Source organism: Klebsiella sp. CN_Kp113 (genome assembly GCF_040064585.1).
Classification (GTDB): Bacteria; Pseudomonadota; Gammaproteobacteria; order Enterobacterales; family Enterobacteriaceae; genus Klebsiella; species Klebsiella michiganensis.
Genome location: NZ_JBEAID010000012.1, coordinates 55,071 through 151,819, shown reverse-complemented (window position 1 = coordinate 151,819; position 96,749 = coordinate 55,071). Strand labels below are relative to the sequence as shown.

Genomic DNA, 96,749 nt, shown 5'->3' with positions numbered 1-96,749 from the left:
AGACCGCACGAATTGTAGCCCGGCTAAGCGCAGCGCGAGCCGGGGAGTTTATTGCGGCTTTTTGGGCCGATACTTTTCCGGTAACTCCGGCACCGGGCGTTTGTCATCGATCAGGTGGCGAATCGTCAGGATCGGGTGCCGCCAGAGCATCCGCGGCCCCGCCCAGCGCATAATCTGCTTCATCTCTTCGCGTTTCGCGGGCTGATAGCAGTGCACCGGGCACTGCTTGCAGGCGGGCTTTTCTTCGCCAAATACGCACTTATCCAGCCGCTTGTCGGCATAGCCGTTGAGCGCCTGATAGTGTTCAGCGTCGTCGCGGGCATCCGGGCAGCGGCGCTGGTAGAGCGCAATCATGCTGCTAATGGTCTTTTTTTCCCGCGCAATACGTTTGCCCGCCATCGCCTGTTCCCCCCGATAAAGATGCATTCATAATACACATTCAGAGAGGGCGATGCAGCCCCATACTCCCTGAGGATTATGCCGGTTTATCCACGTGCCCCAGCGGTTTTTCCGGGAAGCACACATCGCGCACCCGGCGCTTGAGCTCCGCCGCGTCGGGAAAACCGCCATCCTGCTTGCGCTCCCAGATTTGTACATCATCAACGGCCACCACGAAGATCCCGCCGGTTCCCGGAACCAGCGTGACCGAAGCGATATCGGTGCTAAAGCTGTGCAGCAGTTCCTGTGCCATCCAGCTGGCGCGCAGCATCCAGTTGCACTGCGAACAGTAGGTGATGGTAATCGCGGCTTTATGGCTCATCGGCTTCTCGCTGTCGGTAAAAGGGCAAATTGTAAACAACTTGCAGATTAATTGAAGATAACATGATTATTTTGTTGCAAACGATAATACCTATCATTACCATTCGCAATCAATAAGCATGGAGAAAAAACGTCCAGTAACGGAATAACCGGACACACCTGCACTCTGGAAGTAACGCGTGAGCCAATACTAATAATGATTAAGGCGTGGCTACTATGTATAACTCCACTCAATCAACAGCATGGTTCAAGAAAAGCCTGCTGGTGACTTCTTTGCTTACAGCAATTTATCAGACTTCCGCCGGGGCGGCTGATACCACCGCGAAAACCACCAGCAGCGCATCGACTGATGACAGCTCGGAACGGATGACCGTTACCGCGCCGGCGCCGTTGCTGAAAGCGGGCAGCGAACATTCGATCGGCGCTCAGGAGCTGCAGGATAAAGGGGCCAACGACTTTGGCTCGATCATGCGCTACGAGCCGCTCATTAGCGCCACCGGCGCCAGCGGCGGTTCCGGCAACGGCAAAAGCGGCTTCGACCGCGGCGGCTATACCGGCTACAATATCCGCGGCATGGAGAGCAACCGCGTCGGGATCGACGTCGACGGCATCGCCCAGCCGAACGCCACCGGACGCAGCTACGCCAGCCGCGCGGGCCTCAATACCTTCGGTATGGGCCGCGACTATATTGACCCCTATATGTACGGCAGCATCGATATTCAGTCCGGGGCGACATCAACGGAAACCGCCAACAGCGCCATCGGCGGCAACGTCTCTTTCCGCCCGAAATCCGCGGATGACTATCTGCATCCGGGCAAAACCAGCGCCTTCGGCTACCGCAGCGGCTACGACTCGTCCGATCGCAGCTGGCACAACGGCGTCACGGTCGCCGGCGGCGACGAGACCCTGCGCGGGATCTTCGTCTACAGCCGTCGCGACGGTCAGGAGACGGAAAATAACAGCGGGACCGTTGATTCCTATCCGGCAAACTGGCACTCGGACGCCTTTATGGCCTCCGGGATCTGGCAGCCGAATGACGAACATAAGTTCACCAGCACCTTCGATTATTACCATAAAACGAACCACACGCATTACGACGCCTGGGACTCCAGCGGCAACAGCGTTATCGGTACGTCAAAGCAGACCAGCCAGACCCGCCGCTGGGGCCTGAGCCTGAAAGACGACTGGACGCCGATGAACGACTATATCGACAGCGTATCGACCAAAGTCTACTACCAGCATACCGAGGCCCATGACTGGACATATATGCCGGACAGCGTCACCCGCGCGATGCAAACGGTGAGCTCCGACTACGATACCGACACCTGGGGGATTCAGAGCGCGCTGGCGAAATCGATAGGCCGTCACGATCTGAGCGCCGGTTTTAACGCCAGCACGACGAAAACCCAGCGGCCGTTAACCCAGTCGCCAACCCCGAGCGCCTATAGCCAGATTATGCAGCCGGACGCCGACAGCCGCGGCTATATCGTCGCCGGCTTCCTGCAGGACAAAATTAACTTCGACCTCGACGGCCATAACTTTGCGGTTATCCCGGGCATTCGCGTGATGCATCAGTCGACCAAACCGGAAAACGTCTCCGATTTGGCCAACAACAGCAGCGTGCTGACCGGTTCCGACGTGTCAAATCTGTACGGTAAGAACGCTGATACCCAGGCGCTGCCGTCGCTGGTGTTGCAGTACGATATCACCCCGCGCCTGATGACTTATCTGCAGTATCAGCGCGGCGCGCAGTTCCCGAACGCCAGCCAGCTATACGGTTCGTGGAACCTCGGCTCCAGCTACGCCGGACGCGCCCAGTATGCGCTGATCGGCAACACCGATCTGAAAACCGAAACCAGCGATAACGTTGAGTGGGGGATGAAGGGCGAAGTGGCGGAAGGCATCACCATGCGTACCGCGCTGTTCTACAACACCTATAAGAACTTTATCGCCTATATCCGCTACACCCGCGCCAATAATCCGACGCAGTTCACTAACGTACCGTCGAACATCTACACCATTTACCAGGCGGAAAACCGCGATAAAGCGTACATCTACGGCGGCGAAATCAGCGCTAAATTCAACTTTGGCACCTGGTTTGAAGAGGTTAACGGCCTGAGCGCCACCCTCGCTTACGGCTATAGTGAAGGGCAATCGAAATCCAGCTACAGCGGCGATAAGTACGTCGACCTCGATAGCGTCGCGCCAATGAAGGCCATCGTCGGCGTGGCGTGGGACGATCCGGCAAAAGTGTACGGCACCGCGCTGACCGCCACCTTTGTTAAGGGCAAGCGCGCCACCGCCACCAACCGCGAAAGCTATACCAACTCCGGCTCCGCGATTACCGATTCGACCAGCGAGTATATGCGCGTTCCGGGCTACGGCATGCTGGACTGGACCGCGTACTGGCAGGTCGCGAAGAACGTGCGCGTCAACGGCGGCGTGTACAACATTACCGATCGTAAATACTGGGATTATCTGAGCAGCCGCAATATCGAAACGGCGACGAACCAGGACGCCAACGACAGAGCGCTGGCGGTGATGCCTGGCCGCACCTGGCAGCTGGGCGTGAACGTCGATTTCTGACCGGCCAATAATAAGAAACCTGCTCCCCGGCCGCGCGCCGGGGAAACTCATCGTAGAGAAGGATGTGAATTATGCAAAACACCCAACCGCAACATACCCCGCTGTGGCAGCGCTATCTGTCAACGAAAGCGCAATCTTCCGCGAAATACGCCCGCGATATCGCCGCCGAAATGGGGATTAGCGAAGCCGAGCTGACCGAAGCCCGCCTGGGCTACGATGCCGTACGTCTGCAGGACGACGCCCGCGCCATTCTGACGGCGCTGGAAACCGTGGGGGAAACCAAATGCATCTGCCGCAACGAATACGCGGTGCATGAGCAGGTCGGCGAATTTACCCATCAGCATCTGAGCGGCCACGCCGGGCTGGTGCTCAATCCGCGCGCCCTCGATCTGCGCCTGTTTCTCAGCCAGTGGGCCAGCGCTTTTCGCCTGAACGACAACGGCCGCCAGAGCATCCAGTTCTTCGATCCGCACGGCGACGCGCTGCTCAAGGTTTACACCACCGGCAATACCGACATGGCGGCCTGGGATGCGCTGATTGCCGGGCATACGCAGCAATCGCCTGCCCCGCTGGCGATTCGCCCGGCCGAACCGCTGAAATATGCCGACTCCGCCGACGCGGCGGCGCTGGAAAATGAATGGCGGGCCATGACCGACGTTCACCAGTTCTTCGGCCTGCTGAGAAAATATAGCCTGTCGCGCCAGCAGGCTTTCCGCCTGGTCAGCGACGACCTCGCCTGCCGCATTGACACCCAGACGCTGCCGGGCCTGCTGGAAACCATCCGCCAGGATGGCAACGAGATCATGATTTTTGTCGGCAACCGCGGCTGCGTGCAAATCTTCACCGGCGCGCTGGAAAAGGTCGCCCCGATGCGCGGCTGGCTGAATATCTTCAACCCCGCGTTTACCCTGCATCTGCGCGAGGAGAGCGTGGATGAGATCTGGGTGACCCGCAAACCGACCTCTGACGGCCACGTCACCAGCGTCGAGCTGTTCGCCAAAGATGGCACGCAGATCGCACAGCTGTTCGGTCAACGCAGCGAAGGCCACCCGGAGCAGGCGCAGTGGCGTGCGCAGGTCGATCGTTTGACCACCGAAGGGCTACTCGCATGAAGCGCTGGCTGATATTACTTGCGGCGTTTCCGCTGTTGGCCAGCGCCGCCGCCGTGCGTTTTGGGGCGCGGGGCGGCGACGTCACGGAGGTGGTTTACGCCCTCGACGCCCAGCGGCAGCTGGTGGCAAAAGACAGCACCAGCACCTGGCCTGCCGCCGCGCAGAGCCTGCCGGATGTGGGCTATATCCGCCAGCTGAACGCCGAGGGGATCCTCTCCCTGCGGCCGACGCTGGTGCTGGCCAGCGCCCAGGCGCAGCCCTCGCTGGTGCTGAAAAAGGTTGAAGAGAATAAGGTTAAGGTGATCAACGTCCCGGGCGGCTACGACCTGCCGGCAATCGAGGCAAAAATTGGCGTGATTGCCGACGCCCTTGGTAAGCAGAGCGAAGGTAACGCCCTGCGCCAGAAGGTTCATCAGCAGATCGCGCAAATTCCGTCGCAGCCCGTGAACAAGCGGGTGCTGTTTATTCTCAGCCACGGCGGCATGAATACCATGGTGGCCGGGAAACAAACCGCGGCGGATGGCGCAATCAGGGCGGCCGGGCTGCAAAATGCCATGCAGAGCTTCGACCATTATCGCAGCATGTCGCAGGAGGGCGTTATCGCCAGTACGCCGGACCTGGTGGTGATCTCCGCCGATGGGCTGAAAGGCATGGGCGGCGAAGCCGGGCTCTGGAAGCTGCCGGGGCTGGCGCAGACGCCTGCGGGACGCCATAAACAGGTACTGGTGATAGATGATATGGCCCTGCTCGGCTTTGGTCCGCGCACCCCGCAGGCGGTGCTCACGCTGCGGCAAAAAGCGGAGCAGCTGCCCTGATGCGCTCCCACCCTGCCCGTCATCTGTGGTTAATGACGCTGCTGCTGATTGTCCTGACGCTGTTAGCCACCACCCTGGGCGCCATGCGTCTGCCGTTGGCCAGCCTGCTGCCCTCCGGCGATGAGATCCTGAGAAACATCTGGCTGACCATTCGTTTGCCGCGAGTGCTGCTGGCGCTGCTGGTCGGCGCCGCGCTGGCGCTCTCCGGCTGCGTGATGCAGGGGCTGTTTCGCAACCCCCTCGCCGATCCGGGGCTGTTAGGGATCAGCGGCGGCGCGGCGCTGGCGGTCGCCTGCTGGCTGGTGCTGCCTCTGTCGGTGCCGCTGCTCGTGGCGCTGTACGCCCCGATGCTGGCGGCGTTTATCGGCAGCATGGCGGTGATGGTGGTGATTTTTATCCTCAGCCGGGCGGGAGACGCCTCGCTTTCGCGCCTGCTGCTGGTCGGCATCGCCATTAACGCCCTGTGCGGCGCGCTGGTCGGGGTACTGGCGTGGATCAGCAACGATACCCAGCTGCGCCAGCTTTCGCTTTGGGGGATGGGCAGCCTCGGGCAGGCAGAATGGTCGACGCTGCTGGTGGCGGCCACGCTGATGATCCCGGCTTCCCTCGTGGTGTGGGCGATGGCTTCACGGCTTAACCTGCTGCAGCTGGGCGATGAAGAAGCGCACTACCTCGGCGTCAACGTTCGCGCCCTGCAGCGGCTACTGCTGCTGTGCAGCGCATTGCTGGTGGCGTCGGCGGTGGCTATCAGCGGCATTATCGGCTTTATCGGTCTGGTCGTGCCGCATTTGATGCGGATGTGGCTGGGGCCGGACCATCGCGGCCTGGTCCCCGGTTCGCTGCTGTGCGGCGCGATGTTACTGCTGCTGGCCGACACGCTGGCGCGTACCGTTGCCGCCCCCGCCGAGATGCCGGTCGGGCTGTTGACCAGCGTACTCGGCGCGCCGTGGTTTCTGTGGCTGATTTTTCGTCGGGAGAAAGGGACCCATGGATAACCGCTATAGCGCGCGTTCGCTGTCGCTGCGTCTGGGTAACCGGCAGATTATTCATGATGTTTCGCTCCAGCTCTGCGGCGGTGGAATGACGGCATTGATTGGCCCCAACGGCGCCGGTAAATCAACCCTGCTGCGCCTGTTGACCGGTTATTTAACGCCCGACGCCGGCGAACGGGTGGTGGAGGGCCGTCCGTTGGAGAGCTGGTCGGCAGAAACGCTTTCCCGCCGCCGGGCGGTGATGCTGCAGCGTACCCAGCTTCACGCCGACTGGCCGGTTGAGACGGTTATCGCCATGGGCCGTTCGCCGTGGGGCGGCGTAGCAAATGCGGAGATCATCCGCCGGGTGATGGAAGAGACCGGCTGCGATCATCTGGCCGGGAGACGCTACCCTTCCCTCTCCGGCGGCGAACAGCAGCGGGTGCAGCTGGCCCGCTGTCTGGCACAGCTGTGGCGCGATGGCGCCCCCGAGGGCTGGCTGTTTCTTGATGAGCCCACTTCGGCGCTGGATCTCTATTACCAGCAGCACCTGCTGCGCCTGCTCAAACGCCTGACCCGCAGCAGCCGGCTGCACGTCTGCATAGTGCTGCACGACCTGAACCTCGCGGCGCTGTGGGCCGACCGGATTCTGCTGCTGTATCAGGGGAAGCTGGTAGCCGAGGGCACGCCGCAGGAGGTGATCCAGCAGGCGATTATCAGCCGCTGGTACGGCGCGGAGGTCAGCATGGGGGAACATCCCGATGCGGCCGTTCCGCAGGTCTATCTGGCGCCGTGAACTGATGAAATGATTATGCCGGGCGGCGGCTAACGCCCCGCCCTGTGAAAACGTTCCTTTCTGAACAGCGAAGCCGGTATGTCTACCGGCTTCGCTGCGATTGCCAAATTAGAAGATCTGCCGATACAGCGCTTTAATCTCTTCCAGACTGGTGTCACGCGGGTTGCCGCCGGTGCACACGTCCGCCAGAGCCGCCGCCGCAAGGGCATCAATATCCTCTTCTTTCATACCGACATCGCGCAGGCGCGCCGGGATATTGACGTCGCGATTCAGCTGCGCCACCGCCTCAATGGCTGCCTGACGCGCTTCGGCAATCGGCAGGGTTGACGCCTGCTTGTTGCCGAGGGCCACCGCGATGTCGCGATATTTTTCGCCAGTATATTCGGCGTTGTAGGCCATGATATGCGGCAGCAGCACCGCGTTAGCCACGCCGTGCGGCGTACCGTAGAACGCGCCCAGCGGGTGGGCCATACCGTGGACCAGCCCCAGACCAACGTTTGAGAAGCCCATTCCGGCAATATACTGCCCCAGCGCCATCCCTTCCGCGCCCTGCGCCTCGCCCTGAACGGAAGCACGCAGCGAGCGGCCAATCACCTCGATAGCCTTCAGATGCAGCATGTCGGTGAGTTCCCATGCGCCTTTAGTGATGTAGCCTTCAATCGCATGGGTTAGCGCGTCGACGCCGGTCGCCGCCTTCAGGCTGGCCGGCATGCTGCTCATCATCTCGGCATCGATGATCGCCACTACCGGGATATCGTGCGGGTCGTAACAAACAAATTTGCGCCGATTCTGTACGTCGGTAATCACGTAGTTGATGGTGACTTCGGCTGCCGTACCGGCGGTGGTTGGGATCGCAATCATCGGCACGGCGGCGTTTTTCGTCTCCGCCCCGCCTTCGAGACTGCGGACGTCGGCGAACTCCGGGTTATTAATGATGATGCCTATCGCCTTACAGGTATCCTGCGGTGAGCCGCCGCCGATAGCGATCAGGTAGTCGGCGCCCGACTGTTTAAACGTCTCTACGCCCTGCTGCACAACCTCAATCGTGGGATTCGGGACCACCTCATCAAAAATGCTGTAAGGCAGCCCGGCTTCATCGAGAATAGCAAAAACTTTTGTTGCGACGTTAAAACGAATCAGATCCTTATCCGTGACCACCAGCGCTTTTTTGAACCCGCGTTTTTTAACTTCATCAACGATACAGCGAATCGAACCTGGGCCAAAATAAGAGGTTTCGTTTAAAATCATTCTGTAAGCCATTTGTGCTCCCTCAATTCGAGTGTTTGATAACCATAATATTTAGCCCTACAGTAACGTGACTGGCGCAGCCATTTTATTAATTCATATCAAATAACACCCTAATTGCCCGGCACGCTGTTGCAGTTAATTAACCTATCGCACATTAGTCATGAGATCTGTCCAGCATACTGGACATCAGCGAGCATCAACTTTAATGATGCCAGGGACACCAACAGTAATATATACCCGTCATACTTCAAGTTGCTTATGTGTTGGCTACGCTCATTCCCCCCAGTCACATAGTTATCTATGCTCCTGGGGGACTCACTCCCTTGCCGCCTTTAAGCAACTCGAATTATTTAGGGTATAGACCTGAGAAAGATATTATCTCATGATGGATATTATTGAACTGGATCACATTATTTTATCTTTTACTGCCGATACGCATTCGTATAGCCAAAAAGATATCTCTGCAGAAGCACAACAGAAACAGGAGGGACTCATGGCGCTTAAGCCGGCGTGCGTTAAAAACTGCCTTCGATTATTCTCTATATCTCTTTCTTATCCATCTCCTTATCTCACCGCCCGCCAACATCGAGTACATCAGATGGTCATATCGTCAACTTAACACTTTAGAAACAAAAGCATCATTTCCTCAACAAAGCGGCCATCCCAGGCCGTTGGCTATCGATTAAACATCTATAATAAGAATTATCTGTCATTATTCATAATTGCTTATCAGCCTGTCGATAGCAAAACATCTTTTTCATAAGAGTCGCGAGTTCTCATTATTAAGAATATTCTCTATCATTTGCGAGATATTATTTGTTAATAATCTAAAAACATAAAAAAAACAGTCAAGATCTCTATCTTTATTGCAAACAACATTACCTCTTGTTAATATAGCCCTTGACATATATTATTTATTATAAAAATACCATTTATGATGCTTATTAACTTTTATTCTAATCACCTGACCATACTTCTCCAACGGCAGTAGTAAATGTCTGACTTTATAAATTGACATTTCGCACCTGTCCGCTAATTCACGAGTAAGTAACCCTTCAGGTTCATGTTCTTTCAATACATAAAGAATATACTCCTGCTCTGGTACAATTACCCCGGAGAATTTATTGATGCCCATTGAACTCATCAATACTCGTAAACTTTCAACTGCAGCCACAGAATTTTGATGTGAATGCGGGGTACAGGGTGAAAATGAAATCTTCATGAGTCAGCTCCTTCTGTCATTAAGTACACGGCAGTATGGATTGCCCCTACGAAAACGGCAACATTAGCTTTAAATTTCAACTTAAACAGTACATTTATCTGAAATTCACTTTTTTTTATGATAAAAACCCTGATATAAAGAGTGAATTTTTAATTCCGTGCGGAGATAAAAATGCGGTTCGATATAGAGGGATTTATTACATTTGATACTGAGGAAGCATCGCTGGTCAATCTTTTGACCGGTGATTGTATTGAACTCTCTGCTACTTCCACTCGCCTCCTGACCAATCTGTTACAATACCGTGGGGATATTATTTCTCGCGTTGACATTTTTCAGTCGGTGTTTGAAAAATATGGCGCCAGACCTTCTAATAGCAACCTGAATCAATACATCTCAACGCTGCGTCGCAGCCTTGCGGATCTGGGCGTTGAGAAAAATGTGATTATTACGGTACCGCGAATTGGCTTTAAAATTTCTGAGGAAGTCATTATCACCAGCGACAATGATTACTCCTCCTCTTTCACTCTCCCGACGCTGGCCCCTGAACCTCCCAGGCGTAGTTTGCTGTGGCAACACCGCAAAGTCGCCATTTTATTTATCCCGATGGTGATAGCTTTGATGCTACTTTTACAGTTTTTTACCCATCAAAAACAGTCCCCTACAGCGATTTTTACTCAGGATAAATGTATTTTTTATGGCGCAGGAGCGCTACGCGTGGGGGAAATACTCAGAAATAAAAAGCTGTTCCCCTCGGGGCTCGATTGTTCTACACCCAAGAAAATTTATCTTTTCAACCGACAATTAAATCAGGAACAGGACTTAGGTATTTATATGGATATATTCATACTCAAATGCGATATAAAGTACCAGCAGTGCCACAGTTACTACTATAAGGAAATAAAAAATGCGTAAATACGCTTTTATCGCGCTGGCCTGTACGCTAACGCTGGCATTAGCTTCCATCCTGTACATTTGTTTCAACAGCCATGACGCTTTCTCCTGTAAATCACAATACGATCTTACAGAGGAAATAAATGAGAATGTTCTCCGCTCCCAGGGCTTGCTGTCCGCTGAGTTTTCCAACCATCGTCTTATAATCAACCTTGAGGGATTGCTCACCAGCGAGGGAGATAAATACATTGTCTCGCGCACCCTCTCCATCACCTTAAAAAAAAGCACCGCTGCGGGTCATCTTTTTTATATTTCTGATTCGCAAACCACTCGCCACAACGGTGATAATACGCCTGATAACATCGCGCAAAAAATCCTCTTTGGCAACCAAACTAATGATAGAATCATCTATATCAATCGCGTTAATGATGATACTATTTTATTCGGTAACCAAACGTTCCCACAATATGGTTGCCAGCGTCAAAAAACAATCATTGATTGAGATTTATCTCATTAATTTTAATTATAAAGATATCATGACGATACATTTACTACCGACGTTAGCCAGCATCGCTAATATCATTGATATGATTAACCCACGGCTAAATCTGCACCATGTCAGAACGGCGTTTATCGCATCGCATCTGGCAAATTTAGTCAATTTTTCTGCGGCCCAGCGGCGTAAAACCATTCTCGCCGCGCTTATTCATGATGTCGGCGGATTAAATGAAAAGTCGCGCCTTGAGCCGCTCAACTACATCGATAATGAACATAATAATCACGCGCTAATCGGCAGCGAGTTGCTTAACCGAATTCCGCTGTTTCGCCCGCTCAACAGAATCGTTCGCTATCATCACACCCGCTGGCGCAACGGTCTGGGGCATTATATTGAAGGTGAGCGGGTGCCCGAAGAGAGCCATTTGCTCTTCTTCGCTGACCGGCTGGATGTACTTTATTGCGAGCACCGTACCGACCATAGCGCCTTTTTAAGCAACAAGCTGGTCGACATCGTTGCTGCCGGAGCTAATATTCTTTATAAACAGGAGTATATTCAGGCCTTCAGAACGCTCTCCGCCGATGGTCATTTCTGGTCCGTCATGGCGTCCACCGATTATCGCGATTACATTAACGCGATCTCCGGCGTCCATAACGACACCCTCTCTTTACACAACCTCCGCGATATTGCCGAGCTGGTCTCTTTTATTATCGATCAATTCAGTCAGCAGACGCCCTGGCACTCCGCCGCCGTCGGGCACATTGCCGGTTATCTGGCGACAAAAATAGAAATGAGCGCGACGCAAGCGCTGAAAGTAGAAATTGGCGGGTTACTGCATAATATTTCCTGTCTGGATCATAGCCCGCCGTCAAAACGCGTTGGTGCGTCAGACAACGCCCGGCACACGCTTTATCCTATTGAAGGTATTGATGATATTTCTGAGTGGATGTCCATACAAAATGGCCCCGCGCCGCTTCAATTACACGAGGAAATCCTTAAGCCAGAAGCCGTGCTTATCGCGGTGAGCCGACGGGTGGTCCATGCGCTAAATGGACCGAAAGCGGAAGAGAAGTCGCTGGCGCAGTTAATAAAAAATAACCCGGGAGAGGAAATTCCCCCGTTTATGTTATCCCTGATTGCCCAATATTCCCCACAGATTATCCAGGTCTATCGTGCAACCGCTGGCGAAATACAGGCGTTAATGAATCGCATTGCGCAACTCACGCATTCCCTTTAGAAGCTAAGCCGGCCTAATCACAGACTCAGGCGCTCAATCCGCCGTCCAGAACCAGGGTTTGCCCGGTCATATACTGGCTCCCCTCACCGATTAAAAATGCCACCGCCTGCAGCACATCATCCGTTTCGCCCAATCGGCGTAGCGGGATCGACTGGCGCATCTCTTTCAATTTTTGCGCGGGTATCTCCTCCAGCATCTCCGTACGGATCAGGCCCGGCGCCAGGCAGTTGACCCGAATGCCGAAACGCCCGACCTCGAGCGCCAGCGAGCGCGCAATACCGCTCATCGCCGCTTTACTCGCGGCGTACGCCGTCTGCCCCACGTTGCCCTTTAACGCGCTGACCGACGACATCATCACGATAGAGCCCCGCCGCTGCGTGAGCATCGCCGGCAGCAGCACCCGGTTCCAGTTCATCATCGAGATCACATTGGTTTCCAACACCTCGCGCCAGAGCGCGGCGTCCTGATGAATATGCAGGCCATCGCGAGCTATCCCGGCATTGTGAATAATCGCTTCCGGTGCCCCCCGCTCGGCCAGTAGCGCCTGCGCAAGCTGTTCAACCCGCGACGCGTCGTTGCCGTCGCAGACGTATCCCTGCACCCGGTGGGCGGAGTTTTCGCTCGCCGCCTGGGTGGCGTTAATCGCAGCCTCATCGCGGCCGGTAAAGACCACGTTGCGGCTTTGCGCCAGGCCGGTGACCAGCGCCCGACCGATACCGCGGCTGCCGCCGGTCACCAATATCCATTGTTGCGCCATATCAGTTACCTGACTCTTTGCTGATGTGCTGACACAGTTCGCCCAGGGTGATCCCCGGATTGTGAATGAACCAGTCCGCCTCCAGGGTGATATTGAATTCACGTTTTGCCAGCACCATGAGCTCGACGTAGTCCAGGCTATCCAGTTTCAGTCGAACCAGCGGCGTATTCTCATCAATCTCATCCGGTTCCAGGTCTTTCGCATCGCAAATCATTTCACATACTTTTTGCAGAACTTCATCATAGGCAGTCATAAATTATCCTTAATTATCAATTATGCACAGGGCCAACTTTTAGCGTGACCACGTTCGTTATTATCAGGTCATCCAGCTGCGCCGCCGCGGCGATGCGCACCAGCGCCCCCTGTTCGACCTGGCCCACCACCAGCGAGGGCAGCAGCCAGAGCGACAGAGATTCGGGCCAAATCGGCGTCGCTTTGCCCGCGAGACGAGCATCAAACACCACCTCCTGGTGGGTTTGCAGCACCGGATAGCGGGTAAATATTTGCTGCAACGAGGTTTCCCCCGGCCCGAGCAGGGCCGCGATGTTCTCCTGGCGCAGCAGCGCGGGATCGCCAATCAGCTGGCGGAACAGCAAGGCATCAAGAAACTGCCACTGCGCCAGGTCGGGCCAGGCGGCGTTGAAGCAGGACTGCAGCTCGCGTAGCGTCTTTGGCGCAATCGTGCAGGGCTGTTTACCCACCAGCGATTCCGGCTCGGCCGCCGTGCTCATCTGGCAGGAGAGGCAGAGTTCACCATTCTGCGGATTGCTGACCGATGTGGCGGACAAAAGGCGATTTTTGGCTAGCCCGGGCGTTAACAGCCAGTCGGTATCGCACCATAGCGGCCTGCGCAGGCGAACCTGGCATTTTACGTAACGCTCAGGGCGGTACAGCCGGGAGTGGGCATCGCGCTTCACGTCGAGCAGCGCGCGCATTCCGTGGACGCTCAGCTGTCCCGCGCCCATCTGGCGCGCTGCCGCGAGGTCGAAGTGAATCGGGTTTTCGTCACCGGAAAACGCCGCCCACTGCTGCGCGTCGGCAAGGGTGTAGTGCAGCAGCGTCACGCGTGTTTCTCCAGCACCAGCGCGGCGTTCGCACCGCCGAAACCAAAGCTCAGATTCAGCGCCCGATGTATCTCCCCCTGACGGTGCCCTTCAGCGATATAGTCAAGATCGCACTGCGGGTCAGGCTGGGTTAAATGGGCCGTCGCAGGCAGGATCCCCGCCGCCATCGCCTGCAGGCAAACAATGGTCTCGAAGCTCCCTGCGGCGGCAATCAGATGCCCGGAGTAGGCTTTGGTGCTGGAAATCGGGATACGGTACGCCTCGTCGCCCAGCGCCTTTTTCAGCGACTGCGTTTCGTTGAGATCGTTGAGCGGCGTGGAGGTGCCGTGGGCGTTGATATAATCGAGGTCGGCAGGCTGGAGATCTGCGCCGCGCAGCGCCCAACGGATGGTCTGCTCGCGGGCTACGCAGTCCTCCGCCGGGGAGGTAAAATCCACCGCGTCGGAGAAATTAGCATAGCCGGTGACCTCCGCCAGGATCGTCGCCCCGCGCGCGAGGGCGCTCTCGCGCTCCTCAAGGCACAGCACCGCCCCGCCTTCCGAAAGCACGAACCCGCTGCGCTGCAGGCTGAACGGACAGCTGGCCCGCTCCGGCGACTCCGTTTCCCGGCTCAGCGCGCCGAGCACATCGATATTCCAGATCGCGCAAACGCTGTTTAGCGATTCCCCGGCGCCGGCGAGCAGCATGCTGGCACGGCCAAAGCGAATCGCATCATAGGCCTCGCCGACAGCGATAGTGCCGGTGGCGCAGGCCGCGACCGGGGTATTTTGATAGCCGCGCAAATTCCACAGCTGGCTACAGGCGGCGGTGCTCACGTTGGGCATGGAAAAAAAGCAGCTAAAGGGCGAGGAGACGCCGGTTTTCTCAAACTCGGGTACCGCCAGATAGCTTTCATCCAGCCCTGCCCAGCCGGAGCCGATGATGGCGCCGCACATTAGCGGGTCATAAAACGCCGTGGGAGCTTCGCCCGCAAAGGCCATCGCCACCGCTTCCCGCGCGGCGGCCAGCGCCAGGCGCGCGTGACGCGGCAGACGCCGACGAATCGCGGCGGGAACCCCCTTAAGACTGGGTTCATTCGCCACCTGACCGATAAAATGCGTGTGAATACCGTTCGCGGAGAGATCCACATAGCGGTAGCCGCGTCGATAATCCATGATGGCCTGCCAGCTTTCGGCGGCGCTATCGCCGAGGGGAGTCACCGCGCCATAGCCGGTTATCACCACGCGATAAGGGGAGTTACTGTGACTCATTCTGGGAAGTCCTCTGTTGCGGGTTAATGCCTCCCTGCGCCAGCCAAAGCTGCAAAGTGGCATAAAGATAGTCGTACTGGTTCTGCGCCAGGCTGTTCTGCACATCAAGCAGCGCGTCCTGGGCGTTCAGCAGAGTCTGATAATCCACCGCCCCTGAGCGATAGCGGCTCCCGGTGAGCGCCAGACGCTGCTCGCCCAGCTGCAGCGTTTGCAGCAGACGATCGCGCTGCTCGTCGGCGTTAAGCCGCTTCTCCATCGCGTTGTCCACCTCCGACAGCGCGGTATAGGCGGTGCGGCGAAAGTTCACCGCCTCCTGCTGTACCTTCACGCTGGCCTGCTCCACGGTGAGCTGTACTGTGTTCCACTGGATAAAGGGCGCGGAAACGCTGCTGCCCACGGTGCGCAGCGGGTCGTTAAACCACTGGTGAAAGAGCTGGCTTCCGGCGCTCAGCGTTCCCTGCAGCGAGAGCGTGGGATAGAAGCTCAGCCGCGCGGCGTCTGAGCCCGCCAGCGCCGCCCGCAGGCGGGATTCCGCCGCCTGCAGGTCCGGCCGGCTGGCGAGCGCGGCCAGCGGCGTGGCGTTGGCAATAGCGATATGCTGACGCACATCCAGCGCGGAGGACTCATCGGTATGCTGAGCCGGCGGTCTGTTGAGCAGCAGCGCCAGCGCGTTACGGGAAATTGCCCGCTGCTGCTTCAGGCTCAACAGCTGATTCTGCCGGCTGATGACCGTCTGCCGCGCCTGCAGCACATCGAGCAGGCCCACTTTCCCCGCTCGCTGCCAGGACTCAATCTGCGCCAGCGTCTGCCTGGCGATATTCAGACTCGCCGCCTGATACGTCATTTGCTGATTCAGCAGAGCGATGTTCCAGTACAGCTGCGCGGTGGTGTCAATCGTCGACAGGATCGTCGCCCGGTAGTCCTGCTCGCTGGCTATCGCCTCCCATTCGCTCTGCTCCCGGATCCGCGCCAGCTTGCCCCACAGATCCAGTTCATAGCTCAGGGACAGTGAGGCGCTGTAGCTCTCCTGTGAACCGCCGCTGTTGAGCGGCTTTGAGTTACTGCCGGAGCCGTTGAGGCTCGCGTCAGGGCTGATATTGGTTCGGGTGAGCCCAGCGGAAATACGCGCCTGCTTAAGGGTTAAGGCGGCAGCGGCGAGATCGTTATTGCTTTCCAGCACCTGCCCCACCACCCGCGACAGACGTTCGTCGCCGAAACGGTCCCACCAGCGCTGCGCTTTCTCCTGCGAGCGCGCGATGCTGTCTCCCTCCGTCCTCTGCCAGTTCTCCGGCACCGACAGCAGCGGGCGCTGATAATCGCTGCGGGTTAAATTCCCGCAGCCCGTCAGCAATACAATTAACGGTAATAAAGTCAGCGGTCTCATTCGCGGGCCAGCGCCTCCGTCGGGTTCAGTCGCGCCGCGCGGCGCGCTGGAAAATAGCCAAACGTCAGGCCAATCAGGGCGGAAAAACCGCAGGCCATCGCTACCGGCAGCCAGGTAAAGACCATGGAAAACTCCTGCGTCAGCAGGGCAAACAGGTTACCGGCGGCCCAGGAGCCCAATACCCCCGTCAGCCCGCCGAGCGCGCAGATCATCACCGCCTCAATTAAGAATTGATGCATGATGTCGCTGGGGCGAGCGCCGACCGAAAGCCGGATGCCAATCTCATGGGTGCGTTCGGTAACGGAAACCAGCATGATATTCATGACGCCAACGCCGCCAACCAGCAGCGAGATGGCGGCAATCGCGGTGATCAGCAGCGACATGGAGTCAGAGGTTTTTTGCAGCGCGTTGGCGAGCTGTTCGTCGGTCTGGACAAAGAAATCTTTTTTGCCGTGCTCGCGGATAAGATGCCTTTCCGCCCGCCGCGCCGCGTCCTGCGGCGACAGCGTTTCCTGAAAGCGCAGCGTGAGCGCCTCCAGCGGTTTGTCCCCGGAAATCCGCTGCAATAAAGAGGTATAGGGGATCCAGGCCGACATAAATCCGCTGACCACCTTCGGTCCCGGCTTGCTGGCGATGCCGATCACCCGCCACGGTGCGCCGGCGATTTGCACAATTTTACCCAGCGGATCTTCATTACCGGGAAACAGCGTCTCTTTGCTGGTTTCATCCAGCACCAGCACCGGTTCACGATCGTCGACATCGCGGTGGGTAAAACCGTTGCCGTGAAGGAAACGAATACCCTGCAGCGAGAAATAGTCGGCGGAAACCCCGGAAAGAATAATCGAGGAATCAAACCCCTGGCGCACCGCGGTCGTCATGCTGGAGACGATCGGCGACACCCCAAGCACCCACGACTGTTTGCCGAGGCTGGCGATATCATCCAGCGACAGCGCCCGCTCCATATCCGGACGCTTGCTGCCCCAGCCGGTGCCGGGGCGGATTTCGAGCGTGGTATTACCCAGCTTGCCAATCTCGTTCATGATGCTCTGCCGGGCGCCTTCTCCCACCGCCATGGAGGAAACCACGGACGAAATGCCGATGATAATCCCCAGCATCGACAAAAAGGCGCGCATACGATGCCCCAGCAGCGACCGCCATGCCATCCGTACCGACTCTCCGATACTGCGCGACAGCGAGGCCCGGCCGTTATCCTGTACCGCGGGCAGCCGCGGAATGCCGCGATGATCACGCGCGCCGTGGGTGCTGTCGGCGACCACCTGCCCATCGCTGATCTCGACGATCCTCTGGGCCTGCTGCGCTACCTCGCGATCGTGGGTCACGATAATCACCGTATGCCCGTCAGCGTTCAGCTGGTGCAAAACATCCATCAGCGCCCGGCCGCTGACGCTATCCAGCGCCCCAGTGGGTTCATCGGCGAGAATAATCTGCGCGCCGTTGATCAGCGCCCGACAGACGCTGACCCGCTGCTGCTGGCCGCCGGAAAGCTGCGCGGGTTTATGCGCCAGGCGCGCGTCAATGCCCAGCTTTTCCGCCAGCAGCGTAATGCGCGCCTGGCGCTCAGCGGCGGGCATCGCGGTATAGAGCGCAGGGATGGCAATATTCTCTTCCGCCGTCAAATAAGGCATCAGGTGATAGCGCTGAAAAATAAATCCCAGCCAGCGGCTGCGCAGCTCCGCCAGCGCCGCGCTGTCGGCCTGATGGGCGGCGATGCCGTTGATATATACTTCACCGCTGCTGGGTTTATCCAGACAACCGATAATATTCATCAGCGTCGATTTACCCGAGCCGGAAGCGCCCATAATCGCCACCATCTCGCCGGGCATAATGGTCAGAGAGATGGATTTCAGCACCGGAATCAGTTGCGTCCCGGCAACAAAATGACGCGTGACGTTGTTCAGCAAGATTAACGGCTCAGCCATCAGACGGACCCCGCATCCTGCGGGATCACCACCCGCTCGCCGGGCTGTAATCCTTCAAGAACCTGCGCATACTGGCGGTCGTTAATCCCGATGCGGATGGTGCGCTCCTCGCTGCCGTTCTCCTTTTGCACCACGACCAGGTAGCGCTCATCCCCGAGCGAACGCCCCAGCGCGGCAACCGGCACGCGCAGCGCATCTTTCACCTGCGCGATGCGGATAAACACCTGGGCGGTCATCGAGGTTTTCAGCAATCGCTGGCGATTATCCACCTCGAAGGTGCCGTTATAGTAAATGGCGCTGCTCTGCTGGTTACCGGCAGACGCGCCGGCGTTTTGTTCCTCCAGCGCCTCCTGCGGCGCGGGCTGGACATAGCCAAGCTCCCCTTCATAACGGCTTTGCGGGTCGGCAATGACGTAAAACCATAGCGGCTGTCCCGGATGGATTTTCTGGATATCGGCTTCGGAAATGCGGGTTTGGACCTGGACTTTATCGAGATCGGCGAGCACCAGAATCGTAGGCGCAATTTGCGAGGAGACGATGGTTCGCCCTTCACGGGTCACGATGCCCAGCACTTCGCCATCCATAGGCGCGAGAATGCGGGTATAGCCGAGGTTGGCGTTGGCGGTCTGCACGCTCATTTCCGCCTGCACAATCTGCGCCTCATTCACCGCTATCTGCTGAACCTGCGCGGCATACTGCGCCTGCGCCTGTTCGAGATCGCTGCTCACGCCGGAGCCGTCGCGGCTCATGGCCTGCTCGCGCGCCAGCGCTTTACGGTACTGCACCAGCGTGGCCTCAGAGGCCTGCTTTTGCGCTCTGGCGCTGGCCAGCTGCGCGGTAGCGTTGCGTAAGTCGGAAAGCTGCAGCGTCGGGTCGATTTCGGCTAACAGCTGCCCTTTGCGCACCCGCTCGCCCTGGCGCACGTACAGCTTACGCAGCTGGCCGCTGACCTGCGCGCCGACGCTCACCTGGACGGCAGGTTTGATAATCCCGCTCGCCAGCACGACCTTTTCGATATCCCCGCGATCGAGCGTAACGGTATCAATCGACTCGGCCTGTGCCGGAAATGAGCGCTGATAGTAGACGGCGGCAACAATGGCCAGCATAGCGACCAGCGCAAACAGCCACGTTTTACGGCGGCGTAAAAATGCTCTTCTCATTGGTCCACCTCTCCCTGTGTGATATCGCGCAGCTTGCCTTCCTTCAGGCGATAAACCCGCGTGAAGTGATGCAGGATCTGCTCGCTGTGGGTCACGACGATCAGCGTCTTGCCCTGTTCGCGGCAGTGCTGGCACAGCGCGAGGATCGCCGTTTCCGCGGTTTCATCATCAAGATTGGCGGTCGGTTCGTCGAACAGCAGTATGGGCCGGGTGCTGTAGAGCGCCCGCGCCAGCATCAGCCGCTGACGCTGGCCTAAAGAGAGCGCCGAGTGGCTCTCGCGGATCAGCGCCTCCATTCCTCCCGGCAGCGCCTGAACCACCGGCCCCAGCGCCATTTTTTCGACCAGCGCCTCCACTCGCCCACGGTCGCTGTCGCTGTACCACGGATCAAACAGGGTGATGTTTTGCAGCACCGAGGCGTTGAACAGGATGTCTTCCTGACTCTGTAGCCATACCTGCGACGCCAGCTGCTGCGCGCTCACCTCATCGTTGTTCAGCAAAATTCGCCCATGCTGCGCGGAAAAAAGCCCTGCCATCAGCCGCAGCAGGGTGCTTTTTCCGGCGCCGGAGTCGCCCACGATCGCCAGCCGATCGCCGGGCTCCAGGATGAGATCAACGGCATTGAGTACCGGACGCTGCGGGTTGTAATGAAAGCTCACCTGTTCGAACGTCAGCCGCGGAACCGCTTCACCGCTGAGCGGAGCAAACTGGGGCGCAACAGGCTCATGGCGGGTGAACAGGCCCTGCGCGCGGGTATCGATCACGTGCAGCTGTGATTTACGGATCACGGCATAAAATATCCGCGTGACGTAGGAGGTAAAAATCTGTCGTAAAAAGCTGTAGGCAAAAAAGTCGCCCAGCGAGATAAGCTTTGCGTGCACCAGCGGCAGCACCACCAGCATGAAAACCACCATCTCAAGGCTGCCGGTCAGCTGGTACAGTCCCTCTTTGACCTGCTGATAGACTTTCTGCCGCTGGAGGCAGGTGAAAAGGTCATGAGACAGACGGGCAAACTGCGCTTTACGCTGCGTTTCCAGCCCGGCGGTCTTGATGGTTAACACGCCCTGAAGCGTTTCCATAAAAAAGTCATTCAGCGTCGCGCTTTTCAGCTGCAGCTGCTGCGTATACCAGCGGTCGCGAAAAATGGCCCAGACGCTGATCAGCCCCATCGCCACAATACCCACGGCGGAAATCAGCGCCAGCACCGGGGAGATCCAGAACATAATGCCGATCGCGATAACGCAGATGATCCAGTCCGAGCGGAGCCCGTTATCCAGTTCGATTTTTTGCAGCATCCCGCCCTGCCAGGCGATAAAACGGCTGAAAACGTCCCCTGGCGCGCGTTTTTCAAAAAAACGCAGCGGATTATTCAGCAGGCGGGAAAAACCGATATCGCTCTTAAGCAGGACAAAGCGGCGAATAAATCGCTCGCTAATCACCCTGACGCCCAGCGCCAGCAGCGTGGATACAACAAAGGCGAGGATGAACCATAAATAAGGAAACTGCGTATTCTGAACGTCAGAGAAGGCCTGGTTGATCGCCCGGCTGACCATCGTCGGCATTAAAAACAGGGTGAGCGACACCAGGAAGGTTAAGAGCATCAGCTTATAAATGCCCGGTACCGCCGCGGTCTCCTTCAGGCTCATCGCCCGCGGCATCTCCTGCTGCGCGCCGGCAATAACCGGGTCCGGGCCGGCAATCGCGCCGGGCGACTCTTCAAGGATCAGCGCATAGCCGCTAATCTCTTTTTTTAATGCCGAGAAAGGCAGCCACTGCTGGCCAATCGCCGGATTCATGACGCAGACGTAATCCCCTTTTCGCCAGGCCAGCAGAACATAGTGGCTGGCGCCGTAGTGCAAAATGGACGGGAACGGCAGCGCATGAAGCTCAGCGTGATCGAACAATACCGGCGCGGTGGCAATGCCGATCTGCTGCAGGATAACGGATAAATCGCTCAACGATGTCCCATGATCGGATGCCGGGAAAATTTCCCGCAAAGCCGGCAGCGAGCACGGAATATTCTGGGTTTGCGCCAGCATCGCAATACAGGAGAGGCCGCATTCATTGGTCTCTTCCTGGAAAACCATATCAGGAATAATCTTTTTCATGATGATGCATCAGTGATTAATAAAATAGAGCGAATGGCTGTGCCACAAAAGCCAATCCTGCGGATAATCGCGCAGGGTGTTTTCAATCATCGTTGGTAGCTTTGCCGCGACCTCTTTTGGCGACAGCGGGGAATAGATCTTTATTTTTATCCCGTGCTGATAATAGAGGTGATAAAAAACCACCTTCGCCGATACGATGCGAGAAAACCGCTGTACTCCGCTATGTAATTTCGCCGGGCGGCCAAATAGCCGGCAGCTTATTTTCCCGGACTGCGCTTCCGGGGTCTGCACGGTGTAATCGGCTGGAATGTCGGGGAAAATAATCATATTTTCCCGCCCTGCCGATACATTGGTCATTAACGCCATAAGCTCGCTAGCCAGCGATGTATTATCCTGGTGGATTGAGCAATAAGAGAGCGCGACGCCGCCCATTTTACGGCTGGCGACGGTGTAGCTTTCCGCGCTGGAAGAGACCACTACGCTGGCTTTGCCCGGCGTCACGCCGGCCCCGACCATCGCCGCCAAGATATCGGAAACGCAGTGCAGCGGCGCAAGGACGACCGGCGTCTTTTGCGCCGCCAGGGGAGCGACAACGGCGTCAAGCTCTCGCGTGCATGCCTGCATCTGGGCCAGGGTGGCCGGGTGCTGTCCCCAGGTCGCCCCTATCTCCAGCAGCTGGCGGCGCATGGCTATCCATCCGGCATTGATTCGGCCCTCGACGCCCGTCAGGCAGCGGTAGTTTTGCGTCGCCACGGCGCTGCGGCCACGGTACTGTCTGCCCAGCAGCCGCAGCCGACACAGCGCGCGAACCGCCAGCAGCAGCAGCGGCATCGGGGTAAAACACATGACTCTACGCACCGCTTTTTGGCCGTAGCCGGTAAAAGGCCGGTAGCGCCAACTCAGCTGCGCGGACCATTTTCTTACGCTGAAGACGCTCCAGACGATGAGAAAGCGCGCCACGCTTACTCCTTATCCTGGGTTAACAGCTGGCGTAAATAGTCGGCAAATTCAGGAAACTGACGATCCTTCGCCACTACGTATTTCTTATTCACAATAAACAGCGGCGTCGCGTTAATGTCATAAAGCTCGGTGATTTTCGCCATATATTCCAGACGCTCGGCGACGGCCTGACTTTGGCGTAGCTGATGGTATTTATCGACATCAATACTATTCTTTTTCAGCCAGCCATTAAGCGTTTCCTCATCGGCTAAATTAATCCCGCGGGTCATTACCGCGTTAAATGCCTGGTCGCGCGTCTGGCGCTCAATACCCATGACTTCAAGGGTCGCAAAAACCGGCGCAAAGACCGCCAGGCCGTTATTCTCGCCAGTAATATGGATAACTTCAAAGGTGCTATCCGCGGGTAGCGTGGCGGCGAATTTTTCGATCTCTTCCTCGTTCGATGCGCAGTAGTGACAGCCATAGGACATCACTTCAATAATGCTTTTCTCATTTTTTATTGGGCTACTGGCAACGGTTGCGCTGTCAATTTCTCGCAGGGCGGAAGGCTGACTGCTATCCAGTGAAAATGTATTAAACACAAATATGTGATAGCACAGCACGGTAATTAGCGACGAAATTAACGCCACCAGAAACGTATAGCCAACGGCGGTAATAGGTTTTATCTTCATTTGATACCAGGCTCGCGAAAATAGCGGAGAAATACATGGAGGGTTCCCCCTCCATGTATCACATCAGTGATTAATAACGGGCGCTATTTGGCACGACGCACATGCTGTCCGGCGCATCTTTCATGCTAACGGTTGAACCGTGCTTATCCGTACAGGTGGTCACTTGTTTACAGGTAGAAACACCGCCAACGACCACTGTCTCGTAAGAGCTTGTGCAAGTTTCCTTGCAGCAGCCGCCAATAATAGTTGACGCTTCAATCATACTTAATTTTTGCATTTGTTAGATCCTTAACTATTTATATTGAAATGTATTTTTCTTACACTTACCTACTGGCTTAGCTATCTGCCAGTAATTCTGTCGATGTTAGACTTTGTACGCTGTTATACGCAGGGGGTGGCGACGATACATTTGAAAATATTAAACAGCTCTACGTTATTTTTAGCATTTAACTTTTTCATCAGGCCCCGTTTGCAGCGGCTCAGTCGACGAACATCAATTTTTTGCTCAGAGGAAATTTGCGACAATGACTTCCCTTTGAATATTTCTTCCATTAACCACCAGTCATCGCTGGAGATACTGTTATTAAAATCCCGGGCTAACCACTTCTGTCGGGTATAATTAATTAGCGAGCGGCTATAAAATATTTTCTTTGCCACCATCGAATCAGCGCCTTCAATGAATTTGAAAAAATTCTCCAGCGATTCATTTTTTAATAACCAGCTCGCCTCCGGGAGCAGCGAATGCAGCGCAAAAAACAGAGAAATATTATTTTCTCCTAATAAAATCACCAGCTGCTGATTTTCCCGGCAGTAGTACTCTTTAATGGTGTATAGCGCATTAAAGCGTTCGTCCGGCAAACTGTCGACATCGCAGAGCACCCAGCGCAGCTCCTCTTTCTGCTTCGGCAGACGCAGCGTATTAATCAGCTGAGAGAACTGATCGAGCCTTGAGAAAGCGCAGTCGCCGTCATGCGCGGCAAGATCGTCAACCAAAGAACGTACGCCTTCTGAGAAAAAGATATTTTTATCGTAGAGAAAGAAACGGCGGCTCATTTATCATCATCCTTGATCTATTCTACTGGTAATTAAGGGTGTAATACGCTGTTGCCTGGAAGGCACCGGTCTGCAAGGTTTTGTTACTCAAGGCGTCCGGTTCCCCTTCAACAAAAGCTTTAAAATTTAACTGCATGGTGGCATCGGAAATGGCGACCGCGGTTGTTGGCGTATTGAGTGAAATCGCCGTGCCGTTACTCTCTTCAAAACCAATGCCAATACCGCTGGCGGAATTTGGCGCTACCGGCGTAATCGCCAGACGGTCGCTCATATTGGCATTTTCCGTCCCGCTAAAGGTTACGGTAACGGAATTAAAAACATCGGTACTGCAATCCTTAAGCTCAATCACAAACGCTTTGGGCTGTGATTTGCTCTCCGCATAGAGCGTACGGGTTGAAATCTGGCCAAAATCCACGGCGATATTTTTGGATGAAGGAACGATACTGCAGCCATGGGCCGCGACGGTGCCTTTGAAGGTTAAGTCGCCGCCGATCAGTTCCCCGCTGGCGTACGCCGGCGTGGCCGCCGAAAGTAAGCCCAGAAGTACCATAGATGCGATAAATTGACGCATGCTGCCCCCTTACTGAAACTCAGCGACCACGGTGGCCGATGCCTGGAAATCCCCTTCGAGAACATTGGTCCCGGCATTGGCAATCGGCGCGGCGGTGAGATTCCAGGTTCCCTGATTATTATTAAAACCCGGCACGTCATAAAATCTATTCGCGGCCACTAAACTGCCGCCTGAATCTTTCAGAATAATGCCAAGATTGGATCGATCGACGGCGCCGGTGGTCCCTAAATAATCGCTATTAAAACTGGCGGTATTGGCCTGCTGAATGCCCAGGCGAATATTTAAATTACCGTTCGCGAAACTTCCCCCTTCGCATTTCACCTGAATCGGCACGGGCCGGCTGTAATTATTGCCATTTAGCAGCGAACCCGAACTGGGGATGGTATCAAAATCAACGACGATCGGTGTACCTGAGTTGACAATGCATTTATCCGGAACGGTAATGACCCCGGAATTAATCGAGACAATCGACATTGGAGTGCTGCCCATTCCTGAGCTGTAATTCCCCAGGCGGCCGTAAAGCTTGGCGATTTCTGTACCCAGCAGGTTAACGCCGTTGACAATAGGCTTAGTAATCATAAACGTTACCCGCCCCTTGGCGCCGGACTCAAAGTTATTAAATTGGGTGGTTGGCGGAACGCATTTATTCTGAAAAGCGTTATTCGATTCATTATAAAAAGGCACCGCAAAATAATCCATGCGCTGACCACGGATATAAATTTCAATTTTAACATCCATATAATCATTGAGCTTTAAATAGCCCGGCGCGCTTCCCTGCTGCATCAGCGAGGCGGTCGCAGAGTAATAAATCGCCTGATTTTCCATGGGAATGGTACAGCTGGCTATACCAGAATATTGCCCGCCCAATGAAAACTCATAAGGAATCGTTGCCCCTATGCTGTTATTGGTAATATCCTGATTGACCACGTCAATATTATACATTTTAGGTCCGCCGACCGGCGTAATTTCCCCTTCAATCGCCGCGCTGGCGTCAAGGGATAGTAAGCCGCCGCAGAGTAAAAGCGTGACGCAAGATTTTCGTCCGATAACCATCGTCGTCATCAGAGATACTCCATTTTTAAACGTAGCAGTCCGCTAAAGTTGCCCGCGGTCACGTTTCGTCCGGTTGACTCCAGCACGGCAATAAACGTCAGGCTGCTATCGCCGGTTTTCACAATAAACGGCGGCTGCGTTTGATTAATATCCAGCGCCCGTTCTTTAACATCCAGCAGGCGAATACCGGCTCCTGAGATGCTGCCGGTCAGGCGCAGCAGCTGGCGATTATGTTCATCCGATTCGCCGATAAAAGTGAGCTGAACCGCCTGCTCGCCGGTGGTGTAGAGATGCTTGCTGTTGCCCGTCGTCCGTGAGGCGATGCTGTCGCGCGCCTGCGAGGCGCCTTTCAGGCAATCTCTGAGTTCGACGCGAACCAGCACCGGCTGACTCCGGTCGCCGGCCTGATGAAAACGGCGGGCGCTGATTTCACCCATCTCGATAATCTGCAGGCGGCTCTGCGGCGCCAGCACGCAAGGCGAGGCATAAACGGAGCCATTGAATATCACGTTACCGCCATCTTCCCCCTGATGATCCCGGTTATAGTGCTGTGGCTGTAGCGGAATATCAGCGTCGGCCAGCGCTGGCATACTGATACCGAATACAAACAGTGCTAATAGCGATAGACGCGTTTTCATCATCAGGTTCCTCTTTAATTACCCTTGCTGCGATGGCGGCAGCGCTTTACAGGTATTTCCTTCGCAGCGATATTTCAGCTCCGGATGACCGCCATAATCATTCACATACATCATGGCGAAATCTCGCACGCTGCCGTCGGTTACGCTGAACTCCATGCTGGACTTCGGCGCAATCATAATCCCCGGAAACTTAGTGATTTTTTCACCCTTAACGCGGGACAAGCTAATAATGGTGATGTAATAGGGCGTCGGGTTTTGCGCGGTCATCTTATTGCCGCTCTTTTGAAAGACGACCTGGTCCTGCCAAATCTCGCTTTTGCTTTTGGGAATAATGGCCGTCGGGCGGTAAAATAATTTAATCCGCGACTGCATGGCTAACTGCAGGACATTCGCTTTATCCGGCTTGGGCGGGATTTCGCGCACGCTTAAATAAAACAGGCTTTCCCGATCCTGCGGCAGCTGGTTAATACCGTCAGTTTTGGTGACCCGCGCCACCCCTTTTTGCCCGCCGTTAATCCGCTGTAAAGGCGGCAGCACCACCAGCGGAGAGGTAATCTTGTTGCCCTTGCTGTCCTCAACCCACGATTGCGCGAGGAAAGGAATATCCGGGCTGGTGTTGGTTAAATTCGCGCTCGCCGAACTGTCTTTACCGGTGATGATCAGACGCGTGCGATCCAGCGAACCCCCTGCCTGAGCGGTACCGCCTACCGCCGCCAGCATCACAACGCCCATCCAGCAGAATTTGTTGCTTGTTATGCTCATTTTTGGCCTTTTATTACTGTCACTGTCATTTACACGGCAATAGCGCGGCTGTCGAACGACGCACGATGGTCGGCGGGATGGCAATCTGGCACTGCTTTTTCCCGCTCCACACTACGCTTAGCAGCTCCTGAGGATTAACCCCCGCCAGCCATCCCTGGCCACCTTCCATAATCATGGAGACGCTCACGCCATCGCCGTTGATAACCTCCGCGCCGAACGGTGGATAGGTACCGTCAGCCAGGCGAATAATCCCCATCATTTTTTCGCCCTTCGCCATGCCAAAGGTCTGATAGCCAATGGCGCCTTCGGTCAGCGTGGCAGTGCTGATGGCCTTTGCCGGTTCGATGGATTCCGACATCGCATCGACATCAACACGGGTATCAAAGCTGTTGTAGCTCACGATGTCCGGAATAACGGCAATACCGAAATTGTTGGTTCTTGATTTACCGTCATTGAGCGGAACGTCGCCGATACCGTTGGTATTCACCATCACGCGCGCCGTGTTGAGCGTCGCGCCGCTGTTGTGGATCGCCGCCCCGTGCCGGGTAGCGGTAAAGCCGCCGCGCAGGGTGCTGCTCAGGGAAACGTAGTGATCCTGCTGATAGCTGGCGTTGCTGTTGATTTCGGCATACTGCGAGCGGCGCTGATAGTAGCCGTCGACGTTGGCATAGCCGCTCTGGCTCGCCCCGGCACGCAGTCGCCACAGGTTGTTGTAGTCGCTGCTGTCGGTGTACGAGAGCATCGGGCTGGTTTTGCCGTTATTGGTCTGTACGTCGAGACCGCTCCATTTGCTATCGCCAACGGGAATGGAAAGCGAGAAAGCAATAGAGTCGTCTTTACGCCCTTCGTAATCGGAACGGTAGGCCGAAATATTGGTGGTGATCCCGCGAATATTACAGACGTTAAACGAGCGCCCTAACGAGATGCCGTAGCGATCCTGGCTGCTTCGATTCCAGTAATTCTGGTGGGTATAGGTCAGAAAGACGGTGGTCGCTTTGCCTGGCTCATCGGCCCAGAACGTTTTATTCCCGGTGATGGTATAGACTTCTTTTTCACGGCCAAGGCTGTCGTAACCCTCGTAACGCTCGTTGAGATATTGCGAGAAAGAGCGGAAATCTTCCTGAGAGAAGCGATAGCCGGCGAAGGTAATTGAACTGTTATATTCGTCGAACGTTTTCGCATAGCTCAGCTTAAACGAGGTGCCTTTAAGCCGCTTCTGGTTTGACTGCTGGCTGTAGGATTCGGTGGCGTCCAGCGAGAGCGCGCCCAGTACGCTGAGATCGCGGCCAATACCGGCGGAGACCGCGGTATATTCCGCCCCTGCGCTTTGTAAACCACCGTACAGCGACCAGGCGTTGGTTATCCCCCAGGAGAAATCACCGGAAGCGAAACCTGGCCCCTGAATTTTATGGTTATAGCGGGACGGCGCGCCGACAGCCACGTTGTAACGCACGTAGCCGGGACGCGTAAGGTAAGGAATGTTGGCGGTGTTAACCTGGAACGTCGAAATGGAACCGTCCTGCTCCTCCACCTGAACATCCAGCGTACCGCGCACCGAGCTGCGTAAATCCTGAATGTTAAACGGCCCGGCGGGAACCGTCGTTTCATAAATAATGCGCCCGCTCTGCTTCACCGTCACTTTGGCGTTGGTCTTGGCCAGGCCGCGAATTTCCGGCGCGTAGCCCTGCAGGTTTGGCGGCAGCTGACGCTCATCGCTGGCGAGATTAAGCCCGGTAAAGCGCACGGTGTCGAAGACCTGAGAATCAAGGTAGATCTCCCCTGCCGTCAGCTTTGCCGCCATCATCGGCAGCGGACGGTAGGCGTAGATCTGATTCATGTCGAAATCAAATTGATGCGTCGCGCTGTAATAGCTGGTCTGATATTCGCCGCGCAAACGCCAGCCGCCGAGGTTAAACCCTGTCTGGCCGTATCCGCTCAGGGTGGTGTAATCTTCATGCATATCAAGCTGGCGGGTATATTGCCCGGTCAGACTGTAGTCGAGCAAAAAACCACCGATGCCCTGGTCCCAGCGCTCCGGCGGCGTCCAGTTCGGATCGTTGTATTTCATCCACGCCTGCGGGACGGTGATGTCCAGCACCCCGGCGTAGTTGCTGAGCGTAGCGCCAGGAAGGCTCAGCAGGTCATAGCAATCGGCAAACGGCTGTGCGACCTTTTTCTGCGCTTCTTCTTTCAACGCCAATCTGGCAAGAATTTCGCCGTTAATGCAGGCCTGGGTATGCTTCTGGTCCTTAGAAGCCAGATAGCGAACCTTTTGCTGCCCCACCGCCTGGCCATTTATTTTAATATCTAATAAGTACTCGCCCGGCGGGACATAGTTGTCGGTGGCGAAACGGGTTAAATCGATATTGTCGCGATCGGCGGCATCCAGTACGTCGGTATTGAATTCCACGTCGGTTGAGGCACAAGCCATAGAAGCACAGCAGAAAAAAAGCATCTGAGAGAGGATTATTTTTATTTTTAGTTCTGCTGACATGACTATTCATCCCGAATCATTCAGTAAAATATCGTGCGCGGTAAACAAGCTACAACAGCAATAGCTGGCTTGCGTCTAGTTGTAATCCATATAAAAACGAGTGACGGCGTAAAAATCCCCAGCCTTAATATGTTGCTGAACAGGAACCAGCGAAGCGGTGAATTTCAGCGTATTATTCTCATCACTTAGCAGATATCCCGAGGAGGGTTCTCCAAAAGTTAAAACTTCCCCACGGCGATCGCGAATCTGTATACCAAACCCCTTTCCTTCCCCATCCGGAATTAATACGGTCGGGTCCTGCGATGACGCATTGCCGGTAAAAGTAATCGTGGCATAAGCACCGGGCGTTGATTGATTTTCGCTGCCGTAAGACGCGCAGCCCACTAAGCGCACCAGAAAAGGCCGGACGAGCTTACCTTCTTGATCCATATTAATATCGCGAGCGGATATGTTGCCGAAATCCACCCATAGCTCCCGCGAGCTGGGATCAATATCGCAGGCGGCAGCAACCAGCTCCCCCGAAAGCGCCAGCTGTCCGGGCGTAAAATTAGTACTCGAAGCATGTCCGGAAAAGAGTAATACCGATACGAATAGCGCCATCAGTCTCTTTTTCTCTGTATCCTTAACCATACTCAGAATTCCATATTATCGGGTACACCATCCAATATCGCGGGGAGGAACCTCCCCGCGAGCGATAACTCAAAATCGATTATTGATAATCGATAGTGAAATTGATCGTTGACTGGAATGCACCCGCGGTTACGGTAGGGGTAGAACCGCCCGATGCCGCTTCCGCTTTCAGGAAGGCCACGAAAGGAATGGTGTTAGTACCATCGACCAGGGTGACCGGCGTGGTCTGCGCGCCCCAGGTCACAGTCTGGCTAGCGCTATCTTTCAGGCCGATACCTGCACCAGATGCGGTACCAGAAGTAAAGGCAGCCAGAGTAGGATCGTTCGGGTTAACCGAAGTCGGGGTATAGGAAACAACGGCGCTGCTGGCGATGGTGGTATCGCAATACTGCAGCTCGATGTTTTTGGTTTCAGTTGCCTGACCCCCGCCTTGCAGCAGGGAAACTGGAACCTGACCAAAATCAACGGTTACCGGGCTGGACGACGGCGCTAAACCACACGCGGTATTCACCAGCTCACCCTGAAGCTCAATCTGACCATTAGTGGTATCAGCCAGTGCAGACATTGAGCCGAGAGCAGCAGTTAATGCCACAGCCATAGCAACTTTATTCAGTTTCATAGAAAATTCCTGCGTTATAAATTTTTATCCTAAAGAGTAAGGAGCTATAAAATTGCTGAGTTATACTCTCATAACAATTTGCAGCCCTCCGCATCACCGAAAAATCCGTTTCAATAATTAGACTATTAATTAATATTAATAATTTAATTAAAGCCAGATCCCCTGGTCGACAAAAATACTAACAAATCATTTTTTAGGTAAAAAGAGATACATTTACAAAGGAATTAAAAAAAGATTTAACCTCGCGAACAATGCTACCATAGGAAATTAACTCGCAGAATGCTGAGATATATCCTAAAAACAAATTACGACAGGTAATTAATAGAGGATAAACGAAAGATGTCGATGGTAAGAGAATTGTAACACAGATCACATTTCATTAACAAAAACCCTTTTCTGCTACACGCAACGGTGAAAAGTAGACGGAATAAAGGAAATAACGCGAGGCGTACGACGCCGGTGAAAACGGATGTCTCCCCGTCTACACCATCGACCTGCATTCGCCAGTATAGCCTTTTCCGCTGCGACCTCCCCCTGCGGCATACCGCCGCTGCTTCTTGTTTTCCTGACCTGAAGACTCCGTTATCATGCGGCTCATGAGTCAATAAACAGAAATGCACAGTTTCACGGGAACCGATGAGCGATAGCGCGACGTCATGAAAACAATAAACTCCGCTAACTCATTAAAACTGGATTTGACCCTATATATCTTGACGCCCCCCCTCCGATGATGCAGCAGTACCCTTTATCAAGGGTTAACCTGTTCAAATTGAGGAATAAAGTAATTGCTAAGTAAGTTCTGGCTTACTGATGGTATACATTTTTGGGAATATGAGTGCGGTTTGATAGAAGCAGGTAACTAACTCTTCAAAAGAGCAAAAAAACCACATATTGGTTATTTACTCACCTTCGTTCAATAGATACACTATTTATAGGGAGTTACAACGACATAAGGAAAAAGTACATGGCTATTCCGGGTAATATGTGGCTCTATGACGATGGTGGAGCACTAATCAAAGGCGGTTGTGATGTTGCAGACAGAGAATTCAGTATAGAGTTTAAAGGGTTTCACCATAATCTTTCTATTCCCACTGATAATGCTACTGGCAAACCTACCGGCACTCGTCAGCACTCACCAATGATCATCGTTAAAGAATTCGACTATTCCAGCCCATACCTCTACAAAGCAGTTGCTACTGGTCAGAACCTGAAATCTGCTGAAATCAAATGGTATAAAATCAGCGATGCTGGTCAGGAAGTGGAATACTTCAATATGCTACTTGAAGGAGTTCGAATCGTATCAATATCACCTACAATGGCTTCCCCAGAAGACAAGAACAACAACCATCTTGAATCCGTGGAGCTAAGGTATGAGAAAATCACCTGGAAACATTGTGATGGAAACATAATTTTCACCGATGCATGGAATGAACGGCAAACAGCCTAATAGGTGATTGAATGGATACGACAGAAGAACTAAACGGAACCTACTTCTACCACGGACAATCGAACCTGTCAGCAGGTGAACTATTTGATGTGATTTTCCTTGAGCATTTTTGTGATGAACTTGGAATTGGCATTGAGTCAGGTGCTGCTATCCTCGCCGGGCAACCGTGGTTAAAAACCAGAACGAAACCGGGAGAGGCAATAAAAGGGACAAGTGTTATTTCCAGGTATGGGAGAATGCTTTTACGAAATGCACGAACTCCTTTTGGTATTAGAGTTCCTACACCAGTTGGTGTAAGAATGCGAAAAACAAATAATCTTGCCGCAGTCATAGCACGATATGTTCCGTGGTTAGGCTGGATTGGTCTTGTCAATTCGATTTACCAAATATCAAGGAAAACTCAGGCAAAATACAACCTAATAGCACGCCCTAAAGATCGTATACAATGGACATCCTTTTGATGGATACAATTCAACAAGAGGTGTTAGCACTCTTCCGTGAAGAGATCCCCGGATATTTAGACAGCAATTGGAAAGAAATCCCTTTAGAACTTGATTCTGATTTATTTGAAGCTCCCGGTGATGACCTGCATGAAGCTTTGAATAAATTTGAAAAAAATTTTAATGTAGATTTATCAGAAGTTAAATGGTCGTATTATTTTCCTTGGGAGAATACTCCATTACTAACACGGTGGTTTAAATTAAAAAGGGAAGATGTAGAAAGGAGTCGTAAACCTTTAACTGTAAAAATGTTTGCCGAATCAGCAAAAGCAGGAAAATGGCTTTATGACTGAGTGGACGATGGTGTTATTTATTTTAAAAACAGGAAATATAGATGAAAACATTACACACTTAAAGAAGACAAAGATTCTGGAGATTTTTATCTTTTTGCAAGAGATATGCACCGAAAGGCGCAGAATATTAATGCACTCTGGTTTCAAAAAATACATGCAAAAAATGTATAAATCAGGCAATAAAGGGAACCGTTTCTCATGTGTCACTGAACAACAATTCAACTTACGATGAAAAATAATAAATTTCATCTATAATCATCAACCGACCATTGGCGAATATCACATCATGGATAAAAAAATTAAATTAGGTATGGAGATAGTGTTATTTGTAGCTGCTCTTGTAGGAATATGCGCCTACTTCTTTCCCAAAACTCCAGATGCGCACAAGAGTGATGACATCATTGGCATATGGACATCAGATTATTCATATGATAGTGCAGGAATTACAATTAGGGTAAATGGAGAGACATCATACTTTTCTAATGGAAAATACAATGTTAATGCTGATATGTCTTTTCAACCAGATAGCACAACTATCATAACCTTTGCTATTAATGGTGCTGGGGATTGGAATATTCATAATAAATAACTAATAACAACACTTAATACTTTGAAGTCTATTCCCGCAAAAATGGTTTATAAAGGGAAGGTGTTGGGATCTCAAGATTTTGATATGATGGAAAGAATTTCCAATCAAAAACTTAAGACCATAGAAGATTTCACAGCGCCTGGAGCAAGTCAGTCTTACATTATAAAAAATGATGACCATGACAAAAAGTTATTAGAAGCTATAAATCCCTTTGGCAAAAACTTCAACATAGAGATGTATAGAAAAAAGTAGGATCTTTCATGAGACTGTAATTTAAATTGTGTATCTGCCTGTTTTTGATATGTTCATCCCAACAATGGAGACAGGCAAATTATGGACGAAAACAAACTTAAGGCGCTGACTGCTGAACTGGCCAAAGGCCTCAAAACCAAAGCTGACTTAAACCAGTTTTCCCGTATGCTGACGGATTTAACCCTCGAAACAGCACCCAATGCTGAACCCTGGCATGAGAAAAACGCGCCCAAAAAAGGCTTTAATACACGCAATGGCTACTCGTCAAAAACCCTGCTTTGCGATAGTGAGCAAACACATCATTAATAATGAGTTATGAAGCCTCTGTTTCTCGCTTAACCCTATTGGGATTTCTTTTGGTAGCGATCATGGTCTGAACCAATACCCTGGCGGCTTCACGGGCTTGATCGAGCCTCGGATAACCAGAAACATTTCCTACTTTCACTTTTAGGACCGAACTCGGTTTCTTATCTTCTTTCACATCACGAGCATCGGAAGGCACTCTTCTCTGGATTACATATGTTTTTTTCGTCAAACTTACCTTCACCCCGAATCCCACAGGAGCGTCCCTGTGATCATCAAAGACTGTGTAAGGTTTTTGGTCAGGGTAACTTCGAAAACAATTTTTCCTGGATCACTAAGAGCAGGCTTCAAAATTATGATTAACTTATTGATAATAAAAGATTGATTCAGGGTTGTTCTCTAAGCACCACCATTTGTAGCTCAAGAATGATTAGAGGGTAACTTATCGCGTTCTGAGCTACAAGTGAGCTACAAATTTGTGGGTTCATGTGAGTTTAACAGGGGTTTAAATGTGCCACATGAGTACTCGAAAGAATTAAAAAATGAGTAAAATCAATATGAATGAAGAAATTGATAAGGACTTCTCTAGCCACACCCCGATGATGCAGCAGTATCTCAAGCTGAAAGCCCAGCACCCGGAGATTCTGCTGTTTTACCGGATGGGTGATTTTTACGAACTGTTCTATGACGATGCGAAACGCGCATCGCAGCTGCTGGATATCTCGCTGACGAAGCGCGGCGCTTCCGCGGGCGAACCGATTCCGATGGCCGGGATCCCCCATCACGCGGTTGAGAACTATCTGGCTAAGCTGGTTAATCAGGGCGAGTCGGTGGCCATTTGCGAACAGATTGGCGATCCGGCAACCACCAAAGGGCCGGTTGAACGCAAAGTCGTCCGCATTGTGACACCGGGTACCATCAGCGATGAAGCGCTGCTGCAGGAACGCCAGGACAATCTGCTGGCCGCCATCTGGCAGGACAGTAAAGGTTTTGGCTACGCCACCCTCGATATCAGCTCCGGACGTTTTCGCCTGAGCGAACCCGCTGACCGCGAAACGATGGCGGCGGAGCTCCAGCGCACCAACCCCGCCGAGCTGCTGTACGCGGAGGATTTTGCCGAGTCGTCGCTGATTGAGGGCCGCCGCGGCCTGCGCCGCCGTCCGCTGTGGGAATTTGAAATCGACACCGCGCGCCAGCAGCTCAATCTCCAGTTTGGCACGCGCGATCTGGTTGGTTTCGGCGTTGAAAACGCCCCGCGCGGCCTGTGCGCCGCCGGCTGCCTGCTGCAATACGTCAAAGACACCCAGCGCACGTCATTGCCGCATATCCGCTCCATCACGATGGAGCGCCAGCAGGACAGCATCATTATGGATGCGGCCACCCGCCGCAATCTGGAGATCACCCAGAACCTGGCCGGCGGCTTTGATAATACGCTGGCCTCGGTGCTCGACTGCACCGTGACCCCAATGGGCAGCCGTATGCTTAAGCGCTGGCTGCATATGCCGGCGCGCGACACCGCCGTGCTGGTAGAGCGCCAGCAGACCATCGGCGCGCTGCAGGAACATTACACCGAGCTGCAGCCGGTACTGCGCCAGGTCGGCGACCTCGAACGTATTCTGGCGCGCCTGGCGCTGCGCACCGCCCGCCCTCGCGATTTAGCGCGTATGCGTCACGCTTTCCAGCAGCTGCCGGCACTGCGCGCGATGCTGGGGGACGTCGACTGTGCGCCAGTACAGCGGCTCCGGGAAAAGATGGGGGAATTTAGCGAGCTGCGTGAACTGCTGGAACGGGCGATTATCGATGCGCCGCCGGTACTGGTTCGCGACGGCGGCGTTATCGCCCCCGGCTATAACGCGGAACTCGATGAGTGGCGCGGCCTGGCCGATGGCGCGACCGATTACCTCGACAGACTGGAAGTTCGCGAGCGCGAGCGTCTGGGGCTGGACACGCTGAAGGTAGGCTACAACGCCGTCCACGGCTACTACATCCAGATTAGCCGCGGTCAGAGCCAGCATGCGCCGATCCACTACGTCCGTCGCCAGACCCTCAAGAACGCCGAGCGCTATATTATTCCTGAGCTGAAGGAGTATGAAGACAAAGTGCTGACCTCCAAAGGGAAGGCGCTGGCGCTGGAAAAGCAGCTGTACGATGAACTTTTCGATATGCTGCTGCCGCATCTTGGCGACCTGCAGCAGAGCGCCAGCGCGCTGGCGGAGCTCGATGTGCTGGTGAACCTCGCCGAGCGCGCGGAAACCCTCAACTACTGCTGCCCGACTTTTAGCGATAAGCCGGGTATTCGTATCAGCGAAGGCCGCCATCCGGTGGTTGAGCAGGTTCTGAAAGAGCCGTTCATCGCTAACCCGCTGCACCTCGCCCCGCAGCGGAGAATGCTGATTATCACCGGCCCGAATATGGGCGGTAAAAGTACCTATATGCGTCAGACCGCGCTGATCGCCCTGCTGGCGTATATCGGCAGCTACGTTCCGGCGGAAAAAGTCGACATCGGCCCCATCGATCGTATTTTCACCCGCGTCGGCGCGGCGGATGACCTGGCCAGCGGCCGCTCAACCTTTATGGTAGAGATGACCGAAACCGCCAATATTCTGCATAACGCCACCGAGCATAGCCTTGTGCTGATGGATGAAATCGGTCGTGGCACCTCGACCTACGATGGCCTGTCGCTGGCGTGGGCCTGCGCGGAAAATCTGGCGAACAAGATTAAAGCCCTGACCCTGTTTGCCACCCACTACTTCGAGCTGACCCAGCTGCCGGAGAAAATGGAAGGCGTGGCCAACGTCCATCTTGATGCTCTGGAGCACGGCGACACCATCGCCTTCATGCACAGCGTGCAGGATGGCGCGGCCAGTAAGAGCTACGGTCTGGCGGTTGCCGCGCTGGCCGGTGTGCCGAAAGAGGTGATTAAACGCGCGCGGCAGAAGCTGCGCGAGCTGGAAAGCATTGCGCCGAGCGCTGCCGCCACGCAGGTGGACGGTACCCAGATGTCGCTGCTTTCCGCTCCGGAAGAGACCTCGCCCGCGGTTGAAGCGCTGGAGAATCTTGACCCGGATTCGCTGACTCCGCGCCAGGCGCTGGAGTGGATCTATCGCCTGAAGAGCCTGGTGTAGTTCTCGTTTAACGTGAAAAAACGGCAGCGCCCTGCGGTGCTGCCGTTTTAACAAATGCAAACTGGGTGCGAGAGGATGCATCCTGACAACCAATACGCGGGGTTGCCCCCGCGCTGATGCTATTTCTTCGATTCGTAAGCGAGAACAGCTTTAAACTCCATACTACGCTCTTTAATACTGAGTTCGCACAGCGAGCTGCGCACCAAAAGCGTAAATCCCAGTACCGTAATACACAGTACGACGATTGCCACAAGGGCATATTTTGTTAGCATGTCTTGCCTCCCTGCAAAGAAGAGACTAACATCTGAATTGTTCAGGTTCATTCGTCAGCCTCAGTTGATAGAAATATCTCCTGGGGCTTTCGTCTATCTGAATCCTTGTCAATGCTCAAAGCCAGATAGCCTCAAGCACCCGCCGCTATTCTATATTTTCCCGGCCGCGAAGCTTATCGGTAATTTATCAAACCCGTTGATTTTATTATAAACTGGAAGATGGCTCGCAAACGTATCTGCTCTATTAACCTTTTATGCAATTTGAAAATTTAATTAATAAATATTTTGCATTGATTAACTAAATATAAAAAGGCCCGACTAAGCGGACCCCGTTGATTTTAGCGTTTATCTTCCGCCAGCAGCGGCGGAATATGCGGCACCATTGGCGCGTCATCGATATCCTTTTGGGTCATGCGGAACGCTTCCGGATAATGTTCCCGGCTGGTGCGGCGTAGCGGTTCAGTATTCCGCCAGGTGTAGAAACAGTGCTGGCACTGAAATACCGTCCAGACATCTTTTACCGGCGATGTTGCCAGCACTTCAATATGTTCATCGGCGCAGCGTGGACAAATCATCTTCTTCTCCTTATTTACGTTTGGCCAGCATGGCGGTCAGTTTTTCAGCCCAGGCTTTGGTTTCAGGAAGATCCTGTACCGGCTGGCTGTAGTGGCCGCGCAGATCGGGCGCAACCGGCGTGGTGGCGTCGATAATCAGTTTGTCGGTGATCCCCGCCGGGCTGGAGCCTGGATCAAGCTCCAGGACCGACATATTCGGCAGCTGCACCAGGTCACCCGCCGGGTTGACCTTCGACGACAGCGCCCACATCACCTGCGGCAGGTTGAACGGGTCGACGTCTTCATCAACCATGATCACCATCTTCACGTAGCCCAGGCCGTGCGGCGTGGTCATCGCCCGCAGACCCACCGCGCGGGCAAAGCCGCCGTAGCGTTTTTTGGTGGAGATAATCGCCAGCAGGCCGTGGGTGTACATCGCGTTGACGGCCTGCACCTCCGGGAACTCAGCCTTCAGCTGCTGATACAGCGGTACGCAGGTGGCCGGGCCCATCAGGTAGTCGATCTCGGTCCACGGCATACCGAGATAGAGGGACTCGAAAATCGGCTTGCTGCGGTAGGAAACCTTATCGATACGCACCACCGTCATATTACGGCCGCCCGAGTAGTGGCCGGTAAATTCGCCGAACGGGCCTTCAATTTCGCGCTTGCGGCTTTCAATCACCCCTTCGAGGATCACCTCTGACCCCCACGGTACGTCGAAGCCGGTCAGCGGCGCGGTGGCGATTGGGTACGGGCTTTCACGCAGCGCGCCGGCCATCTCATATTCCGACTGATCGTATTTCAGCGGCGTGGCGCCCATCAGGGTGATAATCGGATCGTTACCCAGGGTAATGGCGATCGGCAGGTCTTCACCGCGCTCTTCCGCTTTGTGCAGATGCAGAGCGATATCGTGCATAGGTACCGGCTGCAGGCCGAGTTTACGTTTGCCCTTCACCTCCATACGGTAAATGCCGACGTTTTGCTTACCAAAATTGTCCGGGTCGAGAGGATCGCGAGAAACCACGCAGGCTTTGTCGAGATAAAAGCCGCCGTCGCCGTCATTGAGACGGAACAGGGGCAGAATATCGAACAGATTAATCGCCTCGCCGTCGACGGTATTTTCCGCCCACGCCGGGTTTGCCCGCCGCTCCGGCGTCACCGGAAATTTATCCCAACGACGAATAAATTCGTCGATCTGATTTTTCACCGGCGTATTCGGCGGCAGCCCCAGCGAGATAGCGTGGTTCTGCCAGGAACCGATGGTGTTCATTGCCACGCGCGCATCGGTAAAACCGCGAATATTGTCAAACCACAGCGCGGGAGCGCCATCGCCGATGCGCCCGGTCGCGTTTGCCGCCGCGGCCAGATCCGGCTCCGCGTTCACTTCTTCGCTAATTTTCAGCAGTTGCCCCTGGTCGTCCAGCGCCTGCAAAAAGCTGCGCAAATCATCAAAAGCCATTATTCATTCTCCTGTGATACATTCTCTACCGCCCGCAACCCGCTCCAGCGGCGCGCTTTGTGATACTCCAGACCGAACTGATCCAGCACCCGCGTGACAACGTGGTCAGTGACGTCCTCAATGGTTTTGGGATGGTTGTAATAAGCGGGCATGGGCGGCACCATCGCCACCCCCATGCGTGACAGGGCCAGCATGTTTTCCAGATGGATCGTGCTCAACGGCATTTCACGCGGCACCAGCACCAGCTTACGCCCCTCTTTCAGCACCACGTCCGCGGCCCGCCCCACCAGCCCCTCGGCATAACCGGCACGGATACCCGCCAGCGTTTTCATACTGCAGGGGATAACGATCATGCCGTCGGTACGAAACGAACCCGATGAGATGACGGCGGCCTGGTCCGCCGGACTGTGCGAGAAATCGGCCAGCGCAGCCACTTCACGGGCGCTGTAAGGCGTTTCCAGCTCAATGGTGGTTTTGGCCCACTTTGACATCACCAGATGCGTTTCCACTTCCGGCATCTCTCGAAGCGCTTTGAGCAGCGCCACGCCCAGCGGAGCGCCCGTCGCTCCGGTCATCCCTACGATTAGCTTCATCATCGCCTCACAATTGTTCGTATACGAACGTTTTTATTAAAACTACTCTTGATGAGCTTTTCGTGCAAGTGCGTTCGTCCACGGCCGCATTTTTCATCAAAACAGGAAAAATGCTAAAACGCCTTGCGAACGGCTATCATAGAACCGACGGTTTGATTACGGAGTTGTCATGGAGTTAAAAAACGAGGCGTTTCACCTGCTACGCCAGCTTTTTCAGCAGCACACCGCCCGCTGGCAGCTTGAACTGCCGGACCTCACCAAACCGCAGTATGCGGTGATGCGTTCCATTGCCGAACATCCCGGCATTGAACAGGTGACGCTAACGGAAGCGGCGGTCAGCACGAAAGCGACGCTGGCGGAGATGCTGAGCCGAATGGAGAGCCGCGGTCTGGTTCGTCGCGAACACGATCCGGCGGACAAACGCCGTCGGTTTGTCTATTTAACCGCAGAAGGCGAAGCGCTACTGGCAAGCTCAATGCCGCTGGGTAACGCCGTTGATGAAGAATTTTTAGGTCGGCTGAACGATGAAGAGCGCCAGCAGTTTTCGCAAATCATCCACAAGCTGATAGCGCGAGAACCCAATTAACCCAGGCGCTCGCGGAGAAAATCAATAAACGCCCGGACCCTGACGGGAACGTGCTGCGCGTCCGGGTAAACTGCGTACACCCCCTGGCGCGGAAAGCTAAACGCCGGCATCACCTTCACCAGCGCGCTGTCTGCCAGCGCAGCGGCCACCAGCCATTCGGGCAGCAGCGCGATGCCGCTGCCCGCTAGCGCAAAGGCCATCAGCGCGCTGGCGCTATCTGCCGACAGCCGCGGCGCCTGTTTAATCTCGAAGGCGATGCTCTCCTCATCGGGCCCGGTAAGCGGCCAGCGGAGCGGTGCGGTCAGACGTTCATGAATAATCCACGCCGCGTGGGCCAGCTCCTCAAGCGTCTTTACAGGATGCTGCGCCAGCCATGATGGGGCAGCAACCGGGACGATAGCAAAACGCGATATCAGCGCCGCGCGGTAGCGCGAATCCGCCAGCGTCCCGAGGCGAATCGCCACGTCAAACCGTTCGGAGATTAAATCCGCGTGGTGAGAAAAAGAAACATGGCGCACGCGGAGCGCTGGATGCCGCTGGCTGAACTCCGCCAGCGCCGGGATAATCACCTGCGCGCCATATTCTGGCGTCGTTGTGATCCGCAGTTCACCGCTCAACCCCACGTGGCTGCCCCGGACGTCGTCCTGCAGGTTTTCCGCCGCTTTCAGCAGCGCGACCCCGCGATGATAGAAGAGCGAACCGGCTTCCGTCAGCGTCAGCCGACGGGTCGATCGCAACAGCAGCGTAACCCCCAGCTCGCTCTCCAGCTGGCGAATGTTGAAACTCACCACCGCCTTGGTCTGCCCCAGCGCCGTCGCCGCCGCGGTAAAACTTCCGCTATCGACCACCGCTACAAACATGTTCATCCGCTGCAGGTTCAGCATCGCGCCGCCAATTGTCAAAAAATTTCAGACAGTATATCTCCGAATGTCGTGTTTATTCGCCCTGACGCTGAGGTTTACAGTAGCGGCCTTCACGGGGGGTTTAATCAATGACGTATCGCAGCAAGGTCGCAACCGTTTTTCTGCTGGGTTTCTTTCTCGACTTAATCAATATGTTCATCGCCAGCGTCGCCTTTCCGGCGATGAGCCGGACGCTGCACGCGTCGGTGGGCGAACTGGCGTGGGTCAGCAATGGCTATATTGCCGGGCTCACGCTGGTACTGCCGTTTAGCGCCTGGCTCAGCCAGCAGTTTGGTACCCGGCGGGTATTCCTGCTTTCGCTCAGCATATTTAGCTTTGGGGCTCTGGCTGCAGGAATGGCCGACTCGTTGACCAGCCTTGTCATGTGGCGCGCCCTGCAGGGGATGGGCGGCGGACTATTGATTCCGCTAGGCCAGTCGCTAACCTGGCAACAGTTCAGGCCTCACGAGCGGGCGAAACTTTCCGCCGCGGTGATGCTGGTCGGGCTGCTGGCGCCGGCGTGCTCGCCGGCGATCGGCGGGGTGCTGGTGCAATCGCTCAGCTGGCGCTGGGTTTTCTTTGCCAGCCTGCCGATCGCGCTGCTGACGTTCGGACTGGCAGCGCTGTGGATTAAGGATGAGAGACGCGTCGCGCGGCCGGGGGGACTCCTGCGTCTCTCACTACTGCGCGATCCGCTGCTGCGCTTTTCAATGCTGGTCTATCTCTGCGTGCCGGGGACTTTTATTGGCATCAATGTCGTCGGGATGTTTTATTTACAAAGCGTGACGGGGATGTCGCCCTCCGCCATCGGCGCCCTGATGCTTCCGTGGTCGCTGGCCTCGTTTGTGGCGATCGCGACGACCGGCCGCTATTTCAATCGTCTCGGCCCCCGCCCGCTTATCGCGGTCGGCTGCCTTCTCCAGGCAGTCGGGATCGTCACCCTGGCTGGCGTCAATGCCCATACCGCCAGCAGTATGCTAATCGCGGCATTTATATTCATGGGCGCAGGCGGCAGCCTGTGCAGCAGTACGGCCCAGAGCAGCGCGTTTCTGAATGTGGCGAACGGCGATATGCCGGACGCCAGCGCGCTGTGGAATCTTAACCGCCAGCTCAGTTTCCTGATGGGATCTGCGCTACTGGCAGCCTTACTGAGCGCCTTTTTGCTTTACTGGCCAACGCCGCAGGCGTGGCGTGGCGTATTTATCGCCGCCGCCGCGTTGACCCTGGCGCCGCTGCTGGGCTGCCTTACCTTCGATAACCGGGCGATAATCATGCGCCTGCACGGTAAAATGGAGAACAAATGAATCGCTATATTGCGGAAGTTATTGCGGCCCACGTGGCTATAGAAAACTGGCTGAATCAGGGGGACGGGAGCGCCGACGCGCTGATGCGTCGCTTTAGCCCGGACTTTACCATGATCCCGATAAACGGTATGCGCATGGATCATCAGGCGGTCAGCGCCTTTTTTCACGGGGCTCGCGCCAGCCGTCCGGGCTTAAAGATTGTCGTCGATAGTGCCGCCATACTTGCCGAATGGCGCGATGGCGCAGCGGTGAGCTACCGGGAAACACACGCGCTCCCAGGCAAAGCGGAAACCGCGCGCTGGTCGACGGTTCTTTTCCGTCTGCAGGAAGAGAAAATCATCTGGCGGCACCTCCACGAGACGGCGATCGCGTAAGCGACGGAGGCCCAAAAAAGAAAAAGGCCCAATCAAAACGATTGAGCCTTTTTTAAGAAAGGTGTCTTACTCGCGGAACAGCGCTTCGATGTTCAGCCCCTGACTTTGCAGGATCTCCCGCAGACGGCGAAGACCTTCTACCTGGATCTGACGCACGCGTTCGCGGGTCAGGCCAATTTCGCGGCCCACATCCTCAAGCGTCGCGGCTTCATAGCCGAGCAGACCAAAGCGACGAGCCAGCACTTCACGCTGCTTGGCGTTCAGTTCGAACAGCCATTTGACGATGCTTTGTTTCATATCATCGTCCTGCGTGGTGTCTTCCGGGCCGTTGTCTTTTTCATCGGCCAGAATATCCAGCAGCGCTTTTTCCGAGTCGCCGCCCAGCGGTGTATCCACCGAGGTAATGCGCTCGTTCAGACGCAGCATCCGGCTCACGTCATCAACTGGCTTATCCAGCTGTTCGGCTATCTCTTCCGCGCTTGGCTCGTGGTCCAGCTTATGGGACAACTCGCGTGCGGTACGCAGATAAACGTTCAGCTCTTTGACGATATGGATAGGTAAACGAATGGTACGGGTTTGGTTCATAATCGCCCGTTCAATCGTTTGGCGAATCCACCAAGTCGCGTAAGTCGAAAAACGGAACCCACGTTCCGGGTCAAACTTCTCAACTGCGCGAATCAGCCCCAGGTTACCTTCTTCAATCAGATCCAGCAGAGCCAGACCGCGATTGCCGTAACGGCGGGCTATCTTGACGACCAGACGCAGGTTACTTTCGATCATCCGGCGGCGTGACGCAACGTCACCACGCAGCGCGCGACGCGCAAAATAAACCTCTTCTTCGGCCGTCAGCAGTGGGGAATAACCAATCTCTCCAAGATAAAGCTGCGTCGCATCGAGCACCCGTTGGGTTGCTCCCTGCGAAAGAAGCTCTTCCTCAGCCAGATCGCTATCACTGGGTTCCTCTTCAACTAAGGCTTTCTCATCAAAAACCTCGACTCCGTTCTCATCAAATTCCGCGTCTTCATTTAAATCATGAACTTTCAGCGTATTCTGACTCATAAAGATGGCTCCTACCCGTGATCCCTGAGCAAAGCACCTTCCGCTAAACATCACTTAAAAGACGCCCGGACGAGAACCTTTTCTGCCCCGGTAAAGCAGGCATTCTGGCCGCCCTGGCGCCTCTTTTAGCGATACTGAGCTTATCCGTACTTTGCCAAATTATCGCTGCGGTAAATACTGCAGCGGGTTGACGGATTTCCCCTTGTAACGAATTTCAAAATGCAAACGTGTAGAACTTGTACCTGTGCTACCCATGGTAGCGATTTTCTGCCCCGCCTTGATATCTTGTTGCTCTTTTACCAGCATCGTATCGTTATGTGCGTAGGCGCTCAGGTAATCATCGTTGTGTTTGATGATAATAAGATTACCGTAACCGCGCAGTGCGTTACCGGCATAGACGACGCGCCCATCTGCGGTCGCGACAATAGCCTGTCCTTTACTGCCTGCAATATCAATACCTTTATTGCCACCTTCGGCACCACTAAAGTTCTCGATAACCTTGCCATCAGTCGGCCAGCGCCATGAAGAGATCGGCGAACTGGTTGACGTACTGCTTGCAGTCGATTGGGTTGTGCTGACAGCCGGGGCCGTAACAGGCGCGACGGTTGTTGTCGTCGTCGCAGGCTTGTTATTCGGCAACATCTTATTAGCACTCTGTTCACCTGAAGATTCAGAATACGTAATAGTTGGTTGGGACGCAACCACCGCGGTGGATTTTTGTGCAGAATTTGCGGTTAACATCCCGCCGCTGCTGGCCTTCACGCTGGCCTGGGCGACAGGGTTATCTCCGGTGATTGGCTGACCGGACGCGTTACCAACCTGCAGCGTCTGACCCACGTTCAGACCGTACGGCGCCGGGATATTATTACGCTGCGCCAGGTCGCGGAAGTCGTTCCCGGTGACCCACGCAATATAGAATAGCGTGTCGCCGCGTTTAACAGTATAGGTACTGCCGCCGGTATAGCTACCTTTCGGAATATCCCCATACTTACGGTTGTAGACAATTTTGCCGTTCACCGTTTGTACCGGCTCCTGAGCCATCGGCTGAACCTGAGCGGGCTGCGTCTGCACCGGCTGCGTTTGTACCGGGCGCGCCTGCGGAACGTTATTGGATGGAGGCGTGATCAGCATTCCGGAATTCGTGCTGGAAGACGAAGTCCCGCCAGCCGAGCTGACCGGCGCAGGCGGATTGTTGGAGCTGCTGCAGCCTGCCAGCCACAGTGACACCAGTGATAAAGCCGCAATGCGGCTTAAGGTAAAATTTGGGCTTCCCGCGCTCATTTATCCCCCAGGAATATGTTAACTACCAATATCTTGCTCACCGGACGGCGCCCGGCCAGGACACGAAAAATGCGTCCACCCTATGCCTAAATGCAGGCAAAAAAACCTGGAATAATCCGGGTTCAGGCTAACTCCCCCTTCACGAGGGGAACAAAGCGCACGGCTTCGACAGTATCAATGACAAACTCGTTGCCGCGCCGACGGATCCGCTTCAGGAACTGATGCTCTTCGCCAACCGGCAGCACCAGTACGCCGCCATCGTCCAGCTGCGCCAGCAGCGCGGCCGGAATTTCCGGCGGCGCGGCGGTAACGATAATCGCGTCGAACGGCGCACGCGCCTGCCAACCCTGCCATCCATCGCCGTGACGGGTTGAAACATTATGTAAATCAAGTTGTTTAAGACGACGGCGCGCGTGCCACTGCAAACTCTTAATTCGCTCAACCGAGCAAACGTGATGCACCAGATGCGCCAGAATCGCCGTCTGATAGCCAGAGCCGGTGCCGATTTCCAGCACCCGGGACTCCGGCGTTAGCGTCAGAAGCTCGGTCATCCGCGCCACCATGTAGGGTTGCGAGATGGTTTGCCCCTGACCAATCGGCAGCGCCGTGTTTTCCCACGCCTTATGTTCAAAGGCTTCATCAACAAACTTTTCTCGCGGCACCATGGCGATCGCGTTCAGCACGCGCTCGTCAATAATGCCCTGCGTGCGGAGCTGATTGAGAAGACTTTCAACACGTTTACTTACCATTGCGTATCAACTCCAACGCGATCCAGCCAGCCGCTAACCACCTCATGCGCGCCGTGGGCGGTTAAATCGACGTGTAGCGGCGTGACCGACACATAGCCTTCATCCACGGCGGCAAAGTCGGTATCCGGCCCGGCGTCGTACTTTTCGCCCGGCGGTCCGATCCAGTACAGCGTATTGCCGCGCGGATCTTTTTGCGGGATCACCTGGTCGGAAGGATGACGACTGCCGCAGCGGGTCACGCGGATACCTTTGATCTGCTCAAGAGGCAGATCCGGCACGTTGATATTGAGAATGCGCCCGGTGCGCAGCGGCTCGCGGCTTAAAGCGCGCAGAATAGAGCAGGTGACCGCAGCGGCGGTATCGTAATGCTGATAGCCGTTTAGCGAGACGGCCAGCGCCGGAAAGCCCAGATGACGGCCTTCCATCGCGGCGGCAACGGTGCCGGAATAGATGACGTCGTCACCGAGGTTGGGTCCGGCGTTAATGCCGGAAACCACGATATCCGGACGCGGCCGCATCAGGGCGTTGACCCCGAGATAAACACAGTCCGTCGGCGTGCCCATCTGTACGGCGATATCGCCGTTATCAAAAGTGAAAGTGCGAAGCGAAGATTCCAGCGTCAGGGAGTTCGACGCTCCGCTGCGGTTACGATCGGGTGCAACTATCTGAACCTCAGCGAATTCCCGTAAGGCCTTTGCCAGGGTCTGAATGCCCGGCGCATGAATCCCATCATCGTTACTCAGCAATATTCGCATAGTCACCCGTTGTATTGATAAGCTCCCTTACTACGCTGGTGGCGAAGCTGCCCGCGGGCAGCCAGAAACGCAGTTCAACGGTAACGTCATCCCACCAGTTCCAGCTCATCTGCTGGGGATAAAGCAGCATCGCCCGGCGGGCGGCCTCTACTTTTTCACGCACCAGCAGCGCCTGTAGCTGCGTCTCTTCGACCACTGCCGCCTGCTCGGCGGCCAGCGCATCCCGTTGGCTTCCCCAGTCGCCGCTGCCCACAAGCGCAGCGGTAATCATCAGCTCGCGGTTATCTACCCGCGCCTGGAGTTCCGTCAGTTCTTCAGAGGCCGCAACGAACCAGCTTCCGCGCCCCGCTAATTGTAGCGCATCGCCATCAACAACCTGATTAAATTCCGGTTTTTTTAATCTAATACCAACCTGTTGATTAAACAATGCGCTGCGGGCCGCCGACAACCAAAAACTGCGTTTATTGCGATCGCGCACCGGCGCGCCGCTCTCGGCCCAGCGCAGCGCCCCCAGCAGATTACTGCCGCCGATACCGAAGCGCTGGGCGCCAAAATAGTTGGGTACGCCATGCTCAGCAATCGCCTGTAAACGCGTTTCGACATCGTCGCGATCGCTGATTTCGCGCAGCACCAGCGTAAACTGGTTCCCCTTCAGCGCCCCGAGGCGCAGCTTGCGCTTATGGCGCGCGTACTCCAGTACCTGACAGCCTTCAAGCTGAAATTTGCTCAGGTCGGGCATCTCTTTGCCCGGCACTCGGGCGCACAGCCACTGTTCAGTCACCGCGTGTTTGTCCTTCTGCCCGGCAAAGCTCACTTCACGCGCATGAATTTTAAGGAATTTTGCCAGCGCGTCAGCAACAAAACGTGTATTGCAGCCGTTTTTCAGAATACGCACCAGCACATGCTCGCCTTCGCCGTCAGGCGCAAAGCCGAGATCCTCAACCACCACGAAGTCCTCCGGGTTGGCTTTTAGCAGCCCCTGGCTCAGCGGTTTTCCATGCAGATAAGTGAGTTCGTCAAAAGCGATCATTTCTCCGCCTTACGCAGCAGCGCCACCGCTTCACAGGCAATGCCTTCGCCGCGACCGGTAAAGCCCAGCTTTTCCGTGGTGGTGGCTTTGACGTTAACATCGTCCATATGGCAACCGAGATCTTCGGCAATAAAGATGCGCATCTGGGGAATATGCGGCAGCATTTTTGGCGCCTGGGCGATAATGGTGACGTCAACGTTGCCAAGGGTATAGCCTTTCGCCTGAATCCGCCGCCACGCTTCGCGCAGCAGTTCGCGGCTGTCGGCGCCCTTAAAGGCCGGGTCCGTATCCGGGAACAGCTTGCCGATGTCGCCCAGCGCCGCCGCGCCAAGCAGCGCATCGGTCAGCGCGTGCAGCGCGACGTCGCCGTCGGAGTGGGCCAGCAGCCCTTTCTCGTAGGGTACGCGCACGCCGCCGATGATGATTGGGCCTTCACCGCCAAAAGCGTGTACGTCAAAACCGTGTCCAATTCGCATTAAGCCTTCTCCTGGTGTCGGGAACGGGTAAGGTAAAATTCGGCCAGCGCCAGGTCTTCCGGGCGCGTCACTTTAATATTATCAGCTCGTCCGGCGACCAGTTCAGGATGAAAGCCGCAGTACTCCAGCGCCGAGGCTTCGTCGGTGATGGTCGCCCCTTCATTAAGCGCCCGCGTCAGGCAATCAACAAGCAGTTCGCGAGGGAAAAATTGCGGCGTCAGCGCGTGCCATAAATCGTTACGTTCAACGGTATGGGCGATGGCAGCCCTGCCCGGCTCCGCGCGCTTCATCGTGTCGCGAACCGGAGCGGCCAGAATGCCGCCCGTACGGCTGGTTTGGCATAGCTGAAGCAGGCGGCTGAGATCGTCCTGGTGCAGGCAGGGGCGCGCGGCATCGTGCACCAGCACCCAGTCGGCTTCGCCAAGAACCTTCAGGCCAGCGAGAACGGAGTCCGCGCGTTCCGTGCCGCCATCAACAACGGTGATTTGGGAGTGGTTCGCCAACGGCAGTTGGCTGAAGCGAACGTCGCCCGGGCTGACGGCAATCACCACCCGCTGTATAAGGGGGTTTGCCAGCAGCGCGGCGACCGCGTGCTCGAGAATCGTTTTGTTACCGATTGAGAGATATTGTTTAGGGCATTCCGTTTGCATGCGGCGGCCAAAACCGGCTGCCGGCACCACGGCGCAAACGCCCGGAAAAGTGGCTGCCATGTTGTAATCCTGGGCCTGTTTATCGATTATTCTGCTGTTGCCCCGCGGCCTGGTTGCGTTTTGACGCATCCGGCACCAGACGATAAAACGTTTCGCCCGGGCGGGTCATACTGAGTTCATTGCGCGCGCGCTCTTCGATAGCTTCCTGACCGCCGTTGAGGTCGTCAATTTCGGCGAACAGCTGATCGTTGCGTGCTTTTAATTTAGCGTTCGTTGCCTGCTGCGCGGAGACATCGTCGTTAACCCGGCTATAGTCGTGCAGACCATTTTTGCCGAACCATAGCGAGTACTGCAGCCAGACCAGCAAAGCCAATAACAGCAGCGTTAGTTTACCCATCCTGCCCCCTGAAAAACGGCATCATCATCCCATAACTCGCCCGAGTTCTCTACTCTGGCGCGCGGACGACGCCGCGTAACGCGGGGACTGTACCACATTTTTACCGTTGATACCCAGGCTAGATTCATTCGTAGAAAGGACTACCCCAGTAGCCAGAGGAACAGCAGACCGAACATCAGTCCGACGGTTAAAATCGTCGCGCAGACGCTGTACTGAAGTTTGCCGTCCATCAGCGAATGCAGCGCGATGCCAACCACGACGGCAACCGGCATTAATGCCAGGAAGAACGGCCAGGTATAGAGGAAGACAAATAGCGTGTTACTGCCATAGATCAGGAAGGGAATACCCAGCGCCAGCAGCCATGAAATAAAGCCAACGGCAGCGCCCGACAGAGACCAGGTGGTCTCGTCGCTGACTGCCGGCGGCGGTTCTGAACGAATAATACTGATGTTCTGGGTATTGCGCATATCGAATCCTGTTGACCTGGCGATCGGCATCCTGTGATGATGCCGCTGCCGTTTCAGGATCTGATAATATCGCTCTGTCGTAGCAGGTCTAATAATTGGTGCACCAAATTTGTTACCAATTGTTCACCGTCGAGGTGAATTTCGGCGCGCTCCGGGGATTCATACACTGAATCAATTCCGGTAAAGTTGCGCAGCTCCCCGGCCCGTGCCTTCTTGTACAGCCCTTTCGGATCCCGCGCTTCGCAGATCGCCAGCGGTGTATCGACAAAGACTTCAATAAAGCGCCCTTCGCCCAAACGTTCGCGCACCATCTGCCGCTCTGCGCGATGCGGTGATATAAACGCAGTCAATACTACCAGCCCGGCATCCACCATCAGCTTCGCCACTTCACCCACCCGGCGAATGTTTTCTTTGCGGTCGTCGTCGCTGAAGCCAAGATCGCTGCACAGGCCGTGACGCACGTTATCGCCATCCAGTAAATAGGTGCTCACGCCGAGCCGATGCAGCGCCTCTTCCAGCGCGCCGGCAACGGTGGATTTCCCCGAGCCCGAAAGCCCGGTGAACCACAGTACCACGCCGCGATGGCCATGATGCTGCTCGCGCTGCGCCTGCGTGACAGGATGTGCGTGCCAGACGACGTTTTCGTCATGTCGGGCCATTACTTGCCTCCCAGCAGGTCGCGGGCGTCCCAGTGCGGGAAGTGCTTGCGAATAAGCTGGTTCAGCTCAAGCTCAAACGCGCTGTATTGCGAAGCGCCTGCCTGAGCCTGCTCGTTCGGTTCGCGTACCATCCCTGCGCCAACGGTCACGTTGGTCAAACGATCGATAAAAATCAGGCCCCCGGTGACCGGGTTATCCTGGTATTTATCGAGTACCAGCGGCTCGTCGAAAGTCAGATCCACCAGCCCAATGCCGTTGAGCGGCAGCGATTCCACTTCGCGCTGGGTCAGGTTGTTAATATCAACCTGGTAGCGTACGCCATCCACGCGGGCGCGGGTTTTCTTACCGGCGATTTTAATGTCATAGCTCTGGCCAGGCGTTAGGGCCTGCTCCGCCATCCATACCACATCAACGCTGGCGCTTTGTACCGCAGGCAGAGAGACCGTCGCGTCCACCAGCAGGTCACCGCGGCTGATATCAATTTCATCCTTCAGCACGAGAGTGATAGCCTCCCCGGCCGCCGCTTCCGGCAGATCGCCGTCAAAGGTGACGATGCGCGCCACGGTGGATTCCACCCCCGACGGCAGCACTTTCAGGCGCTGTCCTACGCTCACGCTGCCGGCGGCAACCGTACCGGAGAATCCGCGGAAGTCGAGGTTCGGGCGGTTGACGTACTGCACCGGGAAGCGCAGCGGCTGGCTTTCCACCACGCGCTGAATCTCAACGGTTTCCAGCACTTCCAGCAGCGTCGGGCCGCTGTACCACGGCATTTTATCGCTCTGGCTGGCGACGTTGTCCCCTTCAAGCGCGGAAAGCGGGACAAAGCGAATGTCGAGATCGCCTGGCAGCTGTTCAGCAAAGGTCAGATACGCTTCACGGATGGTGTTAAAGGTCTCTTCGCTAAAATCGACGAGGTCCATTTTGTTCACCGCCACCACCAGGTGTTTGATCCCCAGCAGCGTGGAGATAAAGCTGTGACGACGGGTTTGATCGAGCACGCCTTTGCGCGCGTCGATCAGCAGGATCGCCAGGTCGCAGGTTGACGCGCCGGTCGCCATGTTGCGGGTATACTGTTCGTGTCCCGGGGTGTCGGCGATAATAAATTTGCGCTTCTCGGTTGAGAAGTAACGATAGGCGACGTCAATGGTAATGCCCTGCTCACGCTCGGCCTGCAGACCGTCCACCAGCAGCGCCAGATCGAGTTTTTCGCCCTGGGTACCATGACGTTTGCTGTCGTTATGCAGCGAAGAGAGCTGATCTTCGTAAATCTGACGGGTATCGTGCAGCAGGCGGCCAATCAGCGTACTTTTGCCGTCGTCGACGCTGCCGCAGGTCAAAAAGCGCAGCAGGCTTTTGTGCTGCTGGGCATGCAGGTAGGCTTCAACGCCGCCTTCATTGGCAATTTGTTGTGCAATAGTCGTATTCATGGCGGCTCCTTAGAAATAACCCTGACGTTTCTTCAGCTCCATGGAGCCTGCCTGGTCGCGGTCAATCACGCGCCCCTGTCGTTCGCTGGTGGTCGAGACCAGCATCTCTTCGATGATCTCCGGCAGCGTTTGCGCATTGGACTCCACCGCGCCGGTCAGCGGCCAGCAGCCGAGGGTGCGGAAGCGTACCATCTGTTTTTTGATCATCTCGCCGGGCTGTAAATTGATGCGATCGTCATCGATCATCATCAGCATCCCGTCGCGCTCCAGCACCGGACGCTCCGCCGCCAGGTACAGCGGAACAATTTCAATATTTTCCAGATAGATGTACTGCCAGATGTCCAGCTCGGTCCAGTTGGAGAGCGGGAACACGCGGATACTTTCGCCCTTGTTAATCTGGCCGTTATAGTTGTGCCACAGCTCCGGGCGCTGGTTTTTCGGATCCCAGCGGTGGAAGCGGTCGCGGAAGGAGTAAATACGCTCTTTAGCGCGGGATTTCTCTTCATCGCGACGGGCGCCGCCGAACGCGGCATCGAAGCCGTATTTGTTCAGCGCCTGCTTGAGGCCTTCGGTTTTCATGATATCGGTATGCTTGGCGCTGCCGTGCACGAACGGGTTAATCCCCATCGCCACCCCTTCCGGGTTTTTGTGCACCAGCAGCTCACAGCCGTAGGCTTTAGCGGTACGGTCACGGAACTCGTACATTTCGCGGAATTTCCAGCCGGTATCGACGTGCAGCAGCGGGAACGGCAGGGTGCCTGGATAAAACGCTTTACGCGCCAGATGCAGCATCACGCTGGAGTCTTTGCCGATGGAGTACATCATCACCGGGTTAGAGAATTCGGCGGCCACCTCACGAATGATATGGATGCTTTCCGCCTCCAGTTGCCGCAGGTGAGTAAGTCGTTTTTGGTCCATAACCGTTCCTTAAGCCAGATTTACTACAGAAGCCTTGAAGGCGTCTGAGGATGAGGTGTGTTGAAACCAGGCGAGCTGTTGATGTAATTGCACCACTTCACCCACCACCAGCAGCGCGGGCATCGGGGCGTCTTTCGCCAGGTTTTCAAGCTGTTGTAATGTGCCGGTCTTCGTTTGCTGATCGGCGCGAGTGCCGCGCGAGATTACCGCCACCGGGGTATCGCCTCCGCGGCCGTTGGCGATCAGCTGAGCGCTGATTTCCGCCGCTTTCAGGCTACCCATATAAATGGCCAGGGTCTGGCCGCTTTGCGCCAGCCGCGCCCAGTCGAGCGGCGAATTTTCAGCGCCAAAGTGCCCGGTAATAAAGGTTACGCTCTGGGCATAATCACGATGCGTCAGCGGAATACCGGCATAAGCCGTTACGCCCGCCGCCGCCGTGACGCCCGGGACGACCTGAAACGGAATGCCCGCTGCGGCTGCGGCCTGCAGCTCTTCACCGCCGCGGCCAAAAATAAACGGGTCGCCGCCCTTCAGGCGAATCACCGTTTTGCCCGTTTTCGCCGCTTCCAGCAGCAGGCGGTTGATCTCCTGCTGCGGTACAGATACGCCGGCGGCGCTTTTGCCGACGCAGATTGTCTCCGCGTCCCGGCGCACCAGTTCACGTACTTCCGGGGTGACCAGGTTGTCGTAAAACACCACATCCGCCTGCTGAAGGGCCTGCAGGCCGCGCAGGGTCAGCAATCCGGCATCGCCTGGCCCTGCCCCGACGAGAATAATTTCACCAGGGCGTTTTTCCGGCTGAAGAAGTTCATCTTCCAGCGCTTTTTCCGCTTCATCTTTATTGCCCGCCAGCATCAGGCTGGCAAAGCGACCGGTAAACACGCGCTCCCAAAAGCGGCGGCGTTCGGCGGTGGTTTTCAGATGGGTTTTAATATGGTGACGCCAGTAGCTCGCCGTTTCAGCCAGCCGACCCAGGTTGGTGGGCAGCAGCGCTTCGATTTTTTCGCGCAAAATCCGCGACAGCACCGGCGCTTTTCCGCTGGAAGAGATAGCCACCAGCAGTGGAGAACGATCGACAATGGATGGAAAGACAAACGAGCACAGCGCCTGATTATCCACGACGTTGACCAGCCGATAGCGCGCGTTAGCCGCGACATAAACGCGTTGGTTCAGCTCGTCATCTTCCGTGGCGGCAATCACCAGGAATACGTCGTCAAGCTGCTGCTCTTCGAATACGGTTGCCCGCCACTGAATTTCCTCGCGCTCGACCTTTTCGGCAAGTTCCGGTATCAACGTTTCGGCGACAATTTGCACCTTCGCTTCAGCACGCAGCAAAAACGTAATCTTACGCGCGGCTATCTCGCCGCCGCCGATCACCAGCACGGGTCTGTCTTTCACTTCGGCAAATATCGGCAAGTATTCCACTGCGCAACAACTCTCTTACAATCAGCAATAGAGCGACTATAGGGTGCGGTTTAGAGCAAATGAAATTACGAAATGGAATGAGTTGTTACTCAAAAGAATAACGACCTGGGAAAGCAAATATCAAAAAGTGCTTAACACGCGGTTTTTCCACCATTTAAGAGCGATTGAAATTGTTTAACCCCGGTCACAGTTTCATACTACGCGGGTGAAATTGTTTTAAGTGCTAAAGGACCCCCTATGTTTTCCGCATTGTGCCGTCGCCTGCTCCCCCTGGCGTTGAGCGCAGGTTTTGTCTTCTCCGCCGCCCCGGCATTCAGCGCCCCGGGCGAAACCGCCAATGCCCAGGCTCGTCATATCGCCACCTTTTATCCCGGAAGAATGACCGGCACGCCGGCCGAGATGCTGTCGGCCGATTATCTCCGCCAGCAGTTCGCCAAGATGGGCTACCAGAGCGATGTGCGCAGCTTCAATACCCGCTACGTCTATACCGATAGCAATCAGCGTAAAAACTGGCATAACGCCACCGGCAGTACGGTGATCGCCGCTCATGAAGGCCAATCACGCCAGCAGATTATTATCATGGCGCACCTGGATACCTACGCGCCGCAGAGCGATAAAGATGTTGAAAACAACCTCGGCGGCCTGACCCTGCAGGGGATAGACGACAACGCGATGGGTCTCGGCGTCATGCTGGAACTTGCTGAACAGTTAAAGAACGTTCCTACCCGTTACGGTATTCGCTTCGTCGCCACCAGCGGTGAAGAAGAAGGCCGGCTGGGTGCGCAGAATCTGCTTAAGCGCATGAGCGACGCGGAAAAGAAAAACACCCTGCTGGTGATTAATCTCGATAACCTGGTCGTGGGCGATAAGCTGTACTTTAATAGCGGCCGCAGCACGCCAGCATCGGTGCGCAAGCTCACCCGCGACCGGGCGCTGGCTATCGCCCGTAGCCACGGCATAGCGGCCTTCACCAATCCAGGGATGAACCGGGACTTCCCGAAAGGCACCGGCTGCTGCAACGACGCCAGCGTTTTTGATAGCGCCGGGATCCCGGTACTGTCGGTGGAAGCGACCAACTGGTCATTAGGTAAGAAAGACGGTTATCAGCAGCGGAGCAAATCACGCAGCTTCCCGCAGGGCACGAGCTGGCATGACGTACAGCTGGATAACCTACAGTATATTGATAAAGCGCTGCCGGGGCGTATTGAGCATCGCGGACGCGATGTGATGAAAGTGATGCTACCGCTGGTGAAAGAGCTGGCGAAGGCGGAGAAGAGACCCGCCTCAAAATAGACTAACGATAAAATCCGGCAACAAGGACTGTCGCCATGATGCGTTTTCATTTTTTAATACCGCTAGCACTTCTCCGGGAGTGCTTTTTTAACAATCCTCGCTCAATCAGCAGGCGGTATGTCTCTCGCCGTCTCCACAGCCAGAAGTCATTCAGCTTGCTGGTCAACCTGCGGGGAAAAGGGGTTTTCCTGTACCGTTGGCTGGGCACCGTCTGAACACACCGCTACAATCCGCGTAACCGATCCGTTGGATTTACGTTAGAGCGCTTCGAAAATATCTTCAGAATACCCGGAAGGCACATCCCTATCAGAATCAATCCTCCCCCGAAAATAACATTGGCGGAAAACGTTTCATGCAATAACCAGAGTGCGAATAGTGCGGAAAACACCGGCTCCAGATTGTAAATCAGAACGGCTCGCGTTGGCGTTGAATACCGCTGGAAATGCGCCTGAACCCAAAAAGCAATGACAGTAGAAAAGACTGCCGTTATCCCTAGCGCGATGACAAGCTTGCTACTCCAGTTACGAGGGAGAATCTCACCTCCGCTGATGTGCTGTAGTCCCAGAAAGATTACGGCCATCGTAGAGATCTGTAAAAACGTTAGTGTCATATTATTATGACGCGCGCAGAAACGATCGAGCGCAATAATATGTATGGCGGTGAACAACGATCCAATAACGACCAACCCATCTCCCAGATGGAGCTGCCATCCCTGGATATCGGCCATCAGATATAAACCCGCAAGACCAAACAATGTCGCTAATATCGCGTCAAAAGAGGGGCGTTTCCCCATCAATGGTCCCGTGAGCAATAACACCCAAATGACACTGAGCCCCGCAAGAAAACCGGTATTTGAGGCCGTTGTTAACTGAAGACCATAAATAAGGAACACAAATGAAGTTCCCAATAGCAGACCCAGTAGTAGACCAGACAGAAATGTTTGTCGCGATAATGTTCCCAATCCTCTCAAGCTGAACGGCAGCAAAAAGAAGGCCGAAAGCAGAAAGCGTAGCCCTAACACCATCATTACCGGATAGGTATTGACCACCATTTTCATAACCGGAAAACCAATCCCCCAACCCGCCGCGACAACGGCCAGCAATAGCTCGGCAACCCAGCGTTTTGGCACTCTGGGCTTCATTTAATCCCCCCCAGGCGCTGTGCTGTACCGGCAAGCAACTCCACTGCTGTTTTAAGTTCTTCACGCTCCGTCATATGGCTAAAGCTCATGCGAATTGCCCCTTGAAGCAAGGCATCATCCAGCCCCATAGCGCTTAAAACATGGCTGGGTTTTTGTTCCGTTGAATGACAGGCTGAGGCACTACTGAGCGCAACTTTCATTTTGAGTTTTTTCAGAAGCATACTGGACTTAATGCCAGGCAAAGAGAAGTTCACGGTATTAGGCAGGCTTTGCGTCCTACAGCCATTTATCACAACGTCCGGCATTATTGATTCGAGGAGATCGATAAAATAACTCTTCATCTCTTTTTGAAACGCAATGCGCTGCGGATATGAGGAGATAAACAGCTCAGCAGCCTTTGCCATTCCAGCAATAGCCGGAAGATTCACTGTGCCGCTACGGATGCCTGACTCCTGACCTCCTCCATGAATGAGTGGCGAGTGCCGGAGGATGTCAGGCCGTGAGCTGTAGAGTGCGCCGACGCCTTTGGGGCCATAGAATTTATGAGCTGAAAAACTGACAAAATCAGGGCTGGACTGTGTCACCGAGAAGGGGAGTTTCCCCACGAGCTGGGCGGCATCGCTATGGAATAATATACCGTGCTGGCGCGCTATAATTCCAATTTGATCCAGAGGCTGTAGAACACCAGTTTCATTATTCGCTGCCATGACAGAAATTAGTCGAGTTTCTGGACGGATAGCCTCTTTTAGAGCCTCAATGGAGACGCGTCCCAGACGATCGACAGGCAGAAAAGTAATGTCGACACCGTGTCGCCTGACATACTCACAAACTTTTAGCAGGCATTCGTGCTCGATCGAACTGGTAATGATATGAACCTTGCCGGTGTGTAAGAAGTAATCAGACACCGCTCGAATAACCGTGTTATTTGCTTCAGAAGCACCAGAATTGAAAGTGATAAATTCCGCATTAGCCCCAATCATTTGTGCCACAATGGCCCTGCATTCTTCTAAATAATTTTGCGCTCTGATCCCTTCATAATGACTGACAGAAGATGCATTGGCGAAGTATTCGTCAAAGCAGTGTATAACAGTAGCGCGGACTTCAGGAGCCATGTTGGTTGTTGCGTTATTATCCAGATAAATCATGTTTATATCCACTTCCTGTTAGACAACCATAGGGTCTGCTTTTATAGACGATACGGCACTGTATTCCATTTTAGCGATGTGGCCTTCATCATCGCCAAAAAATATATTAGCGATGGTGAGATTATGATTTTGCGGTTTTTGCATAACAGTTAATGCGGTGCGGCCTTGTACCACCTTATTGTGATCTGAAAAATCAGACCAGTCGATGATCACAAAGTCACGGGCTTCTGTAAATCGCTGTTTAAGTTTGAAAAGTATATCTTTATAGTGTTGGAAAATGATAGCTGGACATTTAGCAGTAAAAACGTCACCATTTTTTCTTGCTAAGACAAAAGGAATGACATCAGGGACTGATAACTTTATTTCAGTATGAGATCCATTTTCAGTAATCAATAATCCTTCCGTATTGTCCTTGAGTTTCTTTTTTATACTTTCGATGGACCGATTTTTACTGGTTCGCTCGGAAAAAAGCATTAATTTATCGCGTTTGATGAGAGTATTTTTTTGGATAAAAAATTCAATTTCCTCAGGAAGTTCTCCAGCCGTTTGCGGTTCTGATATCTTTTCGAGTTGAGGGAGAGTACAGCTATCTTCAGAACAGGCAATCCCGAGATCGTCTACCAGAATACCGTAAACGAGTTTGATATTTTTTTGATATTTACTGATAAGTTTTTTTCCGAAAGCAACGGCATCAGATAGCGTGTTAAGCGCAAACTCGTCTGCGCCAAATTGCCGATTGAAATGACCGCCTTCGAGGTAGACAACGAGCTTACCGGCACTTGTGGCGTAACTATTTTCGACTATAACTTCCAGGGAAGAATGATAATCACCTTTAGGTACTATTTCCTTTTCTAATGACATGACGCTACCTTGCGCTTTATTTAAGAAAAAACTCCCCAGCAACAGCCAGTAAAAATGGGGAAATCGAGGCGTTCAGAAAATATTGTGGTATTCGAATGATGAGAGAAAATCCGAAATATATTCTTTCTGCATTCGCCCTGACTCAAAAATATAAATACAATTTGTGGCCTGTGTCAAGCAAGGTACAAATGAGAACCTCAATCACAACGGATAATTATGAGATAATATCGTAATGAAACATAAATCACTTATATTCTTAATGGGTATAGTTTAAAAGACCAGGAATAATAGTTCATGATCGATGGAGATTTTGTCAAAGCAGATTTGTAGTTGCAGAAAAATCCATGACGCCGGGAGGCTGAAAATCGAGGCAAATCCCGGCAGCCCATCTTTCAGCCTTCCACGCAGACAAGGACGAGGCCCGGCGACAAGTCAGCGGTTATATTCTGGTGAATGACCATAGCGCCAGGCTTCACCATGACAACAGTGTGCTGAAGCCGGAAGAATTAGATAGCAGATACCCTTTTTACTGTAAAATCGTCGCCAATATGGCTTACCAGGTCAAAAAAGGGTTCTGCTGTTTTAGCCGGATGTTGTGGAAATCCCACAGGGCTACATTAGCCTTCGTGCAGCCCGCACTCTCTTTTCAGACCAAAGAAGCGCGTTTCTTCCTCCGCCATCCCCGGCTCCCATTTCCGGGTGGTGTGGGTATCCCCCACAGACAAATAGCCCTGATCCCACAGCGGGTGATACTTCAGGCCGTGCTTTTGCAGATACTGATAGACGGTACGATTATCCCAGTCGATGATCGGCAGCACCTTAAACACGCCGCGCTGGATCGCCAGCACCGGCAGGTGGGCGCGGCTGCCAGACTGCTCGCGGCGCAGGCCCGCAAACCAGGTTTGCGCATTCAGCTCTTCCAGCGCCCGGTTCATCGGCTCGACCTTGTTAATATCATTGTACTTTTCAATACCCTCAACGCCCTGCTCCCACAGCTTACCGTAGCGCGCCTCCTGCCAGGCGGCGCTCTCCTTCGCCCGATAGATCTTCAGGTTCAGATTGAGTTTGTCCGTTAACTCGTCGATAAACTGGTAGGTTTCCGGGAACAGATAGCCGGTATCGGTCAGAATGACCGGAATATCCGGGCGCACCTGATTGACCAGATGCAGGCTCACCGCCGCCTGAATACCAAAGCTCGAAGAGAGCACATATTCGCCCGGCAGGTTTTCCAGCGCCCACGCGACGCGCGCTTCCGCGCTCAGCTTTTCCAGCTGGCTATTGGTTTCCGCCAGCTGCAAAACACGATCGACCTTCGGTAATGCGTTCAGCGCGTTTAGATCGAGTACGGACATAAGAACCTCGCTTGCCTGTTTCGCCGGGCGGTACTGCGTTTGCCCGGCCTACAAAACCCACAGGCCCGGATCGCTGCTCGCCACCGGGCACCTGGATGTTATTCCCAGAAATCACGGGCTGGGTCGAGCACCGGGCGAATGATGCCCGCACGCACCGTAAAGTCGCCGAAGCCTTCACCCGCTTCGCGCTCTTTCGCCCAGCGCCCTACCAGTTCGTCGATCGAATCGAGAATTTCCGACTCGGTAATATTTTCCCGATACATACGCGGAATACGCGTCCCGCTGCGGTTGCCGCCAAGGTGCAGGTTATAGCGGCCCGGCGCTTTACCGACCAGCCCCACTTCCGCCAGCATCGCGCGGCCGCAGCCGTTCGGGCAGCCGGTAACGCGGGTAACGATATGCTCGTCGCCAACGCCATGTTTGCTCATCACCGCCTCGACTTTATCGATAAACGACGGGAGGAAACGCTCGGCTTCCGCCATCGCCAGCGGGCAGGTCGGGAACGACACGCAGGCCATAGAGTTTTCGCGCTGCGGCGTGACGGCGTTCATCAGGCCGTGATCGCGGGCCAGCTTCTCGATCTTCGCCTTCTGATCTTCCGGTACGCTGGCAATAATCAGGTTCTGGTTCGCCGTAATGCGGAATTCGCCTTTGTGGATCTTCGCAATCTTCAGCAGGCCGGTTTTCAGCGGACGACCCGGATAATCAAGGATACGACCATTTTCAATAAACAGCGTCAGATGCCAGTTATTGTCGATACCCTTCACCCAGCCGATACGATCGCCGCGGCCGGTGAATTCGTACGGACGGATCGGCTCAAACTTGATGCCCGCCCGACGTTCCACTTCCGCCTTAAAGGTCTCAACGCCAACGCGTTCGAGGGTGTATTTGGTTTTCGCATTTTTACGATCGGTACGGTTACCCCAGTCGCGCTGGGTCGTGACCACCGCTTCCGCCACCGCCAGAGTGTGCTCCAGCGGCAGATAGCCAAACTCGCTCGCCGTACGGGCGTAGGTTTTCTTATTGCCGTGCTCAATCGATAAACCGCCGCCGACCAGCAGGTTGAAACCGACCAGCTTGCCGTTTTCAGCGATGGCCACGAAGTTCATATCGTTCGCGTGCAGATCGATATCGTTCTGCGGCGGGATCACTACGGTCGTTTTGAACTTACGCGGCAGATAGGTCTGACCGAGGATCGGCTCTTCATCGGTGGTGGCGACTTTCTTCTGATCCAGCCAGATCTCGGCGTAGGCGCGCGTGCGCGGCAGCAGGTGCTCGGAGATCTTCTTCGCCCATTCGTAGGCTTCAGTATGCAGCTGGGACTCGTACGGGTTAGAGGTACACAGCACGTTACGGTTCATATCGTTGGCGGTGGCCAACGCGTCCAGCCCGACCGAATGCAGCATCTGGTGCACCGGCTTGACGTTCTTCTTCAGAATGCCGTGGAACTGGAAGGTCTGACGGTTGGTCAGACGGATACTGCCGTAGATGGTGTTATCGGCGGCGAATTTATCGATCGCCTGCCACTGTTTGGTGGTGATCACCCCGCCCGGCAGGCGGCAGCGCAGCAGCATCGCGTGACGCGGCTCCAGCTTCTGCGCCGCGCGCTCGGCGCGGATATCGCGGTCATCCTGCTGGTACATACCGTGAAAACGGATCAGCAGAAAGTTATCGCCTTTAAAACCGCCGGTCAGGCCGTCGTTCAAATCTTCCGCAATGGTGCCGCGCAGGTAGTTGCTTTCGAGCTTCATGCGCTCGGCGTCAGTCAGTTTACCTTCGACCACCAGCGGGCCTGGATGTTTTTCGCTCATTAGTAGACATCTCGCTGATAACGGCGCTCAACGCGCAGCTCACTTAAAAATTCGTCCGCCGCTTCGGCGTCCATCGCGCCGTATTCGGCAATCACTTCCAGCAACGTCTGCTCAACGTCTTTTGCCATACGATTGGCATCGCCGCAGACATAAATATGGGCGCCGTCGTTAATCCAGCGCCACAGTTCGGCCCCCTGCTCGCGCAGCTTGTCCTGAACGTAGACTTTTTGTTGTTGATCGCGGGACCAGGCCAGGTCGATGCGGCTCAGCACGCCTTCTTTGACGTAGCTTTGCCACTCCACCTGATAAAGGAAATCTTCGGTAAAGTGCGGGTTGCCGAAGAACAGCCAGTTCTTCCCTTCCGCGCCTTCCGCCGCGCGCTGCTGCATAAAAGCGCGGAACGGCGCGATGCCGGTGCCGGGGCCAATCATGATCACCGGCGTCTGCGGGTTAGCGGGCAGACGGAAGTTATCGTTATGCTCGATGAAGATGCGCACTTCGCCATCTTCTTCGACGCGGTCAGCCAGGAAGCTGGAAGCGCCACCGGCCCGGGCGCGGCCTTCGATGTCATAACGCACCACGCCAACGGTGACGTGGACTTCGCTTTCCACTTCCGCCTGCGAAGAAGCGATCGAGTACAGTCGCGGGGTCAGCGGGCGCAGCAGGTCGACCAGCGCCTGTGCATCCAGCTGCGCCGGGGAGAAACGCACCATATCGACAATCGGCGTGGTCGCGGCGTAATGCTGGAGCTGTGCCTTATCGCCCACCAGCGGCAGCAGGGATTCGCTGCGGGTTAAGGTGGCATAATTTTCCACGATGTTACCGGTGTTGACCGTCAGCTCGAAGTGCCACTCCAGCGCTTTGGCGAGCGGCAGCGTTTTGCCGTCAACCGTGACCGGCTCCTCGCCCGTCAGCCACAGCAGCTCTACCAGCTCTTTCACCAGAGCCGGATCGTTCTGGTACCAGACGCCCAGCGCATCGCCCGGTTGATAGCGCAGGCCGGAGTCGCCGAGGTCGATTTCAATATGGCGCACATCTTTTTCAGAATCGCGACCGGTAATTTTTTGATTCACCGCCAGCGTCGCGGTCAGCGGCGCTTCTTTGGTATAGGGGCTGGTGTGGATCTCGTTCACCGATCCGCTGGCAATCAGCTGAGACGGGACGGCGGCAGGGGCGCGCGCTTTCAGCGCCTCAACCACCCGAGCGCGCCATTCGGCGGCGGCGGCCTGATACTCTACATCAGCATCAACCCGGTCGAGCAGGCGTTCACCGCCCAGTTCGGCCAGCTTATTATCAAAATCTTTGCCGGACTGGCAGAAGAATTCATAGGAGGTATCGCCGAGGCCAAACACGGCAAATGCGGTATCGGTCAGCTTCGGCGCTTTCTTCGAAAACAGGAATTTATGCAGCGCGACGGCTTCTTCCGGCGGCTCACCTTCACCCTGCGTTGACGTCACCACGACCAGCAGCTTTTCGGAGGCAATTTGTTTGAATTTATAGTCGCCTGCGTTGACCAGCTTCACGTTCAGCTGCGCGGCCTGCAGATCGTCGCGCAGCGCTTCAGCGACGCGGCGGGCGTTGCCGGTTTGCGATGCCGAAATCAGGGTAATGGACGGTACTTCAGCCGCCTGGGCTGGCGCAACAACCGCCGCGCCGGGCTGCTGGTTCAGCACCCCCCAAAAATAGCCGGAAACCCAGGCCAGCTGGGTGGGCGTGAAGTCAGTCGTGGCCGCCTGAAGGCGCGCCATTTGCTCCGGACTCAGCGGTAGCAAATTGGAAGGTGGGGCCTGTGTCGTCATGCGTTGTTATGTTCCAGTAAGCAAAGCTGTGATTCACGCCCTGTCAGCGTGATAAACAGAAGATAATGTATTTACTCTAAATAATTCGAGTTGCAGGCAGCGACACAGCGCCCATCAGGGCAAAGCCCAAGGCTGGGCCGAGTTATTGCCAACGCACATGCGGCTCGAAGTATGACGAGTGAGTAGGTTAACGGTGCAAATAGTAACAACTAAATAAAGGATGGAAATAACAAATAACCAAATGGACTAACCTGTTTTAGTTATAGTTATTAACAACAAAATCGATTAAATAAGCCCATGAAATATAGGCAATTAATTTGAACAGGCTGGATGAATGTGGCTATTTTCCGCTCAGGGCCGTTTTAGTTAATGCGAAAAAATGTGCTTTCCGGTACCCTACGGCGGTTTTTTGCCATATTGAGAAGAAAAGATGTCCACCACGCTGTTTAAAGATTTCACCTTTGAAGCCGCTCACCACCTGCCGCACGTGCCGGAAGGTCATAAGTGCGGTCGCCTGCACGGCCACTCTTTTATGGTGCGCCTGGAGATTACCGGTGAAGTCGATCCCCATACCGGGTGGATCATGGATTTTGCCGAGCTGAAGGCCGCGTTTAAACCCATCTACGATCGCCTCGACCATTACTACCTGAACGATATTCCCGGGCTGTCCAATCCGACCAGCGAAGTGCTGGCAAAATGGATCTGGGAGCAGATGAAACCGCGGGTACCGCTGCTGAGCGCGGTGATGATCAAAGAAACCTGCACCGCGGGCTGCGTCTATCGCGGCGAGTGATAGTGCCTTTAGCTGAATAAGACCCTGATAGCCCTGCGCTATCAGGGTTTTTTATATCACGCGATATTGAGGTACTTGTGCGTCTGCATCGATAAGCGCCAGTTGCGGGCGATACAGGTTTCGATGCACAGGCGCGTCGCGTCATCTTTCTGGCTAATCGGCTGAAGCGCGATAATACGCGGCTTTTCATCGGCCAGCGTTGCCAGCAGCTCATCCAGCGCTTCGATATCGCGCACGCGTCCAACCGGATGTTTAATTTCATCAGCCCGCTGTAGCGCCTGAGAGAGTACGTCATAGCCGCCGCGCATGTTCACCTTTGGCGACACCGTCACCCAGGTATGCGGCGTGCAGCGCACTTCATGGGTGCCGCTGGTTTCAATCTGGCAGCTAAATCCGTTTTGCTCCAGTAAAGAGGTTAACGGCGTTAAATCATGAATGCAGGGCTCGCCGCCGGTAATGACCACGTGGCGGGCCGTCCAGCCCTGACGCCCGATGATAGCCAGCAGATCTTCGCTGCTCGCCGGGCCCCATTTATCGCTCTCTTTGGTTTTTGCCAGAATGCTGAACAGCGACACTTCCCGATCGGCAAGCTTATCCCAGGTATGTTTGGTATCGCACCAGGCGCAACCAACCGGGCATCCCTGTAAACGAATAAAAATGGCGGGAACGCCGGTGAAGTAACCTTCGCCTTGCAAGGTCTGGAACATCTCGTTAATCGGGTACTGCATAATCATCTCTGCTTAGGGTTGTGAGCGCGCATTATCGCAGATTTGCCCGCGCAGATCTTGTCCCGCGCTGCGCCGCGTGGTGGGTAGAACCTAAACCTTAATGATAAACCTCCGGCAGCTGGCCGATTCCATTATCCCGCACCGGCTGATTTAATTAGCCTGATAATCATCAGGCGACTATTAAGCGGCACGGCTAAAATTTTTGGTGTAACAAAACATGTATAATTTTGAAAGCCAAAAATAAAATAACAAACTTAAAAATAATAAATTTCAACGATGTACAAATGGATACACGAAATAATGAATTTATTGTCATAGCTTAGGGTCAAATTCGATCCACGACGCTAAATTATCTTAAAATAACCTTAATAAACCGCACCTTATGTTCATTTTCCATTTAATATCCGTTTAATTTTCCGCGCCTAGAATCCAGTCAACCAACCATAATGAGACTGCATTCATGAATACATTATTAATTACTGGCGCGACCGGTTTTCTCGGTGGAGCAGTGTTAGAAAGCATTCTGAATAAAAAGAATGCGCCTAATCTATTACTGTTAGTTCGTGCAGATAATAGTGTAGCTGCCGTAGAACGGGTAAAGGAAAACCTGCGAAAATTCAATATTAGCGAAGAGAGATTAACGGCCCTGACGCCCGGCAACATTCTGCTGGGGGATCTGGCCAATCCGCAGCCCTTTCTCGACGACCCGCGCCTGAATCAGGTTACCCACGTGCTCAACTGCGCCGCCGTCGCCTCATTTGGTAATAATCCGCTTATCTGGAAGGTCAACGTCGAAGGCACGCTGCAGTTTGCCCGGCGGATGGCTCAGGTCGGCGGCCTTGAGCGCTTTCTGCACGTGGGCACCGCGATGTCCTGCTCGCCAGACCCCGATTCGCTGGTAGCGGAAAGCACGGCGTTTCGTGAACGCGCCGAGCATCTGGTCGAGTACACCCACTCTAAATCAACAATTGAGCGTCTCATGCGGCAGGAGTGCCCAACGCTACCGCTGGCGATCGCCCGTCCCTCTATTGTTGTTGGCCACACTCATCACGGCTGTCAGCCCTCCAGCAGCATCTTCTGGGTGTTCAGCATGGGGCTGATGCTGCAAAAATTTATGTGTTCGATGGAAGACCGCATCGATGTAATCCCCGTCGATTACTGCGCCGATGCGCTGCTGATGCTGCTTACCAGCCCGCTGGCGCGCGGAGAGGTGGTGCATATTTCCGCGGGAGAGGAAAACAGCGTAAGGTTTGCGGATATCGATAACGCGATGGCCTCCGCCCTCGAGCAGGCGCCGGTCGGCGATAAATACGCGCAGGTCAGCTATGAAACGCTGGTCAAAATGCGCCGTGAGCTGAAGGCTATTTTTGGCCCCTGCAACGAACGGCTGATGCTAAAAGCCATGCGCCTGTACGGCGCCTTCGCCACGCTTAACGTACGATTCAGCAACGACAAGCTGCTCAGCATGGGTATGCCAAAACCGCCGCGCTTTACCGATTACATTGACCGCTGCGTACAGACCACGCGCGGGCTTTCTATCCCGCAGCAAATGGCGGTAGATTTTAAGTAGCCGCTTTTGCAGGTATAAAAAAAGCCAGCCCGAAGGCTGGCTTTTTCATATCAGATTAAGACAGGCTTATGCCTGACCTTTGATCTCTTTACGACCGTTGTACGGTGCTTTTTCGCCCAGCGCTTCTTCGATACGAATCAGCTGGTTGTATTTAGCAACGCGGTCAGAACGGCTCATAGAACCAGTTTTGATCTGGCCTGCAGCGGTACCCACAGCCAGGTCAGCGATGGTCGCATCTTCAGTTTCGCCAGAACGGTGAGAGATAACGGCAGTGTAGCCAGCGTCTTTCGCCATTTTGATCGCAGCCAGAGTTTCGGTCAGAGAACCAATCTGGTTGAATTTGATCAGGATGGAGTTAACGATGCCTTTCTCGATGCCTTCTTTCAGGATCTTGGTGTTGGTTACGAACAGATCGTCACCAACCAGCTGGATTTTGTCGCCCAGTACTTTAGTCTGGTATGCGAAACCGTCCCAGTCAGATTCGTCCAGGCCATCTTCGATGGAGACGATCGGGTACTGTTTGGTCAGCTCTTCCAGGAAGTGGGTGAATTCTTCAGAGGTGAACGCTTTGTTGCCTTCGCCGGCCAGAACGTATTTACCGTCTTTGTAGAATTCAGAAGCCGCGCAGTCCATCGCCAGGGTGATGTCTTTGCCCAGCTCGTAGCCAGCAGCTTTAACCGCTTCAGCGATAACAGCCAGCGCTTCAGCGTTGGAGCCCAGGTTCGGCGCGTAGCCGCCTTCGTCACCAACAGCGGTGTTCATACCTTTAGCTTTCAGAACTTTAGCCAGGTTGTGGAACACTTCAGAACCCATACGTACGGCTTCTTTCAGGGATTTAGCGCCAACCGGCTGAATCATAAATTCCTGGATGTCGACGTTGTTGTCAGCGTGCTCGCCGCCGTTGATGATGTTCATCATCGGAACCGGCATGGAGTATTTGCCCGGGGTACCGTTCAGCTCAGCGATGTGCTCGTACAGCGGCTGACCTTTAGAAGCAGCGGCAGCTTTGGCGTTAGCCAGAGAGACGGCCAGGATGGCGTTCGCACCGAAGTTAGATTTGTTTTCAGTACCGTCCAGGTCGATCATGATTTTGTCGATGCCAGCCTGATCTTTGGCATCTTTGCCAAGGATTGCCTGAGCGATCGGGCCGTTAACCGCGCCAACAGCTTTCAGTACGCCTTTACCCATGAAACGGGATTTGTCGCCATCGCGCAGTTCCAGCGCTTCGCGGGAGCCAGTAGAAGCACCTGACGGAGCAGCTGCCATACCGACGAAACCACCTTCCAGGTGTACTTCGGCTTCAACAGTCGGGTTACCACGGGAGTCGATGATTTCACGACCGATGACTTTAACGATTTTGGACATTAGGTTTTCCTCAGTACAAGTTAAACTAAAACTCCAGACAAACAATGCACCCGGATGGGTGCATTGCCGTTCTAACTCTTTTACTTCGCCTGACGCTTCTGGTACTCGCCTGCGGCTTTCACAAAGCCAGCAAACAGCGGATGGCCATCACGCGGCGTCGAAGTAAACTCCGGATGGAACTGACAGGCGACGAACCACGGATGGTTAGGCACCTCGATGATCTCGACCAACTGATCATCCCCGGAACGGCCCGCAATACGCAGGCCCGCATTTTCAATCGGCTTCAGCAACATATTGTTGACTTCGTAGCGGTGACGATGGCGTTCGGTAATGGTTGGCTCGCCGTACAGCTGGCGCACCAGGCTATCTTCAGCCAGCTGGCACTGCTGCGCGCCGAGGCGCATCGTGCCGCCGAGATCGCTCTTATCAGAGCGGACTTCGACATTACCGTCTTCATCACGCCATTCGGTAATCAGGGCCACGACCGGGTACTTACAGTCTGGCACAAATTCCGTTGAGTTGGCGTTTTCCATCCCCGCTACGTTGCGCGCGAACTCAATCAGCGCAACCTGCATCCCCAGGCAAATGCCCAGGTATGGAATGTTGTTTTCACGCGCGTAGCGCGCGGTGGCAATCTTACCTTCAACCCCGCGATAGCCGAAGCCACCAGGAATCAGGATTGCGTCTAAATTCTTCAGAATTTCGACGCCGCGCGTTTCCACATCCTGCGAATCAATCAGCTTGATGTTGACGGTGACGCGATTTTTCAGACCGCCGTGTTTCAGCGCTTCAATCACCGATTTGTAGGCGTCCGGCAGTTCAATGTACTTGCCGACCATACCAATGGTGACTTCACCTGCCGGGTTCGCTTCTTCGTAGATAACCTGTTCCCATTCGGCCAGGTTCGCTTCCGGACAGTTTAAGCTGAATCGTTTACAAATATAATCGTCCAGACCCTGAGATTTCAACAGGCCCGGGATTTTATAAATGGAATCGACATCTTTCATCGAAATAACGGCTTTTTCCGGCACATTGCAGAACAATGCAATTTTGGCACGTTCGTTCGCCGGAATAGCGCGATCGGAGCGGCAGACCAGAATGTCAGGCTGAATACCGATGGAGAGCAGTTCTTTAACGGAGTGCTGGGTCGGCTTGGTTTTGACTTCACCCGCGGCGGCCATGTACGGCACCAGGGTCAGGTGCATAAACAGCGCGTTTTCACGACCGATATCCACCGCCAGCTGGCGAATCGCTTCAAGGAACGGCAGCGATTCAATATCGCCAACGGTGCCGCCGATTTCAACCAGCACCACATCATGGCCTTCACCGCCGGCCAGCACGCGCTCTTTGATCGCGTTGGTGATGTGCGGAATAACCTGAACGGTGGCACCCAGATAGTCGCCGCGACGCTCTTTGCGCAGGACGTCAGAGTAAATACGACCCGTGGTGAAGTTGTTGCGACGGGTCATCTTGGTGCGAATGAAACGCTCGTAGTGACCCAGGTCCAGATCGGTTTCAGCGCCGTCTTCAGTAACGAACACTTCCCCGTGTTGGATTGGGCTCATGGTGCCCGGATCGACGTTGATGTACGGATCCAGTTTCATCATGGTCACGTTAAGCCCGCGGGCTTCGAGAATGGCTGCGAGGGAAGCTGCGGCAATGCCTTTACCCAGAGAGGATACGACCCCGCCGGTCACAAAAATATAGTTCGTTGTCATGCTGAACCTGAGAAGTTAGGTTTAAAAGACGATAGAATAACCAGGACGGGAAAGCAGTATACCCGATCATGACTGACGCCACAAACTTTCATTATCCCTCCTTTTCATCAGGCCCACACAAACGCAGGGAGTGAGAAAATAGCCGCTTTTGGCGAAATGTTTTTGACGTAAATCAAGCGCTTGTTATTTAAAAAATCACACAAATAGCGCTTGATCACGAAAACTCTTTAGAGATCAGTTTCCTGGCGTTTTACTTCCTGCCACACCAGCTCCATGGTATCGAGGTCAACGCCGGTCATTTCCAGGCCGCGCGCGGCGACAATCCGCTCAACTTCGCGGAACCTGCGCTCAAACTTCAGGTTGGCTTTTTGCAGCGCAACTTCGGCTTTTACCCCTAAATGGCGGGATAAATTGACCGTCGCAAACAGCAGGTCGCCCACTTCCTCCTCCAGTTTAGCTTCATCCACCACGGCCTGCTGCGCTTCGTGCATCACTTCATCTATTTCTTCGTGCACTTTATCCAGCACCGGCCCCAGAGAGGTCCAGTCAAAGCCTACCGCCGAGCAGCGTTTCTGGATTTTATGCGCGCGCATCAGCGCCGGAAGGCTATGCGGGATGTCGTCCAGCGCGGAGTGCTGGGACTTTTCCGCTCGCTCAGCGCTTTTGATCTGTTCCCAGCGGGCCAGCACTTCGCTGCTGCTACCGGCGCTCGCCTCGCCGAAAATATGCGGATGACGGCGCTCCAGCTTGTCGCTGATGGCGGCGCAGATATCGTTAAAATCAAAGCGCCCCTCTTCCTGCGCCATCTGAGCGTAGAAGACGACCTGGAACAACAGGTCGCCCAGCTCACCGCGCAGATCGTCAAAATCTTCGCGGGCGATAGCGTCGAGCACTTCATAGGTTTCTTCAAGGGTATACGGCGCGATGGTGGCAAAGGTCTGCTCTTTGTCCCACGGGCAGCCGTTTTCCGGATCGCGCAGACGCCGCATAATGCCGAGCAGGCGTTCGATTTGAGTCATAAGTCTGTCCTGATAAAAAAATGCCGGGTGGCGGTAGCGCCTGACCCGGCTGACATAAGCGTGGGAGTTTATCCGCCGTGCAGACGACGGGCGTCGATGACGTCAGGTACCTGATTCAGCTTCGCCAGTACGCGCCCCAGCACCTGCAGGTTGTAGATCTCAATGGTCATATCGATCGTCGCCATCTGCTGTTTAGTATCGCTGCGGCTGGCAACGCCCAGCACGTTGACCTTCTCATTGGCGAGAATGGTGGTGATGTCGCGCAGCAGGCCGCTACGATCGTTGGCCTGGACGCGCACCACCAGCGAGTAGCCCGCCGAGTAGCTCTCTCCCCACACCGCGTCAACGATGCGCTCGGGAGCATGAGACTGTAGCTCCGCGAGCTGATCGCAATCCGCGCGGTGCACCGAGATCCCGCGGCCCTGGGTGATAAAGCCCACGATCTCGTCGCCGGGAATCGGCTGACAGCAGCGCGCAATGTGGTGCATCAGATTGCCGACGCCCTCCACCACCACGCGACCATTGTCTTTGCTGCGATTCTGCGGAGCGTGGGTTTTCTGCTGCAGCTGCTTTAACGCCGCCGCATCCTGCTCCGCCGCGCTGGGTTTATTAAACTGCGCCTGCAGGAAATTAACCATCTGGTTGAGGCGAATATCGCCCCCGCCAATCGCCGCCAGCAGTTCGTCCTGCTCGTTAAAGTTGTAGCGCGGCAGCAGATGCTTTTCCGCGTCCTTCAGGCTGATACCCAGATGCTCGAGCTCATCATCAAGGATCTGTCGCCCGGCAAGAATATTCTTGTCGCGATCCTGCTTGCGGAACCAGGCGTGAATTTTGGAACGCCCGCGGCTGGTGGTGACGTAGCCAAGGTTCGGGTTCAGCCAGTCGCGGCTGGGGTTGGGCTGCTTCTGGGTGATGATTTCAATCTGGTCACCCATCTGCAGCTGATAGGTGAACGGCACAATACGCCCGCCGATTTTCGCCCCGATGCAGCGGTGGCCGACATCGCTGTGTATATGGTAGGCAAAATCGAGCGGCGTCGAACCCGAAGGCAAATCCACCACGTCGCCCTTCGGCGTAAAGACATAAACCCGGTCATCAAAGACCTGGCTACGCACCTCATCCAGCATCTCGCCGGAATCGGCCATCTCTTCCTGCCAGGCGATCAGTTTACGCAGCCAGGCAATGCGATCTTCATAGCCGCGCCCGCCGCTGGCCGCTGCGCTGGCGCCCTCTTTATACTTCCAGTGCGCGGCCACGCCCAGCTCGGCATCTTCATGCATCTGGCGGGTACGGATCTGAATTTCAATGGTTTTTCCGCCGGGGCCAAGCACGACGGTATGAATTGACTGGTAGCCATTAGGCTTGGGATTGGCGACGTAATCATCGAACTCATCCGGCAGATGGCGGTAATGAGTATGCACGATCCCCAGCGCGGCATAGCAGTCCTGCAGGCGCTCGGCGACAATACGCACCGCCCGCACGTCAAACAGCTCGTCGAAGGCGAGATGTTTTTTCTGCATTTTGCGCCAGATGCTGTAGATATGCTTGGGACGCCCGTAGACCTCAGCCTTGACGCCCTCGGTTTTCATTTCCGTGCGTAAATGGCTGACGAATTCATCAATATAATGTTCACGATCGATGCGCCGCTCGTGTAACAGCTTAGCGATTCGCTTATATTCCGCCGGATGCAGATAGCGGAAGCAGTAATCTTCAAGCTCCCACTTCAGCTGGCCGATCCCCAGGCGGTTGGCCAGCGGCGCGTAAATATTGGTACACTCTTTTGCCGCCAGTACGCGCTCATCTTCCGGCGCATCTTTCACTTCACGCAGATGGGCGATGCGCTCGGCGATTTTAATCACCACGCAGCGGAAGTCATCGACCATCGCCAGCAGCATGCGGCGAATGTTGTCCACCTGTTCAGAGGAGACCGAATCCGTATGGGTGGCTTTAAGCTGGCGTATCGCGGCCATGTCCCGCACGCCGTGGATCAGGGTGACGACCGATTTCCCGACGCTCTCCTGCATGATCTCTTCGCTGACGACGTTGCCGTCCGCCAGCGGGAAAAGCATCGCCGCGCGCAGCGTATCGATATCCATGCTCAACATGGAGAGAATTTCCACCATCTCCACGCCGCGCCATAGCAGGAGATCGGCCTGCAGATGCCCCTGCGTTTTCTCTCGACAATAATCCCAGGTTTCGGCTAAGCGTTCACACGACTGCTGGCTGGAAATTCCCAGACTCGCGATCCATTTCTTCGGGTCAAATTCACCAGCTTTATTTAAATGTGCACTTCTTACCGCAACCATTGTCCTCTCCTTAAGGGACCGCCTGCCGAAGTCGGCAAGCCTCAACTTTTACACTTCATCCTTCAAACCGCGTCAACGCTGGCGTTCGTCTTTTATCTCAGTCACCTGCTTCTGAGGATGCCGCTTCACTGCGATTTGAATGATTCTTGTGCTCAAACAACACCATTGATTCCAGATGTCCGGTATGCGGGAACATATCGAGCATCGCCAGGCGTTGAATGGTATATCCCGCCTGCAATAAAACGTCGCTATCGCGCGCCAGGGTCGCCGGGTTACATGAAACATACACCACCCGACGCGGCGCTAATTTTATAATATGTAACATAACGCCCGCCGCGCCGGCGCGCGCCGGGTCGAGCAAGACCTTATCAAAACCGTGCTTCGCCCACGCCTGGCGGGTGACGTCCTCTTCCAGGTTCTCATGGAAGAAAGTCACATTATGCAACCCGTTCAACGCCGCGTTCTCCTGGCCCTTCGCCACCAGCGCGGGAACCCCTTCAACGCCAACCACCTGCGCCGCACGCTTCGCCAGCGGCAGGGTAAAGTTGCCCATGCCGCAAAAGAGGTCCAGCACGCGATCCTGAGGCTGGATATCCAGCCATTCCAGCGCCGTACGCACCATCAGTTGGTTTACGCCATCGTTCACCTGGATAAAATCGCGCGGACTGAACACTAAGCGTAGACCGTCCGAGGTATACCAGGGGGCTTCCCCGCGAATATGTTCCAGTATCTCGCTTTGCGGGGCGAGGTACAGGGAAAGACCGTGAGATTGCGAAAAACGTTCCAGCTTTTCTTTATCTGCCGCGGGAAGCGCCGCCGTATGGCGCAATACCATCAGCGGGCCGTTATCCGCCTGCACCAGCTCAACGTGGCCAAGCTGACGCACCGATTTCAATTCGCTAAGACATTCACGTACCGCGGGCAATAGCGCACCAAGAGTGGGCACCAAAACGGGGCACTGCACCACATCGACGATCTCGCTGGCGTTAGCCTTGCGGAAGCCCATCTGTAATTGTTGGGACTTTGGCTGATAATTCAAGCTCAGACGCGCCCGGCGGCGATAGCCCCACGGCGAAGCGGCTATAATGTCATCAACGTCGCGCTTCATCAGCCTCGCGAGCGCGGCGCGTTTGCTCTGCTGCTGCAGTTCAATGCTGGCGTGCTGCTGCTGGCACCCGCCGCAGATGCCAAAATGCGGGCAGCGCGGCGCCTGCCGCTGCGGGCTATCGCTAAGACGGCGTTTAACCTGGGCGCGGGCGTACTGTTTTTTATCTTCGACCACAACAACGTCAGCCTGCTCCTGTGGCAATAAACCGCTGATAAACAGCGCCTTACCCTGATGACGCGCAACGCCCTGGCCGAAGGGGTCAAGGTCATTTACTGTAACGGTTATGATCTGGCGCGTCGTCACACGCCGTTTTGCAGAGTAGAATTGCGCCATCGTAGAGATTTGTCTCAATTAAATATACTGACTCTGGATAAGAGTTCGGTCAGGATGAGCCAGAGTAACAACGCACCAGCCTCCTGAAAGATGATGTGTATATTCTCCCATAATGGAACCGCATGACCAACTACAGCCTTCGTGCCCGCATGATGATTCTTATTCTGGCGCCTACCGTTCTGATCGGTCTGCTGCTCAGTATTTTCTTCGTCGCACACCGCTATAACGACCTACAGCGCCAGCTGGAGGATGCCGGCGCCAGTATTATCGAACCGCTGGCGGTCTCCAGTGAATATGGCATGAATTTGCAAAACCGCGAGTCAATCGGGCAGCTCATCAGCGTACTGCACCGCCGCCACTCCGATATTGTGCGCGCCATTTCCATCTACGACTCGCACAACAGGCTGTTCGTCACCTCTAACTTTCAGCTCGATCCCGGCGAACTTCAGCTGCCAAAAGGGGAACCCTTTCCCCGCCGCCTGAGCGTGGTGCGCCACGGCGATTTGATGATTTTGCGTACCCCTATTATCTCGGAAAGCTATTCACCGGATGAATCGCCGGGAAGCGATGCCAAGATGCCGGATAATATGCTGGGCTACGTGGCGCTTGAGATGGATCTCAAATCGGTGCGGCTACAGCAGTACAAAGAGATCTTTATCTCCAGCGTGATGATGCTGTTCTGTATCGGTATTGCGCTGATCTTCGGCTGGCGGCTGATGCGCGACGTGACCGGGCCGATCCGCAATATGGTGAATACCGTTGACCGCATCCGCCGGGGCCAGCTTGATAGCCGCGTCGAAGGCTTTATGCTCGGCGAGCTGGATATGCTGAAAAACGGTATCAACTCCATGGCTATGTCGCTGGCGGCCTACCACGAAGAGATGCAGCATAACGTCGATCAGGCGACATCGGATCTGCGGGAAACGCTTGAACAGATGGAAATCCAGAACGTCGAGCTGGACCTGGCGAAAAAACGCGCGCAGGAAGCGGCGCGAATCAAATCCGAATTCCTCGCCAACATGTCCCATGAACTGCGCACGCCGCTCAACGGCGTCATTGGCTTTACCCGCCTGACGCTGAAGACCGACTTAAACACCACCCAGCGCGATCACCTGACGACCATTGAGCGTTCCGCGAATAATCTGCTGGCCATCATTAACGATGTTCTGGACTTCTCTAAGCTCGAAGCCGGGAAGCTTATTCTGGAGAGTATTCCGTTCCTGCTGCGCACTTCGCTGGACGAGGTGGTCACGCTGCTGGCGCACTCGGCGCACGATAAGGGGCTGGAGCTGACGCTGAATATCAAAAACGATGTGCCGGATAACGTCATTGGCGACCCGCTGCGCCTGCAGCAAATTATTACCAACCTGATGGGCAACGCCATCAAGTTTACCGAACACGGCAATATCGACGTGCTGGTGGAACAGCGCGCCATCAGCAACTCAAGAGTACAAATCGAAGTCCAGATCCACGATACCGGTATCGGGATTCCTGAACGCGATCAGTCGCGTCTGTTCCAGGCGTTCCGCCAGGCCGACGCCAGCATCTCCCGTCGCCACGGCGGAACCGGACTTGGGCTGGTCATCACCCAGCGGCTGGTGAAAGAGATGGGCGGCGATATCTCCTTCCATAGCCAGCCTAATCGCGGCTCGACGTTCTGGTTCCATATCAGCCTCGACCTCAACCCCAACGCGGTTCCCGACAGCGTGCCAACCCAGTGCCTGGCGGGTAAAAAGCTGGCCTATATCGAGGCCAACGCGGCGGCGGCGCAGTGTACGATGGAGCTACTGGCGACAACGCCGCTGGAGGTGGTTTACAGTCCGACGATGACCGCCCTACCGGATGCTCACTACGATATCCTGCTGGCCGGCATTCCCGTATCAATACGCGACCTGAGCCAGCATCGCGATAAGCTGGAAAGAGCCAGCAAGCTTGCCGATCATCTGGTGCTGGCCCTGCCGTGCCACGCCCAGGTCAGCGCCGAAACGCTGCGCCAGGACGGCATTGCCGCCTGTTTGCTTAAGCCATTGACCTCAACGCGCTTACTGCCAGCGCTGACGGCCTCCTGCCAGACGCAGCCGACGGTTCTGCCGCCGCGTTCCGATAGTAAGAAGCTTCCGATGACGGTCATGGCCGTTGATGACAATCCGGCGAATCTCAAGCTTATCGGCGCCCTGCTGGAGGATTTAGTCCAGCACGTTATCCTCTGCGACAGCGGCCAGCACGCCGTCGAGCGGGCCAGAGAAACGCAGCAGGATCTGATTCTGATGGATATTCAGATGCCGGAGATGGATGGGATCCGCGCCTGCGAACTGATTCACCAGCTCCCTCATCAACAGCAAACGCCGGTGATCGCCGTGACCGCCCACGCCCTGGAAGGGCAGCGAGAGAAATTACTCAGCGCGGGGATGAACGACTATCTGGCGAAACCCATTGAGGAGGATAAGCTCTACAGCCTGCTGCTGCGCTACCAGCCGGGAAAGACGCTACCGCCGCAGGTCGCCGCGGAGCCTGTTGAGCCGCCCGTTAACCATGACATCACCCTCGACTGGCAGCTGGCGCTGCGTCAGGCGGCGATGAAACCGGATCTGGCGCGGGAAATGCTGCAGATGCTGCTCGCCTTTATGCCGGAGGTGCGTAACAAGGTAGAAGAACAGCTGGTGGGAGAACAGCCGGAAGGCGTGCTGGATCTTATTCATAAGCTTCACGGCAGCTGTAGCTATAGCGGCGTGCCGCGGCTGAAAAAACTGTGTCACACCCTTGAGAGCCAGCTACGCGCGGGCACCGCCGCCGAGGAGATGGAGCCGGAGTTTCTGGAGCTGCTGGATGAAATGGACAACGTCGCGCGCGAAGCCTGTAAGCTGTTGGGGATTTAGAGGATATAAAACGCGAGCCCCGGTCTGCGCTTCGCGACCGGGGGAAAACCTATAATAGCCGGCCCATTTTCAGCACGGCGGCGACGTTTCTCGCCGTCATACGCACGTTTTCGGCGGCATTTTCCAGTGCTTGCTCCAGGGTGCAAACGGAATAAATCACGCTGAATACCGCATCCAGGCCGTGCTGATGCACGACGCCGACGTCAGCCGTCAGGCTCCCGGCAATGCCGATGACCGGCAGGTTGTAGCGTTTTGCCACCCTCGCCACGCCAACCGGCACTTTGCCGTGAACCGTCTGGCTATCGATACGCCCTTCGCCGGTGATCACCAGGTCCGCATCCGCCACGATATCGGCAAGATGGAGCGCATCGGTCACAATCTCAATGCCCGGCCGCAGCTTTGCGCCGCAAAAGGCGTACAGGCCCGCGCCCATTCCCCCCGCCGCGCCGCCGCCTTCAAGATGCAGCACATCAAGTTCTAAATCGCGATGGATAATATCGGCAAAATGGGCCAGCGCGTTGTCCAGGCAGGGGATCATCTCCGCCGTCGCCCCTTTCTGCGGCCCAAATACCGCCGTCGCACCCTGTGGTCCCGTCAGCAGGTTGGTAACATCGCAAGCGACGTCAATACGACAGCCGGCCAGGCGTTTATCAAGTTCGCTAACGTCGATGCGCGCGAGGCTCTCCAGCGCGCGTCCGCCGGCGGCAATCTGCTGGTTATCTTTGGTCAGCAGTTTCGCCCCCAGCGCCTGTACCATCCCGGCGCCGCCGTCGTTCGTCGCGCTGCCGCCGATGCCGATAATAATTTGGCTCACTCCGGCATCCAGCGCATGGCGAATCAGCTCGCCGGTCCCCCATGAAGTGGTCAGCAAAGGATTTCGCCGCGCCGGCGGTACGCTCTCCAGGCCGCTTGCCGCCGCCATTTCAATAAACGCGCACTGCCTGTCGCCCGACAGGCCATAAAAGGCCTCCACGGGTTCACCGAGCGGACCGGTGACGGTGACCGCAATCCGGCATCCCTGGGTCGCGGCAACCATGGCTTCAACGGTTCCTTCGCCACCGTCGGCAACCGGCAGCTTGACGTACTCCGCATCGGCGTAAATTTCCCGAAAACCTTGTTCTATCGCGGTTGCGACATCCAGCGCACTCAGGCTCTCCTTGTATGAATCCGGTGCGATCACTATCTTCATATGCTGTCCTTAAAATGAACGATTACCCGACGCCGTGCAGGAAACCGGTCCCCGAAGGGACCGGTATTTCTTTAGCGCACCATGCACGGACGCTTGTTATCAAACGTCCAGTTCGGGATCAAATACTGCATGCCCATCGCGTCATCGCGCGCGCCCAGGCCGTGTTTCTGGTACAGCTCATGGGCTTTCATCACCCGATCCATATCGAGCTCCACGCCCAGACCCGGTTTCGCCGGTACCTGTACCATCCCGCCTTTAATTTCAAAGGGCTCTTTGGTCAGACGCTGGTTACCCTCCTGCCAGATCCAGTGGGTGTCGATGGCGGTAATTTTACCCGGCGCTGCCGCTGCCACGTGGGTAAACATCGCCAGCGAGATATCAAAGTGGTTGTTAGAGTGCGAGCCCCAGGTCAGGCCAAACTCGTGGCACATCTGCGCCACGCGGACGGAACCCTGCATGGTCCAGAAGTGCGGATCCGCCAGCGGGATATCGACGGACTGCAGCGACAGCGTGTGGCCCATCTGACGCCAGTCGGTCGCGATCATATTGGTCGCCGTCGGCAGGCCGGTGGCGCGGCGGAACTCCGCCATCACTTCGCGTCCGGAGAAGCCCTGTTCTGCGCCGCACGGATCTTCCGCATAGGCCAGAGAGCCTTTCAGGTATTTGCCAATTTTGATCGCTTCATCCAGCGACCACGCGCCGTTCGGATCGAGGGTCACGCGCGCCTGCGGGAAGCGCTTCGCCAGCGCAACGATGGACTCCGCTTCCTCTTCCCCGGCCAGTACGCCGCCTTTCAGTTTAAAGTCATTAAAGCCATATTTCTCATACGCCGCTTCCGCCAGGCGCACCACCGCATCCGGGGTCATCGCTTCATCATGACGCAGGCGATACCAGTCGCATTTGTCATCGGGCTGGCTCTGATACGGCAGCGGCGTGGCTTTACGGTTACCGACGAAGAACAGGTAGCCGAGCATTTCCACTTCGCTGCGCTGTTGGCCATCGCCCAGCAGAGACGCCACGTTCACGCCCAGATGCTGGCCCAGCAGGTCAAGCATCGCCGCTTCGATCCCGGTCACTACGTGAATTGTGGTACGCAGATCGAAGGTCTGCAAACCGCGTCCACCGGCGTCGCGGTCGGCGAAAGTATTGCGCACGGCGGTCAGCACGTTTTTGTATTCACCCAGCGTCTTACCGACCACCAGCGGGATCGCGTCCTCCAGGGTGGTGCGGATTTTCTCTCCGCCGGGGATTTCACCGACGCCGGTATGGCCGGAATTATCTTTGATCACCACGATATTGCGCGTGAAGAACGGGGCGTGCGCGCCGCTCAGGTTCATCAGCATGCTGTCGTGGCCCGCGACCGGAATGACCTGCATAGAAGAAACAACGGGGGTCGAAAATTGTGCGCTCATAATTTAGTCCTTATTCAAATCAGTGACGGCCGAAAACGGGGCGTTTACGGTCAAAAGTCCATCCGGGGATCAGGTACTGCATTGGGCCTGCGTCATTACGCGCGCCGCCGGGCAGCTTTTTATACGCCTCATGCGCTTTCTGTACCTGCTCCCAGTCCAGCTCAACGCCAAGTCCTGGCGCGTCCGGAACAGCAATTTTTCCGTGCTTAATCTCCAGCGGATTTTTGGTCAGGCGGCAATCTCCCTCCTGCCAAATCCAGTGGGTATCGATGGCCGTGGGGTTACCCGGCGCCGCCGCGCCGACGTGGGTGAACATGGCCAGTGAAATATCAAAGTGGTTATTGGAATGACAGCCCCAGGTCAGGCCCCAGTCATCGCACAGCTGCGCCACGCGCACCGCGCCGGACAGGGTCCAGAAGTGCGGATCGGCCAGCGGAATATCCACGGCGTTCAGCATCACCGCATGGCCCATTTCGCGCCAGTTGGTGGCGATCATGTTAGTTGCCACCGGCAAACCGGTGGCGCGGCGGAATTCCGCCATCACTTCGCGGCCGGAAAAGCCCTGCTCGGCGCCGCAGGGGTCTTCGGCGTAGGTCAGCACATCGTTCAGCCCTTTGCACAGGGCGATGGCTTCATCCAGCAGCCAGGCGCCGTTAGGGTCGACCGTAATGCGCGCATCCGGGAAACGCTTCTTCAGCGCGCGGGCGGTTTCGATCTCCTGCTCGCCGGGCAGCACGCCGCCCTTGAGTTTGAAATCTTTAAAGCCGTAGCGATCCTGCGCGGCTTCCGCCAGCCGCACCACCGCCTCGCTGTTCAGCGCTTCCTGATGACGCAGGCGATACCACGCGTGGCTGCCCGGCGTGCTTTCCAGATAGGGCAGATCGGTCTTCGTACGATCGCCCACGTAGAACAGGTAGCCCAGCACGGTCACCGCATCGCGCTGCTTGCCCGGCCCCAGCAGTTCGCAAACCGGCACGTTGAGCGCCTTGCCCAGCAGATCCAGCAGCGCAGCCTCCAGCGCCGCCACCGCGTTCACCCGCAGTTCGAACGTCCAGGCGCCTTTACCAAAGGTGTCAAAATCCGCGGCCTGGTTGCCTTTATGCACCTGCTGAACCACTTTATTCAGGCGGGCGATTTCCTGCCCCAAAACCATCGGGATCGCCTCCACCAGCGTCTGATAAATCACCTCGCCGCCGGGCGCTTCGCCGACGCCGGTATTGCCGGCGCTGTCGGTCAGCACCACGATATTACGGGTAAAGTACGCGTTATGGGCACCGCCGATATTGAGCAGCATACTGTCCTGCCCGGCAACCGGGATAACCTTCATGTCGGTGATAACGGGGCTCGATTGCGTTGTCATGATGATTGTCCTGCCACAGGTTTCAGTTCAATACGCTTAATATCGCCGACCAGAACCAGATAGCTCAGCACCGCCACCAGCGCATGGACGCCCACATAAATCAGCGCGCCGTTAAACGAACCGGTGGTGCCAACGATGTAGCCAATCGCAATTGGCGTCACGATGCCGGAGATATTGCCGAACATGTTGAACAGACCGCCGCTCAGTCCGCTGATCTCTTTCGGTGCCGTATCAGCCATGACCGCCCAGCCCAGCGCGCCGATGCCTTTACCGAAGAAGGCCAGCGCCATAAAGCCGATAATCATCCACTCCACGTTGACGTAGTTACAGAACACCATCACCATCGACAGCAGCATCCCCATCACGATCGGCGTTTTACGCGCGATGTTCAGCGAGCCGGTACGACGCATCAGCCAGTCGGAAATAATCCCGCCGAGCACGCCGCCCGCGAAGCCGCAGATAGCCGGCACCGAAGCGACAAAACCGGCTTTCAGAATGGACATGCCGCGCGCCTGCACCAGATAAACCGGGAACCAGGTGATAAAGAAATAGGTTAAAGCGTTAATGCAGTACTGTCCGATATAGACGCCAATCATCATGCGGGAGCCCAGCAGCTGCTTAATTTGCCCCCATTTTACGCTAAACGGCACCTTAGCTTTGGCCGCCGCCTGATCCATGTTGATCAGCGCGCCGCCAGCGGCGATGTAATCCAGCTCTTTTTGGTTCACGCCCGGATGCTGGTTGGGTTCATGAATGACCTTCAGCCAGACAAAGCTGATGATAATCCCGAGTCCGCCCATAAAGAAGAACACGTGCGACCAGCCCACCTCATGGGTCAGCCAACCCATGATTGGCGCAAAAATAACGGTGGCAAAGTATTGCGCGGAGTTAAAGATAGCCACCGCGGTGCCCCTCTCCTGCGCCGGGAACCACGCCGCGACGATACGGCTGTTTCCGGGGAAAGATGGCGCTTCGGCCAGGCCGACAAGGAAACGCAGGGTAAACAGCGCGACGATAATGCCGAAGCCGCTGAAGATATCGACGAAGCCCTGCAGCAGGGTAAACATGGACCAGATAAAAATGGACCAGAAGTAGACGCGTTTTGAACCGAAACGGTCAAGCAGCCAACCGCCCGGGATTTGGCCGATCACATAGGCCCATGAAAACGCGGAGAAAACATACCCCATGCCAACGGCGTCAAGACCAATATCTTTGGCCATCTCCGATCCGGCAATGGATAAGGTGGCGCGGTCGCCGTAGTTGAAGGATGTGACGATAAACAGCATCACCACTATCCAGTAGCGAGCATTGGTGCGCTTTTCAGCGCCGCTCGCCGCCTGACTTAATGAACTCATTGTTGCACTCCTGAATCATAGCGTTAGCTACGTTCATTCTGAACAGCACAACCTGTAGGGTACTCAGAATGACGTGTTAGTGTTTTTCATTGTTTTCGTTATATCTGGCACTGCATTGGGAACTGGCAGGGAAAGTATAAAAAGAGGGGCTGGCGGGCTCACCGTGCAAATACACAGCTTTCACCGGCTGAGTAAATGTGATTTATGGCGTATGCCTAATAAGATGGGGGATGGTTCACGGAAATGAAAAACCGCGCGCGTTCAGAGGCGGAAACGGCGGTGCAAAAGGCAGGAGTGTGAATCAACTCTCTTGACCCCGTGAAATAGCCCGGTAAAGGCCCTGGCATTACACAGGTTTTAAGGCAAATGCCCGAAGCCAGCCACGTGGAGAATTGGTACGATCTTTTTGACCGTTAATCTGGCTCTGGCATTGAACATCAGTAAAAAAGGGGCGCCCTCTAGTGTAGGGAGAGGGCGAAACTTTTTAATCGAGCAGCGACGCCCACTGCGTTACCCATGGGTTAGAGACGCTTTCGGGCTCCGGATCTTCGCTGGCGTCAATCATCAGCATCTCGCCAACGCGCGTGCCGCCCTGTTCCTGCAATAACGCATCAAACTTTAGGCCGCCGCCGCAGAAGTTAGCGTAGGTGCTATCGCCCAGGGCGATAATCCCATAGCGTAAATGCGGCTGATACATATCTTTGATGCCTTCGTACAAGGGCACGATACTGTCCGGTAAATCGCCCTGTCCGGTGGTCGATGTCACCACCAGCACATATCTACCGCTATACGACTCCCAGTCTTTGACCTCGGGATCCTCAAAGACTTTCGCCTGATGCCCCAGCCCGCTCAAAATAGCCTGCGCCTCTTCGGCGACCAGGAGCGAATTTCCATACATCGTGCCGACAAAAATTCCGACTTCTGCCATGACTATCTCCCTGAATTGACCTGTATCTCTTCATCCTGACCGCAGTCGTCGGCAAACTCAACCCTTTCATTTAGCGGGAGAAGGCCGCGCCAGCCAAACTGCGACAGCGCGCGCATCCAGACGTCGTCAAGACCGGCGCGAATAACCAACGGTTCGCCGGTAAAGGGATGCGTTAACGAGAGCTGGCTGGCGTGCAGCATCAGCCGATCGCAGCCAAAGTGCGCCGCCGCGCTGCGATTCTGCCGCAAATCGCCGTGTTTGCTATCGCCGATAATCGGATGGCGAAGATGGGCAAGATGGCGACGTAGCTGGTGTTTACGTCCGGTTTTCGGTTCAAGCTCCACCAGGCTATAGCGGGTCGTGGGGTAACGGCCGGTCGCCACCGGCATCTCTACCGTCGCCAGGCCGCGATAATGCGTCACCGCCGGCTGCGGGTCTTTATTTTCGCGGGCAAACTTATCGGCGATTTTATCCAGTTCCTCAACCAGCGGGTAATCAAGCACCGCTTCGTCGTTCAGCCAGCCGCGAGCGATCGCATGATAGCGTTTCTGCATTTGATGCTGCTCGAACTGCTGCGACAGCAATCTTCCCGCTTCGCTCGACAGCCCCATCAGCAGCACGCCGGACGTCGGCCTGTCGAGGCGATGGGCGGTGAACACGTGCTGGCCTATCTGGTCGCGCACGGTCTGCATCACCACCACTTTTTCATCACGATCCAGCCAGCTGCGGTGCACCAGCCAGCCCGATGGCTTGTTCACCGCGACCAGCCACTGGTCCTGATATAAAATCTCCAGCATCAGGCTTCGCCGCCGGCAAACAGCGCATCCAGCAGGACCAGTTCGGCCAGCACCCGCTCGCGCACGGGGTGAGCATTATCCAGAGCCATCTCATAATAGGGCGCAACGGCGAAGTTCTGCGGCAGCGGCGTTCCGCTTTCCAGAAGCTGGTGCATACGCGGAATCAATACCCACTGCAGCCATTCAAGCGGCTCCATGGTGTCGAGGCAAAACGGCTGTTCGCTGGCAAACGCGCGGCTATCGGGGGCACTATCCTGCCAGTGTTCCGTTTCGCGCAGCAGCGCTTCAATGGCGAGCAGGCGCTCGCGCACGCGATGGTCAAGAGTCATGGGAAACCTCGGTGAGTTAAAAACCGGCGCAGAATAGCAAATTCAGACGAGAAATAAAAAAAGGGAGCACTGTATAAAACAGTGCTCCCGGTTCGTTTTGCAGCAATCCAGCTACATTGGTGCTCCCTGCTCGTCCTTGAAAACTTTTCCTGAGGTCTCCTGACCATGTTCATCCATAAACAGTTGCATCCTGCTTTCACACCACCCCGATGCGAAATAACTCATCCTTAAGTCTGTCCTGATCTTCCTGATCCACCGAACGTCCCGCTCGGCTCTCGTTCTCCTTCCTGGAGGTGTCCTTTTACGCAATCCTGCGTTATCCTGTGCTTCATCCTGAAGCCTGTCCTTGCAACGCCATCCCGGCGGGTCCTGCAGAAGCGTCATCATCCTGATGTTCACTTCCTTTATCAACTCCCTGTCGATGTGTATAGAATCCCTGATTCCGCCCTGTCTTACAACCCTTGTTAAGACAATATCTTAAGATTAATCGTCAGTATCCTTAATGAGAAAATCATTAATCACTTGAAAAATATTATATTTCTTAAAATACGCCCCCTGAAGGATCGGCTTAAATGATGACGATCTCTTACAGGTCTTGTAAGAGATCTCTCACAAAAGTTTGGGTACTGTGGATTACAGAACTGGCTTAAGGGAATTAAGGAAACTCGCAAGCGAGGGAGAAAGGGTCGTCCGTTTTCGGGTGCCGAGGGTCTCTTTGATCACTTCACCGCTCATATTACAGACCGAAATGACCTCCAGTTCGCTGTCCAGCGTGGCGATAAACAGCGTGGGCGACAGCTTCAAACGCTTTTGCACCAGCAGATGACCAATCAGATTCTCCTGCACCCGCTGGAAATCATCCGGGCTCCAGGTTTGCAGCAGCGTCATGGTTTCATCGGCAGTTTCATCGGCAAAACGCGCCTGCATATCGCCGGCAAACTGAGTGGTATAATAAGCATGAAGCGGTTGTTGTACCACAATCTCCAGCGCCCGTTCAACCGCGTCAATATTTTGTGCTAATGAAAACGGCTGCGGCTGCCAGAAAACGCCGTCATCATCCGTGCCGTTGACGCACGGCGACGGGATACCGTAAAGCTCTTCGCTGCGCGGCAGGCTGGAGCGCTGCTGCTGCCACGCCTCACAATAACGTTGGGTAAATGCTTGTAGCGCTTCTGCGGTTTGCTGGTCCACCGGTTTCTCTCTTCACGTTAGACAGGATACACTTGGCATATAGTGTAACCGCTTTAACTATGGTGAAACATGTCTTCTTACGATAATCATCAGGCGCTGGCTGGCCTGACGCTCGGAAAATCAACCGATTACCGCGATACCTACGACGCAAGCCTGCTTCAGGGCGTCCCGCGCAGCCTGAACCGCGACCCGCTGGATCTGCACGCCGATAACCTGCCGTTTCACGGTGCCGATATCTGGACGCTGTATGAGCTCTCCTGGCTGAACGCCAAAGGCCTGCCGCAGGTCGCCGTGGGCCACGTGGAGCTCAGCGATACCACCGTAAACCTGGTGGAATCAAAAAGCTTTAAGCTCTATCTCAACAGCTTCAACCAGACGCGCTTTGCCGACTGGCAGGCGGTCGAGGCGACGCTGGCGCGCGATCTCAGCGCCTGTGCGCAAGGAGAAGTGAAGGTAGCGCTGTATCGCCTCGATGAGCTCGAAGGCCAGCCGGTCGCTCATCTGCACGGTACCTGCATCGACGATCAGGATATTGAAATCGATAATTACCAGTTCAGCGCCGATTACCTGCAGGACGCCGCGGCCGGCAAAGTGGTCGAAGAGACCCTGGTCAGCCATCTGCTGAAATCCAACTGCCTGATTACCCACCAGCCAGACTGGGGGTCGGTGCAAATCCAGTATCGCGGGGCGAAAATCGATCGCGAAAAGCTGCTGCGCTATCTGGTGTCATTCCGCCACCACAACGAGTTCCACGAGCAGTGCGTAGAGCGCATCTTCAATGACATTCAGCGTTTCTGCCAGCCGGAAGCCCTTTCCGTTTATGCGCGCTACACGCGACGAGGCGGTCTTGATATCAACCCGTGGCGCAGCAATACCGATTTTGTGCCGGCCACCGGTCGCCTCGCCCGTCAATAGTAAACATTTTCACAATTTGCGCGCGTTAACCCGCGCGCAAGGTTGTGAAAACGCCATCAGCAGGGCTATTGTAATCACAGGAAGACGATAATCGTCCTGTAAGGAGTTCACTTGATTACACATGTTAGCCCGCTTGGTTCAATGGATATGCTGTCGCAGCTGGAAGTGGATATGCTTAAACGCACCGCCAGCAGTGACCTGTATCAACTCTTTCGCAACTGCTCGCTTGCTGTGCTCAACTCGGGGAGCCTGACCGATAACAGCAAGGAGCTTCTGTCTCGTTTTGAAAACTTCGATATTAACGTGCTGCGTCGCGAACGCGGCGTGAAGCTGGAACTGATCAACCCGCCGGAAGACGCTTTCGTTGACGGGCGTATTATCCGTTCCCTGCAGGCCAACCTGTTTGCCGTACTGCGCGATATCCTGTTCGTCTACGGCCAGATCCACAACACCGTTCGCTTCCCGAATCTCGATCTTGAAAGCTCGGTGCATATCACCAACCTGGTATTCTCCATTTTGCGTAACGCCCGCGCCCTGCACGTCGGCGAAGCGCCAAACATGATTGTCTGCTGGGGCGGCCACTCGATTAACGAAAACGAATATCTGTACGCCCGCCGCGTCGGCACCCAGCTGGGCCTGCGCGAACTGAATATCTGTACCGGCTGTGGACCGGGCGCGATGGAAGCGCCGATGAAAGGCGCCGCGGTCGGCCACGCGCAGCAGCGTTACAGAGACAGCCGCTTTATCGGTATGACCGAGCCGTCGATTATCGCCGCCGAGCCGCCGAACCCGCTGGTGAACGAACTGATCATCATGCCGGATATCGAAAAACGCCTGGAGGCGTTCGTGCGCATCGCCCACGGCATCATCATCTTCCCGGGCGGCGTGGGCACGGCGGAAGAGCTGCTCTATCTGCTGGGCATTTTGATGCACCCGTCGAACAAGTCGCAGGTTCTGCCGCTGATTCTCACCGGGCCAAAAGAGAGCGCCGATTATTTCCGCGTGCTGGATGAGTTTATCGTCCATACGCTGGGTGAAGCCGCCCGTCGTCACTATCGCATTATCGTTGACGACGCCGCGGAAGTGGCCCGGCAGATGAAAAAAGCGATGCCGATGGTGAAAGAGAATCGCCGCGAGACCGGCGACGCCTACAGCTTCAACTGGTCGATGCGCATTGCGCCGGACCTGCAGATGCCGTTCGATCCGACCCATGAGAATATGGCCAACCTTAAACTCTATCCGGACCAGCCGGTGGAAGTGCTGGCAGCGGATCTCCGCCGCGCCTTCTCCGGTATCGTCGCCGGTAACGTTAAAGAGGTGGGTATCCAGGCTATCGAGAAATTCGGCCCGTATAAGATTCACGGCGACCCGGCAATGATGCGCCGCATGGACGATCTGCTGCAGGGCTTTGTGGCGCAGCATCGTATGAAGCTGCCGGGCGGCACCGCTTACATCCCCTGCTACGAAATCTGTTCCTGAGTTCTCTTCTCCTCTTCTCCCGGGCGGCGGCTTACGCCCCCGGGCTATTTCTCCCCGCCCGGGCGGCACTCTTTCTCCGCTTTTTCGCTTCTCCATTCGCCCGTATGCTTTCCAGATAAATCATTCCTTTTATGAATTTTTAGCATCGCCTTTACAAAAGCCAATCGTTTGCGTTTCCAAAAACTGCAATAAATATCACCAGGAAAAACGCCTTTTAACGTAAAAACGTCGAGAACTTCGCATTTTTACAGTAAAAACCTCGTTATTACGTCGCGCCACTATTCTCTCATATGCTGAAAATGATAGCCTCCGCGCCACAAATCTCTGGCTGATCACCAGAAACAGGCTGTTGGACTAAAATTGCTTACATTTAAAGTGGATTATTGCATTTGAGATCGCGATCACTGATGCATTCACCATATAAATGTATCTTCCCGCACCAATTGTTACGGATAAAATGCCTAAAAAACCGTAAACAAACGAATTTCATATTATTTGGTCTTTTTTATTCAATAGATTTTGTTGCTTCCTCCAGGAGATACAGATGGAAACCACTCAAACCAGCACCATCGTTTCGGATGCTACCCGTAGCGGTTGGCGTAAGACGGACACCATGTGGATGCTGGGCCTGTACGGCACGGCTATCGGCGCGGGCGTCCTGTTTCTGCCGATCAACGCCGGCGTCGGCGGCATGATCCCGCTGATCATCATGGCGATTCTGGCCTTCCCGATGACCTTCTTCGCCCACCGCGGGATGACCCGTTTCGTGCTGTCCGGTAAGAATCCGGGCGAAGACATCACTGAAGTGGTCGAAGAGCATTTCGGCGTTGGCGCAGGTAAGCTGATTACCCTGCTCTACTTCTTCGCCATCTACCCGATTCTGCTGGTCTACAGCGTGGCGATCACCAACACCGTGGAAAGCTTTATGCTGCACCAGCTGCACATAACGCCGCCGCCTCGCGCCATTCTTTCCCTGATTCTGATTGTCGGCATGATGACCATCGTGCGCTTCGGCGAGCAGATGATTGTGAAAGCGATGAGCGTGCTGGTGTTCCCGTTCGTGGTCGCGCTGATGATTCTGGCCTTTTATCTGATCCCGCAGTGGAACGGCGCGGCGCTGGAAACCCTCTCCCTGAGCAGCGCGACCGCGACCGGCAACGGCCTGTGGATGACCCTGTGGCTGGCGATTCCGGTGATGGTGTTTTCTTTTAACCACTCGCCGATCATCTCCTCCTTCGCCGTCGCGAAACGCGAAGAGTACGGCCAGGGCGCAGAGAAAAAATGCTCCAGCATTCTGGCCCGCGCGCACATCATGATGGTGCTGACCGTCATGTTCTTCGTCTTCAGCTGCGTACTGAGCCTCTCCCCGGCGGATCTGGCGGCGGCGAAAGATCAGAACATCTCGATTCTGTCTTACCTGGCGAACCACTTTAACGCGCCGATCATCGCCTGGATGGCGCCGATCATTGCGATGATCGCCATCACTAAATCCTTCCTTGGCCACTACCTGGGCGCTCGCGAAGGCTTTAACGGCATGGTGATTAAATCCCTGCGCGGTAAAGGCAAGTCCATCGAAATCAATAAACTGAACAAAATCACCGCCCTGTTCATGCTGGTCACCACCTGGATTGTGGCGACGCTGAACCCCAGCATCCTCGGGATGATCGAAACCCTGGGCGGCCCGATTATCGCGATGATTCTGTTCCTGATGCCGATGTACGCGATTCAGAAAGTCCCGGCGATGCGTAAATACAGCGGCCACGTCAGCAACGTTTTCGTGGTGATTATGGGCCTGATTGCTATCTCCGCGATTTTCTACTCTCTGTTTAGTTAATATCCCCCGCGCCGCCTGACGGCGGCGCTCCCGACAGCACTGGATGCATCATGATCAGCGTATTCGATATTTTTAAAATCGGCATTGGCCCTTCCAGCTCCCACACCGTTGGACCGATGAAAGCGGGCAAACAATTCACGGACGATCTTATTGAGCGCGGGCTGCTTTCCGAGGTAACCAAAGTCGTCGTCGATGTCTACGGCTCCCTTTCCCTGACGGGAAAAGGCCACCATACCGATATCGCGATTATTATGGGCCTGGCGGGCAACCTGCCGGATACCGTCGACATCGACGCGATTCCCGGCTTTATCCAGGACGTCAACACCCATGGCCGCCTGATGCTGGCAAACGGCCAGCAGGAAGTGGCGTTCCCGGTCGATCAGTGCATGAATTTCCACGCCGACAACCTGTCGCGGCATGAAAACGGCATGCGTATTACCGCCCTCGGCGGCGAGAAGGTTCTCTACAGCCAGACGTATTACTCCATCGGCGGCGGGTTTATCGTCGATGAAGACCATTTCGGCGTGACCCGCGAGGCGCCGGTCGCCGTACCTTATCCGTATAAAAACGCCGCAGATCTGCAGCGCCACTGCCGCGAAAGCGGGCTATCGCTCTCCGGGCTGATGATGCAAAACGAGCTGGCGCTGCACAGTAAAGAAGCGCTGGAGCAGCATTTTGCCGCGGTCTGGGAAGTGATGAGCAGCGGAATTGAGCGCGGCATCACCACCGAGGGGGTTCTGCCGGGCAAGCTGCGGGTGCCGCGTCGCGCCGCCGCGCTGCGCCGGATGCTGGTAAGCCAGGACAACACCAACAGCGACCCGATGGCGGTCGTTGACTGGATTAACATGTTCGCCCTGGCGGTTAACGAAGAGAACGCCGCCGGCGGACGCGTCGTGACCGCGCCGACCAACGGCGCCTGCGGTATCGTACCTGCGGTGCTGGCCTACTACGACAAGTTCATCCGCAAAGTGAACGCCAACTCGCTGGCGCGCTATATGCTGGTCACCAGCGCCATTGGCTCGCTCTATAAGATGAACGCCTCGATTTCCGGCGCCGAAGTGGGCTGCCAGGGTGAAGTCGGCGTAGCCTGTTCAATGGCGGCGGCCGGTCTGGCTGAACTGCTTGGCGGCAGTCCGGGTCAGGTATGCATCGCGGCGGAAATTGGTATGGAGCACAACCTCGGTCTCACCTGCGATCCGGTTGCCGGCCAGGTGCAGGTGCCGTGCATCGAGCGTAACGCTATCGCAGCGGTCAAGGCGGTCAACGCCGCGCGTATGGCCCTGCGCCGCACCAGCGAGCCGCGGGTGTGCCTCGATAAAGTCATCGAGACCATGTACGAAACGGGCAAAGATATGAACGCCAAATATCGTGAAACCTCGCGCGGCGGCCTGGCAATGAAGATTGTCGCCTGCGATTAACGCCCCCTCCCGGTATGCTGCGGCATGCCGGGCTTCCTTTCCCTGCCCTCCTCCTTCATTTATGTTATATAAATGATAATTTAGTTATTTATTAGTTATAAAGACGATTTGTTACCTTACGGAAAAACCGCTCAAGGAGAACAAATCATGCTCAGATTATCCCGCCCGGCGCTGCTGCTACTGCTTGCAGGCTTATCCGCTTCCGCGCTGGCGAAAGCGCCGGAGACCGTGAATATCGGTTATCAGAAAGCTAATATCTTCGCGCTGCTTAAATATCGCGGCACCCTCGATGAAAGCTTCAAAAAGCAGGGTATCGCCGTCCGCTGGATTGAATTTCCCGCCGGGCCGCAGATGCTGGAAGGGCTGAACGTCGGCAGCATCGACCTCGCCGCCACCGGCGATGCGCCGCCGGCCTTTGCTCAGGCGGCGCAGGCGGATCTGGTCTATTTAGCCCACTCCCCGGCGAACCCAAAAACCGAGGCCATCGTGGTGGCGGAAAACTCGGCAATTAAGAGCGTGGCCGATCTTAAGGGCAAGCGCGTGGGGCTCAATAAAGGCTCCGACGTAAACTACCTGCTGGTGACCGCGCTGGAGAAAGCCGGGCTGAGCTATAAAGATATCACGCCGGTCTATCTGCCGCCTGCTGACGCCCGCGCCGCCTTCCAGCGCGGCGCTATTGACGCCTGGGTTATCTGGGATCCGTTCCTCGCCGAAGTGGAAACGAACGCCAAAGCGCGACAGATTGGCAATGCCGAAGGGCTGGTGCCGCACTACACCTTCTACCTGGCCAGCCGCAAATTTGCCGACACCTATCCGGATACCGCAAAGCAGGTGGTGGATGAGCTGGGTAAACTGAGCGAATGGGCCAACAGTCATCAGGACGATGCCGCCGGGATCCTCTCCACCTCAACCGGGCTGGATAAGGCTATCTGGCTGAAGACGCTGGCGCGTCTGCCTTATGGCGCCGAGCGTATGACGCCTGCGGTCTATAACGAACAGCAGGCGCTGGCGGATACCTTCACCCGTATCGGCCTGCTGCCGGTGAAAGTCGATGTTCGCAGCGCGACCTGGTCGCTGGATAAGCAGTAAGTCTTCCCTTCCCGGGTCGCGGCGCAGGCGCCTTACCCGGGCTACCGGCCCGCAGACGGCGGTGGATCCGTAGCCCGGACAGGCGCGTCAAGCGCCGCCTCCGGGGAAAAACCTCCCGCCCCATAGTTCAGCCCTCCCCCTTCGGGGAGAGGGGGACCGGCAAAATTAACTCACCTTTTCTTCACTTCCGACCGCGACCTGCGCGCCGTAGCGATAGCCTGCGCCCGGATGCGGCGCAGCCAGCCGCGGGCCGGCGCCAAACAGCTTCTCGCGCAGGGTTCCCTCGCGATACTCCTGCTTAAACACGCCGCGCTTTTGCAGCTCCGGAACCAGCAAATCCACCACGTCGCGGAAGGTTTCGTGGGTCACCGCATAGGCGAGGTTAAACCCATCGACGTCGGTCTCTTCGACCCAGGACTGCAGCTCATCGGCGACCGTCTGCGGGCTGCCGACCACCAGCGGCCCGAAGCCGCCGATCCCCGCCCAGTCCGCCAGCTTCTGCACGGTCCACTGGCTGTTCGGATCGGCGGTGGAAAACGCCTCTACCATCGACTGAATCGCGTTGGTATGCAGATACTCCAGCACCTGATCCGGCTGATACTGACCAAGGTCGATGCCGGTCCAGCCGGAGAGCAGAGCCAGCGCCCCTTCGTAGCTGACGTACGGTTTATACTCCTGCCATTTAGCCTGAGCTTCACGGTCGGTTTCGCCGACGATGACCGTCTGCATATTGAAGATCAGGATGCTGCGCGGATCGCGCCCGGCCTCCTCGGCGCGACGGCGAATATCCGCCACCGTCTTTTTCAGCAGCACTTTCGACGGCGCGCCGACAAATACGCACTCCGCGTGGCCGGCGGCGAACTGCTTGCCGCGGCTGGAGGCGCCCGCCTGATAGAGTACCGGCGTACGCTGCGGCGACGGCTCGCAGAGGTGGATCCCCGGCACCGAGAAGAAGTTCCCCTGATGGTTAATCGGGTGAATTTTTCGCGGATCGCTGAAGATCTTACGTTCCCTGTCGCGCAGCACCGCGCCATCCTCCCAGCTCCCCTCCAGCAGCTTATAGACCACCTCCAGATATTCATCGGCATAGTCGTAGCGGGCGTCGTGGTCGGTCTGCGCTTTCTGGCCAATATTACGCGCCCCGCTCTCAAGATAGGAGGTCACGATATTCCAGCCCACTCGCCCCTTGGTCAGATGGTCGAGGGTTGAAAGACGGCGGGCGAACGGATAGGGATGCTCAAAAGAGAGCGAAGCGGTCAGGCCGAATCCCAGATGCTCCGTCACCAGCGCCATCGGCGTAATCAGCGCCAGCGGATCGTTGACCGGCACCTGCGCCGCCTGGCGGATCGCCGCATCGCCGTTGCCGTTCAGCACGTCATAGACTCCCAGCACATCAGCGATAAATAGCCCGTCAAACTTGCCCCGCTCCAGCAGACGCGCCAGGTCGACCCAATACTCGAGGTCTTTATACTGCCAGGAGCGGTCGCGCGGATGGGCCCACAGCCCCGGCGACTGATGGCCGACGCAGTTCATATCAAAAGCGTTCAGACGAATTTCACGTTGTGATGACATAGCACTCTCCACGGCGCGCCCCGCTGTCGGGACGCGCGCATAATCATTAAAGGAATCAGGGGATAAAAGGCGTTCAGAACGCCGGACATCGGGCGGATTGTTTGACGCCCAGGGTCCGCAGCGCTTCGTCGGCCACGGCGGCGGCATGGTCGGCCACCTGCGGCAGCCCCATTAATTCTCCGAAATACGCCCGCGCGGCGGGTCCGGAAACCAGCAGATTGGGCGTAATCCGCCCTTCCCGGCCAATCGCCCGCGAGCGGCGATCGACGTCCAGGCCAAGGCCGAACGCATCGGCGCGAATCAGCCCACGCTGGCTCAGCTGACGCAGCAGCGGCTGGCTGTCGGTCAACCCGCCGTGCGCCGGGCCGGTGGTTAAAATAAAGTGGTCAGCGCTCACCCGCAGCGTTTCACCGCGCCGGGGAGCCAGGGTTAGCGCCAGCTTTTGCGCGTCGCCTTCCAGCGCCGTCAGCCTGGCCGCCAGCACCCGCAGGCTGCCGTCGCGCTGGCGCTGCTCAAGGACCCCGGCGACCTGCGGAGCGATACGGTAGCGGTGAACGTCCCAGTAGCTGCGCAAATGACGCAGGAAGCGCTTGCGATCGGCCACCGTCAGCCCCTGCCAGATGCTCTGCCCCTGATTACGCACCGCGTCCAGCACCACCTGCCAGGCCTGTCCCTGCTCCGCCGCGCGCTCGATATCCAGACGGATTTGCCGCAGCCGCTGGCGCAGCGTTCCGCGATCGTATTCGCCAGGCCAGGGTTCACTACTGCCGCTGAGATTGCTGCGGGACAGCAGCCCGCGGCGTGAAAATGCCGCGATCGGCCCCCGATGGCCCAGACGCGTCAGGGTCGCGACGGTGTCCGCCATCGTCAGGCCGGTGCCCATGACCGCGACGCTCGCTTCCGGGGCGATAGTTGCCAGCACGCCCGCTCGCCAGGGGTTAGCGATGAGCGCCGGATGCGTTGCGAACGGCGTCGCCAGCGACGGCAGCGACGGCGGCGGATGGCTGATGGCCAGCACCAGCAGATCGGCCTGCAGCCGACGCCCGCCGTCGGTGACAACTTCACCATGATTAACGCTCAGCGCCTGCTCGCGCAGATGCGTCAGCCGCCCGCCGCTGGCGCGCGCCTCCTCGGCGAAACGCTGGGCGACATAGCGGCCAAACTGACCGCGCTGCGGATAGACCGCGCCATCTGCCAGCAGGGCATGCGGGTCATCCGCAAAGGCGGGCTGGCTGCGGTACCAGCGATCGAACGCGCCCTCCTCTTCACCGGCAAGCTGCATCCGCGCGGCAGGAACGTTAATCCGATGGCTCGGTTCGGTCGTGGAGTAGGCCACGCCCGCGCCGGGCACCTCGCGCGGCTCCAGCAGCGTGACCCGCACGCCAACCGGCGCCAGGCGCAGGAGATGAATCGCCACCGCCGCACCGCTAAATCCGCCGCCGACAATCACCACGTGCGGTTCAGTTTGCATAGCCCACCGCCTTCACAAATCGGTGTAACATACGCGCCTCCTCAGCTTGCGCTGACCTGTTTCACCGGACGCTTATCGCCGCCGATGGTTTCGCCAAAC

General features: G+C 55.6%; 90 protein-coding genes and 2 pseudogenes (1 of these 92 only partly in view). 27 read left to right on the top strand and 65 right to left on the bottom strand.

What is annotated here, in order from left to right:
* Positions 1 to 48: 48 nt before the first annotated feature.
* Together ABLV30_RS06560 and ABLV30_RS06555 are read right to left on the bottom strand one after the other, a co-directional pair.
* Positions 49 to 399 (bottom strand): nitrous oxide-stimulated promoter family protein, encoded by a 351-nt coding sequence (locus ABLV30_RS06560; protein ID WP_014226548.1) that lies wholly within the window; start codon positions 397 to 399, stop codon positions 49 to 51.
* Positions 400 to 475: 76 nt separating this feature from the next.
* Positions 476 to 760 (bottom strand): SelT/SelW/SelH family protein, encoded by a 285-nt coding sequence (locus ABLV30_RS06555; protein WP_004853555.1) that lies wholly within the window; start codon positions 758 to 760, stop codon positions 476 to 478.
* 215 nt (positions 761 to 975) lie between these two features.
* Here ABLV30_RS06555 and ABLV30_RS06550 point away from each other — a divergent pair, with 215 nt between their 5' ends.
* From ABLV30_RS06550 to ABLV30_RS06530, 5 genes are all read left to right on the top strand, one after another.
* Positions 976 to 3,345 (top strand): TonB-dependent receptor, encoded by a 2,370-nt coding sequence (locus ABLV30_RS06550; RefSeq protein ID WP_348865578.1) that lies wholly within the window; start codon positions 976 to 978, stop codon positions 3,343 to 3,345.
* Positions 3,346 to 3,416: 71 nt separating this feature from the next.
* Positions 3,417 to 4,457 (top strand): hemin-degrading factor, encoded by a 1,041-nt coding sequence (locus ABLV30_RS06545; protein WP_048260225.1) that lies wholly within the window; start codon positions 3,417 to 3,419, stop codon positions 4,455 to 4,457.
* Positions 4,454 to 5,272: a hemin ABC transporter substrate-binding protein gene (locus ABLV30_RS06540; RefSeq protein ID WP_348865577.1), complete on the top strand. Its 819-nt coding sequence runs from the start codon at positions 4,454 to 4,456 to the stop codon at positions 5,270 to 5,272. The genes ABLV30_RS06545 and ABLV30_RS06540 overlap by 4 nt, the downstream gene beginning before the upstream one ends.
* Entirely contained in the window at positions 5,272 to 6,267 is a 996-nt protein-coding gene (locus ABLV30_RS06535) for an iron ABC transporter permease (protein ID WP_014226552.1), read from the top strand. Before ABLV30_RS06540 ends, ABLV30_RS06535 begins: the two co-directional genes overlap by 1 nt.
* Positions 6,260 to 7,039, top strand: a complete 780-nt coding sequence (locus ABLV30_RS06530; protein WP_265800390.1) for a heme ABC transporter ATP-binding protein — start codon at positions 6,260 to 6,262, stop codon at positions 7,037 to 7,039. The genes ABLV30_RS06535 and ABLV30_RS06530 overlap by 8 nt, the downstream gene beginning before the upstream one ends.
* A 108-nt stretch (positions 7,040 to 7,147) precedes the next feature.
* On the opposite strand, the gene fucO is transcribed toward ABLV30_RS06530, so the two are convergent.
* The gene (gene fucO / locus ABLV30_RS06525; protein ID WP_048260232.1) at positions 7,148 to 8,299 is read right to left on the bottom strand and encodes a lactaldehyde reductase; all 1,152 of its coding nucleotides are present in this window, start codon (positions 8,297 to 8,299) and stop codon (positions 7,148 to 7,150) included.
* 898 nt (positions 8,300 to 9,197) lie between these two features.
* Entirely contained in the window at positions 9,198 to 9,509 is a 312-nt protein-coding gene (locus tag ABLV30_RS06520; protein ID WP_025106451.1) for a FaeA/PapI family transcriptional regulator, read from the bottom strand.
* 171 nt (positions 9,510 to 9,680) lie between these two features.
* Between ABLV30_RS06520 and ABLV30_RS06515 the strand changes: the two genes are divergently transcribed.
* From ABLV30_RS06515 to ABLV30_RS06505, 3 genes are read left to right on the top strand one after another with little or no spacing between them, the layout of a single operon-like run.
* Positions 9,681 to 10,421: a winged helix-turn-helix domain-containing protein gene (locus ABLV30_RS06515; protein WP_048260234.1), complete on the top strand. Its 741-nt coding sequence runs from the start codon at positions 9,681 to 9,683 to the stop codon at positions 10,419 to 10,421.
* A complete protein-coding gene (locus tag ABLV30_RS06510; protein WP_224254855.1) occupies positions 10,414 to 10,902 on the top strand; it encodes a hypothetical protein in 489 nt (162 codons plus the stop codon). Before ABLV30_RS06515 ends, ABLV30_RS06510 begins: the two co-directional genes overlap by 8 nt.
* Complete coding sequence (locus ABLV30_RS06505; protein WP_049083786.1) at positions 10,868 to 12,133, top strand: HD domain-containing protein; 1,266 nt, start codon at positions 10,868 to 10,870, stop codon at positions 12,131 to 12,133. Before ABLV30_RS06510 ends, ABLV30_RS06505 begins: the two co-directional genes overlap by 35 nt.
* A 25-nt stretch (positions 12,134 to 12,158) precedes the next feature.
* Here ABLV30_RS06505 and ABLV30_RS06500 read toward each other — a convergent pair whose 3' ends face one another.
* The 19 genes from ABLV30_RS06500 to ABLV30_RS06410 form a co-directional block, all read right to left on the bottom strand.
* On the bottom strand, positions 12,159 to 12,890 hold the full coding sequence (locus ABLV30_RS06500) for an SDR family NAD(P)-dependent oxidoreductase (protein WP_025106447.1): 732 nt from the start codon (positions 12,888 to 12,890) through the stop codon (positions 12,159 to 12,161).
* Position 12,891: 1 nt separating this feature from the next.
* Entirely contained in the window at positions 12,892 to 13,143 is a 252-nt protein-coding gene (locus ABLV30_RS06495; RefSeq protein WP_004853570.1) for an acyl carrier protein, read from the bottom strand.
* Between the two features lie 16 nt (positions 13,144 to 13,159).
* Positions 13,160 to 13,954 (bottom strand): MaoC/PaaZ C-terminal domain-containing protein, encoded by a 795-nt coding sequence (locus ABLV30_RS06490; RefSeq protein WP_224254853.1) that lies wholly within the window; start codon positions 13,952 to 13,954, stop codon positions 13,160 to 13,162.
* Positions 13,951 to 15,204 (bottom strand): beta-ketoacyl-[acyl-carrier-protein] synthase family protein, encoded by a 1,254-nt coding sequence (locus tag ABLV30_RS06485; protein ID WP_014226566.1) that lies wholly within the window; start codon positions 15,202 to 15,204, stop codon positions 13,951 to 13,953. Before ABLV30_RS06485 ends, ABLV30_RS06490 begins: the two co-directional genes overlap by 4 nt.
* Positions 15,191 to 16,588: a TolC family protein gene (locus ABLV30_RS06480; protein ID WP_025106445.1), complete on the bottom strand. Its 1,398-nt coding sequence runs from the start codon at positions 16,586 to 16,588 to the stop codon at positions 15,191 to 15,193. Before ABLV30_RS06480 ends, ABLV30_RS06485 begins: the two co-directional genes overlap by 14 nt.
* A complete protein-coding gene (locus ABLV30_RS06475) occupies positions 16,585 to 18,528 on the bottom strand; it encodes an ABC transporter permease (protein WP_134897616.1) in 1,944 nt (647 codons plus the stop codon). Before ABLV30_RS06475 ends, ABLV30_RS06480 begins: the two co-directional genes overlap by 4 nt.
* The gene (locus ABLV30_RS06470) at positions 18,528 to 19,688 is read right to left on the bottom strand and encodes an efflux RND transporter periplasmic adaptor subunit (protein WP_348865576.1); all 1,161 of its coding nucleotides are present in this window, start codon (positions 19,686 to 19,688) and stop codon (positions 18,528 to 18,530) included. The genes ABLV30_RS06475 and ABLV30_RS06470 overlap by 1 nt, the downstream gene beginning before the upstream one ends.
* Positions 19,685 to 21,796, bottom strand: coding sequence for an ATP-binding cassette domain-containing protein (locus ABLV30_RS06465; RefSeq protein ID WP_219558591.1), 2,112 nt, complete (start codon positions 21,794 to 21,796; stop codon positions 19,685 to 19,687). Before ABLV30_RS06465 ends, ABLV30_RS06470 begins: the two co-directional genes overlap by 4 nt.
* Positions 21,797 to 21,805: 9 nt before the next feature.
* Positions 21,806 to 22,756, bottom strand: a complete 951-nt coding sequence (locus ABLV30_RS06460) for an ABC transporter (protein ID WP_116281027.1) — start codon at positions 22,754 to 22,756, stop codon at positions 21,806 to 21,808.
* A 2-nt stretch (positions 22,757 to 22,758) separates the two neighbouring features.
* Positions 22,759 to 23,427: a DsbA family protein gene (locus ABLV30_RS06455; protein WP_032694650.1), complete on the bottom strand. Its 669-nt coding sequence runs from the start codon at positions 23,425 to 23,427 to the stop codon at positions 22,759 to 22,761.
* A gap of 70 nt (positions 23,428 to 23,497) precedes the next feature.
* Entirely contained in the window at positions 23,498 to 23,704 is a 207-nt protein-coding gene (locus ABLV30_RS06450) for a DUF4762 family protein (RefSeq protein WP_014226573.1), read from the bottom strand.
* 104 nt (positions 23,705 to 23,808) lie between these two features.
* Positions 23,809 to 24,480 carry a transcriptional regulator gene (locus ABLV30_RS06445; RefSeq protein WP_014226574.1) on the bottom strand — a complete coding sequence of 224 codons (672 nt, stop codon included), beginning with the start codon at positions 24,478 to 24,480 and terminating at the stop codon, positions 23,809 to 23,811.
* Positions 24,481 to 24,502: 22 nt separating this feature from the next.
* Positions 24,503 to 25,051: a fimbrial protein gene (locus tag ABLV30_RS06440; RefSeq protein WP_014226575.1), complete on the bottom strand. Its 549-nt coding sequence runs from the start codon at positions 25,049 to 25,051 to the stop codon at positions 24,503 to 24,505.
* A 9-nt stretch (positions 25,052 to 25,060) separates the two neighbouring features.
* The gene (locus tag ABLV30_RS06435; RefSeq protein ID WP_049079477.1) at positions 25,061 to 26,113 is read right to left on the bottom strand and encodes a fimbrial protein; all 1,053 of its coding nucleotides are present in this window, start codon (positions 26,111 to 26,113) and stop codon (positions 25,061 to 25,063) included.
* On the bottom strand, positions 26,113 to 26,742 hold the full coding sequence (locus ABLV30_RS06430; protein ID WP_049079478.1) for a fimbrial protein: 630 nt from the start codon (positions 26,740 to 26,742) through the stop codon (positions 26,113 to 26,115). Before ABLV30_RS06430 ends, ABLV30_RS06435 begins: the two co-directional genes overlap by 1 nt.
* 18 nt (positions 26,743 to 26,760) lie before the next feature.
* Complete coding sequence (locus tag ABLV30_RS06425; protein ID WP_348865575.1) at positions 26,761 to 27,504, bottom strand: molecular chaperone; 744 nt, start codon at positions 27,502 to 27,504, stop codon at positions 26,761 to 26,763.
* 25 nt (positions 27,505 to 27,529) lie between these two features.
* Entirely contained in the window at positions 27,530 to 29,998 is a 2,469-nt protein-coding gene (locus tag ABLV30_RS06420; protein WP_265800388.1) for a fimbria/pilus outer membrane usher protein, read from the bottom strand.
* Positions 29,999 to 30,073: 75 nt separating this feature from the next.
* On the bottom strand, positions 30,074 to 30,628 hold the full coding sequence (locus ABLV30_RS06415) for a fimbrial protein (protein WP_014226579.1): 555 nt from the start codon (positions 30,626 to 30,628) through the stop codon (positions 30,074 to 30,076).
* A gap of 79 nt (positions 30,629 to 30,707) precedes the next feature.
* Positions 30,708 to 31,247 carry a fimbrial protein gene (locus ABLV30_RS06410; protein WP_048260253.1) on the bottom strand — a complete coding sequence of 180 codons (540 nt, stop codon included), beginning with the start codon at positions 31,245 to 31,247 and terminating at the stop codon, positions 30,708 to 30,710.
* A 964-nt stretch (positions 31,248 to 32,211) separates the two neighbouring features.
* Between ABLV30_RS06410 and ABLV30_RS06405 the strand changes: the two genes are divergently transcribed.
* From ABLV30_RS06405 to ABLV30_RS06380, 6 genes and pseudogenes are all read left to right on the top strand, one after another.
* Complete coding sequence (locus tag ABLV30_RS06405) at positions 32,212 to 32,694, top strand: Hcp family type VI secretion system effector (RefSeq protein ID WP_000997079.1); 483 nt, start codon at positions 32,212 to 32,214, stop codon at positions 32,692 to 32,694.
* A gap of 11 nt (positions 32,695 to 32,705) precedes the next feature.
* Entirely contained in the window at positions 32,706 to 33,155 is a 450-nt protein-coding gene (locus tag ABLV30_RS06400; protein WP_348865574.1) for an STM2901 family protein, read from the top strand.
* Positions 33,140 to 33,487: a DUF1493 family protein gene (locus ABLV30_RS06395; protein ID WP_064358557.1), complete on the top strand. Its 348-nt coding sequence runs from the start codon at positions 33,140 to 33,142 to the stop codon at positions 33,485 to 33,487. Before ABLV30_RS06400 ends, ABLV30_RS06395 begins: the two co-directional genes overlap by 16 nt.
* A 286-nt stretch (positions 33,488 to 33,773) precedes the next feature.
* Positions 33,774 to 34,076 carry a hypothetical protein gene (locus ABLV30_RS06390; RefSeq protein ID WP_348865573.1) on the top strand — a complete coding sequence of 101 codons (303 nt, stop codon included), beginning with the start codon at positions 33,774 to 33,776 and terminating at the stop codon, positions 34,074 to 34,076.
* 84 nt (positions 34,077 to 34,160) lie between these two features.
* Positions 34,161 to 34,328, top strand: a complete 168-nt coding sequence (locus ABLV30_RS06385; RefSeq protein WP_348865572.1) for a hypothetical protein — start codon at positions 34,161 to 34,163, stop codon at positions 34,326 to 34,328.
* A gap of 81 nt (positions 34,329 to 34,409) precedes the next feature.
* Positions 34,410 to 34,613, top strand: a pseudogene (locus ABLV30_RS06380) (IS256 family transposase); the annotation flags it as partial.
* A 31-nt stretch (positions 34,614 to 34,644) separates the two neighbouring features.
* On the opposite strand, the pseudogene ABLV30_RS06375 reads toward ABLV30_RS06380, so the two are convergent.
* A pseudogene (locus tag ABLV30_RS06375) lies at positions 34,645 to 35,021 on the bottom strand (integrase); the annotation flags it as partial.
* A 167-nt stretch (positions 35,022 to 35,188) separates the two neighbouring features.
* On the opposite strand from ABLV30_RS06375, the gene mutS reads away from it, so the two are divergent.
* On the top strand, positions 35,189 to 37,756 hold the full coding sequence (gene mutS, locus ABLV30_RS06370; RefSeq protein WP_064358570.1) for a DNA mismatch repair protein MutS: 2,568 nt from the start codon (positions 35,189 to 35,191) through the stop codon (positions 37,754 to 37,756).
* A gap of 119 nt (positions 37,757 to 37,875) precedes the next feature.
* Here the strand turns inward: mutS and ABLV30_RS06365 are convergent, their stop codons facing one another.
* From ABLV30_RS06365 to ABLV30_RS06350, 4 genes are all read right to left on the bottom strand, one after another.
* On the bottom strand, positions 37,876 to 38,028 hold the full coding sequence (locus ABLV30_RS06365) for a Hok/Gef family protein (RefSeq protein WP_009651623.1): 153 nt from the start codon (positions 38,026 to 38,028) through the stop codon (positions 37,876 to 37,878).
* Between the two features lie 338 nt (positions 38,029 to 38,366).
* Entirely contained in the window at positions 38,367 to 38,603 is a 237-nt protein-coding gene (locus ABLV30_RS06360; RefSeq protein WP_004853596.1) for a non-oxidative hydroxyarylic acid decarboxylases subunit D, read from the bottom strand.
* 10 nt (positions 38,604 to 38,613) lie between these two features.
* Positions 38,614 to 40,041 carry a non-oxidative hydroxyarylic acid decarboxylases subunit C gene (locus ABLV30_RS06355; protein ID WP_109240807.1) on the bottom strand — a complete coding sequence of 476 codons (1,428 nt, stop codon included), beginning with the start codon at positions 40,039 to 40,041 and terminating at the stop codon, positions 38,614 to 38,616.
* Positions 40,041 to 40,634, bottom strand: a complete 594-nt coding sequence (locus tag ABLV30_RS06350; RefSeq protein WP_004104955.1) for a non-oxidative hydroxyarylic acid decarboxylases subunit B — start codon at positions 40,632 to 40,634, stop codon at positions 40,041 to 40,043. The genes ABLV30_RS06355 and ABLV30_RS06350 overlap by 1 nt, the downstream gene beginning before the upstream one ends.
* Before the next feature lie 169 nt (positions 40,635 to 40,803).
* On the opposite strand from ABLV30_RS06350, the gene ABLV30_RS06345 reads away from it, so the two are divergent.
* On the top strand, positions 40,804 to 41,220 hold the full coding sequence (locus ABLV30_RS06345) for a MarR family transcriptional regulator (RefSeq protein WP_004853601.1): 417 nt from the start codon (positions 40,804 to 40,806) through the stop codon (positions 41,218 to 41,220).
* Here ABLV30_RS06345 and ABLV30_RS06340 read toward each other — a convergent pair.
* Complete coding sequence (locus ABLV30_RS06340; RefSeq protein WP_348865579.1) at positions 41,217 to 42,104, bottom strand: LysR family transcriptional regulator; 888 nt, start codon at positions 42,102 to 42,104, stop codon at positions 41,217 to 41,219. The genes ABLV30_RS06345 and ABLV30_RS06340 overlap by 4 nt on opposite strands.
* A gap of 107 nt (positions 42,105 to 42,211) precedes the next feature.
* Between ABLV30_RS06340 and ABLV30_RS06335 the strand changes: the two genes are divergently transcribed.
* Both ABLV30_RS06335 and ABLV30_RS06330 read left to right on the top strand, forming a co-directional pair.
* Entirely contained in the window at positions 42,212 to 43,426 is a 1,215-nt protein-coding gene (locus ABLV30_RS06335; protein ID WP_048260277.1) for an MFS transporter, read from the top strand.
* Positions 43,423 to 43,800 (top strand): DUF4440 domain-containing protein, encoded by a 378-nt coding sequence (locus ABLV30_RS06330; protein WP_032751032.1) that lies wholly within the window; start codon positions 43,423 to 43,425, stop codon positions 43,798 to 43,800. The genes ABLV30_RS06335 and ABLV30_RS06330 overlap by 4 nt, the downstream gene beginning before the upstream one ends.
* Before the next feature lie 66 nt (positions 43,801 to 43,866).
* On the opposite strand, the gene rpoS is transcribed toward ABLV30_RS06330, so the two are convergent.
* From rpoS to cysG, 13 genes are all read right to left on the bottom strand, one after another.
* Complete coding sequence (gene rpoS / locus ABLV30_RS06325; RefSeq protein ID WP_004104962.1) at positions 43,867 to 44,859, bottom strand: RNA polymerase sigma factor RpoS; 993 nt, start codon at positions 44,857 to 44,859, stop codon at positions 43,867 to 43,869.
* Between the two features lie 159 nt (positions 44,860 to 45,018).
* Positions 45,019 to 46,080, bottom strand: coding sequence for a murein hydrolase activator NlpD (gene nlpD, locus ABLV30_RS06320; RefSeq protein ID WP_223852525.1), 1,062 nt, complete (start codon positions 46,078 to 46,080; stop codon positions 45,019 to 45,021).
* Positions 46,081 to 46,262: 182 nt separating this feature from the next.
* Positions 46,263 to 46,889 carry a protein-L-isoaspartate(D-aspartate) O-methyltransferase gene (locus ABLV30_RS06315; protein ID WP_009651549.1) on the bottom strand — a complete coding sequence of 209 codons (627 nt, stop codon included), beginning with the start codon at positions 46,887 to 46,889 and terminating at the stop codon, positions 46,263 to 46,265.
* Positions 46,883 to 47,644 carry a 5'/3'-nucleotidase SurE gene (gene surE, locus ABLV30_RS06310; RefSeq protein WP_004124266.1) on the bottom strand — a complete coding sequence of 254 codons (762 nt, stop codon included), beginning with the start codon at positions 47,642 to 47,644 and terminating at the stop codon, positions 46,883 to 46,885. The genes ABLV30_RS06315 and surE overlap by 7 nt, the downstream gene beginning before the upstream one ends.
* Complete coding sequence (gene truD / locus ABLV30_RS06305) at positions 47,625 to 48,674, bottom strand: tRNA pseudouridine(13) synthase TruD (protein ID WP_014226586.1); 1,050 nt, start codon at positions 48,672 to 48,674, stop codon at positions 47,625 to 47,627. Before truD ends, surE begins: the two co-directional genes overlap by 20 nt.
* Positions 48,671 to 49,150: a 2-C-methyl-D-erythritol 2,4-cyclodiphosphate synthase gene (ispF, locus tag ABLV30_RS06300; protein ID WP_004853615.1), complete on the bottom strand. Its 480-nt coding sequence runs from the start codon at positions 49,148 to 49,150 to the stop codon at positions 48,671 to 48,673. The genes truD and ispF overlap by 4 nt, the downstream gene beginning before the upstream one ends.
* Positions 49,150 to 49,860 (bottom strand): 2-C-methyl-D-erythritol 4-phosphate cytidylyltransferase, encoded by a 711-nt coding sequence (gene ispD / locus ABLV30_RS06295; RefSeq protein ID WP_004853617.1) that lies wholly within the window; start codon positions 49,858 to 49,860, stop codon positions 49,150 to 49,152. The genes ispF and ispD overlap by 1 nt, the downstream gene beginning before the upstream one ends.
* Positions 49,861 to 49,879: 19 nt before the next feature.
* Positions 49,880 to 50,197, bottom strand: coding sequence for a cell division protein FtsB (gene ftsB, locus ABLV30_RS06290; protein ID WP_004104977.1), 318 nt, complete (start codon positions 50,195 to 50,197; stop codon positions 49,880 to 49,882).
* Between the two features lie 140 nt (positions 50,198 to 50,337).
* Positions 50,338 to 50,664 (bottom strand): DUF3561 family protein, encoded by a 327-nt coding sequence (locus tag ABLV30_RS06285; RefSeq protein ID WP_014839365.1) that lies wholly within the window; start codon positions 50,662 to 50,664, stop codon positions 50,338 to 50,340.
* Between the two features lie 53 nt (positions 50,665 to 50,717).
* Positions 50,718 to 51,323: an adenylyl-sulfate kinase gene (cysC, locus tag ABLV30_RS06280; RefSeq protein ID WP_004853621.1), complete on the bottom strand. Its 606-nt coding sequence runs from the start codon at positions 51,321 to 51,323 to the stop codon at positions 50,718 to 50,720.
* On the bottom strand, positions 51,323 to 52,750 hold the full coding sequence (cysN, locus tag ABLV30_RS06275; RefSeq protein ID WP_014226587.1) for a sulfate adenylyltransferase subunit CysN: 1,428 nt from the start codon (positions 52,748 to 52,750) through the stop codon (positions 51,323 to 51,325). The genes cysC and cysN overlap by 1 nt, the downstream gene beginning before the upstream one ends.
* Positions 52,751 to 52,759: 9 nt before the next feature.
* Complete coding sequence (cysD, locus tag ABLV30_RS06270) at positions 52,760 to 53,668, bottom strand: sulfate adenylyltransferase subunit CysD (protein WP_004104981.1); 909 nt, start codon at positions 53,666 to 53,668, stop codon at positions 52,760 to 52,762.
* Between the two features lie 9 nt (positions 53,669 to 53,677).
* Positions 53,678 to 55,084 carry a siroheme synthase CysG gene (gene cysG, locus ABLV30_RS06265; protein WP_163520894.1) on the bottom strand — a complete coding sequence of 469 codons (1,407 nt, stop codon included), beginning with the start codon at positions 55,082 to 55,084 and terminating at the stop codon, positions 53,678 to 53,680.
* Between the two features lie 246 nt (positions 55,085 to 55,330).
* On the opposite strand from cysG, the gene ABLV30_RS06260 reads away from it, so the two are divergent.
* Positions 55,331 to 56,386, top strand: a complete 1,056-nt coding sequence (locus ABLV30_RS06260; protein WP_048260283.1) for an aminopeptidase — start codon at positions 55,331 to 55,333, stop codon at positions 56,384 to 56,386.
* 223 nt (positions 56,387 to 56,609) lie between these two features.
* On the opposite strand, the gene ABLV30_RS06255 is transcribed toward ABLV30_RS06260, so the two are convergent.
* From ABLV30_RS06255 to cysJ, 6 genes are all read right to left on the bottom strand, one after another.
* A complete protein-coding gene (locus ABLV30_RS06255) occupies positions 56,610 to 57,527 on the bottom strand; it encodes a DMT family transporter (protein WP_048260287.1) in 918 nt (305 codons plus the stop codon).
* Positions 57,524 to 58,672 carry a cysteine desulfurase family protein gene (locus ABLV30_RS06250; protein ID WP_025106434.1) on the bottom strand — a complete coding sequence of 383 codons (1,149 nt, stop codon included), beginning with the start codon at positions 58,670 to 58,672 and terminating at the stop codon, positions 57,524 to 57,526. Before ABLV30_RS06250 ends, ABLV30_RS06255 begins: the two co-directional genes overlap by 4 nt.
* Before the next feature lie 18 nt (positions 58,673 to 58,690).
* Positions 58,691 to 59,533: a hypothetical protein gene (locus ABLV30_RS06245; protein WP_224225975.1), complete on the bottom strand. Its 843-nt coding sequence runs from the start codon at positions 59,531 to 59,533 to the stop codon at positions 58,691 to 58,693.
* 617 nt (positions 59,534 to 60,150) lie between these two features.
* The gene (gene cysH, locus ABLV30_RS06240; protein WP_014226592.1) at positions 60,151 to 60,885 is read right to left on the bottom strand and encodes a phosphoadenosine phosphosulfate reductase; all 735 of its coding nucleotides are present in this window, start codon (positions 60,883 to 60,885) and stop codon (positions 60,151 to 60,153) included.
* A 98-nt stretch (positions 60,886 to 60,983) separates the two neighbouring features.
* A complete protein-coding gene (gene cysI, locus ABLV30_RS06235; protein ID WP_004853633.1) occupies positions 60,984 to 62,696 on the bottom strand; it encodes an assimilatory sulfite reductase (NADPH) hemoprotein subunit in 1,713 nt (570 codons plus the stop codon).
* On the bottom strand, positions 62,696 to 64,495 hold the full coding sequence (gene cysJ, locus ABLV30_RS06230; RefSeq protein ID WP_064374714.1) for an NADPH-dependent assimilatory sulfite reductase flavoprotein subunit: 1,800 nt from the start codon (positions 64,493 to 64,495) through the stop codon (positions 62,696 to 62,698). The genes cysI and cysJ overlap by 1 nt, the downstream gene beginning before the upstream one ends.
* Before the next feature lie 430 nt (positions 64,496 to 64,925).
* Between cysJ and queD the strand changes: the two genes are divergently transcribed.
* Positions 64,926 to 65,288, top strand: a complete 363-nt coding sequence (gene queD, locus ABLV30_RS06225) for a 6-carboxytetrahydropterin synthase QueD (protein WP_004853637.1) — start codon at positions 64,926 to 64,928, stop codon at positions 65,286 to 65,288.
* A 56-nt stretch (positions 65,289 to 65,344) separates the two neighbouring features.
* Here the strand turns inward: queD and queE are convergent, their stop codons facing one another.
* A complete protein-coding gene (gene queE, locus ABLV30_RS06220) occupies positions 65,345 to 66,016 on the bottom strand; it encodes a 7-carboxy-7-deazaguanine synthase QueE (protein WP_004124321.1) in 672 nt (223 codons plus the stop codon).
* A gap of 460 nt (positions 66,017 to 66,476) precedes the next feature.
* On the opposite strand from queE, the gene ABLV30_RS06215 reads away from it, so the two are divergent.
* Positions 66,477 to 67,586 carry an SDR family oxidoreductase gene (locus ABLV30_RS06215; protein WP_025106430.1) on the top strand — a complete coding sequence of 370 codons (1,110 nt, stop codon included), beginning with the start codon at positions 66,477 to 66,479 and terminating at the stop codon, positions 67,584 to 67,586.
* A 66-nt stretch (positions 67,587 to 67,652) separates the two neighbouring features.
* Here the strand turns inward: ABLV30_RS06215 and eno are convergent, their stop codons facing one another.
* The 5 genes from eno to rlmD form a co-directional block, all read right to left on the bottom strand.
* The gene (gene eno, locus ABLV30_RS06210; RefSeq protein ID WP_004124327.1) at positions 67,653 to 68,951 is read right to left on the bottom strand and encodes a phosphopyruvate hydratase; all 1,299 of its coding nucleotides are present in this window, start codon (positions 68,949 to 68,951) and stop codon (positions 67,653 to 67,655) included.
* A gap of 80 nt (positions 68,952 to 69,031) precedes the next feature.
* The gene (pyrG, locus tag ABLV30_RS06205) at positions 69,032 to 70,669 is read right to left on the bottom strand and encodes a glutamine hydrolyzing CTP synthase (protein WP_004105009.1); all 1,638 of its coding nucleotides are present in this window, start codon (positions 70,667 to 70,669) and stop codon (positions 69,032 to 69,034) included.
* A gap of 227 nt (positions 70,670 to 70,896) precedes the next feature.
* Positions 70,897 to 71,688: a nucleoside triphosphate pyrophosphohydrolase gene (gene mazG, locus ABLV30_RS06200; RefSeq protein ID WP_048260291.1), complete on the bottom strand. Its 792-nt coding sequence runs from the start codon at positions 71,686 to 71,688 to the stop codon at positions 70,897 to 70,899.
* Between the two features lie 68 nt (positions 71,689 to 71,756).
* Complete coding sequence (gene relA / locus ABLV30_RS06195) at positions 71,757 to 73,994, bottom strand: GTP diphosphokinase (protein ID WP_221841925.1); 2,238 nt, start codon at positions 73,992 to 73,994, stop codon at positions 71,757 to 71,759.
* A gap of 97 nt (positions 73,995 to 74,091) precedes the next feature.
* Positions 74,092 to 75,435, bottom strand: a complete 1,344-nt coding sequence (gene rlmD / locus ABLV30_RS06190; protein WP_014226597.1) for a 23S rRNA (uracil(1939)-C(5))-methyltransferase RlmD — start codon at positions 75,433 to 75,435, stop codon at positions 74,092 to 74,094.
* 122 nt (positions 75,436 to 75,557) lie between these two features.
* Between rlmD and barA the strand changes: the two genes are divergently transcribed.
* Positions 75,558 to 78,311: a two-component sensor histidine kinase BarA gene (gene barA, locus ABLV30_RS06185; RefSeq protein WP_048260293.1), complete on the top strand. Its 2,754-nt coding sequence runs from the start codon at positions 75,558 to 75,560 to the stop codon at positions 78,309 to 78,311.
* Between the two features lie 49 nt (positions 78,312 to 78,360).
* Here the strand turns inward: barA and ABLV30_RS06180 are convergent, their stop codons facing one another.
* From ABLV30_RS06180 to syd, 8 genes are all read right to left on the bottom strand, one after another.
* Positions 78,361 to 79,500 (bottom strand): glycerate kinase, encoded by a 1,140-nt coding sequence (locus ABLV30_RS06180; protein ID WP_265800382.1) that lies wholly within the window; start codon positions 79,498 to 79,500, stop codon positions 78,361 to 78,363.
* Positions 79,501 to 79,571: 71 nt separating this feature from the next.
* Positions 79,572 to 80,912 carry a glucarate dehydratase gene (gene gudD / locus ABLV30_RS06175; RefSeq protein ID WP_014226600.1) on the bottom strand — a complete coding sequence of 447 codons (1,341 nt, stop codon included), beginning with the start codon at positions 80,910 to 80,912 and terminating at the stop codon, positions 79,572 to 79,574.
* A gap of 19 nt (positions 80,913 to 80,931) precedes the next feature.
* Entirely contained in the window at positions 80,932 to 82,272 is a 1,341-nt protein-coding gene (locus ABLV30_RS06170) for an enolase C-terminal domain-like protein (protein ID WP_014226601.1), read from the bottom strand.
* Complete coding sequence (gudP, locus tag ABLV30_RS06165; RefSeq protein WP_004124361.1) at positions 82,269 to 83,627, bottom strand: galactarate/glucarate/glycerate transporter GudP; 1,359 nt, start codon at positions 83,625 to 83,627, stop codon at positions 82,269 to 82,271. The genes ABLV30_RS06170 and gudP overlap by 4 nt, the downstream gene beginning before the upstream one ends.
* 484 nt (positions 83,628 to 84,111) lie before the next feature.
* A complete protein-coding gene (locus ABLV30_RS06160; RefSeq protein WP_014226602.1) occupies positions 84,112 to 84,555 on the bottom strand; it encodes a flavodoxin in 444 nt (147 codons plus the stop codon).
* A gap of 2 nt (positions 84,556 to 84,557) precedes the next feature.
* Positions 84,558 to 85,352 (bottom strand): tRNA pseudouridine(65) synthase TruC, encoded by a 795-nt coding sequence (gene truC, locus ABLV30_RS06155; protein WP_014226603.1) that lies wholly within the window; start codon positions 85,350 to 85,352, stop codon positions 84,558 to 84,560.
* Complete coding sequence (locus tag ABLV30_RS06150) at positions 85,352 to 85,681, bottom strand: YqcC family protein (RefSeq protein WP_014226604.1); 330 nt, start codon at positions 85,679 to 85,681, stop codon at positions 85,352 to 85,354. Before ABLV30_RS06150 ends, truC begins: the two co-directional genes overlap by 1 nt.
* A 633-nt stretch (positions 85,682 to 86,314) precedes the next feature.
* Entirely contained in the window at positions 86,315 to 86,872 is a 558-nt protein-coding gene (syd, locus tag ABLV30_RS06145) for a SecY-interacting protein (protein WP_014226606.1), read from the bottom strand.
* Positions 86,873 to 86,941: 69 nt separating this feature from the next.
* On the opposite strand from syd, the gene queF reads away from it, so the two are divergent.
* The 5 genes from queF (at position 86,942) to ABLV30_RS06120 (ending at position 93,607) form a co-directional block, all read left to right on the top strand.
* Positions 86,942 to 87,787 (top strand): NADPH-dependent 7-cyano-7-deazaguanine reductase QueF, encoded by an 846-nt coding sequence (gene queF / locus ABLV30_RS06140; protein WP_004853651.1) that lies wholly within the window; start codon positions 86,942 to 86,944, stop codon positions 87,785 to 87,787.
* A gap of 111 nt (positions 87,788 to 87,898) precedes the next feature.
* Positions 87,899 to 89,266, top strand: a complete 1,368-nt coding sequence (gene ppnN / locus ABLV30_RS06135) for a nucleotide 5'-monophosphate nucleosidase PpnN (protein WP_004853652.1) — start codon at positions 87,899 to 87,901, stop codon at positions 89,264 to 89,266.
* A gap of 544 nt (positions 89,267 to 89,810) precedes the next feature.
* The gene (locus tag ABLV30_RS06130) at positions 89,811 to 91,100 is read left to right on the top strand and encodes an HAAAP family serine/threonine permease (RefSeq protein ID WP_004124376.1); all 1,290 of its coding nucleotides are present in this window, start codon (positions 89,811 to 89,813) and stop codon (positions 91,098 to 91,100) included.
* Positions 91,101 to 91,150: 50 nt separating this feature from the next.
* Positions 91,151 to 92,518, top strand: a complete 1,368-nt coding sequence (locus ABLV30_RS06125) for an L-serine ammonia-lyase (protein WP_032751051.1) — start codon at positions 91,151 to 91,153, stop codon at positions 92,516 to 92,518.
* Between the two features lie 147 nt (positions 92,519 to 92,665).
* Positions 92,666 to 93,607, top strand: coding sequence for an aliphatic sulfonate ABC transporter substrate-binding protein (locus tag ABLV30_RS06120; RefSeq protein WP_014226608.1), 942 nt, complete (start codon positions 92,666 to 92,668; stop codon positions 93,605 to 93,607).
* A gap of 165 nt (positions 93,608 to 93,772) precedes the next feature.
* Here ABLV30_RS06120 and ABLV30_RS06115 read toward each other — a convergent pair whose 3' ends face one another.
* The 3 genes from ABLV30_RS06115 to ssuD all read right to left on the bottom strand — a co-directional run.
* Positions 93,773 to 95,179 (bottom strand): LLM class flavin-dependent oxidoreductase, encoded by a 1,407-nt coding sequence (locus tag ABLV30_RS06115; protein WP_014226609.1) that lies wholly within the window; start codon positions 95,177 to 95,179, stop codon positions 93,773 to 93,775.
* Positions 95,180 to 95,252: 73 nt separating this feature from the next.
* Positions 95,253 to 96,650 (bottom strand): FAD-dependent oxidoreductase, encoded by a 1,398-nt coding sequence (locus tag ABLV30_RS06110; protein ID WP_064358544.1) that lies wholly within the window; start codon positions 96,648 to 96,650, stop codon positions 95,253 to 95,255.
* Between the two features lie 41 nt (positions 96,651 to 96,691).
* On the bottom strand, positions 96,692 to 96,749 hold the end of the coding sequence (gene ssuD, locus ABLV30_RS06105) for an FMNH2-dependent alkanesulfonate monooxygenase (protein WP_109240818.1). The gene runs 1,115 nt beyond the window's last position; only the last 58 of its 1,173 coding nucleotides appear in the window; its start codon lies beyond the right edge, outside the window; its stop codon occupies positions 96,692 to 96,694.

Coding starts and splice junctions, on each gene's coding strand:
- ABLV30_RS06125 (WP_032751051.1), top strand. CDS start 91,151: ATGATCAGCGTATTCGATATTTTTAAAATCGGCATTGGCCCTTCCAGC.
- ABLV30_RS06470 (WP_348865576.1), bottom strand. CDS start 19,688: ATGAGAAGAGCATTTTTACGCCGCCGTAAAACGTGGCTGTTTGCGCTG.
- ABLV30_RS06250 (WP_025106434.1), bottom strand. CDS start 58,672: ATGATTTATCTGGATAATAACGCAACAACCAACATGGCTCCTGAAGTC.
- ABLV30_RS06330 (WP_032751032.1), top strand. CDS start 43,423: ATGAATCGCTATATTGCGGAAGTTATTGCGGCCCACGTGGCTATAGAA.
- ABLV30_RS06400 (WP_348865574.1), top strand. CDS start 32,706: ATGGATACGACAGAAGAACTAAACGGAACCTACTTCTACCACGGACAA.
- ABLV30_RS06425 (WP_348865575.1), bottom strand. CDS start 27,504: ATGAGCATAACAAGCAACAAATTCTGCTGGATGGGCGTTGTGATGCTG.
- ABLV30_RS06515 (WP_048260234.1), top strand. CDS start 9,681: ATGCGGTTCGATATAGAGGGATTTATTACATTTGATACTGAGGAAGCA.
- ABLV30_RS06285 (WP_014839365.1), bottom strand. CDS start 50,664: ATGCGCAATACCCAGAACATCAGTATTATTCGTTCAGAACCGCCGCCG.
- ABLV30_RS06130 (WP_004124376.1), top strand. CDS start 89,811: ATGGAAACCACTCAAACCAGCACCATCGTTTCGGATGCTACCCGTAGC.
- eno (WP_004124327.1), bottom strand. CDS start 68,951: ATGTCCAAAATCGTTAAAGTCATCGGTCGTGAAATCATCGACTCCCGT.
- ABLV30_RS06535 (WP_014226552.1), top strand. CDS start 5,272: ATGCGCTCCCACCCTGCCCGTCATCTGTGGTTAATGACGCTGCTGCTG.
- surE (WP_004124266.1), bottom strand. CDS start 47,644: ATGCGAATATTGCTGAGTAACGATGATGGGATTCATGCGCCGGGCATT.
- queD (WP_004853637.1), top strand. CDS start 64,926: ATGTCCACCACGCTGTTTAAAGATTTCACCTTTGAAGCCGCTCACCAC.
- ABLV30_RS06340 (WP_348865579.1), bottom strand. CDS start 42,104: ATGCTGAACCTGCAGCGGATGAACATGTTTGTAGCGGTGGTCGATAGC.
- ABLV30_RS06555 (WP_004853555.1), bottom strand. CDS start 760: ATGAGCCATAAAGCCGCGATTACCATCACCTACTGTTCGCAGTGCAAC.
- ABLV30_RS06420 (WP_265800388.1), bottom strand. CDS start 29,998: ATGTCAGCAGAACTAAAAATAAAAATAATCCTCTCTCAGATGCTTTTT.
- ABLV30_RS06510 (WP_224254855.1), top strand. CDS start 10,414: ATGCGTAAATACGCTTTTATCGCGCTGGCCTGTACGCTAACGCTGGCA.
- queE (WP_004124321.1), bottom strand. CDS start 66,016: ATGCAGTACCCGATTAACGAGATGTTCCAGACCTTGCAAGGCGAAGGT.
- ABLV30_RS06170 (WP_014226601.1), bottom strand. CDS start 82,272: ATGACAACGCAATCGAGCCCCGTTATCACCGACATGAAGGTTATCCCG.
- ABLV30_RS06505 (WP_049083786.1), top strand. CDS start 10,868: ATGGTTGCCAGCGTCAAAAAACAATCATTGATTGAGATTTATCTCATT.
- gudP (WP_004124361.1), bottom strand. CDS start 83,627: ATGAGTTCATTAAGTCAGGCGGCGAGCGGCGCTGAAAAGCGCACCAAT.
- ABLV30_RS06435 (WP_049079477.1), bottom strand. CDS start 26,113: ATGACGACGATGGTTATCGGACGAAAATCTTGCGTCACGCTTTTACTC.
- pyrG (WP_004105009.1), bottom strand. CDS start 70,669: ATGACAACGAACTATATTTTTGTGACCGGCGGGGTCGTATCCTCTCTG.
- ABLV30_RS06385 (WP_348865572.1), top strand. CDS start 34,161: ATGATGGAAAGAATTTCCAATCAAAAACTTAAGACCATAGAAGATTTC.
- ABLV30_RS06455 (WP_032694650.1), bottom strand. CDS start 23,427: ATGAAGATAAAACCTATTACCGCCGTTGGCTATACGTTTCTGGTGGCG.
- ABLV30_RS06445 (WP_014226574.1), bottom strand. CDS start 24,480: ATGAGCCGCCGTTTCTTTCTCTACGATAAAAATATCTTTTTCTCAGAA.
- ABLV30_RS06465 (WP_219558591.1), bottom strand. CDS start 21,796: ATGAAAAAGATTATTCCTGATATGGTTTTCCAGGAAGAGACCAATGAA.
- ABLV30_RS06180 (WP_265800382.1), bottom strand. CDS start 79,500: ATGAAGATAGTGATCGCACCGGATTCATACAAGGAGAGCCTGAGTGCG.
- ABLV30_RS06110 (WP_064358544.1), bottom strand. CDS start 96,650: ATGCAAACTGAACCGCACGTGGTGATTGTCGGCGGCGGATTTAGCGGT.
- ABLV30_RS06350 (WP_004104955.1), bottom strand. CDS start 40,634: ATGAAGCTAATCGTAGGGATGACCGGAGCGACGGGCGCTCCGCTGGGC.
- ABLV30_RS06410 (WP_048260253.1), bottom strand. CDS start 31,247: ATGAAACTGAATAAAGTTGCTATGGCTGTGGCATTAACTGCTGCTCTC.
- ABLV30_RS06390 (WP_348865573.1), top strand. CDS start 33,774: ATGGATAAAAAAATTAAATTAGGTATGGAGATAGTGTTATTTGTAGCT.
- ABLV30_RS06430 (WP_049079478.1), bottom strand. CDS start 26,742: ATGAAAACGCGTCTATCGCTATTAGCACTGTTTGTATTCGGTATCAGT.
- ABLV30_RS06450 (WP_014226573.1), bottom strand. CDS start 23,704: ATGCAAAAATTAAGTATGATTGAAGCGTCAACTATTATTGGCGGCTGC.
- ABLV30_RS06480 (WP_025106445.1), bottom strand. CDS start 16,588: ATGAGACCGCTGACTTTATTACCGTTAATTGTATTGCTGACGGGCTGC.
- truD (WP_014226586.1), bottom strand. CDS start 48,674: ATGATCGCTTTTGACGAACTCACTTATCTGCATGGAAAACCGCTGAGC.
- ABLV30_RS06255 (WP_048260287.1), bottom strand. CDS start 57,527: ATGAAGCCCAGAGTGCCAAAACGCTGGGTTGCCGAGCTATTGCTGGCC.
- ABLV30_RS06260 (WP_048260283.1), top strand. CDS start 55,331: ATGTTTTCCGCATTGTGCCGTCGCCTGCTCCCCCTGGCGTTGAGCGCA.
- mazG (WP_048260291.1), bottom strand. CDS start 71,688: ATGACTCAAATCGAACGCCTGCTCGGCATTATGCGGCGTCTGCGCGAT.
- ABLV30_RS06115 (WP_014226609.1), bottom strand. CDS start 95,179: ATGTCATCACAACGTGAAATTCGTCTGAACGCTTTTGATATGAACTGC.
- rlmD (WP_014226597.1), bottom strand. CDS start 75,435: ATGGCGCAATTCTACTCTGCAAAACGGCGTGTGACGACGCGCCAGATC.
- relA (WP_221841925.1), bottom strand. CDS start 73,994: ATGGTTGCGGTAAGAAGTGCACATTTAAATAAAGCTGGTGAATTTGAC.
- ABLV30_RS06415 (WP_014226579.1), bottom strand. CDS start 30,628: ATGGTTAAGGATACAGAGAAAAAGAGACTGATGGCGCTATTCGTATCG.
- ABLV30_RS06315 (WP_009651549.1), bottom strand. CDS start 46,889: ATGGTAAGTAAACGTGTTGAAAGTCTTCTCAATCAGCTCCGCACGCAG.
- ispF (WP_004853615.1), bottom strand. CDS start 49,150: ATGCGAATTGGACACGGTTTTGACGTACACGCTTTTGGCGGTGAAGGC.
- cysC (WP_004853621.1), bottom strand. CDS start 51,323: ATGGCCCGACATGACGAAAACGTCGTCTGGCACGCACATCCTGTCACG.
- cysN (WP_014226587.1), bottom strand. CDS start 52,750: ATGAATACGACTATTGCACAACAAATTGCCAATGAAGGCGGCGTTGAA.
- ABLV30_RS06160 (WP_014226602.1), bottom strand. CDS start 84,555: ATGGCAGAAGTCGGAATTTTTGTCGGCACGATGTATGGAAATTCGCTC.
- ABLV30_RS06365 (WP_009651623.1), bottom strand. CDS start 38,028: ATGCTAACAAAATATGCCCTTGTGGCAATCGTCGTACTGTGTATTACG.
- ABLV30_RS06560 (WP_014226548.1), bottom strand. CDS start 399: ATGGCGGGCAAACGTATTGCGCGGGAAAAAAAGACCATTAGCAGCATG.
- queF (WP_004853651.1), top strand. CDS start 86,942: ATGTCTTCTTACGATAATCATCAGGCGCTGGCTGGCCTGACGCTCGGA.
- truC (WP_014226603.1), bottom strand. CDS start 85,352: ATGCTGGAGATTTTATATCAGGACCAGTGGCTGGTCGCGGTGAACAAG.
- ABLV30_RS06485 (WP_014226566.1), bottom strand. CDS start 15,204: ATGAGTCACAGTAACTCCCCTTATCGCGTGGTGATAACCGGCTATGGC.
- cysI (WP_004853633.1), bottom strand. CDS start 62,696: ATGAGCGAAAAACATCCAGGCCCGCTGGTGGTCGAAGGTAAACTGACT.
- rpoS (WP_004104962.1), bottom strand. CDS start 44,859: ATGAGTCAGAATACGCTGAAAGTTCATGATTTAAATGAAGACGCGGAA.
- ABLV30_RS06540 (WP_348865577.1), top strand. CDS start 4,454: ATGAAGCGCTGGCTGATATTACTTGCGGCGTTTCCGCTGTTGGCCAGC.
- cysJ (WP_064374714.1), bottom strand. CDS start 64,495: ATGACGACACAGGCCCCACCTTCCAATTTGCTACCGCTGAGTCCGGAG.
- ABLV30_RS06550 (WP_348865578.1), top strand. CDS start 976: ATGTATAACTCCACTCAATCAACAGCATGGTTCAAGAAAAGCCTGCTG.
- fucO (WP_048260232.1), bottom strand. CDS start 8,299: ATGGCTTACAGAATGATTTTAAACGAAACCTCTTATTTTGGCCCAGGT.
- ABLV30_RS06345 (WP_004853601.1), top strand. CDS start 40,804: ATGGAGTTAAAAAACGAGGCGTTTCACCTGCTACGCCAGCTTTTTCAG.
- ABLV30_RS06360 (WP_004853596.1), bottom strand. CDS start 38,603: ATGATTTGTCCACGCTGCGCCGATGAACATATTGAAGTGCTGGCAACA.
- ABLV30_RS06120 (WP_014226608.1), top strand. CDS start 92,666: ATGCTCAGATTATCCCGCCCGGCGCTGCTGCTACTGCTTGCAGGCTTA.
- ABLV30_RS06355 (WP_109240807.1), bottom strand. CDS start 40,041: ATGGCTTTTGATGATTTGCGCAGCTTTTTGCAGGCGCTGGACGACCAG.
- ftsB (WP_004104977.1), bottom strand. CDS start 50,197: ATGGGTAAACTAACGCTGCTGTTATTGGCTTTGCTGGTCTGGCTGCAG.
- ABLV30_RS06405 (WP_000997079.1), top strand. CDS start 32,212: ATGGCTATTCCGGGTAATATGTGGCTCTATGACGATGGTGGAGCACTA.
- ABLV30_RS06530 (WP_265800390.1), top strand. CDS start 6,260: ATGGATAACCGCTATAGCGCGCGTTCGCTGTCGCTGCGTCTGGGTAAC.
- ispD (WP_004853617.1), bottom strand. CDS start 49,860: ATGGCAGCCACTTTTCCGGGCGTTTGCGCCGTGGTGCCGGCAGCCGGT.
- mutS (WP_064358570.1), top strand. CDS start 35,189: ATGAATGAAGAAATTGATAAGGACTTCTCTAGCCACACCCCGATGATG.
- cysH (WP_014226592.1), bottom strand. CDS start 60,885: ATGTCCGTACTCGATCTAAACGCGCTGAACGCATTACCGAAGGTCGAT.
- gudD (WP_014226600.1), bottom strand. CDS start 80,912: ATGAGCGCACAATTTTCGACCCCCGTTGTTTCTTCTATGCAGGTCATT.
- ABLV30_RS06545 (WP_048260225.1), top strand. CDS start 3,417: ATGCAAAACACCCAACCGCAACATACCCCGCTGTGGCAGCGCTATCTG.
- cysD (WP_004104981.1), bottom strand. CDS start 53,668: ATGGACCAAAAACGACTTACTCACCTGCGGCAACTGGAGGCGGAAAGC.
- ABLV30_RS06395 (WP_064358557.1), top strand. CDS start 33,140: ATGGACATCCTTTTGATGGATACAATTCAACAAGAGGTGTTAGCACTC.
- ABLV30_RS06215 (WP_025106430.1), top strand. CDS start 66,477: ATGAATACATTATTAATTACTGGCGCGACCGGTTTTCTCGGTGGAGCA.
- ABLV30_RS06245 (WP_224225975.1), bottom strand. CDS start 59,533: ATGTCATTAGAAAAGGAAATAGTACCTAAAGGTGATTATCATTCTTCC.
- ABLV30_RS06335 (WP_048260277.1), top strand. CDS start 42,212: ATGACGTATCGCAGCAAGGTCGCAACCGTTTTTCTGCTGGGTTTCTTT.
- ABLV30_RS06500 (WP_025106447.1), bottom strand. CDS start 12,890: ATGGCGCAACAATGGATATTGGTGACCGGCGGCAGCCGCGGTATCGGT.
- ABLV30_RS06475 (WP_134897616.1), bottom strand. CDS start 18,528: ATGGCTGAGCCGTTAATCTTGCTGAACAACGTCACGCGTCATTTTGTT.
- barA (WP_048260293.1), top strand. CDS start 75,558: ATGACCAACTACAGCCTTCGTGCCCGCATGATGATTCTTATTCTGGCG.
- ABLV30_RS06440 (WP_014226575.1), bottom strand. CDS start 25,051: ATGCGTCAATTTATCGCATCTATGGTACTTCTGGGCTTACTTTCGGCG.
- ABLV30_RS06495 (WP_004853570.1), bottom strand. CDS start 13,143: ATGACTGCCTATGATGAAGTTCTGCAAAAAGTATGTGAAATGATTTGC.
- ABLV30_RS06520 (WP_025106451.1), bottom strand. CDS start 9,509: ATGAAGATTTCATTTTCACCCTGTACCCCGCATTCACATCAAAATTCT.
- ABLV30_RS06150 (WP_014226604.1), bottom strand. CDS start 85,681: ATGACTCTTGACCATCGCGTGCGCGAGCGCCTGCTCGCCATTGAAGCG.